Source organism: Nocardioides pakistanensis, assembly GCF_054781215.1.
This window is the reverse complement of sequence record NZ_BAAGUV010000002.1, coordinates 1-107457: the sequence shown is the minus strand read 5'-3', so window position 1 is coordinate 107457 and position 107457 is coordinate 1. Positions and strand designations below refer to the sequence as shown.

Here is a 107457-nt window from a genome sequence, read left to right as displayed (position 1 = left end):
TCCGGGACATGGCTACCCGCGGGCGGTCGTCCTGCTGGTCGGGCTCGCCGCCGGCGGCGTCGTGGTGTTCGGGCTGCGCCAGCTCTCCGGCATCGTCGGGCCGGCGTTCCTGGCCCTGGTGCTCGCGGTCGCTGTGCAGCCGCTGAGCAGCGCGATCGCCCGGCGCGGCATCCCCCGCTGGGTGGGCACCACCGCCGCGCTCACCACGGTCTACGCGGCGCTGATCGGGTTCACGGTCGCGCTCACCCTCGCGGTCGCGCAGTTCGCGACCCTGCTGCCGGACTACCAGGACGAGACCAACCGGATGCTGGACCAGGTCGTCGCGTGGCTGGACCGGCGTGGGATCGGTGAGGGCCAGATCGAGCAGATGGTCGCGGGGTTCGACTTCAACCGCGTGGTCGGCATCGTCGGCAACATCGTGAGCGGCCTCGTGGACGTGCTGACGGGTCTGTTCTTCGTGATCACCCTGGTGCTGTTCATGGTCATCGACGCGACGCGCTTCGTGGACCGGCTGCGGATGCTGCCGGCCGGTCACGAGGGCTGGGTCGCGGCCCTGGTGACGTTCGGCCGCGCGACGCGCCGCTACCTCGTCGTCTCCACGACGCTGACCATGCTGTCGCTGGTGTTCTGGGCGTTCACGCTCGGGAGCATCGGTGCGCTGCTCGCCGTACCCCTGACGCTGTTCACCAAGGCCGTGCTCGTCGACGCCGACCCCCGGACCCGGTGGGTCGAGCCGCTGCTCATCGGCGAGAAGCCACCTCGGCCCTGGGGCGGGCGGCGGGAACGACGAGCGCGGAGGGCACCAGCAGGATCGCGACGAGAAGCAGGGCGTTGAGGACGCCGACCCGGTCGCCGATGTAGCCGAGCACCGGCGGACCGGCCAGGAACGCGGTGTAGCCGATCGTGGAGACGACGCTCACTCGCGCCGGCGCGTGCGCCGGGTCGTCGGCCGCGGCGCTCATCCCGACCGGGAAGCCGAGCGAGGCGCCCAGGCCCCACAGCACGATGCCGACCACGACCAGCGGTGTCAGCGGGGCGAGCACGACCAGCAGAACGCCGGCTCCGGCGACTGCCATCGTGCTCCACAGCACCGGCAGCCGCCCGAACCGGTCGAGGAGCTTCCCGCCGACGAGCCGGCCGCTGGTCATCGCGGTGACGAACAGGGCGAACCCGCTGGCGCCGACCCACGGCGCGACGTCGTACCCGTCGACCAGCGCGACCGCGAGCCAGTCGTTGGCCACGCCCTCGGTCAGCGCCATCGCCAGGACCATCACGCCTACAGCCAGCGTGCGCGGCTCCCGCCACGCCCGCCACGGGCTGAGGCCGACCGCCTCCTCGGGCTCCGCCTCCACGGGCAGGAAGCTGCGTACGGCGGTCGGTGTGGCTGCCGCGACCAGGGCGGCGGCCAGGCCCAGGTGCCACACCACCGGGACCCCCAGACCGGCCGCCGCGGCACCGGTTGCCGCTCCGGCGACCGTGCCGAGGCTGAACGCCGCGTGGAACCGGGGCATGATCGTGCGCCCGCTGCGGTGCTCGACGGCGGCGCCCTCGACGTTCATCGCCACGTCCCAGGTCCCCGAGCCGAAGCCGACCAGCAGCAGGCCGGCCGCGGTCCCCCAGGGTTCACCGAGCACGCTCACGCCGGCACCGGCGAGACCGAGGCCGACGGAGGCGAGCACGGCGGAGAAGCCGACCACCCGGGCGGCGCCGAAGCGGTGCACCCAGATCCCGGCCGTGGGCAGCGCGACCACCGAGCCGAAGGACATCGCGAGCAGCAGCGTGCCGAGCTGACCGGGGGTGAGGTCGAGGGCGGTCCGGGACTCCGGGATCCGGGAGACCCAGCTCGCGAACGCGAAGCCGTTGAGCACGAAGACCACGGCGACCGCGTTGCGGGCGTGACGGACGGGGGTGTCGAGGGTGCGCACGACCAACCATTCTGCGCCCCGGCGTCACCGGGGCGCAGACGCGGTCAGTCCTGAGGCAGTACCTCGTCGGGGCTCAGCAGCCGCTCCTCGACCGACGGGGTGTGCCGTGGGTGCTGGGGCACGACCTCGACGGGGCACTTGCCCTCGCGGATCAGCATCCGGGCCAGCGAGCCCAGGTAGATCCCCAGCGGGGCGCCGTGCCCGCGCCGGCCGACGACCATCAGGTCGGCGTTGGCCGCCGCATCGACGAGCGCCGGGCCGACGAACTCGTGCCGCAGGTCGATCTCCACCGCGACGTCGGGGTGGACCTCGCGGAACGGCTCGAGGGTCTTGTCCATCTCCTCACGCGCGGTGTCGAGCCATTCCTCGACGGCGGTGTGCGAGTAGCTGATGTCGTCGTACGCCGTCGGCAGCCGCCACGCGTGGAGCACGACCAGCTTCGCCTTGCGTCGCGCCGCCTCCTCGAAGGCCGCCTCGAGCGCGTCGTGGGACGCGTCGGACTCGTCCACGCCGACCACCACCCGGCCGAGCTCGCCACCTTCGGCCCAGCTGTCGGGCACGCTGACCACGGGGCAGTGGGCGCGCGCGGCGACGCCGGTGGTCGTGCTGCTGGTCAGCACCCGGCCGGCGAGGGAGCGCGTCCGGTGGCCGAGCACCACGAGAGAGGCGTGCTCGGCGGCGTCGACGAGGACGCCGACCCGGCTGCCCGGGCGCACGGAGGTCTGCACCTCCAGGCCCGGCGCGAGCTCGTGCACCAGCTTCTGGGTGTCGTCGGTCAGCCGTCGGCCGACCTCGGTGAACGCTTCGACGCTGTACAACGGGAGCATGGCCGCCATCGGGGCGGTCTCGTAGACGGCGTGCACGAGCGTGATGCCCACACCGCGCCTCCGGGCCTCGGTCACGGCGTACCGCACGGCTCGGTCACTCTGCTCACTGCCGTCGACACCGACGACGACGGGCAGGGTCGTGTCCTTGACCATGGTGCTCCTCCTTCTGCCTACCTCCAGCGTTCTCCCCCGCCGTCGCGCGTGCGAGTGCCGGCAGTCACTGGCCCCGCAGGACGTTCGGCCCTGTCTGGACCTGTACGCCGGAGGAAACGATGGCGTCACAGGCTGGAGGAGAACAGGAGGTGTCGTGATGCTGGTCCGGGACGTCATGACTTCACCCGCGATCACGGTGACCACCGGGACGAGCGTCAAGGACGGGCTTCGGCTGCTCGCCGGGCACAACGTGACCGCCCTGCCGGTGGTCTCTTCCGACGGGCGCCTGCTCGGTGTGGTCAGCGAGGCGGACCTGCTCCACGACGCCGTGCGCCACGACGACCGCTGCCACCTGATGCCGCACGAGCACGTCGAGCCCGGGCCGCCACGCACCGTCGACGACGTGATGACGACGCAGTCCTACACGGTCACCCCCGAAGGCGACATGTGCGACGCCATCGAGCTGATGACCAGCACCGCGGTGAAGAGCCTGCCCGTGCTCGAGGGCGGCAAGGTCATCGGCGTGGTCAGCCGCAGCGACGTCGTGCGGCTGCTGGCCCGCAGTGACGACCAGATCCGGGGCGAGATCGACGAGCTGCTGCGCAGCGCCGAGATGGAGTACCAGGTCGACGTGGAGGACGGTCACGTCAGGCTGGAGGGCTCCACGGACCCGCACCGGCAGAAGGTCGCCGAGGTGGTGGCGAACTCCGTCGCGGGGGTGTTGTCGGTCCGGTTCCGGTGACTCACCTGGTGAAGGTGTTGTCCGCGTGGCCGAGGTAAGGCTAGCCTTACCTTCGTGACTGCTGCTTCAGAGACGCGACCCGCGCCGTTCCGGATGTTCGACGTGCGGGTGCTCCGCGTGCGCCGGCTGAGCCCGAGCTTCGTCCGCCTCACGTTCTCCGGGCCCGACCTCGACGCGATGGCCGACAACGGGTTCGACCAGCGGATCAAGCTGATCCTCCCGCTGCCCGGGAGCGGCCTCGTCCATCTGCCACGGGGCGAGGACTGGTACTCCGCATGGCGGCTGCTGCCCGAGAGCAGGCGCAACCCGATCCGGACCTACACGATCCGCCACCTCCGGCCCGCGGCGCGTGAGGTCGACATCGACATGGTCCTGCACGGTGACGAGCACGGCGTCGTGTCCGGCCCGGCCGCCCGGTTCGCCCTCGGGGCGCGAGTCGGCGACGAGGCGGTGCTGCTCGGCCCCAACGGCGCGCACCGGGGACCCCACGGCGGGCTGGAGTTCCGCCCTCACTCCTCACACGCCTCCCTGCTGCTGGCCGCGGACGAGACCGGCGTCCCGGCGGTCGCGAACATCGTCCGCTCGCTGCCCTCGCACGCGGTCGGACAGGTCCTCTTGGAGGTGCCGCACCCCGACGACCGGTTCGACCTCGGCGCTCCGCCCGGAGTGGCGGTGACCTGGGCGGCGCGGGGCAGCTCCGGTCACGGGTCCCACCTGCTCCGGATGGTCACCACCGCCGACCTCCCCCGGCCGGTCGTGCCGGCCGCGCTGCCGACGGCCGCCGAGCACGACGACCTGAGCGAGGTGCTCTGGGAGGTCCCCGATCCCGTCGAGACGCCCGTCGGCGACACCGGCGACCCCACCGACGGGTTCTATGCGTGGGTGGCCGGCGAGGCCTCGACCGTGCGCGCGATCCGTCGCCACCTGGTCAACGAGCGCGGCCACGACCGGCGCTCGATCGCCTTCATGGGGTACTGGCGGCTCGGCCGCGCCGAGTGCTGAGCCGACCTGGAACCGACGCCGCCGCCGACGTCTGACGGAACAACCCACCCGGTCGCGAGCGTTGTCCAGTCGACATGGACGACGACCACCACCTCCACGAGGCTCGGGCACTGCTACGCGCCCAGCGCCTCGAGACCGAGCAACGGCTCGCCGCACTGACCGGCACCTTCAGCGACATCGTGGCCGCATCGGAGTCGTCCAACGCCGACGACGAGCACGACCCCGAGGGGCACACGATCGCCTTCGAGCGTTCCCAGGTGGGCGCGCTGATCGCTCAGGCACGCGAGCGCCTCGCCGAGCTCGACGCCGCCGCAGCGCGGCTCGAGTCGGGCAGCTACGGGATCTGTGAGCGGTGCGGCCGCCCGATCGCGCCAGCACGCCTGGCCGCCCGACCGGTCGCACGGACCTGCGTCGGGTGCGCCTGAGCGCCGAACGTCACGCCGCGGAGGCGAGGAGCTCTGCTTCGCGGGACAGCTCGATCGCTGCTTGCCACAGGCTGTCGGGGATGGGGTCCTCGAAGACCACCGCGTCGTCGTCCCAGAGCCCCGGCGAGGTCGCCGGCCAGGTCACTTGTGGAAACTCCGGCGCGGGCTTGTGCGACCTGACGCCGAAGCGACTGGTCCAGGTGTAGGAGCCGTCGAGATTGCGCCTGACCAGGAACCCCTCGGAGTGCTTGACCCGGTGGTGCCGCCTGCACAGCGGCTGGAGGTTGCCGGTACAGGTGGGTCCGACCGGGTGCGGCGTGCGGTGGTCGCACTCGCAGGTGGTGGCCGGTCGCACGCAACCCGGGAAGACACACTCGGGGTCGCGCGCGACCACCTGACGCACGATCGGCTCGGTGGGGGTGTAGCTGTCCGTGGAGAGCTCGACGTCGCCCCGCCGAGGGTCGAAGGTGAGCCGATACCAGGTGGATGCGGGATCCAGCGCGATGCGTCTGAGCAGCTCCGCCGGGATGCTGCTCCCGCCGGCCATCAGGCCCGGCTCGTCACTCACCCCCATCAGGGTCGGCATCGGGGCATGGACGTTGATGATGGGCCGGGCCCACCTGCCGACCAGCTCGTGTGGCTCCACCGGACTCTGACCGCTGCCCTCGGCCTCCTCGAGCTCCCCGTCGGTGGCCGGCACCGTCGCCCGACCGAGCACCAGGTCGAGCATCAGGTCGGCCCGGATCTGCTCCACCGTCCGCTCCTCACCCGGCAGCTCCCTCAAGCGTTTCGCGATCAGCGTCAGTCGATAGTCCGCCCGCATCACGTCGTGCAACGGCCCCGAGACCGACATCCAGGCCATCCCGTTCTCGTCGGAGCGCATCGACACCCGCCGCTTCTTGAACGCCTTGGCGAAGGACTCCTCCTCGCTGTGCTGGTCGAACTTCAGGCTGATCCGCCGCATCGCTCGCTGCAGCAGCTGCCGCCGAACAGGGTGAACCGGCGCGGCCGGGTCGTCATGCCGCGCGATCCACTCCTGGGCCTTCTCGGCGTAGGCCGCTCTTGCCGCGTCGTCGGCCAAGCCGGCCAGCTGGGCGTGCACAACCTGCGCTCGACCCAGGTCGAGCCGTCCGGCGAGGCACAGCGCCCACACCTGTGGCAGCCACTGCTTGAGCTCGTGGATGAGGTCCAGGTCAGCCTGGATCCACATCTCCGCCACACCGAGGAGCGGGGCGAACTCCGCCTTCGTCGCCTCCAACGGCGTGAGCAGGAAGAACCCCGGCAGCTCGGGCCGGGGCACCTCTCCACGGTCGCGCGCCTCTACCTCGGCCACCCTTCGCGCATGGAAGGACCAGATCGCCTCCAGCTGCGCGGCATGGGCGCGGTTGCGGTCGACCACCGCCGTCGCCGCGACCTCGACCAGCTCGCGGTCCCGGGCGTCGGCCTCGATCTCATCCATCGAGCCCCTCACCTCCATCGATCGAACACTTGCTCGAAGTCTAGGGAAGGGCGCCGACAGTTCTCCGCTCCGACAGCTGCGACCAGCGCGTCAGAGCGACCTCAGACCTTCTCGGCTGTGTGACGCGCCAGCCGCCACTGCCCGTCCTCGCCCTGACGCCAGGTCTCCAGGAAGAGAGCCTGAGCGGCCGGGGTGGCGCTGTCGCCCCATTCGTGCACGATGCGATACGACGCCACGCATTCGCTGCCGTGGCGCGGAAGGACGACCAGATCGTGCAGCGACCACGTGCATCCTCGACCGTGCAACGCTCGCGCCGCCTGCTCGGTGCCCTCGAGCCACTCGGTCCGGGACCGTGCCTGCCACGGCTCAGGATCGCGATGCGGGGCGTGCTGGACAGCCTGCAGGTCCTCGCACACCGCCCTGACCGTCGAGTGCTCGGCGATCTCGCCGTCGCGCCACATCTCGTTGGTGTCCTCGACGAGCCGGAGCAGCATCGCGGTGAGCGCCTCGACCGCGGCATCCCGGAAGGGACCCTGGGTAGTTTCCATGGCCCTGCAGTGTGCCATCGGCCGGTGGTCTCGCGTCAGATTCCCAGCCGCTTCACGACACCGCGGATGAACGCCGCCTGCCCGACGTGCTGCAGGTCGTCCTCGATGACGCTGACCAGGCGCACCGCGCGCGTCACCGGGGGGTCCCACGAACGGTCGATGACCTCGTCGTACGCCGGCTCGTCGAGGCCCTCGAGATAACCGACCGTCTGCGCGTGCACCGCGTCGTGGTAGCCGAGCAGGAGGTCGGCGGGTACGTCGACCGCGGCGACCTCCGGGCTGCTGTGGCCGTAGCCGTGCGCGCCCGGCTCGAACGGCAGGCCGAACCGGTCCGCCCATCCGTCGCGGAGCCAGACCTGCTCGGCGTGGGCCAGGTGAGCCACGTGGTCGTCCTGGATCCGGGTCAGGTGCCAGACCAGCCAGGCGATCGTGTTCGCCTCCGGGTCGACCCGGTAGGTGAGCTGCTCACGGCTCAGCCCCTCGACGGCACCGTGGACGGCATCCTTCACACGTCCGAAGGCATCGACGAGCACCGAGTTCGCGAGCATCATGGGGAAGCACCTTCCGTTCGGAAAACCTCTTTCCGAGTATGCCCGTCTCGGTGTAGACCGGGAACCTGCCCTGACCGGACTCGGCGACGCGGCGGCTCCGGCGACGCGGCACCGATGAGTTCCGCACCGGTCCCCGGCCTGACTCAGCGACAACGTTCCTTCCAGCCCAGGAGCTCCGACATGAGCCGGATGATCTTCCTCAACCTTCCCGTCGCCGACCTCCAGCGGTCCATCGACTTCTGGAGCGGCCTAGGGTTCAGCTTCAACCCGCAGTTCACCGACGAGAACGCCAGCTGCATGGTGATCAGCGACGACGCCTGCGTGATGCTGCTGACCGAGAAGTTCTTCTCGACGTTCACCAGCAAGGACATCGTCGACACCACGCGCTACACCGAGGCGATCACGGCGATCTCGGCCGAGAGCCGCGAGGAGGTCGACCGGCTCGTCGACACAGCGCTGGCCACCGGCGGGTCCCTGTCGAGCCCGCCGCAGGACGAGGGCTTCATGTACTCGCGCGCGTTCGCCGACCCCGACGGCCATCTGTGGGAGGTCCTCTACATGGACCCCGCCGCGATCGAGCAGCAGGCCTGAGCAGATGGCGACCGTCGACCGACCCACCGTCCGTCCCGAGCGCCCGGTCGTGGAGCCTCCACCGTCCGTGGCCGACCCCTCCGCGCTCGACCGCTACCGTCCCGAGCTGCTCGCGCACTGCTACCGGATGCTCGGCTCGGTCCACGACGCCGAGGACCTGGTCCAGGAGACCTACCTGCGTGCGTGGAAGTCGCAGGACACCTTCGAGGGCCGGTCCTCGATGCGCACCTGGCTCTACCGGATCGCCACGAACGCGTGCCTGACCGCGCTGGAGAGCCGGGGAAGACGTCCGCTCCCGACCGGCCTCGGCCAGGAGCCGTCCGACCCGTACGGCACGCTCGTGCAGCAGCCGGAGGTGCCCTGGCTCGAGCCGGTGCCCGACGTACTGGTCGCGGACCTCCCCGACGACCCCGCCTCGGTGGTCACGTCGCGGGAGAGCATCCGACTCGCGTTCGTGGCCGCGCTGCAGAACCTCCCCGCCCGCCAGCGGGCCGTGCTCCTGCTGCGCGAGGTGCTCGCCTGGCGTGCCGCCGAGGTCGCCGAGCTGCTCGGCACCAGCACCGCCGCGGTCAACAGCATGCTGCAGCGGGCCCGCGCGCAGCTCGACCAGGCGGCACTGACCCGGGACGACGTGATGGAGCCGTCCGAGCCGGAGCGGCGCGAGCTGCTCGACCGGTACGTCGCCGCCTTCGAGACCTACGACGTCGAGGCGATCGTCGGCCTGTTCACGGAGGACGCGGTGTGGGAGATGCCCCCTTTCACGGGGTGGTACCAGGGTGCCCGGACGATCGGGAACCTCATCTCCAGCCAGTGTCCGGCCAGCGGTCCGGCCGACATGCGCATGGTCCGGGCCGATGCCAACGGACAGCCTGCGTTCGCCCTGTACATGCGCGACGCGGACGGGGTGCACAAGGCGTTCCAGATCCAGGTGCTCACGGTCACCGGCGACGGGGTGTCCCACGTCGGGTGCTTCTTCGACACGGGACTGTTCCGGGCGTTCGGCCTTCCTGAGGTCTACCCCGGGCAGGAGGTACGACGGGGGTGAACGACCACGACCTCGACGCCTCGCCCTGGGCCGGCGTCGAGCTCCTCGAGCGTGCCATCGGCTACACCCGCGGAGCGCTGGCCCTGGTGTCCGCCGACCTGATGGCGGCGCCGACCCCCTGCTCGGAGTGGGACGTCCGGCAGCTGCTGCTGCACATGGACGACTCGCTGACGCTGCTGCTCGAGGCCGGGGCGACCCACCGGCTGCAGGTGCACCGCCCGGCCGCCGTGGCGGGCTCGCCCGCCGCCGGCTCACTCCGCACAGCGAGCGCCGAGGAGCTCGTGGACCGGCTGCGCGACCGGGCGTGCCGGCTGCTCGGCCAGTGGACCGCGGACTGGGCGGCCGGCCCGCGCAGCCCCCAGGACGTCGTGGTCGGGGACCGGCCGCTCACCTCGGCGGTGCTCACCAGCGCCGGCGCTCTCGAGATCGCCGTGCACGGGTGGGACCTCGCCACGGCCTGTGCGGTACGACGGCCGCTGCCCGACGACCTCGCCACCGCCCTGCTCCGGATCGCCCCGGTGCTCGTCGGCCCGACCGACCGGCCGGGCCGGTTCGCAGAACCGCTGGGCAACCGACCCAACGCCGGTCCGGCCGACAGGCTGCTCGCCTTCCTCGGACGGTCGGTGGGCTGAGCGGGCTACTGCAGCAGCATCAGCAGCAGCGGCAGGAGCAGGGCCGTCGCCAGCGCGTTGAGTCCCATCGCGAGCCCCGCGAAGGCGCCCTCGGTGCGGTGCTCCTCCAGCGCCCGGGAGGTGCCGATCCCGTGCGATGAGGCGCCGATCGCCAGACCGCGCACCCGCAGGTCGCGGAACCGCAGCAGCGAGAGCACCGCCGGTCCGGCGACCGCGCCGAGCACCCCAGCCAGGATGGTGAACACGGCGGTCAGCGCCGGGATGCCGCCGGCCGCCTCCGAGAGGGCGATCGACACCGGCGTGGTGGCGGCCTTCGGCGCCATCGACACCGCCAGGTCCTCCCCGCCGCCGAGCCAGCCCGTGACGGAGAAGGCCACGACGATCGACACGGCGGAGCCGACCACGATCCCGAGCAGCACCGGCATGGCAGCCTGCTTCACCAGCCGGGCCTCGTAGTGCAGCGGCAGCGCCAGCGCCACCGTCGCCGGGCCGAGCAGGAAGGTGATGTAGCGCCCGCCGGTCATGTACTCCGCGTAGCTGACGTCCAGCAGCAGCAGCACCCCACCGGCGAGGACGATCGCGACCAGCACCGGGTTGAGCCCGGCGTGCCGGCCGGTCCGCTCCCAGGCCCAGCGGGCGGCCTGGTAGGCGACCAGCGTCAGGGTGACCCCGAACAGCGGTGAGCCGACCAGCCACTCCCAGGCCTCGTCCAGGTGCAGGGTCACCGCAACACCCTCCGGGCACCGGTGAGCCGGAGAAGCAGCGCCACGACCCCGGCCGTCACCAGGAGCCCGGCGAGCCACGACGCCACCAGGCCGCCGGCGATCGGCAGCGCGTCGTGGCCCAGCCGGGACAGGTGCGCGACGAGTCCGACCCCGGCGGGGACGTAGAGCAGGGGCAGGTACCGCAACAGCGTCTGTGGTGCCGTGACGAGGGGCGACTTCGGGCGTGGCCGCCGTACCCGCAGGACCACCAGGAACAGGACCATGCCGAGGACGGGGCCGGGCAGCGACAGGTCGAGCGTGCGTACGACGAGCTCGCCGGCGAGCTGGCAGACGAGCAGGACGATGAGACCGGGCAGCATGCGCTTCCTCTCCTGGGACCGCCAGAAGTGTCCCTCACCAGGTTGAGGGAGGCCGCCCCCCGTCCGGGTCACGCTAAAGAGGGGCATTCGACTCATGCTCTTTGAGGGACCTCGGGCCTAGGGTCGAATAAGCAGATCCCGGCATTGGGGGGGTCCCATGGGACGGCATCGAAACGGCAAGCCGAAGCACCACTCGTCCTGGTTGATCGCGCTCATCGCGTTCCCGCTCGCCTTCGGCACCGTGAGCACCCACCTGGCCAACACCGCCGGGGAGGGCGAGCCGGCGGGGCCGGAGTCCGTGCCGTACGACGACGTGTTGGTGCGCCCGGCGAGGCCCGATGCCGCGCCCGCGGCCGCAACGAGCAGCCGGTCCACCGCCGAGGGCAGGGTCGGTGTGATCCCGTGGACGGCGCTGCAGTCCTACCACCGGGCCGCGGGGATCCTCGCGGAGGTCCAGCCGTCGTGCGGGCTGACCTGGACGCTGATCGCCGCCGTCGGCCAGACCGAGTCCGACCACGGGCAGGCCGGCGGCCACGAGCTCGCCGACGACGGCACGGTCCGGCCGGCGATGGTCGGGCCCGCGCTCGACGGGCGCCGGGGCCGTGCCCGGGTCGAGGACACCGACAACGGCCGGTTCGACGGCGACCCGGTCTGGGACCGCGAGGTGGGGCCGATGCGGCTGCTGCCGTCGGTGTGGGCGCTGGCCGGCGTCGACGGTGACGGGGACGGTGAGCGCAACGCGCACGACCTCGACGACGCGGCGCTGACGACCGCGGTGTACCTCTGCGCGGGCGCCGACAGGCTCGACCGGCCGGCCAACGCCGCCGCAGCGCTGCTGGCCTACCGGGGCGACGAGGCGTACGTCGCGCGTGTGCTGATGGTCGACAAGCGCTACCGCGAGGGCAGCTTCGCGGTGGCCGCGAGCCCGCCGATGTCCACGATCGGCACCACCTTGGACTACGGCCTGGGCGCTCCGGTCCGCGAGCTCACCGCCGACGCCGTGAGGCAGGTGGAGCGGCACATCGAGCAGGTGGCCAAGGCCGCCCAGCTCGGTCCCACGCCTCCCGAGATCGAGGAGTCGCGGCCTCCGCGGACCCGCTCCCCCGAGGCCGCCCCGGCGCCGGGCGAGCTGCCGACACCGGCCGACCCGCCGATCATCGGCGCCCCGGACACCCCCGACGGGTTCGGGTCGGACGCCGAGCCGACGCCGCCCGAGGCGCCCGTCGTGGCGGCACCCGAGCCGCCGCCGCCGCTGGCTGCCCCCCAGGTGCCGACCGCTCCGGCCCCTGGTGGCGGCGGGGATGCTCCGGTTGTGAGCGATCCTCCGGCCGACGATCCGGGCACCGGCGGCCCCGCCGACGAGGCACCTGTGGAGGATCCCGGGGAGACGCCTGGAGAGGCCGACCCGCCGGCCGACCCGCCGGCCGATCCGCCTGCTGCCGAAGATCCCCCCGCAGACCCGCCCGCGGCCGAGGAACCGCCCGCGGACCCGCCTGCCGATCCGCCTGCCGCGGAGAAGCCCGGCGACGGTGCCGAGGCGCCGACGACCGAGCAGGTCGAGGGCACCTGGACCGCCTGCGAGCAGGGTGACCCACCGGTCGGTGGCTACTGCCTCGACGACGCCCAGGTCGACCTGGGGCTCAGTGGTCCGCTCGACGCGCCGGCGACGGCCGACCTCGACGGCGACGGTTCGATCGGCACGGTGAAGGCCGAGCTCGAGGGCCTGCTGGGCAGGATCGTGAAGCTGACCGTCGTACTCGGCTCACGGCCGCTGCGCGTGGTCGCGGTCAACGACATGGTGATGGTCGCCCGCTGACCGGCCGACACACAGTGGCCCCCGCCGCCGGCGGGGGCCACTGTGCACCTGGTCAGATCTCCTCGGGGAACATCTGGATCGCACCGGCAGGGCACTCGGCGGCGCAGAGGCCGCAACCCTTGCAGTAGTCGAGGTCGATCAGGTACTTCTCCCCCGGCTGGCCGAGCTTGATCACCGCGTTGTCCGGGCAGGTGCCGTAGCAGTTGTCGCAGCTGAAGCAGTTGCCGCACGACATGCACCGCCGCGCCTCGAACAGCGCCGTGCCCTCGTCGAGCCCGAGCACGACCTCGTCGAAGGTCGACTCGCGGCGGGCCCGCTCGAGCACCGGCCGGTGGGTGCGCGGTGCCTCGGCGTAGTACCAGGTGTTCAGCGTGTCGAAGGTCGCCAGCTGCGGGCGTACGACGGGCTCCGGCGCGGCGCCCGACAGCCACGCGTCGATGTTCTTCGCCGCGCGCTTGCCGTGGCCGACCGCGACGGTGACCGAGCGCTCGAACGGGACCATGTCGCCGCCGGCGAACACCCCGGGACACCCGGTCATCATGTCCGTCCCGACCGAGACGACGCCCCTGTCGACCACGAGACCGGGAACTCCGTCGAGCAGCGAAAGGTCGGTGTCCTGGCCCAGCGCAAGGACCAGCGAGTCGGCGTCGAGCTCCTCGAGCTCACCGGTCGGCTGCGGGAAGCCGCTCTCGTCGAGCTCCATCTTCTCGATGACCAGCTTGCCCTCGTCGACCTGCTTGATCGTGGTCAGCCACTTGAACAGCACGCCCTCCTCGGAGGCCTCCATGAACTCCGACTCGTGCGCGGGCATCTTGTCCTTGTTGCGGCGGTAGACCACGATCGCCTCCGACGCCCCGAGACGCTTCGCGGTGCGCGCGGCGTCCATGGCCGTGTTGCCACCGCCGTACACCGCCACCCGGCGGCCGAGCAGCGGCTTCTCGCCGGCCTCGAGGTCGCGGAGCATGGTCACCGCGTCGAGCATCTTCGCCGCCGAGCCGGCCGGGATGTAGGCGCGCTTGCCGAGCTGGGCTCCCACCGCGAGGAAGACGGCGTCGTACTCGTCCTTGAGCGCCATCAGGTCGGTCACCTTGGCGTCGAGCTCGAGCTTCACGCCCAGGTCAAGGATCCGCTGCACCTCCGCGTCGAGCACGTCGCGAGCCAGGCGGTACTTCGGGATCCCGAAGCGCATCATGCCGCCGGCCATCGGACCGGCCTCCTTGATCGTCACGTCGTGGCCGCGGCGGGCGAGGTGGTAGGCGGCCGACAGCCCCGACGGGCCGGCGCCGACGACGAGCACCCGCTTGCCGGTGGCCGGCACGTCGACCGAGACCTTCCAGCCCTGGCGGATCGCCTCGTCCCCGAGGAACCGCTCCACGGAGTTGATGCCGACCGCCTCGTCGAGCTCCCCGCGGTTGCAGGCGGTCTCGCACGGGTGGTAGCAGACCCGGCCCATGATCGCCGGGAACGGGTTGTCGACCATGATCTGGCGCCACGCGCGCTCGTAGCCGGCGGCGCCCTCCTCGCCCTCGTAGAGCCACGCCTGGACGTTCTCCCCGGCGGGACAGGCGTTGTTGCACGGTGGCATCCGGTTCGTGTAGACCGGCCGCTCGGTGCGCCAGGCGCCGGTCTTGTTGGCCCGGCTCGACCCGATGTCGAGGGTGATTGCGAACGGCTTGTCCATCACAGCGCTCCTTCAACCGCCAGCGCGGAGTCCTCGGCCGGGCCGGGTCCTGCGGGCTCGTCGTCGGGCAGCAGCCCGAAACTCTCGATGTTGCGGTCCGCCCCGGCCTGGATCCGCTCGACGATGTCGGGCCGCGGGTTCTTGCCGAACAGGTGCGCGTAGCGCTTCTGCAGCTTGAGGTACTCCTCCACCGGGACCCGACGGCGGATCTTCGACACCTCGGTGACCTGGCCGTGCTCGGCCTCGAACACCGGGAAGATCCCGGTCTCCTTCGCCAACCGCGACAGCCGGATCGTGTCCGCCGACGCCGCGCCCCATCCCAGGGGGCACGGCACGAAGACGTGGATGTAGCGGGCACCGCGGAAGCTCATCGCCTTCTCGACCTTGTACTCCAGGTCGCGCAACTCGGCGACGGTCGCCGTTGCCACATAGGGGATCTCGTGCGCCATCGCGATCGCGGGCACGTTCTTGCCCTGCCCGAACACGTTGCCGGGCTCGGCGCCGACGGGCTTGGTGTTCGCGGTGCGCGCGGCCGGCGGCGTGGCTCCGGAGCGCTGCACGCCGGTGTTCATGTAGCCCTCGTTGTCGTAGCAGACGAAGAGCACGTCGTCGTTGCGCTCGAACATCCCCGACAGCGTCCCGAAGCCGATGTCGACGGTGCCGCCGTCGCCGGCCTGACCGACCACGCGGATGTCCTCTCGGCCCTTGGCCCGCAGCGCTGCCGCGACGCCGGCGGCGACGGCCGGGCCGTTGCCGAACAGCGAGTGCAGCCAGGGCAGCTGCCACGAGGACTCCGGGTACGGCGTCGAGAACACCTCGAGGCAGCCGGTGGAGTTGACCGCGACCATGTTCCCGTTCGTGGCGCGCATCGCGGCGTCGAGCACGTAGCGGGCACCGAGCGCCTCCCCGCAGCCCTGACAGGCCCGGTGGCCGGAGGTGAGCGAGTTCGAGCGCCCCATCCGGGCCTGCACCGACCGCTGGTCGGGGTCGAGGAGGCGGTTGCCGGCGACGAAGGTGCCGGTCTGGTAGAGCTTGATCTCCTGGAAGGCCACGGCCCTGTCCTCTCTTGCAGCCCTAGCGGGTTCCGGATGCGACGGTGCCGATGTCGCGCAGCATGTTCTCGGCGTGCGGACCGGGCCTGGCCCCACGACGGGCTCGCTCGAGCTCGCGCTGCACCAGGGCCACGTCGAGGTCGAGGAAGTGCATCCGGTGGGCGTCGACCTGGCCGGCGAGCACGTCGTCGAACAGGTCGCGCAGCGAGACGCGGGTGATCGGCCTGCCCCCGAGACCGGCCACGACGTCGTACACCTCGATCGGGAGGCCGGACAGCGCCAGCCGGACGTTCTGCCCGACGATGCCGCCGGCGCCGACCGCGAACGCCTTCTCGACGACGACCACGCGCTTGGCGTTCTGCAGCGCCTCGCGGACCTCGTCGACCGGCCAGGGCCGGAAGCAGCCGATGCCGAGCACCCCGATCGGCACGCCCTCGTCGCGCATCGCGTCGACGACGTCCTCGATCGTGCCCAGCACCGACCCGAGCGCGACGACGACGGTCTCGGCGCCCTCGGTGCGGTAGGGCCGCACCAGGCCGCCGGAGTCGCGGCCGAACTGCTCCTTGAACTCCTGGGCGATCACCGGGATCTCGTCGAGCGCCGCGACCTGCTTGGCGTGCATGAGGTACTTCACCTCCGCGAACGCCTCCGGTCCGACCATCGCCCCGATCGTCACCGGGTCATTCGGGTCGAGCGACTGCTGCGGGCTGAACGGCGGGAGGTAGGCGTCGACCTGCTCCTGGCCGGGGAGGTCGACCCGCTCGAAGGCATGGGTGAGCACGAACCCGTCCATGCAGACCATGACCGGCACCGACAGCGACTCCGCGAGCCGGTAGGCCTGGATGTGCAGGTCGACGGCCTCCTGGTTGGACTCGGCGTAGAGCTGGATCCAGCCCGAGTCGCGCATCGACATCGCGTCGGAGTGGTCGTTCCAGATGTTGATCGGGGCGCCGATCGCGCGGTTGGCCACCGTCATCACGATCGGCAACCCCAGGCCCGAGGCGTTGAACAGCGCCTCGGCCATGAACAGCAGGCCCTGGCTGGAGGTGGCGGTGTAGGTGCGTGCACCCGCCCCGGAGGCCCCGATGCACGCCGACATCGCGCCGAACTCCGACTCGACCATCATGTACTCGCAGCGCTCGAGCTCGCCGGTGCGCACCCGGTCCGACAGGGACTCGACGATGTGGGTCTGCGGGGAGATCGGGTAGGCGGCGATCACCTCCGGCCGGCACAGCGTGACTGCCCGGGCGACCGCCTGCGAGCCCTCGATCTGCTCAAGCATGAGCCGTCCTCCTCATCACGTCCTGCACATGGGCGAAGGCCGCCTCGGCGGCCTTCACGTTGCCCTCTCCGACCGCTCCGGCGAACCGGTCGCGGATGGCGCCGGCTACGGCGCCCAGGCTCACCTCGCCGGTCAGCGCGGCGAACCCGCCCAGCAGCGCGGCGTTCGGCAGCGGCCGCCCCAGGTGCTCACGGGCGAACTCGGTGGCGGGTACGGCGACCACCCGGTCGGCCTTCATCCCCGCGATCACGTCCTCGAGCCCCATCTCGTCGAGCTCCTTCGAGGTGTTCACCAGCAGGTACCCGTCCGAGCGGAGTCCGGCGAACAGGTTGACCTGGTGCAGCAGCGTCGGGTCCTGCACGATCAGGGCGTCCGGCTCCGTGATCGGCTCTCGCAGCCGGATCGGAAGGTCGTCGATGCGGCAGAACGACACCACCGGCGCCCCGGTCCGCTCCGAGCCGAACGTGGGGAAGGCCTGCGCGTGGCGGCCCTCGTCGAACGCGGCCACCGACAGCATCTCGGCCGCGGTGACGGCTCCCTGGCCGCCTCTTCCATGAATGCGTACCGCGAACATCGCGCCTCCTCTTCCCGGAGGTTAAGTCGCGACGAAACGGCCGAATAAGGGCCCTTGGGCCCCACTCCGGGGGGCCAACGGCCGACCGGCCGGTAACCGCCCCGGTCGTCGAGGAGCGAGCGAAGCGAGCGTCTCGAGACCTCCGGGCCACGACTGCGCGCCCGTCGAACATGCAGCTCGACGGTACGGCGGGCCGCCACCTGCGGTCTTGCGCCGGTCCGGGCGGTAGCTGCATGTTCGACGGACCGCTGTGGTGGCTAGCATCGGGGCCGTGCCCGAACCCACACGTGTCGCGCTGGCCCTGGGCAGCGGAGGAGCCCGCGGTTACGCGCACATCGGCGTGATCGAGGTGCTCGAGGAGCGCGGCTACGACGTGGTGAGCACTGCCGGCACCTCGATGGGCGCCCTCGTCGGCGGCCTCCACGCCGCCGGCCAGCTCGAGGCCTACACCGAGTGGGCCCGCAGCCTGACCCAGCGCAACGTGCTCCGCCTGCTGGACCCCTCGATCAAGGCGCCCGGCGCGATCCGCGCCGACAAGATCCTGGCCCGGGTCAGCGAGCTCCTCGGCGGCGCCCGGATCGAGGAGCTGCCGATCCCGTTCACCGCGGTGGCCACCGACCTGCTGGCGCGCAAGGAGGTGTGGTTCCAGCAGGGTCCGGTCGACATGGCGATCCGGGCCTCGATCGCCCTGCCCAGCATCATCACGCCGGTGATGCTCAACGGCCGGCTGCTGGTCGACGGCGGCCTGATGAACCCGATCCCGATCGCGCCCACGACGGCCGCCCATGCAGAGCTCACGATCGCGGTCTCGCTCGGTGGTGAGCCGGAGAGCCATCGCGGCGCCGGACCGGTCCAGGAGTCGGCCGAGCCGCGACCGGCCGAGGAGTGGCTGGACCGGTTCCGCCGCTCGGCCGCGCAGGTGCTCGATCGCGACCTGGTGCGAGCCGTGGTCGCCCGGTTCCCCGGTGGCAGAGGTACGACGGGCGGGGCCGACACGGCCGAACTCGCCGAGGAGACCGTCGAGGAGGTCTTCGGCGCGCTACCGCCGGGGCTGCGGATGCTCGACGTGATGGACCTGTCCATCGACGCGATGCAGAGCCTGGTGACGCGCTACCGCCTGGCGGGCTATCCCCCGGACCTGATGATCACGATCCGCAAGGACGCCTGCCGGACGCTGGACTTCCACAAGGCCGACGAGATGATCGCGCTGGGTCGACAGGCAACGCTCGATGCGCTGGACGCGTTCGAGAGCCGCTGACCCGCGCGCTCACCTGCGCTGGTGGGCGTCCATGACTCCGTGCCGCACGGCCAGCCGGATGACCCAGTAGGCCACCTCGACCGGCACGATCAGTCCGACGACTCCGAGCAGCACCAGCTCGACGGGTCCGAGGTTCATGGGGCGACGCTACCTCCCCCGATCAGTCCCACGGGCGGAGCTCGGGGCGCTTGCAGACCCGGGTCTCCTCGGGTCGTCGCCCGTGGAGCCGACCCCACAGCCACGGCGCGAGGTGCGTGGCCACCCAGGCCACCTCGCGGGCGACCACGAACGGCAGCGGGCTGGTGGTCGCGGGCGGCAGCGGCTCGCGCCAGTCGCCAGCGTCGACGCCGAGGCTCTCGGCGAGCGCGAGGGCCACCCGCCGGTGCCCCTCGCTGTTGGCGTGCAGCCGGTCGTCGTGCCACAGCGCCGGGTCCGCGGCCAGCGGCTCGGCGGCGAGGTCGGCTACCGCGGTGCCGTAGCGGTCGGCGGCCTCGAGGACGATCTCGTTCAGCGCGTGCAGCCGCCGGCGGAGCACGCGTGCCAGCGGGGCGACCCGGGACATGTCCGGCATCGTGAACGCCGCGACCTGTGCCCCGGACTCGGTGAGAGCGGCGTGCATGGCGAGCAGGTCCTCGCGCAGGTCGCCCGCGTCGAAGCGGGGACGCAGCACGTCGTTGACGCCGGCCACCACCACGGCGATGTCGGGCTCCAGGTCCAGCGCCCGGTCCAGCTGGGTGTCGCGGACCTCGCGCGCGGTCATCCCGCGCACCGCGAGGTTGGCGTACGTCAGGTCGGGATGGACGGCCGCCAGGTGCCCGGCGAGCCGGTCGGCCCAGCCGACGTACACACCGTCGGGGCCGGGGTCCTCGAGGCCCTCGACGGTGCTGTCGCCGATCGCGACGTACCTGGTCACGACACCGGCACGTGACGGTGCAGGAACGCGATCTGGTCGGCGACCACGCTCTCGAACTCCTCACCGTCGTAGATGTCGAAGTGGCCGACCGGGCGGTGCACGACCTCCGCCCTCGGCGCCTTGTTGACCAGCCGGCTGGTGGTGCGCGCCGGGGCGACGGTGTCCTTGTCGGTGATCGTGACGTGCAACGGGCAGCGCACCTTGCGCGCGCGGGCACCGGGTCGGTAGCGCAGGATGTCGAACGCGACCCGCGCAGCGGCCTCGTTGCGGAAGGCCACCCCCTCGGGCACCAGCGCCAGGTAGCCGGGGCGAGCGTCGGGCGCGGTCATCAGTGCCGTCGTGCCCGGGTCACCGGCCAAGGGGACCGTCACCGGGGCACCGCCCCGGCGTGCCGAGACCAGGTCGCGGACCGCCCGGGCGACCACGCGGAGCGAGGTCAGCGGCGGGATCGCCAGCGTGGAGGCGATTCCGTCGGTGAAGGGGCACTGGGCGATGGCAGCCGCGACCGGTACGTCCGCCGCCGTCGCGATGACGTGTCCTCCGCCGAGCGAGGATCCCCAGATGGCGACGCGGTCGCCGTCGACCTCCGGAAGGGTGCGGGCGTAGGCGATCGCCGACCGCCAGTCCTCGAGCTCGCGAGCCACCGAGAGCAGCTGTCGGGGCTCGCCGCCGCTGGCCCCGAAGTGCCGGTAGTCGAAGACCAGGCAGGCGTAGCCGGCCGCCGTGAACCGCTCGGCGTAGGCGTCGAGCCGCATCTCGCGGATCGCGCCGAGCCCGTGGCCCATCACGACCACCGGGGCAGGGCCGGACGCATCGGGGAGGTACAGCCAGGCGGCGCACTCGGCGTCACCGGAGCGGAAGCGGACGTCGCGGCGGGTCATCTCAGACCAGCCGGCCCTGCTGCGAGGTGCCGAGGGGCACCGGCTGGAGCAGCTTCAGGTCGAGCGGCTCGGCCAGCTTCCCGTCGAGCGCGGCCATCAGCGCCTTGAACGGCTCTCCTCCGCCGTGTGCCTGCATCGCCTCGCCGTCGGCCCACTGCTCGATGAGCACGAACGCGTCCTTGGACTCGTGCAACGCGTACAGGTCGCAGCCGGGCTCGGCATGCACGGCCGGCACCGACTCCTGGAGGGCGGCGAGCACGTCCTCGCGGTGCTCCGGAGTGGGCGTGATGGTGGCGACGGCGACGATCGGCATCGGCTCTCCTCGGGCGTGGCGCCGGCTGCTCCGGCGCGCGCGGCAGGGTCGCGGGCGAGCCTAGCGGCAGGTCGGTCCGGCACGAGGTGCTCGTCTCAGGGTCGGGCCCGGACACAGAACGACTGCCGGGAGCGACATCGTCAGCTCCCGGCAGCCGCGGTCTGGGTCAGCTGTGCTTCGGCGTGACCGTCGCCTTGCGCATCTCGACCATCTGGCTGACGAACTCCCAGCCGAGCTCGCGGACCTGGCCGTAGATCGCCTTCAGGTCCTCCTTGGTGGTGGCGTTCTCCGCAGCGACCTGCAGCTGCGCGACGCGCGCCTGGTAGGTCGCGACCGCCTCCAGGAGCGGCTCCTTGACCGAGGCGTCCATGTCGGAGTCGCTCAGCCGGTCGGCCAGCCCGGCGAGGAAGGCCTCGGCGCGGCTGAGCTTGAAGACCAGTGCCTTCTTGTGCATCGCCACCGCGTCGGCCTCGGTGAGCTCACGCTTCTTGACCGTGCCGTCCCGGTGCGCGACCTTCGCGCGCTCGGCCTTGATCTTCATCGCCTTGCGCTCGGCCTGGGCACCGGCGATCCGGTCGCGGTACCAGTCGATGTCCCGCTTCTCCGACTCCTCGCCGTCCCAGTCGCGGTCCCGGTCGTGCTCGTCCCAGTGGCGCTTGCGCTTGCCGTCGTAGCGGTCACCGTCCTTGTGGCGGTACTCGCCCCTGCGGCGGTGGTCGTCGCGATCACCGTCGTAGCGGCTCTCCTTGTAGCCCTCGTGGTCGTCGCGGTCGCCGTCGTCGTGACCGTCGTACCGATCACTGTCGTGATCGTCGTCGTAGTCCTTGTCCTCGTAGTCCTTCTCGTAGTCGCCGTGGTGCTCGCGGTCCCCGTCGTGGTGCCGCGAGGAGTACCCGTCACGGTCACCGTCGGCGGCAGCAGGTGCCACGCCCATGCCGAGTGCCACGGATCCGGCGAGGACGGCTGCAGCGAAGTGCTTGGCAGTGCGCTTCATCAGATCTACTCCCGAGATTTGCTGGCAACCCCACAGGGCTCTCCTGCAAGGCGGGACTCTCGGTGCCGGCTTCGGCGCCGAGGCGCCCACACAGGCCGCCTACCCGGGTCGAGGTGGTCTAAACCGGTCCTAGCGGCGGAATTCGGGCACCGGGTCCACCACCTGAGACGCCCCCGCCGGCAGCGTGACGGTGAACGTCGTACCGGTCCTGCCGTCGGACTCCGCGGTGACGGTGCCGTGCATCGCCTCGACCAGGCTGCGTACGACGGCCAGGCCGAGGCCCGAGCCGGGCACCCCCTCCTGTCGCGGGCCGCGCCAGAACCGGTCGAACACGTGCTCCAGGTCGTCAGGGGCGATCCCCGGCCCGGTGTCGGCGACGACCAGGCGCACGGGCCCACCGGCCGCACCGTCGACACGCACGCGGACGGAGTCACCGGCGCAGCAGTGCCGCGCGCAGTTCTCCAGGAGGTTCCCGAGCACCTGGTGCAGCCGCTCGGCGTCACCGCGCACCCACGCCGGGGCCGGCGGCACCGCGAGGTCCACGGCGATCTCGGCAGCCCGCAGCTGCGCGGTCCGGGCGTCGACCTCCTGCCGGGCCAGCGCGCCCAGCTCGACCGGTTCGTGCTTCACCGCGCGGGTGGCGCCCTCCGCGGCGAACAACGCGTCCAGGTCGCCGACGATCCGGCCGACCCGCAGGGACTGGTCGTGCAGCCGGGCCAGCGCCGCCGGGTCGGCCGGGGCGAGCCCGTCGCGGAGCTCCTCGAGCCCTGCCTGGAGCGCCGCCAGCGGGGTGCGCAACTCGTGCGCGACGTCGGCGGCCATCCGCGCCCGGGAGCCCTCCGCCCGGCGTACGGCGGTCACCGCCTCCTCGAACGCCTCCGCGAGCTCACCCAGCTCGCCGACCCCGCGCTCGCGGACCACCGTGTCGCGCTCCCCCGCGGCGAACGAGCGCGCTGCCTCGGTCAGCGCCGCGACCGGCCGACTGAGCTGGCGTGACACCCACCACGCGGCGAGCAGCGCGAGCAGCAGCGCTGTCACGCCGGCGGCGATGATCCAGGTCCAGGCCAGCGGCCGGCCCGAGTCCGCCGCCGGTCCGAAGGCGAGCACGACGTCGCCGACCCGGTCGCCGGCCACGACGACCTCGGCGATCACCCTGCCGACGCCCATGCCCATCCCCTGCATGCCGCCGCGGTGCATGCCGTTGCCGCGCGCGGGCCACACCACCGACCCGTCGCTGTCCTGGACGAACAGCATCGCCCCGCCGCCCTCGGCCGCGGACTCCGCGCGGGTCAGGTCGGCGCCGTCCCAGCCGCCGGCGCGGGCGTAGGCGTCGGCTGCATCGTCGGCCACCCGTTCGGCGACCGACTGCCGCTGGCTCTCGCTCTGCGACGACAGGCCCCGCTCGGAGCCGACCAGCCCGGCCGCGGTCACGAGCGCGATCGTCACCAGCACCACGCCCGCGAAGGCGATCAGGAAGCGGCGCCCCAGCGGGCCGAGGCCCTCACCGGTCATGGCCGAGCCCAAGCCGGTAGCCGACCCCGGTGACGGTCTCCACCACGCGGGCCCCCTCGTCACCGATCTTGTGGCGGAGGTTCTTCACGTGCGAGTCGATGCTGCGCTCGTAGCCGGAGAACTCGTAGCCGCGGACCCGGTTGACCAGCTCGTAGCGGGAGAACGGTCGGCCCGGCACGGAGGCGAGCGAGGTGAGGATCCCCCACTCGGTTGGGGTCAGGTCGAGCAGCCTCCCGTCGATGCGGGCCTCGCGCCGCTGCGCGTCCACGACGAGCCGCCCACCGCCGTACGACACCACGTCGGGGTCCTGCTCACCCCCGCCCAGGCTGCGTCCGAGCACCGCCCCGACGCGCAGCACCACCTCCGTGGGGCTGAACGGCTTGGTCACGTAGTCGTCGGCGCCCAGGCTGAGCCCGGAGATCCGGTCCTCGACGGTGGAGCGCGCGGTGAGCACGACCACGGGGGTACGACGCTCGCCCTCCCGCGCGACCCGCAGCACCTCGGTGCCGTCCACATCCGGCAGGCCGAGGTCGAGCACGACGAGGTCGGCACTGCCCGAGGTGACGAGCCGGATCGCCTCCGCGCCGGAGTCGGTGCTGAGCACGGCGTGGCCGGCGCGCTCGAGGTAGCGGCGCAGCAGCTCGCGGATCTCCCGCTCGTCCTCGACGACGAGAACCGTGCTCATGGCCTCATCCTCGCACCCGGCGCCGGCGGGGCCGGGGACCGCGAGCGACCTCCACATCTTCTCCACATCGGCCGCACGGGATCTGCACAGCCGCGACCGAGGCTGGAGGAACGAAACAGGGCGAGCGCCCGCAACGAAGGAGGACATCATGCGCACCAAGGCAATGGTCGCCGCGGCACTGGCGGCCGGAGTGGTGGGAGCCGGGATCGTGGCGGCACCGACCGTCATGGCTGCCGACGACAGCGACCCGGCGCCCTTCGGCCAGCGGTGGAACGACGGCGACAACGACGACTGGGGCGGCCCCGGTCGCGGCAGGTTCGACGGGCGCGGCATGGGTCCCGGCATGGGCATGGGCGGCGGCCAGATGGGCGGCGGGATGGGTCGTGGTTTCGGCCCCGGTGACGGGACCGGTCCCCGCGCCGACGGCGACTGCCCGATGTACGACGACCTCGCCACCGGGACGATGACCGACGCGCAGAAGGCCCAGCTGTCCGACTACGCCGAGCTCGAGAAGCTGTCCCACGACGTCTACGTGGCGCTGGCCGACGAGACCGGGGACTACCGGTTCGAGCGGATCGCCTACTCCGAGAGCCGGCACCTGGCTGCGCTGCGGAACGTGATGGACCGCTACGGCGTCGACGACCCGACCGACGGCCTGGCCGAGGGCAAGTTCGCCAGCAGCGAGGTCACCGCGCAGTACAAGGAGTACGTCGCCGACGGCTCGACGTCGCTCGCCGCAGCACTCGACGTCGCCAAGGAGATCGAGACCGACGACATCGCCGAGCTCGAGAAGGCGGCCGAAGGACTCGACAAGGCCCCCGCCGCCCAGCAGGTGTACGAGCACCTGGCCGCGGCGTCGCAGATGCACCTCGAGGTGTTCTCCCGCTGAGCCCTGACCACTCGGCCGCCGTTCCTCTCCGAGCGGTGGCCGAGTCGCGTGCCCCGGCTACTGCGCTCAGCGTCCGCGGTCGTACCAGTCGAGCACCCGCAGAGCCCGCAGCGTGTTCCACCGGCTGGGAGACCCGTCGCCGTCCTCGAGCTCGAACCAGGTCTCGCCCGGGTGGGTGTTCTCGAGCAGCCAGGTGCCATCCGGCTGCCGCTTGTCGCGGACCAGCTGGACCGCGTCGGCGACCCGCTCGTCGGGGGCGTCCCCCGTGCGGCGGAAGTAGTCGAGCGCCCGCAGGACGTCATAGTGCCAGCGTGGTGGCCACGAGAACTGCAGCCAGCGCTCGGCCGGCACCTCACCGGTCCGCTTGCTCCTGAACAGCTGCCGCTCGAGCAGGTACTCCTCGCCGCGTCGGCGTGCCTCGGCGACCGGTATCCCGCCCCCCGCCTGTTGGTACTCGAGCAGCCCCTCCAGCACGCAGATCGTCGAGTCGAACGACGACACCGTGGCACCGTGCTCGGCCCAGCAGTTCCACCCGCCGTCCCCGAGCTGTGCCTCGAGCAGACCGGCCACGAGCGCGTCGACGTCGGCACCGAAGTAGGCACCGATCGTCGCCGTCCGGCCGTTGATGCACGGCTCCACCTCGCCGTCGAAGAACGCCTGGCCGTCGTGCTCCCAGCGACAGTTATCCGTCACCAACGTGATCGTCTCGCGTGCGGCCTCGCTCGCCGGGTCCAGGCCGAGGTCACGCAGCAGCATCAGCGTAGGCAGCGTCGAGGTCCACGGCTGACTGACGGAGAAGTCCGGCTCGATGCCGGCCCGCCAGTCGTCGACGACGCGCCGCGGGAAGCATGCGCCACCGTCCCACTGTCCGTCACGGTCACGCAGGGCCAGCAACCGGGCCGTCCAGCCCTCGCTCGCCAGCCGGGCACGTTCGGCGGCCACCTGCTCAGCGGGCGCAGGGACCAGGTCGCGCAGCACCTGCCACCGGATGGCCGGGTCGCCGTCGAGGAGCCAGTCCGTGACCTCCATAGGTGCGATCGTAGACCTCGCGCACCGATATGTGACCGGGTCTCGCAGGGGTACGGACCGACGTGCACTCGCGGTGGACGACGCAGGGTTCCAGGCTCGGACGACGTCGGTCCTGCGTCCGAGTGCACGTCCGACCGGCCCTTGCGAGGTGTGGCGGGCTACGGCGTCACCTGAGGGGTGTGGCGCCCGCAGCTGCGTTCCGGGAACTCGGGCGGCCAGGTCGCCACCGTCTGCCCGGGAACGTGCCAGCGGAAGTCACAGCGGTCGCAGCCCCAGGCCAAGGTCTTCGTGCGAGTCAGCCCAGCTCCGGCGGCCTCGGCGGTGACGTAGTCGAGATGGCAGAGGTACGGCGTCAGCTCGTCGGCCGCCTGTGCGTGCAGGAACTTGACGATCCCGCACTCGGTGATGTCGATTCCCCAGTCGAACGGCTGGCCCGCACCGTCGACGACCTCAACCACCCAGTCACCGGGGTAGCGCCGCTGCTGGGTCCACGCGGCCTGCTTCTCAGCCCTCGCCCTGCGGGGACGGAGGACCCGCGCCCGGACCGGCATGGGGACACGTCCGACCATGTTCCGTGCGTAGTCGTAGGCCACGTGCCCGGCGTCCTGTGCGTCACCGCCGTGACGCACGACCACCCGAACACCGCCAGCAGCATCGCCGACGCGTCGAGGTTCGACGCCCACCGGTTCCGGTGCCCACCCACATAGGGCACCTGGGGGATCAAGGTCCTGTACTCCTCGACCATCTCCTCGCGCATGGCAGCGACCATGGAGGGGGCGAAGCGCTGGGCCAGCGACTCCGTGTCCCGGTCCAGGAAGCGCTGGAAGCGGTGCACCTTCCAGCGAGTGGCGAGGTCGTTGCGTGCTACATCCAGAACGTCCATGACGCCCACCTCCCGGGACCTCGAGCTCTGGCCGTCGCCGACCGTGGTCCCAGTTGCACGCTAGACGTCGTGGAGGCTCGCAGGGCAGTGGCGAAGGACCCTTTGTCGCTGCGGCCGGAGACGACGAAGGCAAGGAGCCCGACAGCTCCTTGCCACTTCCAAGGTATAGCGGGACCGGGGTCTTGCGGCAAGGCCCCTGTCGTGCCCCAGACTTCTCGGCCGGACTGAGAGAAGCGGGGTGGGGCATGAGTGAAGTGACCATCGTCGGCAGCGGGCCGACCGGTCTGATGCTGGCGGGTGAGCTGGCGCTGGCCGGGGTGGAGGTCGAGATCCTCGAGCGACGTACGACGGCCGACCTTGTCGGGCACCGCGCTCGCGGGTTCCACGCACGCACGATCGAGATCCTCGACCAGCGCGGCATCGTCGACCGGTTCCTGGCCGAGGGGCAGACGGTGCAGGTGCTGAGCTTCGGCAGCACGCCTCTACCCTTCGACGGGTTGCCCTCCCGGCACCCCTACACCCTCGGCCTGGGACAGGTCCACGTGGAGCGGATCCTGCTCGGCTGGGTCGAGGAGCTGGGTGTGCCGGTCCATCGGGGGGTCGAGGTCACCGGCTTCACGCAGGACGACACCGGAGTCGACGTCCGTCTCGCCGACGGCGGGCCGCTGCGAACGGCGTACCTGGTCGGGGCCGATGGTGGGCGCAGCGTCATCCGCAGGGCTGCCGGCATCGACTTCGTCGGCGCGGAGGCGACCCGGAGCCACCTGATCGCCGAGGTCGAGGTGACCCAGGAGGTCCCCACCGGCATCCGGCTCGACGACGTCGGCATCCACGCGCTGAACCTGATGGAGGACGGTCGCACCGTGGGGATCGTGGTGACGGAACAGGAGCTCGGCCCGGCCAGGGAGCCAAGTCTGGCGGAGCTCGGCGAGGCGCTGAGGGCGGTCTACGGCACGGACTTCGGGGTGCACGCCCCGCGGTGGATCTCGAGGTTCACCGACGCCACCAGGCAGGCGGTCGCCTACCGCAGTGGGCGGGTGCTGCTCGCCGGGGACGCGGCGCACGTCCATCCACCAACCGGCGGACAAGGGATCGGGCTCGGGGTCCAGGACGCGGTCAACCTCGGTTGGAAGCTCGCCCAGGTCGTGCGGGGCGTCTCACCCGGATCCCTGTTGGACACGTATCAGGCGGAGCGGCATCCGGCCACCGAACGGGTCCTGAGGAACGTCATGACGCAGGCCCTCCTCCAACGCGGCGATGCGCGGACCGGGGCGCTGCGAGACACCTTCTCCGAGCTGCTGAGCTCCGAGGGACCACGCGTGCAGCTCGCAGGGCTCCTGTCGGGTCTCGATGTCCGCCATGACCTCGGCGAGGGCCACGCCCTGCTCGGTCGTCGCATGCCGGACCTCGACCTGACCACCGCCGACGGCACCACACGCGTCTTCGAGCTGCTCCGTGATGCCCGGCCGGTGCTGCTCGACCTCGGTGGCCCAGAGAGCATCGACATCGCCCCGTGGGCCGACCGGGTCCGGCACGTCCGGGCCCAGCACGCAGGAGCCTGGGAGCTGCCCGTCGTCGGTGGCGTCACCGCCCCCTCCGCTGTCCTGATCCGGCCCGATGGGCACGTGGCCTGGGTCGGAGACGGAACGCGGTCCGGGCTCCTCGACGCGCTCACGACGTGGTTCGGCGAACCCGCGGGACGAGTGGCTAGTCTCGGAGCATGACAGCAGACGCAGACCCGGCGCGGGAGGACCGGCCCGAACCGGACTACCGGACGCTCCCGCCGCAGGTGCGACTCGACGACACGAACGAGAGCGTCGACCCCGGCCCGGTTCCGGAGCCCGAGGCCGGGCGGAACCTCGACCAGCATCGCGCCCTGCGCGACGACTGAACGGCCGGGCCCGAGTCGGGAGAGCCGCTACTCGCCGGGGCGGACGAGGCCGTGCTCGTAGGCGAGCACGACGGCTTGGACCCGGTCCCGCAGGCCGAGCTTCGAGAGCACCCGGGCGACGTGGGTCTTGACGGTCTGGATGCTCACGTACAGCTCGGCTGCGATCTCGGCGTTGGACTTGCCTCGAGCGACGAGAGCGAGCACCTCGGCCTCGCGGTCGGTGAGCTCGTCGTACCCCCGCGGAGGGTCGCTCCGGCCGGCCCGAGTGAACTCCTCGATCAGCCGCCGCGTGATGCTGGGCGCGAGAAGCTCTTCGCCGCGAGCGACGGCGCGCACGCCGGAGACGAGCTGGCCGCCCGGGGCGTCCTTGAGCAGGAAGCCGCTCGCTCCCGCGAGCAGGGAGTCGTAGACCAGCTGGGACCGGTCGAAGGTCGTGAGCATCACGACGCGCACGTCCGGCAGGGTCGCGGTGATTCGTCGCGTCGCAGCGATGCCGTCGAGCCCGGGCATCCGGATGTCCATCAGCACGACATGGGGCTTCATTGTTGCTGCGAGGTCGACCGCCTCGTGGCCGTCGGCGGCCTCCCCGACCACGGTCAGGTCGTCCTCGACCGTGAGGATCATCCGTAGCCCGGTCCGGACGAGCTCCTGGTCGTCGGCCAGGACGATCGTGGTCATCGCCGGCCCTGGGGGATGAGTGCGGCCACCCGGAACCCGCTCGGCTCGCGACGACCCCACTCGAGAGTTCCACCGGCTGCTTCCAGGGTCTCGGCCAGCCCGCGCAGGCCCGTGCCCGTCCCCGTGAGGACGGAGGAGTGTCGGCTTCCGTCGTCGACGACCTCGACCGAGAGGTGGCTGCCGGTTCGTCGGATGCGTACGGCGCCCGACGCCCCCGGGGCATGTCGGGCGATGTTGACCACGGCCTCGCGGATCACCCGGTGCGCGAGGGCAGCCGCAGGCCCGGCCCCCGTGTCCTCGGCAGTCACGTCGAGGTCGACGCCGACGCGCCGTCCCAGCGCTGCGATGCGTGAGCGGTCGAGCGGGTCCCCCGCGGTCTCCATGGCTTCGAGTCCGTCCCGCAGCTCGGCGAGGCTCTTCTCCGCCACGGACGCGATCAGCTGTAGGGCACCACCGCCGTCGCTCCCGGTGCGTTGCTGGGCACCGGCTTGCAGGCACACCACCGTCATGGCGTGCGCCACGGTGTCGTGGAGCTCGGCGGCCAGAGCAAGTCGCTCCTTGGCGACCGCCAGCCGTACGGCGGCCCCGCGGCTGTGCTCGAGCGCCTCGACGACTGCCTTCGTGCGTCGTACCCGCTCCTGCCAGCCGGCGGCGACCCGGCCGACGGCAACGGCACCGGTGGCCATGGCGAGCACGATCCACTCCCCGCCGCCGCCCGTCCCGCTGCCCTCGCGACCGGAGACCCAGCTCATGCCGATGGTTCCGAGCGCCGCGGTCCCCCAGCCGGCGATCCACCAGCGTCCGCGAGACCAGGCACCCACCGAGTAGAAGATCACCACGAGCAGCGCGACCCCCGTGACCGTCTCAGGGAGGGGGGTGAGCACCGCGCTCATCGCCACGCCGGCCGCAGACGCGAGCGTTGCCGCCACGACCGGGTGCCGCCTGCGAGCCACCAGTGGCGCGACGACCACGAGCGCGGCGACCGCGTTCGCCCACAGCGGGCCGCGCGCGTCGGAGGTGACTGCCGTCTCCACCGCCAACGCAGCGCCGACCGCGGCAGGCAGCAGGACGTCGTGCAGTGTCAGGGGGCGGGCGACCTGCCCCGCGACCGCCTCCGGCGGGTGGTGCTCGTCCTCGGCCCGCAGCGAACCGAGCGCCTCCCGCAGCCGGTCGAGCACCGAGCGGGCTTCGTCCTCGATCACCTCGAACGCCGTCGGGTCGGCCGCGCGCCGAGCACCCTCGGCGCGGATCGCGATCGAGGCGATCTGCTCCGCGAGCCGAGCGTGCACCTCCCCCACCACCCGACCCTGTTCGTCGAGCCGAGCGGCTGCCACCTCGATGCGTTGGAGCTCCTCGAGCTCACCCTGCAGCTGCGTCAGCCTGCGGACCTGCCGAGCCCGGGTCGTGACGGTGGCGCCGGCGACCGACGGCCCGCCCACCACCACGAGGAAGAACACCGCGTCGTCGAGCCAGTGGTACTCGTCGTTGTGGAACTGGTTGGCGACGACGAGTGCGCCGGCCAGAGCTGCCGCACCGACAACGGCCCACCGTCTCGGAAGCCAGGCACCGGCTGCGTAGCCGGCCACGGCGCCCAGCACCACGAGGAGGGGCCCGTCGACGTACCAGCTCCAGCCGAGGGCCGCGGCGAGCAGGGAGACGACCCCAACCCCCACGAGCAGCGCCAGGGCGACGACCGGACGGGACATACGCCGAGCGTAGACACGAAGATCTCGTCGCACATCACTCTTGGGAGGGACGCCTCGAGCGGGACGAGCGGCGAACGTTGGTCCCATGAATCCACGACGCATCGCACTCTTCGCCGCGCTGGCCGCGGCCACGTTCTGGGCCGCCAAGGCGACCGCCATCGGTGTCGCCGGGGGCCCCGGCAAGAGCCCGTTCGAGGACATCCTGTTCCTCGCCGGCCTCCTCTCATTCGGCGTTGCCGCCGTGGCACTCGGCATCGCCGCCACCCCAGCCGCGCGGCCGTGGCTCCGGGCCCTCGCCGGTCTCGGCGTGTTCATCCTCGGGTTCGCGTTCGGCCAGGGCGTCAACGCTCTCGTGGGCGCGCTCCACCCGGACGGCGGGGAACGCCACTGGGTCTGGATGGAGTTCAACCTGTGGGTCGCCGCCGTCGTCGTTCTCGCGATCGTGGTGCCCCTGAACCGCACCGGGGACCCGCGGCGCAGCCTGGCCTGACAACGGCCTGGCCCGAGTGGTGCCGGCCGAGGGTCAGCGCCGCAGCGAGAGCGTCCTCTCGGCGCTCGACCCGGGACCGATCTGGCCAGAGACCTGCGCACTGTGCAGCCGGTAGTGGCCGCTGCGCGTGGGCCGATGACGGAAGTGGACCCACCCGTCGGCGCGGGTCACCTTGGTGGCGACCGTGACCCACCGGAGTCTGTCGGGTCGGGTCCACTGCAGGTGCACGCTGCGCCCCGGCTCCGCCCGGCCGGTGTCGCGCCGGGCGAGACGGCCGCTGAAGCGAACCACCTGACCCGGGCGCGCGGATCGTGTCGACATCGTGAACGAGAGCCGCGCCGCGGGCTGGACCCGGATGGTCCGCGTCAGCGTGTCCGTCTGGTCGCCCTCGGCGCCGGCGGTGAAGGTCAGCACCTGCGTGCCGGGCCTGTTGGACACTGCCCACTCAGTGGTGTGCATCGTGGTCGACGAGGGGCAGGTCGCCACCGCGTGCATCGCACAAGGCCACCCGGCAGGCAGCAGGTCCTGGCCACCTGCGCCGGTAACCGGCCCGCTTCCGAGGGCGCCGACCGAGACGAGTCGGGTGCCGGCCACTCGGGTCTTCACAGGCACGGCGAACCGGTGGAGGGTGCCCGCGGTGACCCAGTGGCCGTCCCGGACGACCCGGCCGCGGCTGCGCACCTGGCCCCAGGTCACTCCGTCAGCGACCAGGAGTCGGCTGGTCAGCGTGGTGACCGCGCCATAGCTCGTGCGCACCCGCACGGCCACCGAGTGCCATCCGGGACCGAGTGCCGGGCCGGGGTCGATCGGCCACCAGCCACGGATCGCACGCAGCTTCGTGTTCGCGGTGTAGTTGTTCCAGGAGGTCGCCCGCGTCCAGTCGCTCGAACCGAGCGCGACCCCGTCGAGCGTCACGTCGTAGCCGGTGATGTGGGGGTCGCTCGGGTTGCCCGGGCGCGACGGCACCGTCTCGGGCAGGCCGGCGTCGAACTCCAGCGACACCCCGTTGCGCGCCGACCCGGCAATCCGTCCGCCGACGCGCGGCGAGGTCCAGCGCGCCTCAGGTGGCGGACCTACAGTGACTGGGCGCCGGACGGACGAGGACGGGTCGGGCATCTGCGAGAGGTTCCCGTCCGCGTCCTCGGCCACGACGACCAGGTAGCGCGATCCCAGGACAGGTGCGATGTCGGTCGCGGGGAGTGTGACCGAGTACGGCGCCGTGGTGTCGAAGACGTACGGCGCCTCGGGTCCCAGCTGGTCGGTCAGGTAGAACCGCACACCCTTCAACGGCGCGGCGCCGGACTGCGAGGAGACCGCGGCTCGCGCGCTGAGCGTCACCTCGCCCCACAGCGCCTCGTCACGCTGCGGACTCAGGAAGCTCACCGTCGGCTTCGGGTTCTGCAGCGCAAACGTTCGACTGAACAGCGACACCAGCCCGTCGGCGTCGCGGACGGAGAACCACACAGCGGGTCGGCCGTTCTCCATCCGCGCGGTGGGGAGTACGGCGCGCACCGTGCACGAGCTGTCCGCCGTACACCCCGAGATGTCGAGCGTCTTGCGCACCGTGGTGGTGGTGTACTGCGTTCCCAGGGGCACCTGCGGCACCACCTCGTCCCAGCTCATGGTGACCGACCTGACCGCACTACCGGACGCAAGGGCGGGCAGCTCCACGGTCATCGGCAGCGACGTGTGCACCTTCTCGCCGAACGTCACCGTCAGCCGCGGGGCGTAGCCGGACTCGTAGGCCGCTTCAGCTGCCGGCGTCAGGATCGGCGCACCGGCGGCAAGGATCGAGAGGACGGCCGCGGCGAGCGTGCGACCGGAGAGGTGCGGGGACCGAGACAAGTGCTTCTCCGAGAGAGGGCGCCGCCTCCGAGCAAGGCCGGCGGCTCACCCTAAGGCACGGTCGCCGCCTTTGTCCCGGGATGGTCCAGACGCCCTGACGCAGTCAACCTTGTGCGTCGTCCAACCTCGCGACCTCAGTCCTCCGAGAGCCGGATCTCGACCATCAGCTCGTCGGCGAGCCCCTCGAGCATCGACCTCAACGTGTCGCTGCTGGTTTCCGGCGGCGCCGTGAGCACCGCCTGCGCCTCGAAGAGGGTCCCGCCCGCCATGGGCGCCTCGCGCACGTCGGTGGTCAGCTTCTCGATGCTGACCCCCCGGTCGGCGAGCGCGGCGGAGACCTCGGCCACGATGCCGGGGTGGTCGGCCCCGAGCAGCTCGAGCTGCAGGCGAACCGCCGCACCCGCCTCCGGTTCGCCCGTCCGCTCGATGGTCACCTGGAGGCCGTGCTCTCCCAGGGCCTCGAGCTCCAGAGTCAGGGCATCGAGCCGTTCGTCGGCGACCGCCACCAGCACGATCCCCGCGAACTTGCCCGACAGTCGCGCCATCTGGCTGCGTTGCCAGCTTGCGCCGTGAGCGCTGATGGGAGCTGACAGAGCCGACACGAGACCGGGGCGGTCTTCGCCGATCACGGTGAGGATGATGGTGGCCATGCCCGCAGGCTACGAGACCGGACGCGCGGAAACTCGCTGGCCCCGGTCGTCGGTCGGGGCAAGAATCACGACACATGGAGCGATTCGTCCGAATCAACGACGACGTGGATCTGTGGGTCGAGGAGTCGGGGGAAGCCGACGGCTCACCGCTGCTTCTGGTGATGGGAGCGAACGCGTCGGGGATCGCGTGGCCGGACGAGCTGGTCACCACACTCGGTGCGCGGCATCGCGTCGTGCGCTACGACCATCGCGACACCGGCCGCTCGACCTGGGCCTTCGACCGAAGGCCGTACGCCGTCGCCGACCTCGCGCGTGACGCCGTGGCCGTGCTCGACGAGCTCGGGATCGAACGCGCGCACGTGGTGGGCATGTCGATGGGCGGCACGCTCGTGCAGCTGTTGCTGCTCGACTTCCCGGACCGGCTGCTTTCAGCCACGCTGTTCGCCACGGCGGTGCTCGAGGGAGCCGGCCCGGACAGCGCGCCGGAGCCGTTCACCGACCTCGACCCTCGCCTGCTGGCGTTGTGGGAGCACCTGGCCGATCCGCGGGACCGGGAGGCCGAGATCGACTTCCGCGTGGAGCACTGGCGAGTCCTGAACGGAGACCAGCTGACCTTCGACGAGGGCGAGTTTCGCCGGCTGGAGGAGCGCATCATCGACCACGCCGACCGCCACGACAACCCGGCGGCACATGCGCGAGCCGACCAGAGCGGCCTGGACCGGGGGCCGGAGCTCGCGACAGTGGAGATCCCCACTCTCGTCGTCGAGGCGCCGAACGACCCGATCAACCCGCCGCCTGCCGCCCAGCGGATCGCCGACGCGATCCCGACGGCGCGTCTGGTGACCATCCCCGGCATGGGGCATGCGCTGAGCCGTCCGGTTCTCGGGCCGCTGTCCGACGCGATCCTCACCCACACCACCCAGGTCGACAGCGCCATTGGTGTCGACCACGGTCGCGGACTCGGCCTCGACGTGATGCCAGCCGTCACGGTCGAGCGCGATCGCACCCTCCGCCCCTAGCGTGCAGACCACCAGCCGTTTGCCGGTGGCGAAGATGCGCGTCACCAGCTCACGCGGGTCACCAACCGCGTCGCCGCTCAGGAACACGATGTCCGCCGCGGCGAGGAAAGGCTGGTGGAAGTCCGACTCGCCGTCGTAGTCGTGCAGATCGGTCCAGATTGTCGCCCCGCTCGATCTGGCAGGGCCGATCGCGTCGAGCGCTCGGGTCGACAGGTCGAGCACGACGTGGTCGGCGTGCTCGATGGCGGCCCGAGCCTCACCCGGCAGCGGCCCGTCGGCGCCCGACGGTACGGACAGGTAGATCGACACCCGCTCGCTGCCCGCCATGAGGTTCAGGTGCGGTGGCGAGGAGGACGTCCACACCCGCAGCGGGTTCCTGGTGGACCAAGCGGCGTCGCTGGTGCGGTGTCTGGCGGGTTCGGACGACACCGTGGTGGTGGTCGACCTCTGCTCAGGCGTAGCCAGCCCGCCGGTTCGGCGGTCGTCGTGGGACGTCGTCCTCGCTGACGCGAAAAAATCTTCTGGCCGGGATGTCGAGATCCTGTCAGCGGCTCCGTCTCCTGGATGAACGCGACCACAATGGGTCGCACCGCATCGAGGAGAAGCGACATGGCCAAGTACCTGCTGCTCAAGCACTACCGCGGCGCGCCGGCTGCGATCAACGACGTGCCGATGGACCGGTGGACCCCCGACGAGGTCTCCGCCCACGTCCAGTACATGCGCGACTTCGCCACCCGGCTGGAGGGCACCGGCGAGTTCGTCGACGGGCAGGCGCTCTCGCCGGAGGGCACCTTCGTCCGGTACGACGGACCGGGTCGCCCGCCGGTCACCGACGGGCCGTTCCCCGAGACCAAGGACCTGATCGCGGGCTGGATGGTGATCGACGTCGACAGCTACGACCGCGCACTGGAGCTGGCCGGCGAGCTGTCCGCGGCGCCGGGCGCGGGCGGGAAGCCGATCCACGAATGGCTCGAGCTGCGCCCGTTCCTGACCGAGCCTCCGACGATCACGGAGTAGGTCCAGCGTGGACGAGGCCCTGCTCCGAGAGCTCACCCCGGCCACCCTGGCCATCCTCGTCCGCCGCGGAGCCGACTTCGCGGCGGCCGAGGACGCCGTCCAGGACGCGCTGGTCGAGGCGATCCGAGTGTGGCCGGAGGACCCGCCACGGGACCCGAGGGCCTGGTTGGTGACCGTGGCCTGGCGCAGGTTCCTCGACGCGACCCGCTCCGAGACCGCGCGCCGCCGGCGCGAGGTGCTCGTCGAGGACGAGCCGGCACCGGCCGCAGCCCCCGCCGCCGACGACACCTTGCAGCTGTACTTCCTGTGCGCCCACCCCTCACTGACGCCGTCCTCGGCGGTCGCGCTCACCCTCCGCGCGGTCGGGGGCCTGACGACGCGTCAGATCGCTCAGGCCTACCTCGTGCCCGAGGCGACCATGGCGCAGCGGATCAGCAGGGCGAAGCGCACCGTCTCGGGGGTGCGGCTCGACCAGCCGGGGGATCTCCGGACGGTTCTGCGCGTGCTGTACCTGGTCTTCAACGAGGGCTACACCGGTGACGTCGACCTGGCGGCCGAGGCGATCCGGCTGACCCGACAGCTGGCCGACTCGACCGCCGACGAGGAGGTGGCCGGCCTGCTGGCCCTGATGCTCCTGCACCCCGCGAGGCGGCCGGCTCGCACCGCGTCCGACGGCAGTCTCGTGCCGCTCGCGGAGCAGGACAGGAGCCTCTGGGACACCCGCCTGATCGCCGAGGGCGTCGACATCCTGCAGGCCGCCCTCGCCGGCGACCGGCTCGGCGAGTACCAGGCGCAAGCCGCCATCGCCGCCCTCCACGCCGACGCCCGCAGTGCCGAGGAGACCGACTGGGTGCAGATCGTCGAGTGGTACGACGAGCTGCTGCGACTCACCGACAGCCCGATCGTCCGACTCAACCGCGCCGTCGCCGTGGGGCACGCCGACGGCCCGCGGGCCGGGCTGGCCGCGCTCTCCGCGCTCGACCCGGACCTGCCGCGCTACATGGCGGTCGCGGCGTACCTGCACGAGCAGGACGGTGACCCGACCACCGCGGCGCAGCTGTACGCCGACGCGGCACGCCGGGCGCCGAACCTTGCCGAGCGCGACCACCTCACCCGGCAGGCAGCCCGGCTCAACGCCGCGGGTCAGGGCACCACCGGACGCTGAACGACGGGCTCAGTCGGCGCAGAGACAGAACGGGTGCCCGGCCGGGTCGAGGAACACCCGGAACGTCGTGCCGGGCTGGTGCTCGTGCTTGGTCGCGCCCAGCTCGAGCACGGCGGCCTCGGCAGCGTCGAGGTCGTCGACGACGACGTCGAGGTGCATCTGCTGCGGCACCTGCTGGCCGGGCCACTGAGGCGGGGTGTAGGGGTCCACCTGCTGGAAGCAGATCGACTGTCCGTAGTCCGCGCGGACCTCGGCCCAGTCGGAGGACGCCTCGGTCTTCCAGTCCAGCAGCGCGCCGTAGAAGCTGGCGAGAGTGCCGGGGTCGGGACAGTCGAGGACGATGCTTGGGAAACGTGCGATAGCCATGCCGGTCACGCTAGAGCCCATTCCGGACGATCGACTTCCGGTAGTTCGGAACCGCCACGCCCCGGTCACGCCTCGTCGTCGAGGGACCCGCTCAGCCGGGAGGCCAGGTCCGCGACCGCCGCTCGCAGCTCCGGTCCGCCCTCGACCCGGAACGGGACCGGCACCCGCGCGAGCCATTCTTGGACGTACATCTCGGGACTGCTGGTGCTTCCGACGAGCACGCATCCGGCACCTGACGGTTCGAGCCGCCCCATGGTCGGCCGCACCCAGCGCGCCACCTGCTCCGGCGGGGCGGCGAAGACGACCCGCGTCGGGAACTCCCATCCCAGCCCGAGGTTCTCCTCGAGCGCTGCCACCGGGTCGAGGCCCTCGGGCCGCTCGAAGCTCTGCGCGGTCTCCTGCACGCTCTGGACGCGGTCGACCCGGTAGGTGCGGATCGCGTCGGCGCGGTGGGAGTGGCACAACAGGTACCAGCGCCCGTGCCTGGCGACCACCGCCCAGGGATCGACCTCGGACTCCCACTCGTTGCCGGACTCGCTTCGATAGCCGACCACCAGGCGTCGGCGTGCGGCGACGGCAGCGACCAGAGCGCTGGTGATCGCCGGGCTCGGGCGGGCGGAGTACCGGTCCGGCGCCGCCAAGGCGTGCTCGCGCAGCGTCGCAGCCTGCCTGCCGACGCTCTCGGGCAAGGCCCGGATCACCTTCCCGAGTGCCGAGTCCACGAGATCTCCCGGGTCCGAGCTGTGCCCGTCGAGGACGGCCATGACCAGGACGAGGGCCTCCGCCTCGGTGAACGACACCGGCGGCAGCCGGGTTCCCCGTCCGAGCCGGTAGCCGCCGTACGGTCCGCGGATCGACTCGACCGGGACACCTGCCTCCCGGAGGATCCCGACGTATCGGCGGACCGCACGTTCGGTCACCCCCAGACGGCGCGCGAGCTCCTCGCCGGTCACGCCCGGGCGGACCTGCAGGATCTCCAGTGCACGCAGCGCACGTGCCGTCGGGCTCAGGTCGGTCGCCACGCGAGGAGCGTACGACGGAGCGCGGATATCCGGCAGCAGACCGTCCGGATCCTGCCCTAGCGTGCAAGGGGTCCGGACCTCGACGCAAGGAGGGCGACCCATGCCCTACACGGTGCGACCACTGGACGCCTCCACCTGGGACCCGTTCGCCGAGCTCGTCGAACGCAACAACGGGGTCTTCGGCGGGTGCTGGTGCATCGGCTTCCACCCCGAGGGCGCACAGCGGGGGTTCGACCACCGCACGGCGAAGGAGGCCCGGGTCCGAAGCGGACAAGCTCACGCGGCTCTGGTCTTCGACGACGACGGGGTGGCGCAGGGCTGGGCGCAGTACGGCGATCCGGACGAGCTGCCGAGGATCAAGCACCGGCGCGAGTACGACAAGGACGCCCCACCGCGGCCGGACTGGCGGATCACGTGCGTCTTCGTCGACAAGCGTCACCGCGGTCAGGGCGTCGCCCGCGCCGCAGTGGAGGGTGCACTGGACCAGATCGCCGCGGCCGGCGGCGGACGCGTCGAGGCGATCTCCGAGGTGACGGCCGGGCGTGAGGCGCACGGGCGGTTCCTGTTCAGCGCGACCGCCGAGCTCTTCGAGACGCTCGAGTTCTCGCGGGTCCGTCAGGTCGGCAAGCACGCGTGGATCGTGAGCCGGACGATCGACCCGGCCTGAGCGTCTTCGCCATGGTGACCGTCGGACGTACGCCGCGGGGCCCTCGAGCTGCCCGGGACCACGGCGCACCCGATCCGGGACCGAAGTTCCTGCTCCCTCCCGCGGTAGACCGGCGTTACAGCTGAGCGGACGTGAGGATGGCGGCCCTCGACCTGCAGGAGATGACCGAGCTGGTCACCGATTCCTGGACTCCGCTTCGCGTTCGACCGCCGCCAGCCATGTCCGCAGCTGCTTCTTGGCCGAAGCCCCTGCCAGCCGACCGGTGAGGCCGCCTCCCGGGAGCGTCACGGTCCAGCGCAGCACCGTGCCGCCCGCTCGGACGGTGAGCTCGTACCCCGAACCGGGCTCGCCGGTCTTGCCGGTCGCCGACACCAGTCGACACCGGGGATCGAGCCTCTCGTGCATCACAGGATCGGAGACCACGGACCAGACAGCCGCGGGACGGAGGAGACCTCCGCGACGGTCTCGCCCAGCAGCCGCCCACAGAGCAGCGCCCCCGCGACCGCGGCGGACCTGTCGCTACGGACCTCATGTCCATCTCGTGCTCGATACGGGTCTTCCAACGCTCCGCGGACATGCCAGTCACCCGCGTCCACTACGCACCCGCGGGCTCCAGGGCGACAGGATCGATGGTCACGCGAGGTTGCCGCCCGGCCGCCCGGGCAAGCAGCACGAGTCCGATGCCGAGGATCACGCCATGGCTCATCCGCATCGCCGGCGCGGTGAAGAACTGGGGCAGGTACGTCGCCAGCCCGAGTCCGGCGAGCAGGCCGCCCACCCGAGTGGTCCCCCCGGCTGCCCAGGTGCCGTGCACGATCCGGCCACCAACGAGCACGAGGAGGAGGAGACCCGCGCTGAACGTGCCGACCTCGAACGGTGCGTACCGGAACGACTCGGCCACGGCGAGGACACCGGTGTCTCCGTCCTGCGCGAAGCGGCCCACGGCGCTCAGGCCGTACGCCTCGGCCCCGTAGTACGGCAGCAGCAGCGCGAGAGCCAGCCACATCCGGGTCTCCACCTCGCGCAGCGGCCGACCGCTCCACTGCCAGGGAGTCCCGGTCGCGACCAGGGCACGAAGCGCGAAAGCAAGCGCAGCGAAACCGACCATCCCGAGCACGTGGGCCGTCAGCCACAGCGGCGAGGCGAGGTCGTCGGCGAAGGCTGCGCCTGCCTCGGGTCCGTAGGGACGCAGAACCGGGTAAGCGGCGAAGGCCAGGCCCGAGACGGCGAGGCCGGCAGATGCGGTGACGCGGAGCGGGGTGTACATGACGAGGTCTCCTGACGATTGAGAGAGCGGTGCTCTCGTTACTCGGAGAAGTGTGCACCCATCGCTCGAAAAAAGCAAGAGCACCGCTCACTGAAGTGAGCAGCGCACCGTAACGTGGCATGCTTGCCCCCATGACGAAGGGACCGACCCCGCGCCAGCTCGCGCGCGCCGAGAACATCGACCGCATCAAGGCGCTGGCCCTCGACCAGCTCGCCACCTCGGCGGCCGGCGAGCTCTCGCTGCGCGCCATCGCACGCCAGCTCAACCTGGTCTCGAGCGCGCTCTACCGCTACTTCCCCAGCCGTGACGACCTGATCACCGCCCTCATCGTCGACGCCTACACGGATCTCGCGGAGACACTGGAGGCGGCCGGGGCCGCTGACCGGCGGGGACCAAGGCGCCGCTGGGTCGAGACTTGCGCAGCACTCCGGACGTGGGCGGTCGCCGCCCCGCACCGGTTCGCCCTGATCTACGGCTCGGCGATCCCCGGGTACGCCGCACCACCGGACACCATCGAGCCGGCGGGCCGCGTCGTCCGGGCGCTGTTCTCCGCCGCCCTCGAGGGCGTTGCACCCGATCCCGTGACGGGGCGCCCGCTTCCCCGTGGCGCACTGGGACCGCAGCTCGACGCCTCCGCCGAGGGGCTCGGACTCGACGTGGACCGCCGGTCGATGCTGGCGCTGACCGCAGCCTTCGCACGGCTGATCGGGCTGCTCACGCTCGAGCTCAACGGTCATTTCGTGGGCGGGTTCGATCCCGCCGACGCGCTCTACGCAGCGCTGGTCGAACAGGAGGCCGACGCGCTGGGCCTCTGACCCAGGACACCGCTCACTGCTGAGGCAGGTCCACCTTCGCATCCTCGTAGGAACCCGACGGCGGGTTCGGCTCGGGCTGGTACTCCAGGTAGACCACCCCGGTTCTGAAGGGCTGCGCCGAGACCAGGCGGAGCTGACGAGCCGGCGCGCCGTCGTCGAGCAGCTGGCGCACCACCGAGACCGACCCGCTGAGGACCACCCTCCGAACCCCCGGGTCGTTCTTGAGCGCGGTCACGCCCGTGACCAGGTCGCCCTCGAGCTGCTCGGAGTTGCGCCAGGTGAACTGCTGAGGGCTGCGCGAGGCGACGATCTTGCGCACGTCCCCGAGCCGCTTGGCGAACTCGGCATCCTCCCCGCCGGCCGCCTCCCGCTCCGGCCAGGCACCGGCGAAGCTGTCATAGGTGACTCGACCGAAGAGCATGACGTCGGCATCGTGCGTGCGGCCCACCGCCTCCCCCATCTCCTCGTTGAAGTACGGGAAGTGCCAGTTGCCGATGCCCGGGTCGACGACACCGTCGAGTGCCGAGAACAGGCTGGCTGAGATCGTGGCCATGCCGAGCCTCCTGTCGGTGTGATGGGGATGGAACCTGCCTCCTACGACTTCGCGGAGGTCGGGAACTCATCGCTGCCCGACGGGAACCTGTGACGACGTCACGCCGTGCGCAGGTTCACCGGCGCCACCGCACGAGCCAGCCACGGGCGCGTCAGCCGCGCCGAGGCGACCACGGCCACCCAGACGAGGCCGATCGTGACCAGGTCGACGAGGATCGGGATCCAGGTGTACCGGTCGGGGCCGTCGGTGAGGAACACCATGGGCACGGACCCGATGAGGAGGCCCACTGCCGACATCGGCAGCGCCACGAGTCCTACCTCCCAGCGCTGGGCTCGCTCGAGCTCCTGAACGGATGCACCCAGCGCGGCCAGCGAGGCCACCGACCGCTTGTGGTCGATGAGGGACTCCACACCGTGCACCGCCATCGAGAACACCACCAGCACGAGCGCCGCGAGCAGGACCGCGCCGGCGAGCACGATCGGGACGGTGTAGAACGCCTCGACCCCCGCGAACCCCTGCCCACCAACGGTGTCGGGCAGGTCCGCGAGCACCGCGCCGCCCGCTCCGGCCACCACGCCGATGACACCGATGGCCGCAGCAGCCCGTCCCGCAGGCCGGGCGTCGGCAACGAGTCGCCGACCGGCGATGAGCACGGGAACCGTCGCGGCACGCGCGGCCATGAGGCGCCCCGCGCGGTAGGCCACCCACGGGGCCAGGCCGAGCAGGGCGAGCACGAGGGTGGCCACGAATCCGACGGCGTACACCCCGCCATCCCTGTTCGGGTCGGCACTGAGCAGGAACAGCACCACCGCCGGCACGAAGAGCAACGCCGCCCAGGGTCGCGGCGCCGAGCCCGGCCCCCGACGGGCGACACCGAGCGGTGAGACGACCAGCGACCGGGAGGTCCTCGCGCCCGCGAGGACGCCCAGCAGAGCCACCCCGAGGGCGACCAGCAGCACCTGCCACCAGCTGGGCTGCACCGTGGTCGGCACCAGCCGCAGCTGCCGGGCCACCTCGGACTCGGCGAAGTGGTAGCCGCCCTGGCTCATCGGCAGCCCCCCGAAGACCGCCCTGAGGACCCCGAAGACGGGGTAGCCGAGGAAACCTCCGGCCAGTGCGGGCAGCCCGACCTCGAGCGCGCCGAGCCGGCGCACGTCGCGCGTGGTGGCACCGGCCAGTCGCAGCGCGGCCAGCCGCTGCTCCCGGGCGGCGGTCCCCAGCCGAACCACCTGTCGGAGCAGGGCCAGCGGCGCGATGCAGATCAACAGCAGGGCGAGGACGTAGCCCCCGCGCACGCCACCGTCGGCGACCAGGTCACTGACCTGCTCCTGCTCCCGCGAGGACTCCCAGGTGAACAGCACAACGGTGAGCGCGACCAGCAACAAGCCGGACACGGCGGCGGTGCACAGCGCGACCATCACCGCGCGCGGTCCGCCACCGTTGCGGAGGAAGGCTCCGACCAGGCTCAGGTCGGTGCGCACCCGCGCCGTCACGACAGCACCTCGGCACCCTCGACCGACCCGTCGAGCAGCACGACCTCACGGTCGGCCCTGGCCGCCACCCTGTTGTCATGGGTCGCGACGACCAGGGCCGCCCCCGTGTCCCGGACAGCCCCCGTGAGCTGTCCGAGCACGTGTTCGCCGCCCACGGTGTCCAGGGCGCCGGTCGGCTCGTCCGCGAACACGACACGGGGCCCGGTCACCAGCGCGCGGGCCACGGCCACCCGCTGCGCCTGCCCGCCGGACAGCTCGGCCGGGAGTCGGTCGGCCAGCTCGGCGGCGTCGAGCCGCTCCAGCCAGGACAGCGCCGCCCGCCGCGCGGAGGCGGGGTCGTGCCGGTCCAGCAGCAGGGGCAGTACGACGTTCTGCACCACCGTGAGCTCGGGCACCAGCTGACCGAACTGCAGCACGACCCCCATCTCGCGTCGACGCAGCCGGGTCCGCTCGGCCTCCCCGAGCAGGTCGAGCCGCTGCCCGTCGTACGCGATCTCGCCGGACTCCGGGCGCAGGATGCCGGCCAGGCACAGCAGCAGCGTGGACTTGCCGCTGCCGGACGGACCGGTGATCGCCACCACCTCGCCCGCACCGACCTCCATCGAGACGCCGCGGAGCGCCTCGGTCTGTGCGAAGGACTTGCGGAGGGAACGGGCCTGGACGAGCGCGGTCATGAGCGGATCTTCCTGTCGTGGGCGGAGCCGACCCGGGCGGCGGCGTTCTCCAGCCACCGGAGGTCGGCGTCGAGGTGTTCGATCGCGTGGTCGATGACGATGCGAGCGGCCACGTCGCCGGTGGCGGCCTGCAGGTCGAGCAGTCCCTTCATCGCCGCGAGGTGCACCTGCCGCTGGGTGGCGAGGAAGCCGGCCGCGTCCCGGCCCAGCCGCAGGGCGGTGACGGTCTTGCGCACCAGGTCGTCGGCGGAGTACGGCCCCGCAGGCTCCGTCGCGCCGAGCCAGGCGACGAGCGCCTCCCGCCCGGCGTCGGTGATCGCGTAGGTCATCCGGTCGGGACCGGCCTCGCGCACGCGCTCGACGACCTCCACGAGGCCCTCCTTCTCGAGCTTCGCCAGCGCGGCGTAGACCTGCCCGAAGGCCAGCGGCTTGGCGCCGGGGAAGCGCTGGTCGTGGACCTGCTTGAGGTCGTAGCCGTGCGCAGGGCCCTCGGCGAGGATGCCGAGCAGGACACGTGAGACGCTCATGGGCAGGACAATACACACTGTGAATACACAATGTGAATAGTCTCGGTCAGCCCGGGCGGGGCGAGTACATGATGACCGCGACCCCTACCAGGCAGATCAGCGCGCCGACCACGTCGTACCTGTCAGGGCGGAAGCCGTCGAGGACCATCCCCCACAGCAGTGAGCCGGCGACGAACACCCCGCCGTAGGCGGCCAGGATCCGTCCGAAGTGGGCGTCGGGCTGGAACGTGGCGACGAAGCCGTAGAGCCCGAGCGCGATGACCCCGGCGCCGGCCCACAACCAGCCACGGTTCTCACGCACGGCCTGCCAGACCATCCACGCACCGCCGATCTCGGCCACGGCGGCTGCCAGGAACAACAGGACGGACCGGGTGATCGTCATGGCAACAGCCTGCCAGCAGCCGCGGTTCGGACTGCTCACCCGACCGCCGCCAGCACCCACGCGCGGTGGCAGGATCGCGCCATGGCGACGTCCGACCGGTCCAGCTGGGTCAACACGACGCACGACTGGGCCGCCGAGGTCGACCACCACCACCTCGAGACCGTCCGGCGAGCTGCAGCCGGCTACGCACCGAGCGGGGTTCTCCACCTGGTCCTGGAGGTGCTCGCCTATGCCGAAGACGAGGCCGAGGCCCTCGGCCGGACCGGGGCGTGCCTCGTGGTGCTGCACGCCGACGGTTCGCTCTCGGTCAGCGACGACGGACGCGGCACCGACACCCGGCGCGACGCCACCGGCGACATCATCCGCAAGCCGGTGATGTCGACCGCGGACCTGCGCTTCTTCGACTCCTCGGACGTGGACCTGCCCGACGGCCACCCCCGGCGTGGCATCTCGGTCGTCGCGGCCCTGAGCCGCTGGCTCGTGCACACCAACCGGCGCGCGGAGGGCTCGTGGACCCAGCGGTACGAGCTCGGCGTTCCGACGACCGGTCTGGTCCCCGTCGGGTCGTCCGGTACGACGGGCACCCTGGTCCACTTCCTCCCGGACCGCCTCCTGCTCCCCCGGCCGGCCGACGCGGACGAGCTCCGTGACCTGGCCACCAGGTTCTCGTGGCTCGACGTGGAGGTCGCGACCGAGTAGCCGGCCCCCGGTGATCACCTGCTGAGCTCGGCCTCCTCGGTGAGGTGCGCCAGCTTGTGCGGGTTCCGCACCGCGTAGATCCGGGAGACCCGGCCGTCCTCGATCACCAGACTCACCACGGTGTCGAGCTGTCCGCCGAGGTCGATCCGGGCCGCGGGCGCCCCGTTGAGCCAGATCGGGATCGCCTCGAACGAGCCGACGAGCCGCGCCAGGCCGCCGAGGAACGCCGCCACCCGGTCAGCGCCCCGCACCGGACGCCGCGCGGCCGAGATCACGCCGCCACCGTCCGCGACCGCGACCACGTCGGGCGCCAGCACGTCGAGCAGCTGCTGCAGGTCGCCACCCCTGATCGCGGCAAGGAAGCGCGCCACGACGGCCTCCTGCTCGGCCCGACTCACCTGAGCACGCGGGCGCCGCGCGGTCACGTGCGCCTGGGCCCGGTGCGCGATCTGCCGCACGGCGGCCGGCGTCTTGTCGACGGCTCGCGCGATCTCGTCGTACGGCATCTCGAACACCTCGCGGAGCACGAACACCGCACGCTCGGTGGGGCCCAACGTCTCCAGCACGGTCAGCAGGGCGAACGACACGCTCTCGGCGAGCTCCACGTCCTCGGCGACGTCGGGGCTGGTCAGCAGCGGCTCGGGCAGCCACTCCCCGACGTACTCCTCGCGCCGCCGCGCCAGCGTGCGCAACCGGTTGAGCGCCTGCCGCGTGACGGTGCGCACCAGGTAGGCGCGTGGGTCACGGACCTCGGCGCGGCCGGCGTCACCGAGGTCGGCCCACCGCAGCCAGGCATCCTGCACGACGTCCTCGGCGTCGGCGGCGGAGCCGAGCATCTCGTAGGCAACCGTGAACAGCAGGCTGCGGTGGGCGACGAAGGGGTCGTCGGTCATGCCTGCGACGCTACGCCGCCGGGGGCGGCCAGCGGGGCCAGCCCGCACGCGGCCGCGAACCCCTGGGCCTCGATGCCGAGGGCGACGTTGGACCGGGCGTACTGGTTGGCCAGGGCGACCCAGGCGGTGAGCTCGATCAGGGCCGGGGCCCCGAGCTGGTGCAGCAGCCGCGCGGAGAGCTCGTCGGTGACGGTCGGTGGCGTCTGTGACATCGCCTCGGCGTACTCCATGACGTCGCGTTCGAGGGGCGTGAACACGCTCGACTCCCGCCAGCGCGGCACCTCGCGGGCCTTGGCCACGTCGAGTCCCTCGTTGTGCGCCTGGAAGTAGCCCAGGTCGAGGCAGAACGAGCACCCGATCAGGGCTGCCGTCGCCATGTGGGCGTAGGACTTCAGGTCCTCGTCGCAGGCGTTCCACTTGCTGCTCCTCCGGCCCAGCCCGAGGGCGAACTTGAGCACCTGCGGGTTGTGCCACATCACCCCGAGCGACTCGGGTACCTCGCCGAACATCCTCCTGGTGGCGGCCTTCAGGACCGCGCCGTAGACGCCGGTCACCTCGGTCGCGGGGACCCGGGTGTTGCTGGTCATGTCTCCTCCTCGTCTGGTGGTCCTGGCATGGAGACACCGGCCGGCGTCGATCTGTGACAGTGCCGATCAGTACGGCGACGGTCCAGCGGCGGTCCAACTGTCACAACGGCGCATCTGAGCGGTTGTGACAGCTCGGGCACGAAAGACCGGTGTCACAACGGCTCATCTGAGTGGTTGTGACGGCGGCGGCACCTCCGTCGGGGCTGTCGCGGAAGCACACGACCGGGCGCCTCAGGTCAGCCGCACCCGCTCCTGGTAGCGCGGGACGACCGCGGTCCACCCGAGCTCGTCGGAGAGCCGGCCGGCCAGGGCACGCGCCGACTCCTCCTCACCGTGCACGACGTAGGCGATGTCCGGCTCGGCCATCGTCGAGAGCCACTCGATGGTCTGCGAAGCGTCGGCGTGAGCGGAGTACGCGTTGGTCATGTGGATCTCGGCGCGTACCGGGATGTAGCGGCCGTGGATCTTGACCTGCTTCTCGCCCTCGAGCAGCGACCGCCCCCGTGTGCCGGGCACCTGGAAGCCGGTGAGCACCACGCTGTTTCGCCCGTTGGGCAGCTGGTGGGCCAGATGGTGCAGCACTCGGCCGCCGGTCGCCATGCCGGAGGCGGAGATGATGATGCACGGCTTGCCGGGGCGGTTCAGCTTCTCCGACTCCTCGCGGCCCGGCATCAGCTTCAGGTGGCTCGGCCGGTACGCCGTGCTCGCCATCGTGACCTCCGGGCGCAGCTGGGCGTCGTGCTCGCGGATCGCCGCCTTGTAGACGTCCAGGGCCCGCAACGCCATCGGGCTGTCGACGTACACCGGCACGGTCGGGATCCGGCCCTCGGTCTCCAACCGGGCCAGCGTCATCAGCAGCACGAACGTCCGGTCGACCGCGAAGGCCGGCATGAGTACGACGCCACCGCGGGCGATCGTGCGACGGATCGCCTCGGCGATCACCTCGTCGCCCTGCTCCATCGGCTGGTGCGCGTCCGCGCCGTACGTCGACTCGACGACCACGACGTCGGCGTCGGCCGGGTGTTCCGGGGGTCGCAGCAGCGGATGCCCGGGGCGGCCGAGGTCACCGCTGAACAGCAGCCGGCGGCCGTCGACCTCCAGCTCCGCGAAGGCCGAGCCGAGGATGTGCCCCGCCGAACGCAGCCGCACCCGCACCCCGCCCGGCAGGTCGGCCAGCGCGTCGTGGTCGACCGGGCTCAGCAGGGAGATCGCCTTCTCCGCGTCGGCGGAGTCGAACAGGGGCAGGGCCGGCCGGTGCTTGGAGTACCCGTAGACGTTGGCGTGCTCGGCGTCCTCCTCCGCCAGGTGCGCGGCGTCGCGGAGCACGATCGCGGCGAGCTGAGCGGTCTCCGGGGTGCACACCGCGGACCCGTTGAACCCATTGCGCACCAGCACCGGCAGGTAGCCGCAGTGGTCGAGGTGGGCGTGGGTGAGCACGACGGCGTCGGTCTTGGCCGGGTCGACCATCAACGGCTCCCAGTTCCGGCGGCGCCAGACCCGCTCGCCCTGGAACAGACCGCAGTCGACCATGACGCGGTTTCCGTCGTTCTCGATCAGGAACTTGCTGCCCGTGACGGTGCGGGCGGCTCCGAGGAAGGTGAGTGACGATCGGGCGCTGGTCATGGCGCACCTCCTGACCCCATGACACTCCCCTGTCCGGGACGTGCAGAAGGGCCCAAGGTCACCCCGGGCATTCCGGACGGGCCGGGAGGGGGTGGACGGCGGTCAGCGCAGCCAGAACATCGGGTTCACCGGGTAGCCGGTGCGGAACACCATGAAGTGCAGGTGGCAGCCGGTGGAGTAGCCGGTGCTTCCGACGTACCCGATGACGTCGCCCTTGCGCACGCGCTGGCCGACGTAGGCGGAGTAGCGGCTCAGGTGGTTGTACGTCGTGGTGACCGAGACCCCGCGCATGTAGCCGTGGGCGATGATCACCCGGTTGCCGTAGCCGACGTTGTAGTAGCGCCCGATCACCCGGCCCGAGGCGGCAGCCCGGATCGGCCGCCCGCAGCGGGCGCCGAAGTCGGTGCCGTCGTGCAGCCGCCAGGCGCGGTAGATGGGGTGCAGCCGCATGCCGAACGGTGAGGTGATGTAGCTGTCGATCGGCATCATCATCGGCGCTCGGCGTGACAGCGACGCCTTCTTCGCGCGCTCGATCGCCCGCTTGGACCGCTTGCGACGCAGGTCGGCCTCGCGCTTGCGGATCAGCCGGCTGATCTTGTCGCGCTCCTCGCGCAGCTGCTGGAGCCGGCGCTGGTCGGCCCGCTTGGTGCGCAACGCCTGCTGGCGGGCCCGGGTGCGCTCGTCGAGCGCCTCGGCGACCCGGTCCGCGGCCTGTTGCGCGCGAGCCTCAGCCGCGCGCCGTGCCGCGAGCGTCTCGGCGGCGGCCTGCCGGCGCACGGCGACCTCCTTCACCGCCTCCGCGACCCGCTCCTTCTGCAGCTCCAGCAGCAGGCGGGACGCCTCGAGCCGGCGCAGCGTCGCGGCCTCCTTGTCGAGGAGGTTCTGCACGACGTTGAGCTGCGTGGTGAGCTCCTGCGGGTCACGCGAGGTGAGCACGAGGGTCAGGCCCATCAGGCTGGGCGCCCCGGCCTGGTAGGTCTGCGCGGCGATGTGGCGCAGCACCTGCTCCTGCGCCTCGTGGCTGCGCCGGCCCCGGGCGAGGGCGGACCTGGCGCGTCCGAGCCGGGCGTTGGCCACGTCGAGCTCGGACTGCATCTGCGCGTCGACCACCGCCGCCGCGGCCGCCTCGGCCTGGCGCTCGTCGAGCGCGGACTCCGCCGCCTCGAGCTTCTCCTGTGCCCGGGCCACCTTGGCGGTGGCACGCACCAGGGCCCGGCTGGAGTGGCGGAGCTCCTTGCGGGCCTGGTCGATCTCGCGGTGCACGCGCTTGCTGCGGTCGCCGAGCTCGTTGGCGGGTGCGGTCGGCGCGCCCACGAGGCTCAGCGTGGCGGCCAGCGCGACCAGCACCGCGACGAGGCTTCGTCGAGGGGTCCGGGTGAGCGCGCGGGTTCCGTGCACCTGTCTGCCTCTGCTCCAAGTCGGTCGTGGGTCGCGACGACCGTACGGCAGCGGAGGACCCGATCGTGGGAGCCGCGCGGGCAACCGCTCAGCCGGGTGGGGCCATCTCGCACCGGACGCCGAGCAGGCGCACGGCCCGCGCAACGTCGAGGCGGGTGACCAGCGCCGCCGCAGCCTCCTCGATCGGACCGGTCTCGGTGGTCGGCTGCTCCAGCGTCACGCTGCGGGTGTGGGTCTCGAACGGCGCGTAGCGCACCTTCAGGGTGACCCGTACGACGGGCCGCTGCTCGCGCTGCACGTCCTGCGCGACGTGCCGGGCCAGCCGTCGTACCTCCGCCTGGACCGCCCCGGGGTCGGTGAGGTCGGTCTGGAAGGTGGTCTCCCGGCTGTGCGAGCGGGCCACCCAGGGCGTGCTCGTGACCGGGGAGGTGTCCACACCGCGCCCGAGCCGGCGGTACCACGGCCCCATCGTCGGTCCGAGCTCCGCGGCGAGCCGGTGCGCGTCGGCGGCGGCGAGCTGCCCGACCGTCTCGATCCCCAACGTGGCAAGGCGTTTCGCGGTCTTCTTGCCGATCCCCCACAGCGCGTCCGGCGGCCGGTCGGCCATCTGCTCGAACCAGTTGTCCTCGGTCAGCCGGAACATCCCGCGGGGCTTGCCGAACTCGGTGGCGATCTTCGCCCGGAGCTTGTTGTCGCCGATGCCGACCGAGCAGTGCAGCCCGGTCGCGTCCAGCACCGCGGCCTGCACGTGCCGGGCGAACGCCTCGGGATCGTCGGTCTCGATGCCCAGGAACGCCTCGTCCCAACCCAGCACTTCGACCACCGCGTCCTGGGCCCGCAGCGTGGCCATCACCTTCTCCGACGCGGCGTCGTAGGCGTCGGCGTCGACGGGCAGGAAGACCGCATCCGGGCAGCGCCGCAGCGCCACGCGCAGCGGCAGGCCGGAGTGCACGCCGAGCTCGCGCGCCTCGTACGACGCCGTCGACACCACCCCGCGCTCGGTGGGATCACCGCGGCCGCCCACCACGACCGGCCGGCCGGCGAGCTCGGGATGCCGCAGCACCTCGACCGCGGCGATGAACTGGTCGAGGTCGACGTGCAGCACCCACGAGCGCCTCATCGGGCCATTGTCACCTGACGAACGTGTGAGCCACCGGGCCGCGGCCCCTGCCGAGGCGCCAGCCGGCGGAGGTGCGCAGGGCGCGGGCGACGAAGGCCTGCGCCAGGACGGCCGCGTGCAGGAGCGGGAGGCCCCGGCCGAGCTCCACGGCGAGCGCGGCGGAGTACGTGCAGCCGGTGCCGTGGTCGTTGTGGGTGGGCACGGTCTCGTGCTCGAGCAGGTGCGTGCGACCGTCGTGGTCGACGACGACGTCGCAGCAGGTGCTCGCACCCGGGTCCCCTCCGGTGAGTACGACGGCCGGCCCCATCGCGTGCAGGGCCAGCGCGATGTCGCGGACCGGGTCGCCCAGGCTCGCTCCGACCAGCCGGGCCGCCTCGTCGAGGTTGGGGGTGACGACTGTCGCGCGGGGCAGCACGTGCTCGCGGTAGGCACGCACCACGTCCTCGCCGCCGAGCTCGGCACCGCTGGTCGCGACGAGCACCGGGTCCACCACCAGCGGCAGGTGCTCGGGGAGCCGGCCGAGGAGCCGGGCGATCTCGGGCGTGCCGAGCATCCCGGTCTTCACCGCGGCCACGGGCAGGTCCTCGAGCACCGCGTCGACCTGCGCCTGCACGTCGGCGGCCGTGAGCTGCACGACGCCGTGCACACCGGTGGTGTCCTGTGCGGTGACCGCGGTGACCGCACAGGCTCCGTGGGCGCCGAGGGCCGCGAACGTGGTCAGGTCGGCGGCCACCCCGGCCGCGCCGCCGGAGTCGGTGCCGGCAATCGTGAGGGTGACCAGCGGGGCGCTCATCTCAGCCGCTCCTGGATCCTGCGGAGCACCGCGGCCGGGTCGTCGGCACGCATCACCGTGCCCATGACCGCGACCCCGTGGGCCCCCGCGGCCAGCATCGCCCCCGCGTTGCCGGCGTCCACGCCACCGAGGGCGAACACCGGGACCTTGCCGGCGAGCGTGACGGCACGACGGACCCCCGCGGTGCCGACCGGCGGGCCGTAGCCGGGCTTGGACACCGTGGTCGCGACCGGCGAGATCGACAGGTAGGTCGCGCCTCCTCCGACCGCGCGACGAACCTCCTCGTCGTTGTGGCAGGACCGGCCGTGGAACGGCGCCGACCGGGCGTCGACACCGCTCTGGGTGGCCGACAGGTGGATCCCCGCGGCCGGTGGGCTCCAGGTGTGCGCGGCGATCACCATCACCCCGGTCTCGGCGATCCGGGCCATCAGGTCGTGCCGCTCGTCGCGGCCGAGGTCGAGCTCACGCACCACGACGGCACCGAGCCCCGCGTCGACGCAGCGAGCGACGGTCTCGACGAGGTCCCGCCCCGCGGGCAGCTGGGTCCGGTCGGTGAGCAGCAGCAGCCGAGGCAACCTCATCGGCCCACCCGCCCGGCCATCGGGCTGGAGGCCCGTGCGGTGCTCCGCCGCGGGATCCGGCCGGCCCCGTGGGCGAGCCACCCCGCCTCCACGGCGAGCCGCATCGCGGTCGCCATCGCGACCGGGTCCTCCGCGCGGGTGATCGCGGTCGCCGCGAGCACGGCGTCGCAGCCGAGCTCCATGGCCCGGGCCGCGTCACCGGCGGTGCCGATCCCGGCATCGAGGACGACCGGCACCGCGACCGCGGCGCGCACCGCCTCGATCGCGTGCGGGTCGTCGATGCCGCGGCCCGACCCGATCGGGGAGCCGAGCGGCATCACCGCGGCACAGCCGACGTCGACCAGACGCTGGGCCACCACCGGGTCCGCGGTGGTGTACGGCAGCACCGTGAACCCTTGCCGCACAAGGGTTTCCGCGGCCTCGACCAGCTCCACGACGTCGGGCATCAGGGTCGTCTCGTCGCCGATCACCTCGAGCTTCACCCAGTCGGTCTGCAACGCCTCGCGGGCCAGCTGCGCGGTGAGCACCGCCTCTCGCGCGCTCAGGCAGCCCGCGGTGTTGGGCAGGATCCGCACCCCCTTGGCGCGCAGTGCGTCGAGCAGGCCGCCCGGCCCGGTGTCGGACGTGCGGCGCATGGAGACGGTGACCAGGCCGGGGCGGGCCGCGTCCACGACCTCTTCGACCGTCGCCACGCTGGCGAGTCCGCCGGTGCCGATCCAGAGCCGACTCGTCAGTTCTTCGCCTGCCACCTGCACGGCGCTCACCCGCCCTGCTGTGCGCTGACGACCTCGACCTCGTCGCGCTCGGCGAGCCGGGTCCGCGACCACGCCGTCGCGGGGACCACGACCCCGTTGACGGCCACGGCGAGCCCGCCGACTCGCGGCACGAGCTCGGCGACGGTGGCCTCGTCGGTTACCGTGCGCTGCTCGCCGTTGAAGGTGATGTCCATCAGCTGGCTCCTTGTCGTGCTGGGGTGAACCGGTCCGGGGTGAACGGTCGTGCGACCTCGGGCACGGGCGCGTCCTCGACGTGCGCCCGAACCACCTGCGCGGTCAGCGGCGCAAGCAGCACGCCGCCGCGGTAGTGACCGACGGCGAGCACCTGCCGCGGTCGGCCCGTGCCTCCGCCTCCGCCGGAGCCGAGGTCGGCGCCGGGATCGAGCCCGAGCAGCGGGCCGTTGTCCGGGCTGCCCGGCCGGTGCCGGGCGGTGACCTCGAGCAGCTCCGCGGTGTCGAGGCCGGGGACCAGCGCCCGTGCCGCGGCCAGCAGCCGGCTGACTGCTCCGACCGTCGCGACCGGTGGCCCGTGGTGCTGCTCCTCGGTGGCGCCGACCACGACCTCGCCGTGGGCGCGGGGTACGACGTAGACCGGCTCGCCGTGCACCCGGGCCCGGACGACCCGGTCGGGGGCGTCACCACCGCGCAGCCGGATCGTCTCGCCCTGCACGGGCCGCACCCACGGCCCGTGCTCGCGCGCCCGCGCCCCGGTCGCCCAGACCACGGCGTCACAGGGGAACTGCGAGCCGTCCCGGAGTCGCACCGCGTCGTCCACGACGGCATCCACGTCGCGATGCACCACCCGGTCCCCCAGCACCCGGAGCAACGCCTCGGCCACCCGGCGCGGGTCGACATTGTGATCCTCGGGCAGAAGCGCGCCGCCGGCGACACGGCCGAGGGCCGGCTCCTGCCGGCGCAGCTCGCGGCCGGTCAGCTCCTCGACCAGCACACCGTGGGCGCGCAGGAGCCCCAGCGGCCGCTCCACGTCGGCCAGGTCGTCGCGGTCGACACCGGCGAGCACGGTGCCCGTGGTCCTGAGGTCGACGTCGACGCCGGCGCGTGCGGAGAGGGAGGCTGCGTACGCCGGCCACATCCTCGCCGACTCGATCCCCAGCCGGAGCAGGGAAACCTCCCCGAACCACGCCTCCCCACCGGGGGTCAGCATCCCGGCCGCGGCGTGGGTGGCTCCCTGGCCCGGCGAGGGGTCGAAGACGTGCACGTCGTGACCGGCACGGACCAGCTCGTCGGCGCAGGCGAGGCCGATGATCCCGGCCCCGGCGACAGCGACCTTCATGACCCGGCGACGGCGGCGACCAGCTCCTTCGCGGCGAGCGGCGGATCAGCGGACCGGCAGAGCGCGGCGGCGACGGCGACGCCGTGCACCCCGGCGGCCATCACCTCGGGCACCCGCTGCGCTGTGATCCCGGAGATCGCGATCGCCGGCAGCACCGCAGCGGTCTCCTGCAGCGTGTCCAGGCCGATCGGGTCGGGCAGGCCGGCCTTGGTGGCCGACGGGTACACCGGCCCGACCCCGGCGTAGTCCGCTCCGGCCGCCTTCGCTGCGCGGGCGTGCTCGGCGTCGCGGCAGGTCGCACCGATCAAGAAGCCCTGCGGGGCAAGGCGTCTGGCGTCCGCGACGGGCAGGTCGTCGAGCCCCAGGTGGACGCCGTGGGCGCCTGCGGCCAGCGCGATGTCGATCCGGTCGTTCACGATCACCGTGGCCGCCGTACCGCTGAGGCGGTGGAGGACGGCACGGGTGAACGCCAGCAGCTCGCGGTCGGCGAGATCCTTGGCGCGGACCTGGACCGCGTCGACCCCCGCCGCGACCAGCGAGGCCAGCAGGTCGAGCGCCACCTCGTCGTGTGCGGGGAGATCGGTGATGCAGTGGATGCGTGGTAGCACGTCGCCTCACTTCCTTCGCCGGCATTACCCGGATCAGGTTCGACGGTCGGAGCGGCTACAGCTCCATCTCAGCCCGATGCCTCGGGCTCCCGTGTGGATGTGGCGACGATAGCAGCGGTCGGCGGCGCGGTCACGCCTCCGCCGGGCCCCTACGGCTCGAGGCACTCCGGGATCGAGTCGGAGGGGCCGAGCGGGGTCTCGGTGGTGCCGGCCGGGTCGTAGATCTTGACCCAGTCGACCCGCGGGAACTGCCTCAGCGTCGGCATGATCTCCCCGGCGACGGTGACCGTCGACCCGCCGCTGCTGCAGCGGCCGGTCAGCTGCACGCGAGCGACCATGTCGTCGATGTCGAGGTTCGTGAACCCGGTCGACCGCGAGCGGAGCAGCCGCAGCCCGTCGGCGCGCTCGCGCGGCAGCGGCCCGGCGTAGAGCCGGTCCAGCACCGCGGTCGCCTGGGCGACCTTGCGGACCGGGCGCATCCGCGGCACGAAGAACGGCTCGGTGTTGGCCAGGTAGCGGTCCTCGTCGAAGAAGAACACCTTGCGGTCCACGGTCGGGAAGGCGGCCCGGATGTCGAGCACGACCCGGTGGGGGTTGCGCAGGGTGGAGACCTCGAAGTCGGTCTTCTTGGCCAGGCCGATGCCGTACGTGGTCACCGCCTCGAAGTCGCCGGAGCGCACCGCGGTGATGACGTTGGGCAGCGGGAACGCGCGGCGGGCGGCGACCGTCTGGCCGTCGGCGTCGTGGGCGGTGGCCTGGTCGAAGCGGACCCGCAGGATCGCCCGTCCGGCGATCCGCACCGGCAGCCCAGACCCGTCGCCGAGCAGCTGGTCGACGTACCTGACCTGGCGGGGCGCGGGCATCCCACCGTCGAAGACGAACACGAGCCGGTCGAAGCCGGGGTGGTGCGCGGCCCGGATCTTGACCAGGGTCGGCACGGTGGCGGCGCTCGAGGTGGCCGTGGCGCCGGCGGTCGCCAGCACGGGTACGACGAGCAGCACGCTGATCAGCAGGGAGAGAAGGCGCGAGATACGCATGACACACCCCCGGGTGTAGAGAGCCCTCTGCCCGCAAGGTATCCGCCCTTGCGGGCACCGGATAAGTGTTGGAGGTCCCGGAGCGCCTGGCCCCTCTGCGCGGTCAGACCGACGACGGCACGAGGATCCCGCGACCGCGCAGCCTGCCGGCGTCGAGGTCGTCCATCGCGTCGTTGACCGCCTCGAGCGGGTAGGTGTGGGTGAGCATCTCGACCCGACCGTCGGCGGCGAGCGCCATCAGCTCGACCAGCTCGTTGTAGCTGCCGACCAGGTTGCCGACCACGTTGCGCTCGGTGGAGATCACGTCGATGGTCGGGACGTCGACGGTGCCGCCGTACCCGATCACGAAGTCGCTGCCGGCCCGCCGCGTCATCACCCAGCTGTCGTGCTCGGCGCCCTGCTCGCCGACGAAGTCGAGCACCACCTCGGCGCCCTTGCCGTCGGTCAGCTCCAGCACGCGCTCGACGTGGGAGCCGTCGACCAGGACCGTCTCCGTGGCGCCCCACTCGCGCGTGAGCGCGAGGGCCTCCTCGTTGCGGTCGAGCACGACGATCCGCGTCGCGCTCATCCCCCGCAGGCACTGGATACCGATGTGACCGAGACCGCCGGCGCCCATCACCACGCAGGTGCTGCCGGGGTGCAGCAGCGGCACCGCCTTCTTCACCGCGTGGTAGGCGGTGAGTCCGGCGTCGGCCAGGGCGGCCACCGAGGCCGGCTCGACGCCCGCGGGCAGCTTGACCACCGCGCGCGCCGAGGTCTTGATCAGCTCGGCCATCCCGCCGTCGGTGTCGATGCCCGGGAACGCGCTGGCCTCGCAGTGCACGTCGTCGCCGGCCCGGCAGGCACGGCAGAAGCCGCAGGTGGCGAGCGGGTGCAGGATCACCGGGTCGCCGACCTGCAGGTGCGCCACGGCCGAGCCCACCTCGTGCACCCAGCCGGCGTTCTCGTGGCCCAGCGTGTAGGGAAGGGCGACGTTGCTCTTCTCCGCCCACTGGCCCTCGACGATGTGCAGGTCGGTGCGGCACAGGCCGGCCCCGCCGATCCTCACCACCACGTCGAACGGCCCGTCGGCCCTCGGCTCAGGGACGTCCTCCACGACCGGGCGGGAGTGGTACTCGTGCAGTCGAACCGCCTTCATCTGCGCCTCCAGGGAGTGATCAGACACCGGGTGGCCACCTGTCCGGCACTCTACTCACCTGACCCTGTCGGGGCATGGACAACGCAATGCGCCCACGAGCAGACTCGAGATCGAACCCGTTCGGCTGCCGGATGCAGATCCCACGATCGGAGGAACCATGGCGACCCGGACCCCCGAAGAGGTCTTCGCCCACCACGGCCAGGCGCTCGGCGCCGAGGACCTCGAGGACATCCTCGCCGACTACAGCGACGACGCGCTGCTGGTGGTGAACAAGCAGGTCTACCGCGGCAAGGACGGCGCCCGGCAGGTGTTCACGCAGCTGCTGGCCGACGTACCCCGGGCCCAGTGGGAGCTGGAGACCGTCTTCGCCGACGACGTGCTCTACCTGGAGTGGAAGGCCACCGGCGGCGGCCACCGGGTCGACAACGGCATCGACACCTTCGTGTTCCGCGACGGCATGATCGCGATCCAGACGGTCGTCTACACGGTCCAGCAGGCCTGACCGCTGCGCCGGCCCGGCCGGGAGAGCCGGAGGACAGGCGCCAGGGCCGGGGTCAGGCGACGAAGATGCAGAACAGGTGGCCGGCAGGGTCGGCGTACACGCGTAGCGGTTCCTCGGGGTCGTCGGAGCGGTCGAAGCGCAGGCGCGCCCCGAGCGCGAGCGCCCGCTCGTGCTGCGCGTCGAGCTCGGCCCCCGAGTCCACGGTGAGATCCAGGTGCAGCTGCTGCGGCACGCCGGGGTCCGGCCACGTCGTCTCCGGCAGCTCGTCGACCTGCTGGAAGGCCAGCCTGTTGGCGCCACCGGCGTCACGGAGCACGAGCCAGTCCTCACCGGGCTCGGGCTCCTCGTCGCCAGGTCGATACCGGTAGCCCAGCAGCTGCCGGTAGAACTCCGCCAGCCCGCGGACGTCGGTGGTGTCGAGCACGACCTGTCGCAGCTCGGGGTACTGCTCCGCCATGGGTCACCTCCGTGGCTCAGCATGCCCGGTCTCAGGCGAGCAGCGCGAGGTCCTCGCGCAGCACGCGGTCCATGGAGTACTCCGCCAGCGCGGCGATCGTCATCGACGGGTTCGTGGCGGCGCACGAGCCGGTGATCCGGGCCCCGTCCATCACGAAGAGGCCGCGCTGGCCGTGCACCCGTCCGGCGTCGTCGCACACGCTGCCGAACGGCATGCCGCCGACGGCGTGGAAGGTCGTGTTGTCGAACAGGTTGCCGTCGGTGTTGAGGTGGAACGGGGTGTCGCTGGTCAGCCGCTCCACCGCCGCGTCCAGCACCGGCTTGGTGTCGGCCTCCTTCGACCGGTCCCACACCGGGACGGCGTCGTCGCGGACCGGGTCGTAGGCCCAGTGCCCGGTCTCGGTGGTGACCATGAAGCCGGCCACGGTGTACGTCGCCACGTCCGCCGGCAGCGGGAGCGGACCGGTGGTCATGGTCAGCGCACGAGCCGGGTCGGACCAGTCGCGCGCGCCCATCGCCACCGGCCCGGCCTGGTAGGCACCGGGACTGTCCTGCGCCGTGGTCGCCAGGTAGACCCGCTCCCCGTTGGTGCCCCAGCCGGTGCCGACGCCGTCGGGCAGGTCCGGGACGAGGCCCTTCTCCTTGGCCTTGACCATCAGCCGCGTGGTGCCCGGGGAGCCCGCCCCGAGGAAGAGGGCCGGCGTGGTGATCTGCTTGCGCTCGAGCACCTGGCCACCGGTCGAGATCCGCTCGCAGTGCACCACCCACTCGCCGCGGGCGTCGCGCGCGATGTCGGTGACCCGGTGCAGCGGCGCGACCTCGACGTTGCCGGTGGCCTCGGCCTGGGCCAGGTAGGTGACGTCCACCGACCAGCGACCGCCGTTGTTGCAGCCGAAGGTCATGTCACCGGTGATGTACGACGGGGGCAGCTCGCCGCGCAGCTCGCGTCGTACGACCTCCCAGTCGGTCGGGGAGTCGATCCGGAACGTGTCGAAGCCGGCCTCCCGGCCACGCTGCTCGAAGATCCGCGGCGCCTTGTAGCGGGGGTCGGCGAGGATGTCGTCGGGGATCGGTGTCGCGTGCAGGTCGCGGGCCACCCTGCGGTAGTGGTCGCGGTCGAGGAGCTCGTAGTCGATCGAGCTCGACACCGTGATCGCGAACGCCTCGCCCATCGGCTGCAGGGTCATCCCGTGGTAGGGGATCGAGCCGCCACCGACGGCCGCCGCGCACATCACGTCGACCCCGACGCCGCGGACCCGCTCGATCAGCCCGGTGTAGGGCACGAACGCCGACGGGCTGGTCGGGGGCACTGGCATCGTCGGCACCGGCGAGAGCCACGACGTGCGGTGGTCGTTGTTCGCCAGGGTCGGGAACGTGTCCGAGCCGGGCCCGGTCGGCCAGCGCCTGCCCCGCTCGAGCACCAGCGTCCTGACTCCGGCCAGGCCGAGGCGCCTCGCGGCCACCCCGCCGCCGAAGCCGGAGCCGATCACCACGGCCGGTCTGCGCTCCTCGGTCACCGGCACGGGGAGGATGCTCGCGCGTGCCGGGGCGGCCACGCTCGCCGCCGCGACGCCTGCCGCAGCCCCCAGAAAGCTCCGTCGCGACAGTGCAGCCAACTCGCCGACCTCCTGCTCGTCGCCGGGGCCCGATCCCCGACGAGGAAACTAGATCAGGTTCTAGCGTCGTGCTGCCACACCGGACCACGATCCGGACCCCGCCCCGGTGGTTGAGGAGGCGAGCCGCTGGGCGAGCCGTCTCGAGACCACCGCGCCCGACGCGGGACCGTCGAACATGCAGCTAGAGGTCCCGGAGCGGCCTGCTACGCCTGCGGAGGCCCTTTCGCCGGGCTGGCTGCATGTTGGACGGGCGCTCTCCCGCCCTCGGTCACAGCACGTGACGCAGGTAGCGCATCGGTTCGGCGAGGAACGCCTTCCAGTGTGCGACGAGCTCGAGATCGTCGTACGACGTCGACCGGATGCCCCACGGACCGGTCTCCAGGATCGTCGCGCCGGGCAGGGCGGCCAGCAGCGGCGAGTGCGTCGCGCACAGGACCTGGGCGCCGCCCTCGGCCAGCTCGTGCAGTGTCGCGACGAGTGCGATCTGCGCGGAGAACGACAACGCCGCCTCGGGCTCGTCGAGACAGTAGAGGCCCGGCGAGTCGAATCGGGTGCGCAGGATCTCCAGGAAGGACTCGCCGTGGCTGAGCTCGTGGAACTTCGGGTCGAAGCGGCCGGAGTGCTCTTCGAGGTAGGAGTAGAAGCCGTGCATGGTCTCCGCGCGCAGGAAGAACCCCCAGCGCGGTGCCCCCGCGGCGCGTTCGAGGACGACCCACTTCCACAGGTCGGACTCGGTGGGCCGGGTGGAGTGGCGAGAGTGCGTCGAGCCGCCCTCGGGCGAAAGCCCGAAGGCCATCGCCACCGCCTCGACGATCGTGGACTTGCCGGTGCCGTTCTCACCGACCAGGAGCGTGACGCCGGGGGCGAGGTCGAGGCCCTCGTCGAGCAGCTGGGCGACCGCGGGGATCGTCGCAGGCCAGCGGTCGCGCTCGGCGTACTCCCCCGCCACCACACGGCGCACCGGCCTCCGGTCGTGCGCCCAGTCCTCCATGCCCGGAAGCCTAGAGCCCGGCTGTGTCCCGCGCCGGTCACGGCTAGGGTCGGCACCGTGGACAGCACCGGCGGGGCGGACCGATGAGCGAGGTGGACACCAACACCGTGCTCGGCAAGGTGGTCACGGTGCTGCACGCCTTCACCGCCGACGACCACGGCGTCAGCCTCGCCGAGCTCGGTCGCCGCACCGGGCTGCCGAAGGGCACGCTGCACCGCGTGGTCAACGACCTCGTGGCGGTGCGGCTGCTGGACCGCAGCGACTCCGGCTACCGGCTCGGCGGACAGCTGTTCGAGCTCGGCATGCGCGCGTCGGTGGAGCGGCAGCTGCTCGAGGTGGCCACCCCGTTCATGGAGGACCTCTACGAGCGGACCCACGAGACCGTGCACCTCGGCGTGCTCGAGGGACGCGAGGTGGTGTACGTCGCCAAGATCGGCGGCCACCGACAGGCCTCGACCCCGTCGCGGATCGGGGGCCGGATGCCCTTGCACTGCACGGCGATCGGCAAGGCCCTGCTCGCGTACTCGCCTCCCGCCCTGCTCGCCGACGTCGTGGCCGGCGGGCTCGACCGGCGCACGCCACGGACGATCACCGCACCCGGCCGGCTGCGCCAGCAGCTCGAGCGGGTGGTCGAGACCGGCACCGCGTTCGAGTACGAGGAGTCCGCGATCGGCATCGTCTGCGCCGCGGCGCCCGTGCTGGACGCTCAGGACCGGCCGGTGGCCGCGATCAGCGTCACCGGGCCGGTGACCAGGTTCCACCCGGAACGGCACGCCGCCTCGGTGCGCGCAGCGGCCGGGGGGATCGCCGCGACCCTGGCGCGCCGCGACGCGATGACGCGGGACGCGGGACCCTGACCGACTAGGCCTGCTTGTCCTCGTACGGCTCCGAGGGGTAGCCGGTGTCGAAGTGCATGTAGTCGGGCACCTTGATGTTCTGCCAGATCCAGCCTTCTTCCCGGAAGACCCGCCAGACGAGGCCGCCCTCGAGGATCTTGCCCTTGCCCGGGGTGCGCGCCTTGTGCTTGCCGCTGGGGGTCCAGCAGTCGCAACGCAGGTCGACCCACGGGTTCTCCAGCGGGTTGATGTCGATCGCGCGGCCGTTGGCGTGCGGGGACTTGTCCACCGGCGCGTTGATCTGGTCGGGACGCCGGCAGTTGAAGGCGGAGGTGTTGTCGGCCCCGAGACTGGCCTTGACGTCGCCACCGAACTCCTCGACCGGGCGCATCTGCCGGATCGGGAAGCCCTCGTCGTAGAGCCGGGTGAAGATCCGCACGATCGACTCGGCGATGTCCTCGTTGACCACGAGCACCCCGCGCTCCACACCGCCGGACCACGTGTGGTGGTTGATCTCGACCCGGCGCAGCTGGTCGCGCCCGGCGGGGCACTCCGGACGCCACACGCCGGTCTGCACGATCTTGTCCCACTGGCGGTCCGGGATCTCGCGGATCCTGCCGTCCGCGCTCTCGGGGAGCGGCTCCTCCGTGGGGGTGGGCGTGGCCGTCTCCGACGGCGACTCCGACGGCGTGGGTGTCGGGGTCGGGGTGGCGGTCTCCGACTGCGTGGGCGTCGAGGTGGCGGTGGGCTCGCCGGGGTCGGTCGTGCACCCCGCGGCGAGGAGTACGACGGACGCGGCGATCGTCACGGCAGCCGAACCGATGTGCTTTCTCAAGCCTGAACCACCCTGTGCTCGTCGTCGAACCGGTACTCGTAGTTGCTCAGCAGGTGACCGTCGGCGGTGGCGTGCTCGCCGGTGCGGGTCCAGCCGCGCCGCTCGTAGAACTCCCCCGCCCCCTCGCGGCCGGCGGCCGTCACGAGCACGACCCGGTCGCACCCGCAGCCCTCGAGCGCCTGCTCGAACCACTCCACGAGCCGCGTGCCGATCCCCTTGCCCTGGGCGTGCGCGGTGACCGCGACATGGGTCAGCACGGCCGGCGGCGTGACGTCGACGGTCCTGCCCGAGCGTGCTGCCCGTCGTACCAGCAGCTTCTCGAGGTAGCGCGCGGCACGGGTCCGGACGAACGTCGCGAGCAGCCGCGGACGGACGGCGAGCAGAGCCGCCCCGCGGAGGGCCAGGCCGCGGCCGTGCCGGCGCACGACGTGCTCGCGGTGGGCGGCGGGGTCGGTCACGCCGACAAGGTAGCCGACGGGCCGGCCGGCCTCCTCTGCCACCACCGCCACGCCGCTGTCGCCGGTCAGGAACGCCCGGTAGTACTCGTGCAGGAACCGGGGGCCGAGGCGGGCGAAGAACCCGCGCGGGAAGTGCTGGAGGTGCTCACCCACCACGAAGGAGAGGTCCTCCTCGCGCATCGACCGAAGGACGGTGGGACCCGGCTGGCCCGCCGCCGGCCGAGGCGGCTGGACGCGCCGCCGCTGTGCGGGCAGCTGAAGGGCACGCTCGCTCGAGATGTCGCGCATGCGTCGTAGGCGGTGGGCTGTCCCGAGAGGTCACTCCCCCGTGCCGCTGCCACGGTTCGGGCCCACCGCCGACTCCGTTCCGAGACACGGATCAACCGCGGCCACGGCGCCAGGCACTCTACACAAACCGGGCTGCGGTCACGCCCGCTCGGCCTCCAGGGCGTCGGTCAACAGGGCCACCAGCGCTTCGAGCTGCACGTCGGCCGAGGACGACATCTCCTCGTCGGAGCCGTCGAGCGCCCGCGCGGCGAGACCGGCCTTGCTGTCGATCAGCTCGGCGATCTTGGAGTCGATGGTCTGCGCGGCGATGATCCGCCAGGCGGTGACCGGCTCCTCCTGACCGATCCGGTGGATCCGGTCGATCGCCTGGGTCTGCTCCGCGTCGGTCCACGACAGCTCGGCGAGCACCATGTTGGAGGCGACCTGGAGGTTCAGCCCCACGCCTGCTGCGGTCAGCGAGCAGACGGCGACGGCGACGTCGGGGTCGTTGGTGAACGCGTCGACGTTCTTCTGCCGCGTCTTCGAAGTCTGGTCGCCGCGGATCGAGGTGTACCCGATGCCCCGCTGGGCGAAGGTCTGCTCCGCGGCGTCCATGACGTCGACGTGCTTGGCGAAGAACACCACCTTGCCGACGTTGCGGGCCAGCTGCGCCGCGTAGTCGGCGGCGAGCCCGGCCTTGGCCTGTCCGATGCGCCGCATCATGCTGAAGACGTTCTCGCCGGTCTCCGCGGCAGCGGTGTCCTCCCGCTCCCAGCCGGCGACCCGGCGGACCAGCTCGTGGTCGATGCCGTCGACGACGGCGCCGGAGGTCCTGCGCTCCAACGCGCTGTGGTAGCGCTCCACCATGCGGCGGGCGAGCTCGCGCTCGGCGGCGCGGATCGACCGGCCCATGTCGTCGTCGAGCTCGACCGGGAGGTCGGCGACACGACGGGCCGGGATGTCGGCGGCCACGTCGACCTTGCGGCGGCGGACGATGCCCATGTCCACCACGGCCCGGCGCGCGGCGGCGTAGAAGCCGGGGTCCCCCGGCACCAGACCGGTCTCCTCCAGGGCCTCCATCAGCTCGCCGAGCGGGCGCTTGTCGTCGATCCAGCCGAGGAACTGCCAGATCGCCCGGAAGTCCTCGATGTCGTTGATGAGCGGGGTTCCGGTGAGCGCCATCAGCAGCGGGCGGGCGATCCAGGACCGGATCCGCTCGGAGATCTCGAGCACGTGCTGGGAGCGCTGGGAGGACTTGTTCTTGATGAAGTGCGCCTCGTCGACGACCATCCCGCGGAACCGCAGGTCGCCCATCCAGCCGACGTGGCGGTCGAGGATCTCGTAGTTCACGATCACGATGTCGGCGAAGCCGTCGATGTTCTCGCCGTCACCATGGACGACCGTGGCCGGGTGCCGCGGGGTCCACCGCTCGGCCTCGCGCGCCCAGTTGGTCTTCACGACGTTGGGGACGACCACCAGCAGCGGGTAGGCGTCGGCGGCCTGGGCGGCCAGCAGGGCCTGCGCGGTCTTGCCGAGACCCGGCTCGTCGGCGAGCAGGAACGTGCGGTGTCCCTCGGCGGCGGCGGTGACCACCTGCGCCTGGTGCGGCATCAGCTCTAGGCCCGGGGGGACCCGGACCGGCGCCGGCTCGGGCAGCGGCATGCACGAGGTGGTGCCGTTCCCGGCGTACTCGAAGGAGGTGAACAGCGGACCGAGGAGCTCCCAGCCGGCGAGCCTTCGGGGGACGACCTTGGTCTGGCGGGCAGCCTCGAAGTCCGGCGCCAGGAACGGGTTGGCGAGCTGGCGGGCGACGACCGACTGCGGGACCACCCGCCGTTTCGCGGGGGTGTCGGTGTCGACGGTGGCCCGGCGCGGCTCCGGCGTCGGCTCCAGGCCGGCGGCCTCGAGCATCTCGTTCTTGAGGATCTTCGCCGCCTCCGACACCTCGGCGTCCTCGGCCAGCAGGACCAGCAGGGAGGGGTCCCTGGCGGCGGTCTTGGCCAGGATCGTGGCGATGCCGTCGAGGCGCTTGAGCTCGGCCTCGCGGTGCGCCTCGGTGCTCGCCTCGTCGGCCTTGACCCGGGCCCGCTCCTCGCGCACCAGCAGTGCCACGACCTGGAACTTCGTGCGCACCGAGGGCATCACCGCACTGCGCTGCACCGCATTCTCCACCTCCCGCACGGCGCGGGCGAGGACGGGGATGATCCCTTCCTGGTCCCGGCGCTTGGCCGGTCGGCGGTTGCGCGCAGCGGTACGGGTGGCCGTCTGGCCTCGTCGTGCCAAGTACTCCTCCTCCGGAGCGTCCGACGTTGATCTGCACGGCGGTGGGTCTCACCGCACGTGGCCCCACCGGTCGGACGGTGGAGCGTGCCCGGCGGGCCCGCGCCCGGACCGGGGTCTGACCAGGTCCCCCGAGTCTGCGAGAGATCGACGTGTCGGGCCGGACGGCCACTACGACGGAACCTGCGGCCGTCAGCTCGACGGCCTTGCCACCAGCTCGCGCGACGGAGTCGATGCCTGGTGACGGCGACGCCGTGAGCTGGTACCTCACCCATAGTAGCGCCGACATCGCTGGCGGGCACGTCGACCGGCGACCTACGGTGGGTCGATGAGCCTCGGGTCCCTCCTCCTGCACGGTGCCCTCGCCGGCGCGGCCGGCACCGCCGCCCTCGATGCGACCACCTACGCCGACATGGCGCTGCGCGGCAGACCGGCCAGTACGACGCCGGAACAGACCGTCGAGCGCGGCGCCCGGCTGGTCGGTGTGGCGATCCCCGGCGATGCGGAGCAGCGCTGGTCCCGCACGACCGGGATCGGCGCGGTGCTGGGCGCCGCCGCCGGGACCGCCGCGGGGGTCGCGGTCGCCGCCGTGCGAGGAACGACCGGCCGGCCGCGCGGCCGGGTCGGCACCACGGCGCTCACCTTCGCGGTGGCGATGCTGGTCGGCAACGGGCCGATGACGCTGCTGGGCGTGACCGACCCGCGGACCTGGCGCCGCGTCGACTGGCTGGCCGACGTCATCCCGCACGCCGCCTACGCCGTCACCGCGGCCGCCGCGCTCGAGGCGATGGAGCCGGACGTCAACGCCTGAGCAGCGTCAGCATCTCGGGCAGGTCGAAGAACTCCGCGATCGCCACGGCGGACTTGGGCCCCAGCTCGGGGTCGGCGCCGGCGTCGAGCAGGTCGGTCACGATCTCGGCGTCCTGCCGGAACGTGGCCGCGGCCAGCGCGGTCTGTCCGCGGTCGTTGACCCGGGCGTGGTCCGCGCCGCGCTCGAGCAGCGCCCGCACCACGGCGGGGTGCTGGTGGTAGGCGGCGAGGATCAGCAGGGTGTCGCCCGCACCGTTGGTCAGGTTGACCGGGACGCCCGCGTCGACGTACTCGGCGAGGGTTGCGGCGTCACCGTCGCGGGCGAGGTCGAAGCAGGACCGGAGCAGCTCGAGCTCGTCGGGAGTCAGGTCGGGGCTCACCCGGCCACGGTAGACGGTGTCCCGGCGCCGGTCCCGAGCCGCTTGCTCATCTGCTTCTGCACGAACCGGATCGCCGGGCCGGGCGCGACCCGGATCGCGAGGTCCATCAGCCGGGCGTCGGTGCCGACGTAGATGTGCAGCCTGTCCTTCTCGAGGCCGGCGACCATGATCCGGGCCGCCTTGTCCGCCGAGGTCATCGGCATCCCGCCGGTCTCCTCCGTGGCCGCGGCACCGCCTGGCTGGGCGACGCCGGAGTTCTCGGTGATCGCAGTGCGTACGGCGCCGGGGAAGATCGCCGAGACGGCGACGTTCGTGTCGAGCAGCTCGGCGTAGAGCCCCTCGGTCAGCAGCTTCACGGCGGCCTTGCTGGCGCCGTACACGGTCTGGCCGGGGAACGGGAAGAAGCCGCCCATGCTGGAGACGTTGGCCAGGTGTGCCTCCGGCTGCTCGAGCAGCCGCGGGAGGAACGCCCTGACCATGTGCAGCGTGCCGCGGAGGTTGACGTCGAGCACCCGCTCGATCACGGCGTCGTCGAGCTCGGCCACCGGCACGAACGGCTGGATGATGCCGGCGTTGTTGACCACGCCGTCCACGGCCCCGTGCGCGGCCACCACCTCGTCGGGGAGGCGCTCGACGCCCGCCCGGTCGGTGATGTTGAGGGTGTGCGTGGAGAGCCGCTCGCCTGCAGCCGCGACCGTCGCGAGCTCCTGGAGTGCGTCGGCCTTGACGTCGACCGCGGCCACACGAGCACCGCGTCGCAGCAGCTCCAGGGTCAGCTCGCGGCCCATGCCGCTGCCCGCTCCGGTGACCACCCAGACCTTGCCGTCGACCTTCATCCGAGCCTCCGTCTCCTCGCCGACCGGACAACACTGTCCGGTTTCAGGTTATCCCGCAGCGGAGCCGCACTTGCAACGTTCCGCACCATTTCCGCCGGCCAACTCGTGCAGAACGTTGCATCTCAGAGCTGCGAGTCCGGAAACCGTGCTGCTCTGACGCGGGTTCGGACCGACCGCCGGGCGTGGCGCTCTCAGTCGGCGACGAGCCCACCCTCGGCAGCGACGAGCTCCTCGGTCGACGGGCGCCAGCCGGGCGGACCGAAGACGTAGCCGAGCTTCTGCCGCCAGGTCGGCGCGGTGCGCACGTCGCGCACGATCGCGGCGTACTCGTGGGTCTGCAGCCGGATCAGGTTGTAGGTGCCGACCGGCTTCGTGAGGCCGTACGTCGGACGGTGCAGCTCGGGCTGGAACGACCCGAACAGCCGGTCCCACACGATCAGGATGCCGCCGTAGTTGCGGTCGAGGTACTCCGGGTCGCTGCCGTGGTGGACGCGGTGGTGCGAGGGCGTGTTGAAGACCAGCTCGATCGGCCGCCACAGCCGGCCGACCCGCTCGGTGTGCACGAAGAACTGGTAGACCAGGCTGACCGAGAAGCCGAGGAAGACCAGGGCCGGCGGCACACCGAGCAACGGCAGCGGCGCCCAGATCACCAGCTCGTGGGAGTTGTTCCACTTCTGCCGCAGCGCGGTGGCGAAGTTGAAGTACTCGCTGGAGTGGTGCGCCTGGTGGGTCGCCCACACGACGCGGACGCGGTGCGCGGTGCGGTGCGCCCAGTAGAAGAAGAAGTCGACGCCGACCAGCGCGATCACCCAGGTCCACCAGCGGTCGGCGGGCAGCTGCCACGGCGCGACGTAGGCGAAGAGCACGGCGTACCCGAGCAGGCCGAGCGCCTTCCACAGCGACATGGTCACCACCGACACCGCCCCGGCGCCGATGCTGGCGAGCGCGTCGCGGCGGTCGTAGCCGCCGGGCAGCGGCATCGCCCGACCGTCGGGTCCTCGCCGCTCGGACTCCGGCCGCTCGTCCTCGAGGAGGTACGCCGCCAGCCCCTCGATCGCGATCAGCAGCAGGAAGAACGGTGCGGCCAGGGCAACGGGGTCCCTCAGCGCCTCGGGGATCGCCTGCCAGAGATCGGCGAGAGCCTGCATGAGCGCCTCCACTCCTCGGTGTGGCGCCGATCATACTGCCGGTACGCCGCGGCGCCGGCCCCTGAGACGCGAAGCGGCCCGGACAGCTCATGCTGTCCGGGCCGCCCGCTGGTGTCGAGAGGTCGATCAGGCGACGTCGAACCGGTCGAGCATCATCACCTTGTCCCAGGCGGCGACGAAGTCGCGGACGAACTTCTCCTGGGCGTCGTCGGCGCCGTAGACCTCCGCGATCGCCCGCAGCTGGGAGTTCGCGCCGAAGACCAGGTCGACCGCGGTCGCGGTCCACTTCACCTCGCCGGTGCTGCGGTCACGACCCTCGAAGACGTTCTCCTCCATCTGCGAGGCCTTCCACTCCGTGCCCGCGTCGAGGACGTTGGCGAAGAAGTCGTTGGTCAGCGCTCCGGGACGGTCGGTGAACACGCCGTGCTGGGTGCCTCCGGTATTGCCGCCCAGGGCGCGCATGCCGGCGACGAGCACGGTCATCTCGGGAGCCGACAGCCTGAGCAGGTTCGCCTTGTCCAGCAGCAGGGTCTCGGGCGAGACCTTGGCGCCAGGCAGCAGGTAGTTGCGGAACCCGTCAGCACGCGGCTCCAGGACCTCGAACGACTCCACGTCGGTCTGCTCCTGCGAGGCGTCGGTGCGGCCCGGGGTGAACGGGACGGTCACCTCGACACCCGCGTCACGGGCTGCCTTCTCCACCGCGGCGCCACCGGCGAGCACGATCAGGTCGGCCAGCGAGATCTGGCGGCCCGAGCCGGACTCGTTGAACTCGCGCTGGATCTGCTCGAGCTTCTCGAGCACGCCGGCGAGCTGCTCCGGCTCGTTGACCGCCCAGTTGCGCTGCGGCTCCAGCCGGATCCGGGCGCCGTTGGCCCCGCCGCGCTTGTCGGTGTCGCGGTAGGTCGAGGCCGACGCCCACGCGGTGCGGACCAGCTCACCGGTCGACAGACCGGAGGCCAGCACCTTCTGCTTCAGGTCTGCCACGTCGGCGTCGGTGACCAGCTCGTGGTCGACCGCCGGCACCGGGTCCTGCCAGATCTGCGGCTCCGGGACCCACGGCCCGAGGTAGCGCGTCACCGGGCCCATGTCGCGGTGCAGCAGCTTGTACCAGGCCTTGGCGAAGGCCAGTGCGAACTCCTCGGGGCTCTCCAGGAACCGGCGGGAGATCTTCTCGTACTCCGGGTCGAAGCGGAGCGCGAGGTCGGAGGTGAGCATGCGCGGCTCACGACGCTTCGTCGCGTCGTGCGCGCCGGGCACCATGTCGGAGCCGGCACCGTTCTTCGGACGCCACTGCTTCGCGCCGGCCGGGGACTCCATCAGCTCCCAGTCGTAGGCGAACAGGATGTGGAAGAACTCGTTGTCCCAGCGGGTCGGGTGGTAGGTCCAGGTGACCTCCAGCCCGGAGGTGATCGTGTCGTCACCCTTGCCGGTGCCGTAGGTGTTGCGCCAGCCCAGGCCCTGCTCCTCCAGCGGCGCGGCCTCGGGCTCCGGGCCGAGGTACTCCGCCTTGGCGGCACCGTGGGTCTTGCCGAAGGTGTGCCCACCGGCGATAAGAGCGACGGTCTCCTCGTCGTTCATCGCCATCCGGCGGAAGGTCTCGCGGATGTCGCGCGCGGAGGCGAGCGGGTCGGGGTTGCCGTTCGGTCCCTCGGGGTTGACGTAGATCAGGCCCATCTGGACCGCGCCGAGCGGACCCGAGAGCTCGCGGTCGCCGCTGTAGCGCTCGTCGCCGAGCCACGCGTCCTCGGGGCCCCAGAAGATCTCCTCGGGCTCGTAGATGTCCTCGCGGCCGAAGCCGAAGCCGAACGTCTTGAAGCCCATCGACTCCAGGGCGCAGTTGCCGGCGAAGACGAGCAGGTCGGCCCAGGAGATCTTGTTGCCGTACTTCTTCTTCACCGGCCACAGCAGCCGGCGGGCCTTGTCGAGGTTGACGTTGTCGGGCCAGCTGTTGAGCGGGGCGAACCGCTGCGACCCGTCACCGCCACCGCCACGACCGTCCTCGATCCGGTAGGTGCCGGCGGAGTGCCAGCTCATCCGGATGAACAGCGGCCCGTAGTGACCGAAGTCGGCCGGCCACCAGTCCTGCGAGGTCTGCATCAGCTCGTTGATGTCGGCCTTGAGGGCCTCCACGTCGAGCTTCTTGAACTCCTCGGCGTAGCTGAAGCTCTCACCCAGCGGGTTGGACCGCGGCGAGTGCTGGTGGAGGACGCTCAGGTCGAGCTGGTTGGGCCACCAGTCGCGGTTGGACCGCGGGCGGCCCGACGTCTTGGGTTCCGGCGCGGGGACTGCCGGGTTCTCGCTCTCGCTGCCGTGCTCGGACACTCGGTTCACTCCTGTATCTCGTGTTGTGCAACTGATGGGGTCGCAAGAGCAGTGGCTCAGGCGCCACTGCTCTGTTGGTCTGCGGGTGTCGCGCCGTGCTCACCGGCGCACTCGGGGCACAGGGCCCAGTAGGTCACCTCGGCCTCGTCGATCACGAAGCCGTGGTCGTCCGACGCGGTCAGGCACGGAGCGTGGCCGACCGCGCAGTCCACGTCGGCGATCGCACCGCAGGAGCGGCACACGACGTGGTGGTGGTTGTCCCCGACCCGGGACTCGTAGCGCGCCACCGAGCCGGACGGCTGGATCCGTCGCACCAGACCGGCGTCGGTCAGTGCGCGCAGTACGTCGTACACGGCCTGGTGGGAGACCTCACCGTGCGACTCCCGCACGACGCGGATGATCTTGTCCGTGTCGGCGTGCGGGTGCTCACGGACCGCGGAGAGCACCGCGAGCCGGGGCCGCGTGACGCGCAGCGACACCTCGCGGAGCATCTGCTCGAGGTCGGACGTGGTGGACACGCCCGCAGTATTGAGGACTTTCTGGAATGAGTCAAGATTTCTGGACCGGGCGATCTCACCCGCCCGGACGGCCGCGGTCGCATTCATCCCAATGGAGGCGCCGGGACGCGGCGTCCCCTACCGTGGGCACGTGCCCAGCGACGACAAGGACGAGCTGCAGCGACAGTTCGATGCGGCGATCTCGGGGATGGAGCTGGCCGACCTGCGCCGGCTCGGCAACGACGTGGCGATGTTGACCGGCCGGCCCCGGAGCGCCGACCGTCCGGACCTCAGGCGCTCCGCGCGCGAGGACCTGGCGATCCTCCGTGTCCGGGTCGACCTCGATCACGCCGAGCCGCCGATCTGGCGGCGACTCGACCTCCGCGCGGACCTCTCGTTGGACGTCGTCCACCGGGTGCTGCAGGTGGCCTTCGGCTGGACCGACTCACACCTGCACCGGTTCGCCCTGGGGGGAGGTCCGTTCGACCAGGACTCCCAGCTCTTCCTGTGCCCCTTCGACGTCGAGGAGGGCGAGGACGACGGGGCCCCCGCCTCCGACGTACGCCTCGACGAGACCCTGCAGGATCCGGGCGACGAGCTGCGCTACGTGTACGACTACGGCGACTCGTGGGAGCTGACCCTTCGACTGGAGGAGGTGCTGCCGGCGGCCCTGGACGCACCATCCGCGCTGGTGGTCGACGGTGACCGGGCAGCGCCACCCGAGGACTCCGGTGGGATGACCGACGCCGAGAGCCTCGCGGAGGTCCTCGACGACCCGGCTCACTTCGACGTGGCGGAGACGAACGAGGCGCTGCGCGATCCCTACTTCGTGCTCAGGGAGCTCGGCATCGACCACCGGCTGGTCGACCTGATGAACCGACTGCGGCACTCCAGCATCGGCGAGGAACTCGCCTCCCGGGTGATCGACCTCGTGATGGCCGATGACGAGCCGACACCCGAGGAGAAGCACCGTGCACTCCACGCGGTCCGGTGGTTCCTCGACCGCGCGGGCGACGGCGGCATCGTGCTGACGTCGGCCGGCTACCTCCGGCCAGCCGACGTCGAGGAGGCCTCGCGCGTCGTGCCCGGCATGGCGGGCTGGTGGGGGAAGAAGAATCGCGAGAGCCAAACCGGACCCTTGCTCGACTTCCGGATGTCCCTGCAGTCGTTCGGCCTGTTGCGCAAGTACAAGGGCAAGCTCGTCCTCACCCGTCTCGGTGCTGCTGCTCAGCAGGACCCGAGCAGGCTCTGGGACCTGCTGGCGCGCCAGCTCGGAGCGACCCACGACGGGTTCGACACGGAGGCGACCCTGCTGCTGCTCGCCTACGCGGCAAGCTCGGACGGCGAGCTGCCCCTGGAACAACTTGTTGAGGCGCTCACCCACCTGGGCTGGCGGGATCGCGACGGCGGGCCGCTGGAGCCCTACCACCTCTACCGGATGCCTGCCCTCGACCTCCTCACCAACGTCGCCGAGGAGGCCAGCGACCCCCGCAAGCGGCACCGGATCAGCCCGGCCGCCGCAGCTCTCGCCCGCACGGCACTGCGTCAGGGCAGTTGACGCCCTGCTCGGATGCCTCGTGGCTACGTCGGCGGCAACCCCCGACGTTCATCCATGGACACGAGCCGACGCGGACCGGTAGTCAGCGCCCCATCGGCCTGGCCGGGCCGAAGGCCCCTTGGTCGGCGTCCCACTCCGCTGATAGACCGAGCAGGGTGGCCCCGACGTCAGGAGGAGACATGGCCTCGATAGCGCTGTTCCACTCGGTGCTCGGAGTCCGTCGGGGCGTGCTGGACGCCGCGGCGCGGCTGCGCGGAGGCGGGCATGAGGTGCTCGTGGTTGACCAGTACGACGGGCGGTCGTTCGACGACTACACCACCGCGATCGCCTATCAGGAGGAGGTGGGCTTCCCCGCGCTGATGCAGGCCGCTCTCGACGCCACGGCCGACCTGCCGGACGGCTTCGTGGTGGCCGGCTTCTCCAACGGCGCCGGTATGGCCGAGCACGTCGCCCTGCACCGCCCGGTGGCGGCCGCGGTGCTGTTCTCCGGCGCCCTCCCCCTCCAGTTCCTCGGCGCCGACGCCTGGCCAGCAGCGGTGCCAGTGCAGCTGCACTACGCCGTCTCCGACCCCCACCGCAACCAGGACTTCGTGGACCAGTTCCTCGCGGCGGTGCGCGCGTCCGGAGCAGACGCCGAGTTCCACGAGTACGTTGCTTCCGGGCACCTGTTCACCGACGCCTCCCTGCCCGACGAGTTCGATCCGCGCGCCACGGAGGAGCTGTGGACGCACGTGGACGACTTCCTGCGGAACTTCACCGGAGAGCGACCATCGAGGTGAGTCCCTGCGCCGCCTGCGGGCGCAGATCGCGCACCGATGAGTTTCCGTTGTCGGCGTGGTCGGTACTCAGCAGACCGACACAGCTGATCGGAGGCTGACACCGTGCGCAGACTGATCTACTCGATGAACACCTCCCTGGACGGCTACATCGCCGCACCCGGCGACGACATCGGCTGGAGCGTGCCCAGCGCCGAGCTGCACCAGTGGTTCAACGACCGGGCCGGCGAAATCGGTCTCTCGCTGTACGGGCGCAAGCTGTGGGAGCTGAAGAGCGCGCACTGGCCCACCGCCGACCAGCAGCCAGACGCAACGCCGGTAGAGGTCGAGTTCGCCCGCATCTGGCAGAAGACACCGAAGGTGGTGTTCTCCACGACCCTCGACGAGGTCAGCGGGAACGCGCGCCTGGTCACCGGCCACGCCGTGGCCGAGATCACCGGACTCAAGGGCGAGGATGGTGCCCCGATGGAGATCGGCGGCGCTGGCCTTGCGGGCGCGGCGATGCGCGCCGGCCTGATCGACGAGTACCAGGTGGTCACCCACCCGGTGCTGGTCGGCGGCGGCACGCCGTTCTTCAGCGCGCTGGACACCTGGGTGAACCTGCGCCTCGTGGAGACGAGAACCTTCCCGGACGGCGTGACGCTGTCCCGCTACGAAACGAGGCGCTGACCTGCTGCCGCGTCCGCTCGCCGCGGGAGTCGCTGCGGCAACGCCGCATCAAGAGGCTTCTCGACCGGACGCCCTCCGGGACGGGTCAGTCCGGCGCTACTGCCGCACCCGCGGCCCTGGCGACACGAATCCTGACTCGTAGGCGTAGATCACCGCCTGCACACGGTCCCGCACTCCGAGCTTGGCGAAGAGGCGGTTGATGTGCGTCTTCACCGTGGCTTCGGACACGAACATCGTGCGGGCGATGTCGGCGTTCGACAGACCTGCCGCCAGGTGCTCGAACACCTGGCGTTCCCGTTCGCTGAGCTCCGCGATCCCGGGTGCTGCCTCCCCGGGGCGTGGCTTCGACATGAACTGGCGCACCAGCCGCCGCGTCACTTCGGGAGCAACGAGCTCCGTGCCGGCGGCGACCGAACGCACGGCGTGGACGAGGTCGCCGGCGGTGGTGGTCTTCAGAAGGAAGCCCGAGGCGCCCGCGTGGAAGGCGTCCCAGACGTTCTCGTCGGCTCCGTACGTCGTCAGCACGATGACTCGTCCGGCCCACCGCTGGTCCGAGCAGATCCGTCGAGTCGCCTCGACGCCGTCCAGCCGCGGCATCCTGATGTCCATGAGTACGACGTCCGGCGCCAGCCGGAAGGTCTGCTCCACCGCGTCGACTCCGTCCTCGGCCGCCCCCACGACCTCGCAGTCGGGCTGAGACTCCAGGATCGCGCGGAAACCGTCGCGCACCAGCGCCTGATCGTCCACGACGAGCACGCGGATCATGGCCGGACCGCGTCCTGCTCCAGTGGGAACGTGGCGCGCACGATCCATCCGCCTTCCGGGGAGCGTGGTCCGGCGTCGAGGGACCCGCCGTACAACCGAGCACGCTCGCGCATGCCGATGATCCCGAAGCCAGGGTCTGTGGGGGCGGAGGGACCTACTCCGTCGTCCACGATGTCCACCTCCACGCCTGTGGACGTGTAGGCGATGGTCACCTCGCAACGGCTTCCGTTGGCGTGCTTGCGCACGTTGGTGAGGGACTCCTGGACGATCCGGAACAGCGAGAGTGCCAGCCCGCGGGGCAGCTCGCGTGGCGTGCCGCGGACGGTCAGGTTCACCGAACGGCCCGCGCTCTGCTCGGCTGCGACGAGCTCGTGCACGTCGTCGAGGGCCGGTTGGGGGCGGCGTCCGAGTGCGTCGTCCCCGCGCATGAGCCCCAGCATGTGCCGCATCTCCGTCATCGCGGCGGCGCCGGTTGTCTGGACCTCGTGCATGGCCTGGCGAGCGGCCTCGGGCGAGCGGTCGACCAGCTCCGCGGCAGCGGCGGCCTGCACGACCATCGCGGAGAGACCGTGCGACACGATGTCGTGGAGCTCGCGCGCGATGCGCTCCCGTTCGTCGTCGGCCGCCTGCCTCGCCCTGTCCTGGGCGCCGGCAACCGCCTCCGCCTCCGCGGCGGAGCGGGCGCGCACCAGCACACCGGCAATCCAGGGGCCCGCGATGAGGAGCAGACCGAAACCGTAGTCCGAGCCGCCCGAGCCGGCGGCGGCGATCGCGACCGACACCAGCACGGCACCGACCGCGAGCCCGATGGCCGAGGCCCTCCGATCGAGGTGCGCGCCGACCGAGTACGCCGCGACCACGATGAACGGGTTCGTGACCAGCTGACCGTTGACCGGGACACCGAGGAACGACTGGATCGTCAGCGCGAGGAGGACCAGCACGAGGCTCGTCCGCGGCCGGACCCGTCGCACCAGCAGCGCCGTGGTCATGACCAGCAAGGAGAGGACCGCAACCCCGGTGTGCCCGGGCACCGCCCCGAGGCCGACCTCGACCAGACCGGCGAGGCCGATGACCCCCGCCAGCAGGACATCCTCTCGACGCTCCGCACCCATCGTCCGGACCGAAGAGCTGACGGAGCGGACGTCGAGCCCGCCGCCGACCCACGACATGCTGTCAGCGTGCCAGACACCGTCGCCGCTGGCATCCACCTTGCGGCGACCCCCGTCGACCGATGGGTGGAACCGGTTCCGCGGGTTCCGGACCCAGGAGCCAGCGGGACTGCCGCGGAGGCCGACGCACCGGCCGGCTCGAGCCGATGGACTTGTCGGACCAGATTCTCTTCGACCGAGGAGCCAGTCCGATGCTGAACCCACCCCAGGTTTCGTCCCAAACCACCCGCGTCGACCCGGACGCCTCACCCACTCATCGCATGGTCACGGCAGCAGCGCTCGCCGGCTCGGCCGTGCTGGTCGGCGTCGGCGGTCTCATCGCGCCGCCGAACGACGGACAGGCCGCCGGCTTGTACGACGTCGCGACGTCCGCGCCCGGCCGGCTGACCGCGGAGGCCGCCGTACTCACCCTCTCGTCCGTCCTGCTCGTCGTCGGCGTGATCGGGGCCGCCCGGGTGGTTCGCGGCCGCGGGGAGCGGCTCGCGTGGGTTGCCGCCCTCTTCGGCGTGATGGGCGCGCTCGGGCACGTCGCCTACGCGACCTTCTCCCTCGTCACGATCAAGATCGCAGACGCGGCACCAGCCCGCGACACGGCGATCGAGATCCTCGCCAGCGTCAACAGCGACGCCGCCATCGGACTGCTCGTGATGCCACTCATCGTCGCGTACGGGCTGTCGGTGCTCCTGCTGCCCGTGGCCTTCTACCGCCGAGGGCTCGTGCCACTCTGGGTCGTCGGCCTGGCCGCGGCAGCGTTCGCCCTCGAGCTTGCGGCTCCCGGCGATGTGCTGCTCGTCGCAGGGGTCAAGTACGCACTCGCCGCAGCGGCCGCGACGGTCCTGGCCTGGCGAGTCGCGCAGCTGTCCAGCTCCGAGTGGCGCAACCCGGCGAGCATCGGGCGCTAACCGGCGAGGTGGCTCCACGCAGGGGCGAGCTGGTGCCAGGGGCCGACGGCGGCGACCTCACCATCGACGAGGACCACGACCCGGTCGGCCTGGGCAAGGGCGGCTCGCTTGGCGGTGGCGCCGATGACGGTCCTCCTCCGCTCGCGCAGCGCCGCCCAGAGCTCGATCTCGGTGGCGGCGTCGAGGGCGCTGGAGACGTCGTCGGCGAGCAGCACCTCGGTGTCGGCAGCCAGCGCCCGTGCCAGCGCGAGCCGCTGGACCTGTCCGCCGGAGAGCCGGACGCCACGGTGGCCGACCAGGGCGTCCTTGCCGCCCGCCTCCTCGATGTCGCGTCCCAGCCGCGCGGCAGAGACGGGATCTTCGAACGCCCGCCGGTGGCCGAGCAGGACGTTGTCGGAGAAGCTGCCGGACAGGACCCGCGGCACTTGGGCGACGTGGGCGACCTGCGCGGGCCGGAGGAACGCCTGCGGATCGGTGACCTCCTGACCGTTCCAGCGCAGGACACCGGAGTGCTCGATCAGACCGGCGAGTGCCGCGAGCAGGCTGGACTTGCCGGAGCCGACCTGCCCGACCAGCAACACCAGCTCGCCGGCCTCCACGGTCAGATCGACGTCGCTGACGCCGATCGTGCCGTCGTCATGGATCGCCGAGAACCCGGAGAGCTCGAGTCGCTCCAGCGGGACGCGCCGGACCGGCTCCGGCTCCGGGGCGTCCCCGCTGACGAGGTCGACGTACGGAGGTAGGTCCATCAGATCGGCACCGGCGGCGAACCGGCTGGTCTCCTTCTGCCAGGCCCGCGTGCCCGGCGCCTCGGTGACCACCATCCCGGCGACCCGGCCGAACCAGTCGAAGCCGCCGACCGCGTTGGCCACCAGCAGCGCGATCGCCAGGCTCCACCCGTCCCAGAGGTAGATCGCCCACGCCGTCACGACGCCGCACTGCACCATGACCAGGGGCACGCCGTCGAGGAAGGCCTGCACCCGATGCTCCTTCACCGCGGCGCTCACCCGGCCCGAGTCGACGCGGCGGAGATGGGCGTGGACCTCGGGGATCGCCGCAGCCAGCTTGACCGTGCGCGCGGAGTCCAGCGCCGAGACGAGGGCACGGCCGAATCCCGCTCGGGCGGCGGACGAAGCCGCGGCCGAGCGGCCCGCGATGGGCCGGCCCAGCGTCGAGGCGAGCGCCGAGGAGACCATCACGGCGAGCAGCACGGCTCCGGCCATCCACGTGCCGGCGAGGAGCGCGGTGACGCTGGCGATGATCAAGCCGTTGACGAAGTCGACCCAGCGGTCGGCATACCGCGCGTAGCGGTCGGCGTCCATCGACCGTGCGACAACCTCGCCCGGCGGGGTCCGCGCAAGTCGGCGCTGGCTGGTCTGGCCGTAGAGCACCGCCATCCGTGCGCGCAGGAGCACCTCCACCCACCACCGGGGATACCGCCAGAACGCGTTGGCCAGCATGACGGGCGCGGCGAGCAGGCTGCCCACGACCGCGCAGGTCAGCCAGAGCGGACTCCCGCCGTCCCGGAGGTCCTCGACGACACGTCCCCAGAGCAGCCCGGTGAGTGCACCTTGGGCGCCGGTGAGGGAGGCGAGCAGGAAGAGTACGGCGCCCAGCACACCCCACGACGGACGCACCAGCAGCGCGTGCGCGATCCCGCGCGCCAGCGACGGCCCGGTGCCGACGTCCTCGATCTCCGGCGGCGGCCCGGAACGACGGCGTGCTCCCACGCCGCGGTGCTCGGACGCGGAGAGCTCCGCCGCGACCGCACCCTTGGCGTCGATGCCCTCCCCCGCGGGCAGGTCGTGGCCATGGTCGGTCCGGCTGGCCTCCAGCAGGTCGCGGAACGCCCCCGGGGTCATCGCGAGCTCGCTGCGGCTGCCCTGCTGGACGATGCGCCCTCGGTCGAGGACGGCCACCAGCTGGGCCCGCTCCATCGTGGACAGTCGGTGGGCGATCAGGATGCCCGTGCGGGCGGTGAGCAGTCGGTCGGCTGCTGCCACGACGCGGCGCTCCGTGAGCGGGTCCATGCGCGCGGTGGCCTCGTCGAGCACGACCACGCGCACGTCACGGACCAGCAGGCGGGCGAACGCGACGAGCTGCTCCTCCCCGGCCGAGAGCGAGGTGCCGCCGGGACCGAGGAGGGTGTCGAGGCCGTCGGGAAGACCCGCGACCCAGTCGTCCAGACCCAGCTCCGCCACGGCCGCCTCGATCGTGTTGCGCGGGACCTCGGCGAAGAGCGTGATGTTCTCGGCGAGGGTGCCCGCGAGGATCTCGGTGCGCTGCGTGACCACACCGACCGACCGCCGCAGTCGCTGGAGATCCAGGTCCCGGACGTCGGTGCCGCCCAGGAACACGCCGCCGCGCGGCGGCTCCATCGCGCGCGAGACGAGCGCGGCCAACGTCGACTTGCCGGAGCCGGTGCGGCCGACCAGGGCGACGGTCTGGCCAGCGGGCACGTGCAGGTCGATGCCCTGCAGCGCGAACGTGCCCTCGGCGTACGAGAAGTCCAGGCCGCGCAGCTCCAGGTCGAGGGGTCCCTCGGGAAGCGCGCTCCCGCCCTCCGGCTCCGGCGGGACCGAGAGCATCTGTCGCAGCCGGATGACGGCCCCGAGACCGGCCTGCAGGTCCGGCAGGTGGTTGGCCACCATCGCGATCTGCCCGACGAACGTCGAGGTGACCAGGAAGAGGGTCACCAGCTGAGCAACCGAGAGGTTCCCGCCGGCGGCCAGTGCCACACCGGCGACCGCGATGCCCGCCAGCAGAGCGTGGAGCAGGACGCCGGCACGTCGAACCAGGCGGCTCTCGATGTCGAGGACCGCCCTGAACTTCGCGTGCACGTCGGCGGAGAGCCGCGCCACGCGGCGGAGCACGTGGGCCTGACCCAGGCTGGTGCGCAGGTCGTCGCGGCCGGCGATCCCCTCCTCGAGCACGGCGGCGTGGTCGGTCCACGCCATCTCCTCGACGACCTTGCGGCGGGAGATCTCACCGAGCAGCGACCGGACCGCGAACCACGTCACGATGGCCAGCAGCGGGAAGAGGACGAACGACGGCCACCAGGTGAGGCCGGCGACCACCCACATCGGCAGGGTGCCGAACAGGGTGCGGGCCATCATCCAGAACTGCCACCGGACCAGGTTGCCGACCTCGTGGGTGTCGTCGTCGATCCGGTCGAGGACCTCGCCCACTGCCTGCTCGTTGAGCGCGGACAGCGGCTGGCGCAGTGCCGCCCGGAGCAGATCCTCACGGAGCCGACCTTCCGCGCGGTCGGACGAGCCGACCCAGGCGATCTTCCCGGCCGTGTCCACCACAGCGGCGCCGACGAGGCAGACCGCGAGCAGCAGGACCAGTCCCCGGGTCGGGTCCTCGGCGAGCCGCCCCGCCACCACGGTGCCGAGCGTCATCCCGACCGCGCCCACCGCTGAAGCGGCCAGTGCGGCGATCGCCACCGGGCTCTTCAGCCTCCGCGCGTCGACCCTGCGCGAAGGGTCGACCTCCGAAGGCGCCGAGCGTTGCTGGTCGGATGTGGCGGGTTCGGTGGCGATCGCTGTCATGGTCCGACCACGCTATGCCGGAGGACCGACGGTTTTCTCCTGATTTTCCGCCCCGAGGACGCGAGGAAGCTTGCACCGCGCAGAGTCGGACCGATGAGTTCCAGGCGCCTCACGGGTCAGGATGGGCACGAGCAGAAGGAGGCCCAGATGACCAAGGTGATCACCGGCACACTCGAGGTGCCCGGCGCAGTACTGACCTACGACGTCCACGAGCCGGAGACCCCGGGCGAACATCCACCCCTGTTCATCTTCGGCTCACCGATGGCGGCGTCCGACTTCGAGCAGCTCGTCAGCCACTTCACCGACCGCACGGTCATCACCTACGACCCCCGCGGCGCCGAGCGCAGCACGCTCACCCCCGAGGGCACCGTCACCGGCGAGCTGCACGGCGAGGACCTGCACCATGTCGTCGAGGCCGCGGGACTCGGACCCGTCGACGCGTTCGGCTCCAGCGGCGGCGCAGCGTTCGCCCCGCACTGGATCGTCGAGTTCCCCCAGGATGTCCGCACGCTCGTCGCGCACGAGCCGCCGCTGTCCACGATCCTCGAGGACCGCGAGATCGCAATCCGGGTGAGCGAGGACATCGTCGCGACCTACCGGCGCGACGGCTATGGCCCGGCGATGGCGAAGTTCATCCAGCTCGTCATGCACTCCGGTCCGCTACCCGACGACTACCTCGACCGGCCGGCGCCCGACCCCGCCGTCTTCGGCCTGCCCGTCGAGGACGACGGCTCGCGCGACGACCCGCTACTCAGCCGCAACCTCGCCATGCCACCCTTCGAGCCCGACCTCGAAGCGCTGCGAGCCTCGGCGGCCCGCATCGTCCCCGCGATCGGCGCCGAGGGCGAAGGCTCACTCGCCCGGCGAAGCGGTGAGGCGCTGGCCAAGGAGCTGGGCGTGGAACCCGTCGTGTTCCCCGGCGACCACGGCGGCTTCATCGTGAGCCCGATGTCGCCCGGCAACGACCCTGCTGCGTTCGCCGCCAGGCTTCGCGAGGTGCTCGACGGTGCGTGATCCCCGGGCTGCGAGCCCGGCGTTCGTCCACGTCGGCCACGGACAGCTGCAGCCGGACGCAGGCCTGACCGCCCGTCGAACATGCAGCTACGGCCTCTCGCGGTGCCCGACACGCCTGAGACCGTGGGTCCGAGCAGCTGGCTGCATGTTCGACGGACCCCGGCCGGGGTCAGATGCGGGCGTCCATGTCCTGGTAGCCGGAGTCCTCGCGGGTGCCACCCATGCCGTCGCCGACCTCGGTGTAGTCGCGGATCCACGACACCGAGCGCACCCACTTGACCATCTTGTAGCCGTGCATCGACTCGGTCCGCAGGCGCAGCGGGGCGCCGTACATGTCCGGCAGCGGCTCGTCGTTCATCCCCCAGGCGAGGATCGTCTCGTCCTCCATCGCCATGTCCTTGGTGAGCACGGTGTAGTACGGCTCGACCGGGCGACCGTCGTGCATGTGCTGGGCGGTGCCGAAAGACTCGATCATCACGTAGTTTGCGTCCTCGAGCGGCTCCACCTGGGCGAGCACGTCACGCAGCGGCACCCCGGACCACTTGGCGATGCCGGTCCAGCCCTGCATGCGTGTGCATCGTGATCTGGTCCTGGCTGGCGAGGGTCTTGAGCTCCTCGAGCGAGAACGACCTGGGCTCGCGGACCAACCCGCCGACCTCGAGCCGGTAGTCCGCGAAGTCGTTCTCGCGCAGCGTGACCCACTCCGGTGACTGCTGGAGGTCCGGTGGTCGGGTGTTGACCCAGTGGAAGGGTGAGATGTCCTTCTCGGTGAAGACCTGCTGCTTGCGCTGCCGCGAGGTCATCCGGTTCAGGAACAGCCGCTTGACCGGCGTCTGCAGTCCGTAGAGGACGCGCTGGCTCTTGCGCGGGTCGATCAGGGAGACGTACGACGCGGCGATCCACAGCGCCACCACCACGACGACGCCGATGATCACCCGGGTGACCGCCTGGCCGACCAGGGCGGGGTCGTACTCCTCGCCCATCATCATGTGCACCAGGTTGTGCTCGGGGTGTACGACGAACACCAGCGCGACGTGGGTGACCGCGAAGACGACGAAGGCCGCCATGCCCAGGAAGTGGAGCGATCGAGCGGCCTGACGACCGCCGAACAGCTTCGGGTACCACGGGTAACGGCCGACCACCGCCGGGGACATCACCGGCCCGGTCACGATCATCAGCGGCGCCAGCACGAAGACGACCAGGAAGTACATGATCTCCTGCAGCGCGTCGTACGGCTGGAAGTGCTCGATCGACGGGACACCGAAGCCGGCGTAGATCTTCAGCGAGTCCCACGCCTCGCCGAACACGTCCCACGACGTCGGCACGATCCGACGCCATTGGCCGGTGCCGAACAGCAGGACCACGTAGATCAGCCCGTTGAGCACCCACAGCACGGTCACCAGCCCGTGCCAGGCGCGACCGATGCCGATCTTCGCCCGGCCCGGCAGGCTGATCAGCGGGTGGAGGTCGCGCTGGTCGTCACGCGCGGTGAAGGCGCCGATCTCCGTGGGGACCTCGTCCTTGGTGAACTTCAGCCACTCGGTGCCGGGACCCGCAGTCGTTGCGCCAGTACAGCCGCGGGTGCGACGCGAGGATCTCCCACCCGGAGCGCACCAGCAGCCCGAGGAACAGGAAGTTGACCAGGTGGGTGACCTGCAGCCACCAGGGGAAGCCGAGCTCCGTCGAAGACGAGGCAGCCTGAAGATACGGCTCCATCCTCACGGCCCTCCATTTCCGATGCGTGGGTCCGTCGTGATGCCTGCTGCCGACCGTAGTCCTCTGGGTGGTCTAGTCCATCGCGACCCGCCGGGGACCCGCTTCGCTCCTGACGACCCCGCCCGGATTGGGACACCGACAGGTACAGCTGCACCATGTGCGCGACCCCTCGCACCGACCACCCTCGTCGTGACGGATCCGTCCAGGGATCCACCAGACGGGAGGTCGCCATGACCCAGACACTCCAGCCCCGGCTCGACTCACCGACCGCGGCGCCGTACTCCTCGCTGGTCCGGGTCGCCGCCGGCGCGTGCCTGGTGGCGGCGGCGGTCACCAACGGGCTCAGCCAGTACGCCGGCGACCTGGCGACGGGCGGTGTGGACTTCGCCGACCAGCTGCGGTGGGGGCTCGACCACCCGGTGCTGCAGCGCACTGAGCAGTCGTTGTTGGTCGTCAGCGCGCTGTTCATGCCGCTGGGCCTGCTCGGGCTCGCGCAGGTGACCCGGTGGTCGGCCCGACGGCTCACGCTGGTGGCGACGCCGCTGTTCCTCCTCGGCATGTGGGGGTTCGCCAACGTGCTGAGCATGGGCTACGTCACCGGCACGATCGCGCCGCAGCTGATCCCGGTCGGGCCGGCCACGACGCTGCACGAGAACCTCGGCTCCGACCCCGGCGCGGTGTGGCTGGCGCTGGTGCCGCACCTGGTCGGCTCGTTCTTCGGCGTCCTGCTCATCACGGTCGCCGCCTGGCGGTCGGGCCGGTTTCCCAGGCCGGCATGTGCGCTGGTTATCGCGTTCCTGGTGTGGGACTTCCTCCTGCCGAGCGCCGGGCCACTGGAGCCGCACCTGCTGCTCGCCGTCGGCTGGGCGTGGCTCGGCGTCGTGCTGATCCGCATGCCGCAGGCGGTGTGGGCAGGTGCCTCGCGGTAGCCGGCCGGTGGCGCAGGTTCCGGGGACGGGGGGCCCGGAACCTGCGCATACTGGCGCAATGGCGGGTCCCGAACACGCCCCCTCGCTGCGGCTCGCGCTCCTGGCGTGGCTGCTCGCGGCGCTGGCCACGGTCGCCGGTGTCCTCGCCGGAGGGCTCGCGCTCGCCGCCGGGGACCCGGTGTCGTGGAAGCCGCTGGCACTGCCGGCGCTGTGGTCGCTGCCGGGCGCGCTCATCGCCGCCGGCCGGCCGCGGATGGCCGTGGGCTGGCTGATGCTGTCGGTCGCACTGCTCTTCGCCGTGTCCGGCCTGGCCGAGTCCTGGGTGCGGTACGGCGACCCCGCCGCTCGCGCGACGGCGGTCTGGTTCGTCGACCGCGCCTCCGCCGTGCTGGTCGTCTGCACCTTCCTGACGCTGCTCCTCCTGCCCGACGGCCGGCTGCCGTCCCGGCGGTGGCGGCCGGTCGTCGTCGCCACGGTGACCGGGCAGCTGTTGCTCATCGGCGCCTGGTCCCTGGTGCGCGGACCCGCCGCTGCTCCGGACTCGTCGTGGCCGGCCCGGGTCGCGGACCTCGCCAACCCGGTGGGCGTGCTGCCCGCCTCCTGGGGCGGGCCGGTCGCCGGACTCGACTGGCTGCTCCAGGTCTCGTTGCTGCTGAGCCTGCCGGTGCTGTTCCTGCGGCTGCGGCGGGGGCCGGTCGAGGAGCGCAACCGGCTGGTCGTCGTACTCCTCGCTCTCGCGGTGTTCGTGACCGTCGTCGTCGTGGGCCGCGCAGCATGGCCGCCGGCGGCCGACCTGCTCGACGTCGCGGCCAGCCTGTTCCTCGCCGCGGTCCTCGTCTCGGCGGTGCTCCGCCGGCGACTGCAGGACGTGACGGTGGTGGTGCACCACACGTTCGTCTACGCGACGCTCGTGCTGGGCATCGCGCTGCTCTACCTGGCCGTGGCGGGGCTGATCGTCGCCGCCGGCCCCGACCTCCCGCCGTTCGGCACCGGGGTGGTCGCCGCCGGGGCGGCGCTGGCGGTGCTGCCGCTGCGCACCCGGCTACAACGGGCCGTCGACCGGCTGCTGCACGGCGACCGTCGGGACCCGTACTCTGCGCTGAGCCGGCTGGCCGAGCACGCCCACCGCGCGCCCACGCTCGACGAGCTGCTGCCGGCCGTCGCGGCCTCGGTCACAGCCTCCTTGCGGGTCGGCTGGGTCCGGGTCGAGGCGTTCGGGCACGCCGCCGAGCACGGTCGCCCCCACACCGGCGGCCCCGTCGTCCGCACACCGCTGCTGGCCGGCGACGCCGAGGTGGGCACCATCTCCGTGGCGCCACACGCGGGCCGTCGGCTCCGCGACGACGAACGCCGGTTGCTGGCCGAGCTCGGCCGGCACGCCGGCATCGCCGCAGACGCGGTGCGGCTCGCGACCCAGGTCGCCGAGCACCACCGCCAGGTCGTCGCTGCCCGCGAGGAGGAGCGCCGGCGCCTCGGCCGCGAGCTCCACGACGAGCTCGGTCCGGTCGTCGCGGGGTTGTCGATGCAGCTCGGGGCGCTGCGGCCGCTGGTGCGCTCCGACCCGGCGACCGTGGTCGACCGGCTGGCCAGGCTCGAGGAGGCTGCCTCCGGAGCGCTGGAGGGAATCCGTCGCGTGGCGCACGAGCTGCGCCCGCCGGTGCTGGATCAGGTCGGCCTCGACGCCGCGGTGCGGCAGCTGGCCGATTCGCTGGGGCTCGTGCTGGTCGAGGAGCGGCTCGCCCACGGGCCGTTGCCCGCGGCGGTCGAGCTGGCGGCGTACCGGATCATCGCCGAAGCGCTCGCCAACGCCGCCCGTCACTCGGGCAGCTCCCACGTGCGAATCTCCGCGCAGGAGGGGGACGACCTGCTCCTGGTCACGGTCACCGACGACGGCGCGGGGATCGACCCTGCCGCGGCGCCCGGCCTCGGGCTGGCCGGCATGGCCGAGCGGGCCGAGGAGGTCGGCGGCACCGTCGCGGTCCGGCCCGCCGAGCACGGAGGTACGACGGTCAGCGCGATCTTGCCACTGAGCGCGCAGACCGCGGCCGACGTGAGGACGGAGCCATGACCGTGCGCGTGCTCCTCGCCGACGACCATCCCGTCTTCCGCGACGGCCTGCGGTTCACGCTCGCCCAGGCACCCGAGGTCGGCGAGATCGACGAGGCGAGCGACGGCGACGAGGCGGTCCGGATGGCACAGGCGACGCCCTACGACGTCGTGGTCATGGACGTGCGGATGCCCAGGCTGGACGGCATCACCGCCACCCGCGCGGTGGCCGACACCGGCGCCCGGGTGCTCGTGCTGACGATGTTCGAGGACGACGACACGGTGCTGGCCGCGATGCGGGCCGGCGCCTCGGGCTACCTGGTGAAGGGCGCCGACGCGGAGCAGGTGGTGAGTGCGCTCACCGCGGTCGCGGCGGGGCACGCCGTGTTCGGCCCGTCGCTCGCCGGGCGGATTCTCGAGCAGTTCGGGCAGCCGACGGGGCCGGCCCCGGCACAGGCGGCGGCCGCCGTACCGGACCTGCCGGAGCTCTCCACCCGGGAGCAGGAGGTGCTCGAGCTGCTGGCTGACGGGCTGACCAACATCGAGATCGGCGCGCGGCTGTTCATCTCACCGATCACGGTGCGCAACCACGTCAGCCGGATCCTGGCCAAGCTGCAGGTCCGCGACCGTCGCGAGGCGATGCTGCGCGTTCGCCGGCAGTGAGCGCTCCCGGCAGCCGAGCCACCCGTGCTCGGGTGACCCGGCCACCCCGGGGGGTCAGCGGAAGCGTCGCGGGAACGCGCGGATGATGCCGCTGCTGAGGACGTCGGCCATGCCCAGGATGTGGCGGTGAATCCGGTCGTAGTCGGCGACGCTCTTGGCGTACTGCCCGCTCAGCTCGTGGCCCACCTCGGCGAGGGTGTGGTCGAGGTGGCCCTTCATCGCGGCACGCATGGCCTTGCGGGGCCAGTGGCGGGGGTTGGCCTTGGCGAGGAAGTCGGCGATGTCGTCGGCGTTGCCATACCACGCTGTGTTGGCCCGGTCGAAGGCCGCGCCGTCGCCGGCCTTGGCCGCCTGCAGCAGCTCGACCGCGATGCCGATGTGGTCCTCCAGGAGGTCGGTCAGCTCGTTGCCGGCAGCCCTGCCGTAGTACGGCTTGATCGCATCGCCGATGTCGGACTGGTTGCGCATCAGCCGAGCCGCGGTGGCGTCGAAGCCGGCGGCGCCGTCGGCGAAGGTGACGATCGCCAGCCGGGTCCAGGTGATGTGGTCCTCCCACAGCTTGCGCATGCGGTCCTGGAAGGCCGCCTTGGACATGGTCCTGGCGGAGGTGGCAGTCCCGGCGTGGCGGCCGTCGTGGGCCGCGGACGGCGAGTGCCCGGCGTCGAGCACGCCGGTGGCCAGCGCAGTGGCCAGCGCCAGCCCGGCGAGCAGGGTGGCAAAGCCGCGGCGGCGCAGGGGCAGGGTGGATGGGCTCATCGGTGTCTCCTCGGGTGTGGGAGCCGGAGCGCCGGTCGGCTCGCCGGCGCGGGGCCCGACCCGACGTTGACCCCACGCGTCGCGGGCGCAGATGATGACGAAGTCGAGAGGGCCATGACGTGTTCGTGTCGTCAGCCGCAGGGTTCTTACCCGCGCCGGTCGGGTGGGGTAAGAGCACGCCGGTGCGGCGACACTCACAGGGCATGACCCTTCACAAGGCGCAGGCCGCACCGGGGTGCAGCGGCGGTCCGCCGATCGACGTACAGGACTGGCGCCGGTGCCGGCTGCTCGAGGCCGGCTTCCCCGCGAGGCTGGCCGACGCCGTGGCGTCCGACCCGCGGTTCGACCTGCACGCCCTGCTCCAGCTGGTCGATCGCGGCTGTCCGCCTGAGCTGGCGGCGCGCATCGTGGCGCCCCTACCTCCCGAGGTGACGCGATGACCGCGGCCGAGCCGAGCACCACCGCCGTGGCGCCGGCGACCTCCAACGAGACCTGGCTGACGGACCTGTCCGACGACGGGCCGGCCGGTGACCTGGCGCTGCGCCGGCTGCGTGAGCTTCTGTTCCGGGCGGCGAGGCATCAGGTCTGGCGGCTGCGTGACCTCCTGCCGGGAGCCGGCGCCGCCGATTTGGAGGACCTGGCCCAGCAGGCCGCCGACGACGCCCTGGTCGCCGTGCTGCGCCGGCTGGGTTTCTTCGAGGGCCGGAGCCGCTTCACCACCTGGGCGTTCAAGTTCGCCATCCTGCACGCGGGCGTCGCGGTACGACGCCAGGCCTGGCGGCACCGCGAGGTCGCGCTGCCCGACACGATGACCCTCGTCGACCCCTCGCCGACGCCGGCGGCACTCTCGGAAGCCTCGCAGCTCGCGCGGGCACTCCAGGCCGCGATCGCGAGCGAGCTCACGCCGCACCAGCGGCGCGTGGTGCTGGCACTGCTGGTGGACGAGGTGCCGATCGACGTGCTGGCCGAGCGGCTGGGCAGCACCCGCAACGCCCTCTACAAGACCCTGCACGACGCCCGGCGCCGGCTGCGCGCTGCGCTGAGCGAGAGTGGCCTTCTCGAGACGCAGCCCGATCGGAGGCCACGATGACCGAGCCGACCCGCTCCCTGAGCGCCGAGACGATCGACGAGCTGCTGCTCGAAAGCGACCCCTACCTGTCGTGCGACGAGTGCTTCGCCCAGGTCGACGCCTACGTCGAGCGTCGCATCGACGAGCCTGACTACGTGGACCCGGCGATGGAGGCCCACCTGGCCGGGTGCGGCGCCTGCGCCGATGAGGCCGAGGCGCTCCGCGAGCTGCTCGAGCAGGACCTCAGCTGACCCACTGGACCAGCTGCCACACGATGCCGTTCGGGTCGCCGAACTGGCAGTAGCGCTCGCCCCACGGCTCGGTCTCGGGCGGGGTGACCACCCGGGCACCCTCAGCCGCGATCCGGTCGAACTCGGCGTCCAGGTCCTCCACGACCAGCGCGAGGAGCAGCCCCTGGCCGGCGGGTCCCGCGATCTCGGCCGGCTTGAACGTCGACAGCCCGGTGGCGAGGAAGATGACGTTGAAGCCGCCATCGGGATGCCTGAGGGACACGAAACCCTCGTCAGCCATCGCCTCCTCGAACCCGAGGTGTGTCTTCGCGAAGTCCGCGGACGCCGCGACGTCGGGGACGTTCAGCGAAACAGCGGTGTCGGTGACCTTCATCAGAGCCCTCCGTCCCCGGCAGTCGAGCCCGACCCCGCTGGTCGGGTCCGTCGAGACCGCCGGACGATAAACTGTGTACGTCGTACAGTGTAATCGCCGACACAAACAGAAGGGGCTGGGATGGGCAGACCGCTGATCGACCTGCTCTGGCGCGACCACCCGGACGCCCCGGCCAGAGGCGCACGCGGGCCCCGGTCACGGCGCTCCACCGGCGAGGTGGTCACCCGCGCGATCGGGATCGCGGACGCCCGAGGCCTCGACGCCGTCACGATCCGCGCGGTCGCGGAGTCCCTCTCCATGTCACCGATGTCGGTGTACACCCACGTGAACAGTCGTGACGACCTGCTCGTGCTCATGGCCGACGCCGCCCACGCGGCCGCACCCCTTGCCCCGCTCGGGCGAGCGTCGTGGCGGACCAGGGTCCGCCGGGTGGCCGAGACCAACCTCGCCCTCCTGCGCGCACACCCCTGGCTGCTCCAGGTGGCCGACGACCGGGTCGCGCTCGGGCCAGGCACGGTCGCGAAGTACGACCACGAGCTGCGCGCCTTCGACGGCACCGGGCTGACCGACCTCGACCGGGATGCCGCGCTCACCTTCGTCCTCGACTTCACGCGGTCGAGTGCAGCCGCAGCGGACCGGGCCGAGCAGGGCGCCGACTTCGCCGAGGTGTGGCGAGAGTCGGCGAGCCCGCTGGCTCGCTACCTCGGGGACTCCTACCCGGTGGCGCAACGGGTCGGCGGGGCGGCCGGCGAGCACATGGCTGCGCCGTACAGCGCCGCGCACGCCTGGGACTTCGGCCTTCGCCGGGTGGTCGCCGGCCTCGCCGACCTGATCGAGGGCTAGACCTGCGACCCCGCGGCGTCAGGACGTTCGGCCGGCGTCAACACCTGGATCGACGCGCGAGTGCGCAGGCTCAACGGCAGGGCAGCAAGGGCTACCAGGGCGAGGAAGCCGCTGAGCATCTTGTCGCCGACCGAGACCACCAGGTTCGAGGTGGTCACCGCCAGGGCCTTCGATCCGGTCAGCTCGAGGATGGTCGCGCCGACTGCGTCCTGGCCGTGGTTCGTCGACCCGGAGAAGAGCAGCAGCAGGATCGGCACGGCGATGGCCGTGCAGACCACCGCGACGAGAAGGCTCAGCGCGAGGAAGCGAGGGAGCGTTCGGCCGCAGCCGAAGCGGCGGATCCCGTAGCCCCAGACGAGGGCGCCCGCCACGTTCACGAGACCGAACGGCAGGGAGGCCGGTCCGCTGACGGCGACGCCGGCCAGGTTCGTGAGGGCGCCGACCAGGGCTCCCCACCACGGCCCGAGCGCCATCGCCGCGATCGCGGTCCCGGACATGTCGAGATAGACCGGGAGGTGCAGCAGCTCCTCGAACCCGCGCCCGGCGAGGTTCAGCCCCACCGACCCGACGACGAGCAGGACCATGAGCCGGCGCGTGGGCGGCGCAGCGGGCGGCCCCTCCTCCCGAGGACGCGGAGGCAGGCTCGGCGACTCCTCCCGCGTCGGCTGCGCTGCGGGCTCCGGCGCGCCCTCCCGGCACCGGGCGACCCACTCGTCCACCTCTCCGTCCTCCGCACCGAGCACCGCCGCGATCTCGCGGACCAGACCGAGGTTGACCCGCACCCGCCCCGTCTTGAAGCAGTCGTAGACGGTGGTGCGCGCGATGCGCGCGGAGTGCGCCGGCATCCCCGCGGCGATCCGGCGGTCCATCACCTGCTGCGCGAGGACGGTGTACGACGGTTCGCCGGCCCGTGCGCGCAGATCGCGAAGCCGCTCGGCCAGAGGGTCCCAGCGGCTGCTCTCACGGCGGGCGACCGAGACCTGCTCCTCCGACACCGCCGCTCCCCCTTCCACGTGGTCCGTCACGGCATGGCCACTGAGGCACGGCGCCTGCTCGCGACACGCCGACTGTACTTGCCCCGACCGACACCGTTCGGGCGGCGGGCCGGGCGTCCGGGATCGTCCGGGCAACCGCGTTGTAGCACCCCTCGGGTCCGACCTCGCGTCAGGACCTCCGGCGGCTCGTCACAACGGCGCGCTCGGCCCGGCGACGTCGGCTCCGTAGCAGCTGTCTCGATCGAGGCCGTGATCACCGTGCCAGTCCAGGCACAGCACGGTGGCGTCGTCATGGAGGCTTCCCCCGGTGGCGGCGATGACGTCGTCGGCGAGTGCCCGGACCGCCTCCCTGGGGTGCAGCGCACGGGTCTCCCCGATCACGCGCAGAAGGTCGAGGCCGGCGGCATGGCGCTCGAGCATCCCGTCGGTGACCGCGACGAACCGGTCGCCGGGCTCCAAGGTCAGCCGGGTGCTGCGGTAGGCGGTGTCGGCGAACATCCCGAAGGGCAGGTCGATGGGTAGCTCGACGGGAGTGACCTCAGATCCGCGCGCGAGATAGGGGACGACGTGGCCGGCGTTCACCAGCTCGAGCACACCGCTGTGCAGGTCGAGGCGCCCGATGAGTCCGGTCACGAAGTCCTCGAGTCCCCGGCTGGTGGTGTGCTCGGCCAGGGCCTGGTTGGCGGAGCTGGCCTGCTGGAGCAGCTGTTCTCCTGCGTTGCGCGTGTTGCGGAGACTGCTGACACAGAGCGTGGCGTCGAGGGCGGCCGCGACCCCGTGCCCCATCGCGTCGGTGATGGACAGGTGAAGGACGTCGCGCGCCAGGCTGAAGTCGAAGGTGTCCCCGGCGATGGCCGAGGCCGGCTCCAGCCATCCGGCGAGGGTGAACGCTCGCGCCTCGCAGGTCTGCGGTCCGGCCAGCAGGCGGCGCTGGATCTCCGCGGAGAGGCTCAACGGCCGGGTGCGCTGGCCCCACTCGTAGAGGTCGGTGTGCCTGCGGTTGGCGATCACGATGAAGGCGAGCAGGTGCGCCAGCTGCGCGATCTCCGCCACGTGGTCCGCGTCGGGACGGTCCGGGAGGAGAAGCTCCAGCAGACCGATGGCTTCGCCGCGCTCGGTGACCGGCGCGAGCACCCGCCACAGGCCGGGGGCCGGACCAGCCGGCAGAACCTGCACGGACTGGGTGCGCACGGCCTGCTCCTTCGGCCCACCCTGGAAGGGGATCACCGTCGCGGACTCCGCCGCCTCGCGTCGCTCGCCGCTCTCGAGCGGGCTCGGACTCGTCCCGTCGGCGAGCAGCGGGATGTGCGCGAGGCGGACCAGCGCCCTTCCCGACAGGTCGGCGATCAGGAAGGAGACGGCCGTGGCGCGGAGCGCCAGTCCGAGCTCGCGGGTGACCGACTCGACGGACCCCACCGGCGAGGCCGCCTCGGCGGCCTCCAGCACCCTGCCCAAGGCGTTCGATGCCGTTCCCCGTTCCACTTTCGCAGCATAGGCGCGGCAAAACGTCCACGTCTCGGAGACGAGGAAGCCCGGCCCGATCGCTCAGCCCGTGCGGATCCTGACACCCGGACGCCAGCCGAGCTGGCGCGAGATCGCCAGGCCGCTGGTGACCACCGACGGCAGCACAGCGTGGTGCTTCACCGTCCCGCTGCGCACCACCACCGACAGCGCCGCCACCACCCGTCCCTTCCCGTCGACGATCCGGGTGGCCACGGAGTCGGCCTCCTCGGTGAGCTCGCCACGGACCGTGGCGGTGCCGGTCTTCCTGCACGCGGCGATCTCGTTGGCGAGAGCCGCCGGGTCGGTCACGGTGTGAGCCGTGTAGCGCCGCAGCCCGTCGGCGACCAGCCCGTCGAGCACCTGCGGGTCTGCGTGGCTGAGCAGCACCTTGCCGACTCCCGAGCAGTGCAGCGGCAGCCGGCCGCCGACCTGGGACGCCAGCCCGACCGCCTCCGGCGCCGAGAGCCGCTCGACGATCACCGCCTCCGGCCCCTTGAGCACCGCGAGCTGCACGTGCTGCCGGAGAGCGGTGTACAGGTCCTCCATGTACGGCAGCGCGAGCGTCTGCAGCGACTCGGTGAGCGGCGCCAGCGTGCCGAGCTGCCAGAGCTTGAGACCGACGGTCAGCCGGCCGTCCTCGTGACGGTCCAGGGCGCCGGCGGCCACCAGCTCCAGCACCAGTCGGCGGACCGTCGCGTGCGGCATGCCGGTCGCGCGGGTCAGGTCCGCGATGGTCAGCTCGGCGCGCTCGGTCGAGAACGCGAACAGCAGCTGGAGCAGGCGGGAGCCGACGCTGCGTCCGGGTTCGCCGGTCCGGGGCATGCTGACTCCTGTCGTCGCGCTCGGGGGCCATGCTAGATCGGCTGTTCGTTGAACGAACATCGCGGTGTCGCGCGCGTGCCAGGACGGAGCAGCATGGCGCCTCAACGCCCGCACCCGGCGGGCCTCCCGGGACGAGACAGGAGTGCTTGCCCCATGGTCGCAGCAGCCCCGGACCAGCCCCGGATCGCGATCGTCGGCGGCGGCATCGGCGGGCTGGCGGCTGCTGCGTTCCTGGCTCGCGCCGGCTTGCCGAGCACCGTCTACGAGCAGGCGACCGAGCTCAAGGAGGTCGGCGCCGGGCTCGTGGTCGCCCCGAACGCGGGGCGGTTGCTGCGTCGGCTCGGCGTGCTGGACGCGCTCGTGGACCGCGCGGTGCGGCTCGAGGTCGGCTGGGAGTTCCGCCGTTGGCGTGACGGCTCGGTGCTGTCGGCCGAGGACCTCGCCTCCTCGTGCAGCAAGCTGTACGGCGAGGAGACCTACACCGTGCACCGGGCGGACCTGCTCGACGTGCTGGCGACCGCCGTACCGGCCGGCGCCGTGCGGCTCGGCAAACGGTGCACCGACCTGACCCTCGCCGACGGCAGTCCCAGGCTGCACTTCGCCGACGGCGAGATCGTCGAGGCTGACGTCGTGATCGGCGCCGACGGGGTCCACTCGGCCATCCGCAACGTGGTCGCCGACCCGGCCCCGGCGACGTACTCGGGGCTCTGCGCCTTCCGCGCGCTCGTGCCCGCAGACCGCGCGCCGGCCTTCGCCCGACGCAACGCGCAGACACTGTGGATCGGCCCCGACCACCACCTGGTCCACTACCCGGTCTCGGCGGGCCGGTTCGTGAATCTCGTGGCCTTCGCGCCGGCCGGCGACTTCTCGGTGGAGTCGTGGACCGCGACGGCGACCGTCGAGGAGTTCCTCGCGGAGTTCGACAGCTGGGACGGCCGGCTCGTCGACCTGATCCGGGCCGCCGACGCCCCCGGCCGCTGGGCACTCCTGGACCGGGCTCCGCTCCCCCGCTGGAGCACCGGACCGGTCACCCTGCTCGGCGACGCGGCGCACCCGATGTTCCCGTTCTTCGCCCAGGGAGCCGCCCAGTCCATCGAGGACGCCGCCGTGCTCGCCCGCTGCCTCGCCGAAGACCCGGACGATCCGGTCGCGGCACTTGCCCGCTACGAGTCCCTCCGGCGGCCGCGGACCAGCCGGATGCAGGAGGTGAGCCACGGGCGCGCCCACGACAACCACCTGCCCGACGGTCCGGAGCAGGAGGCACGCGACCAGGCGTTCGCCGGGGCGGACCCCCTGGTGGCCAACGCCTGGATCTACGACTATGACCCTGACGAGGCGGTGGGAGCGACGGTGGGCCCGAGATGAGGTTCGTGCACGAGACGCTGCCGCAGCGTGTCCGCTTCGCCTCGGGGGAGGCGGCCGCACAGCTCGCCGAGGAGGTCGACCGGCTCGGCGTCTCCCGGCTCATGGTGATCGCCACCGAGACCCAGCAGCCGGTGGCGCACCGGATCGCCGACGGGCTTCCCGTCGCGGTGTGGCACCACGGGGTCGCGATGCACGTGCCGGCCGCGGTCGCCGAGGACGCGCGTCGCATCGCTCGCGTGCACGACGTGGACGCCCTCGTCTCCGTCGGCGGCGGCTCGACGACCGGGCTGGCCAAGGCCGTCGCGCTCACCACCGGCCTGCCGGTCATCGCCGTGCCGACGACGTACTCCGGCTCCGAGGCCACCGACGTGTGGGGCCTCACCGGGGACGGACGCAAGCGCACCGGCACCGATCGCTCGGTGCTCCCACGCGCGGTCGTGTACGACGCCACGCTCACCGTGTCGCTGCCGGTCGAGATGAGCATCGCCAGTGGCCTCAACGCCCTGGCGCACTGCGTCGACTCGATGTGGGCGCCGCGGGCCGACCCGATCAACGGCGCGCTCGCGGTCGAGGGCATCCGCGCCGTCGCGACGGGACTCCCGGTGCTCACCGGCGACCCCGCCGACCTCGACGCGCGCGAGCAGCTGCTCTACGGCGCCTACCTGTCCGCGGTGGCCTTCGCGTCGGCCGGCTCCGGCCTGCACCACAAGATCTGTCACGTGCTCGGCGGGATGTTCGACCTCCCGCACGCACAGACCCACGCCGTCGTACTCCCCCACGTGCTCGCCCTCAACGCAGCCGCGGCACCGGCCGCCGAGCAACGGCTGGCCGACGCCTTCGGGTCCGCAACCGCCACCGACGGGCTGCGCACGCTCCGCGAGAGCGTCGACGCACCGGCCGCGCTCCGCGACTACGGGATGCCCGACTCCGGCATCCCGGCCGCCGTCCGGGCCGTGCTCGAGGCAGCACCCGCGGACAACCCTGCTCCCCTCACACCCGAGATCGTCACCGCCCTGCTCCGGGCGGCCTGGGAAGGACGACAGCCATGACCATCTCCCCCGAGCAGGACGCCCGCGAACGCGAGCTCGTCGAGCGCGTCGTGCGGTCCTTCGACGACTGCGCAGACCCGCGGCTGAGGACGCTGCTGACCTCGCTGGTGCGTCACCTGCACTCGTTCATCCGCGAGGTGCGGCTGACCGAGGAGGAGTGGGGCACCGCGATCGACTTCCTCACCCGGTGCGGGCACATCACCGACGACAAGCGGCAGGAGTTCATCCTGCTCTCCGACGTCCTCGGCGCGTCCATGCAGACGATCACGGTCAACAACCAGGCCTACGGCGACGCCACCGAGGCCACCGTGTTCGGCCCGTTCTTCGTCGAGGGCTCACCCGAGGTGCCGCTCGGCGGGGACATCTCGTTCGGCGCGCCCGGCGAGCCGTGCTGGGTCGAGGGCACGGTGACCGACACCGACGGCGAGCCAGTGCCCGGTGCGCGGATCGAGGTCTGGGAGGCCGACGCGGACGGTCTGTACGACGTTCAGTACGGCGACGACCGCACCGCCGCCCGAGCCCATGTCCTCACCGACGCCGACGGCCGGTACTCCTTCTGGGCGATCACGCCGACGCCCTATCCGATCCCGCACGACGGCCCGGTCGGCGCGATGCTCGACGCCACCGGCCGCTCCCCGATGCGCGCCTCCCACCTGCACTTCATGGTGACCCACCCCGGGCACCGACGGCTGGTCACCCATATCTTCGTCCGCGGCGACGAGCTGCTCGACTCCGACAGCGTCTTCGGCGTGAAGGGCTCGCTGGTGAAGGACTTCGACACTCAGGCGCCGCGGACACCGACGCCGGACGGCAGGGAGGTCGACGGCAGCTGGAGCAGGACCCGGTTCGACATCGTCCTCGCGCCGGCGGCGAGCTGAGGCGGTCAGCAGAGCGAGCTGTCCACCCGTTCGAGCCGGGTCCACCCGGTCCAGCCGCGCTCCTCGAGCAGCTCGAGCAGGCGGCGCGCGATCGGCAGAGAGTCGAGGAACACCGAGTCGAGCAGGGCGACCAGGTCGTCGTCCAGCTCGAACTGCGCCTCGTGCCCCTCCCAGTCCTCCGAGCTCGCCTCGATGTGCGCCACCAGCCGGTCGGCGAGCGCCGGCAGCCTCGGGTCGTCGGGCTCCCAGGCGACCGCGCCCAACAGGTCGGTGTAGATGCCGAGCACGGCCGGGTCGTCAAGCTGTGCGGACTTGATCGCCATGAGCGTGGGCATCTGGTCGGGGAGCTGTGCGGCGACCAGGATCCACGCGTCCCGCTCGAGCTGGACCACCTGGTCGGGCAGGCCGAGAGCGCGCAGTCGATCCAGGTAGGCGACCGCCTCGGGCGGCAGGGCAAGGCTGTCCCCTGCCGCGAGCTGGACGATCCGGCGGCGATGCTCCTGCTTCTCCCGGATCTCGGCGCGCAGCCGGCGGTCGATGTCCTCGACCGCCGCCGTGAAGTCCTCGGGTTCGGCGGCCAGCAGGTCGCGCACCCGCGACAGGGGCACCCCGGCTTCGGCGAGCGTGCGGATCCGGATCAGCTCGACGACCGCCCCGGCGTCGTACCGCCGGTAGCCGGAGTGGTCGCGGTCCGGCTCCGGCAGCAGACCCTTCTGGTGGTAGAAGCGCACCGCGCGCACGGTCACCCCGGCGTACGACGCCAGCTCGCCGATCGTCAGCATGCCGCCAGCCTGCCTCAGCTGATCTTGCGGCGGAAGGTGGCCATCGCGAACGCGTAGGCCACCGCGAGGATGCCGACACACCACGCCAGGGCGATCCAGATGTCGTTGCCGACCGGCTGCTGGGCGAACAGGCCGCGGATCGCGTCGACGATCGCTGTCACCGGCTGGTTCTCGGCGAAGGCCGCGACCGGCCCGGGCATCGTGTCGGTGGGCACGAAGGCCGAGCTCAGGAACGGCAGGAACAGCAGCGGATAGGCGAACCCGGACGCACCGTCCGGTGACTTGGCCGTGTGGCCGGGGATCACCGCCAGCCAGGTCAGTGCCAGCGTGAACACGACCAGGATCCCGAACACGGCCAGCCAGGCCAGCACGCCGGCACCGGAGCGGAAGCCCATGACGAGGGCGACCAGCACGACCACGGCGAGGGCGACCAGGTTGGCGACCAGCGACGTCAGCACGTGCGCCCAGAGCACCGACGACCGGGCGATCGGCATCGACTGGAACCGCTCGAAGATGCCGCCCTTGACGTCGAGGAACAGCCGGAACGCGGTGTAGGCGATGCCCGACGCGACCGTCATCAGCAGGATGCCGGGCAGCAGGTAGGTCACGTAGGAGTCGGCGCCGGTGTCGTTCTCGATCGCGCCGCCGAACACGTAGACGAACAGCAGCAGGAAGGCGATCGGCATGACCGCGGTGGTGATGATCGTGTCCGGGCTGCGCAGGATGTGACGCAGCGACCGTCGCGTCAGAGCGGCGGTCTCGCTGAAGAAGTGGTTGCCCATCGTGGTCCTCACTGGTCCTTGGCTGCGGCGGCGCCGCGGGTCTGGTCGGTGACGTCGGCGCCGTTCTCGCCGACGATGGCGAGGAAGACCTCCTCGAGGCTGGGCTGCTTCTCGACGTACTCGACCCGGGCGGGCGGGAGCAGGGCCTTGAGCTCGGCGAGCGTGCCGTCGGCGATGATCCGGCCGTCGTGCAGGATCGCGATCCGGTCCGCGAGCTGCTCGGCCTCCTCGAGGTACTGCGTGGTCAGCAGCACCGTGGTGCCGTTGGCGGCCAGCTCCCGGACCGACTGCCACACCTCCAGCCGGGCCTGCGGGTCGAGCCCGGTGGTGGGCTCGTCGAGCAGGACGATCGGCGGGTTGCCGATCAGGCTCATCGCGATGTCGAGCCGGCGCCGCATGCCGCCGGAGTAGGTGGCGGTCCGCCGGCCGCCGGCCTCGGTCAGCGAGAACCGGGCGAGCAGCTCGTCGGCGATGGCGCCGGGGTCGGGCAGGTGCCGCAGCTGCGCCACGAGCATCAGGTTCTCGCGCCCGGTGAGGATCTCGTCGACGGCGGCGAACTGCCCGGTCAGGCTGAAGGACTCCCGTACGCGTGCGGGATCGGTGGCGACGTCGAAGCCGTGCACCCGGGCGGTGCCCGCGTCGGCCTTCAGCAGGGTGGCGAGGATCTTGACGAGGGTGGTCTTGCCCGCTCCGTTGGAGCCGAGGAGGGCGAAGATGCTGCCGCGGTCGACGTCGAGGTCCACGCCACGCAGGACGTGCAGGTCGCCGAACGACTTCTCCAGCCCCCGCACCTCGATCGAGCGGGTCATCGTGTGAGTGGTCATGGCAAGAGCGTGCAGCCCTGACGTTGCGTCAGGGTCAAGTCGCATGGTTTCAGGCCGCCCTGTGCGGGTACGTCCCCTCCCACGTGATCGAGCAGACGACCCGGCACCACTGGCGTGCCGGTGAAAGGGGGACGTCATGAGCGACGAGGGACTCACGCCCGAGGAGCTTCAGGCGGAAAGCGCAACGGCACTGCCGGACAAGGAGGTCGTCTCGATCCTCGACCTCAACGCCGACGTGGACCTGGCGATCGACGCCGCATCGCCGATCGACCTCGCCGCGGCCGCGAACCTGAACGTGGCGGCGCCGATCGACGCCGCTGCCAGCGCGAACATCCTGTCCTTCGGTTCCGAGGCGACGGCCGCTGGTGACCAGGGCGTGACGATCGACCAGAACATCGACGCCGACGCGAACGCCGACGCCAGCCAGATCAGCGGCGTCGACCAGGGTCAGGACACCCTGGACGGCGACACCCCTGACGAGTCCACCGATGACGGCTCGACCAGCGTCGGTGGGAGCGTGGGCGACACGGAGCTGGGCGGCACCCTGGACGGCAACCTGCTCAACGTGAACGTCGACGTCGACGCCTCGACCGACATCGCCGCACCCATCAACGGTGCTGCCGCGGTCAACGCCAACGTCGCCGCGCCGATCAACGCCGGTGTCGCAGCGAACATCGGCTCGGTCGACTCCGAGGCGATCTCGGTGTCGCAGCAGGACGCGATCATCAACCAGAACATCGAGGGCGAGGCGAACGCGACGGCCGACCAGGACTCCGAGATCACCCAGTAGGACCACCACCAGTTTCGGAGTCCCTGTGACCACCACAGCTGCAGGGTCGGCGCGTGACGTGCTGCACCGCGCGGAAGGGGTGCAGCTCCTCGGGGAGATGGCGGGATCCGGCTACCGGGTCCCGCCGTCCCTCGTGCGGCGCGCCGACGGCCAGACGATCCAGCTCACGCCCCTTCTGTACGCCGTGCTCCAGGAGATCGACGGCCGCCGCACCCCGGCCGAGGTGGCCCGTGCGGTGTCGTCCTCGACCGGCCGCACGGTCAGCGAGGACAACATCCGCCACCTCGTCGACCAGCAGCTGCGTCCGCTCGGCCTGCTGACCCTGGCCAACGGCGCCGAACCGGAGCTGCGCCGGCAGAACCCCCTGCTCGGCCTCCGGCTTCGCTACACCGTCACCGATCCGGCGCGCACCCGTCGGCTGACGGACCCGTTCCGCGTGCTGTTCCGGTCCTTCATGGTGGTCCCGCTCCTCGCGGCGTTCGCGCTCGTGTGCTGGTGGGTGCTGTTCGAGAAGGGCCTGGCCTCCGCGACGTACGAGGCCTTCGAGCGCCCCGAGCTGCTGATCCTGGTCTTCGCGGTCACCGTCCTCTCCGCGGGCTTCCACGAGTTCGGGCACGCCGCCGCGGCGAGGTACGGCGGCGCCACGCCTGGCGTCATGGGCTTCGGGATGTATCTCGTGTGGCCGGCGTTCTACACCGACGTCACCGACTCCTACCGGCTCGGCCGCGGCGGGCGCCTGCGCACCGACCTCGGCGGCCTCTACTTCAACGCGATCGTGGCCGTGGCGATCACCGGCGTGTGGCTGTGGCTCCGGTACGACGCACTGCTGCTCGTCGTGGCGACGCAGATCCTGCAGATGCTCCGTCAGCTCACGCCGCTCGTGCGGTTCGACGGCTACCACGTCCTCGCCGACCTCACCGGGGTCCCCGACCTCTACGCGCGGATCAAGCCGACCCTGCTGGGCGCGCTGCCGTGGCGCTGGGGCGACCCGGAGGCACGGCTGCTCAAGCCATGGGCGCGGGTCGTGGTGACGGCCTGGGTGCTGGTCGTCGTCCCCCTGCTCCTCGGGGCCCTGGTCGTCATGGTCCTCGCGTTGCCGCGCCTGATGGGCACGGCGTGGGCCGCGCTCGGCAAGCAGCAGGACGTCCTCGCGACCGCCTGGTCCGAAGGCGACCTGGTGCAGGTCACGGCGCGGCTGCTCGCCATGGTGGCGATCGTCGTACCGGTCGCCGGCATCGTCTACATGCTCAGCCGCCTGGTCCGGCAGACCGCGACCGGGGCGTGGCGAGCCACCACCGGCAAGCCCGCCAAGCGGGCGCTGGCAGCCGTCCTCGCCGGCACGCTGATCGCCGGTGTCGCCTGGGCGTGGTGGCCTGGAGAGGACAGCTACGAGCCGATCCAGCCCTGGGAGCGCGGCACGGTCATGGACGGGTTGGCGCTGGCCGGCGTCACCCAGGCCACGGGACCCGCGGCGCGACCACCTGCCCCGACGCTCCACGAGGGCCAGCGCGGCGTGATCGATGCCGTGTGGGACAGCACCGCGCCGCAGCCGACCCGTGAGCGCCCCCAGCTGGCGGTGGTGCTCGTGCCGAAGGGAGCCGACCCCGCCGACCCCGAGGCGGTCGCCGCCGGCTGGGTGTTCCCGTTCGACCACCCGCTCGCGCCCGGCCCCGGGGACAACCAGGCTCTCGCGATCAACACCGAGGACGGCACCGTCCTCTACGACGTCGCCTTCGCGCTGGTCTGGGTCGAGGACGGCCAGGACGCGCTCAACCGCAACGAGGCACAGGCGTGGGCGTCGTGCGACACCTGCGCCGCGGTCGCGATCGCGTTCCAGGTCGTGTTCGTCGTCGGCGACGCTGACGCACCCAACGTGGCCGCTCCCCAGAACGTCGCCGGCGCGCTCAACTACGACTGCGTCAACTGCCTGACCTACGCGCTGGCCCGCCAGCTCTTCGTCAGGCTCGACGAGCCGTTGTCCCGCGCCGCGATGCGCGAGCTGGAGACGCTCTGGGCCGAGATCGGGCGGTACTCCCGCGACATCCAGGCCGGCAAGGTCGCCCTCGACGAGATCGCGGGCCGGCTCGCCGGCTACAAGGAGCAGATCCTGGCGATCGTCGCCGAGGACCAGGGCGACAAGAAGAACGCTCCGGAGTCCACTCCCCCCAGCGCGACCTCGAGTCCCTCGCCGTCAGCGTCGCAGTCGGAGCCGCCGACGCCGACGGCGAGCGGTACGTCGCCCACCTCGCCGCCCGAGACCGGCACCGCCACCTCCAGCGAGGCCCCCGAGTCACCGACGCCGTCCCCCGGCTCGGCGTCGGCCAGCCCCACGACCTCCCCCACAGCCGGAACGCAGACGGCAACGCCTACCGGCTGACGCGGAGGCCGGGCGCGTCTCGGAGGTCGCTCTGCCGCCCAGGGTCGTTGGACCTGACCGGAGAGGACGCGTGCCCCGTGCGCTGCCCGCTCCCCCGGCGCAGCCTGGTTGTTGTAGGAGGTCGGCGAGGACCTCCTGCGGACGCTGTTCATCGAACGCAGGCACATCGGCACCTGTCACGCCGAAGGGAGCCATCATGAAGAGGATCTTCCTCACCTACGGCACCACCGAAGGACAGACCGCGAAGATCGCCGAGTTCGTCTCCGACGTACTCCGCGGCCACGGACACGACGTCACGATGCTGGAGGTGAAGGACGCCCACGCGATCACCGACGACTACGACGCCGTCATCGTCGGATCATCGATCCACATGGGCAAGCACGACAAGCACGTGGTCGACTTCGTCCGTCAGAACCAGGACACGCTCACCCGTGTCCCGACCGCCTTCTTCTCGGTCAGCCTCGCCGCCCACGGCGATCCGGCCGAGGCCGAAGGCTACGTCGAGCAGTTCGAGCAGGAGACCGGCTGGCGACCCCGGCAAGGTGGCCCTCTTCGGAGGCGCCCTGCTCTACACGCAGTACGGCTTCATCAAACGCCACATGATGAAGAAGATCGCCGGTGAGAAGCCCGGGGAGTTGGGGACCGACGTCTCCCGGGACTACGTCTACACCGAGTGGGACGGCGTGAAGCGCTTCGCCGAGCACTTCGCCGCGGAGCTCGAGTCGAGTCCCAGCACCACCGGCTCCGAAAGCTCGTGAGGAGGCGGCGACGATGAAGGTACGGCGACGGGCCGACCGCTGGCCAGGGCATGTCCCGCTGGGCGACGTCTCCCTCTACGTCGACGTCGTCGGGCACGGTGACCCACTCGTGCTGATGCACGGAGGGCCCAGCGCGGACCTCTGGACGATGAGCACGTTCCGGCGATGCGCCGACCAGTTCACGCTTGTCTTCTACGACCACCGGTGCAACGGCCGATCGGTCGGCGTACCAGTCTCCTCGATGACCTGGGAGCACCTCACCGGTGACGCCGACGCGCTGCGCGCGCACCTCGGCTACGAGAAGTGGGCCGTGCTCGGCCACTCCTTCGGCGGTCACGTGGCCCTCGAGTACGCCCTCCGCTATCCGGATCGGGTTTCCCGGCTGATCCTGCTCGACACCGGCGCAGACAGCCGATGGGCCCGGGAGAACGCTCCGCGGGTCGTTGCCGAACGCGGCTACAGCGCCAAGCGGGTCGAGCTGGTCCGGCGCTGGTTCCACGGTGAGTTCACCCCGCGGGAGTATCTCCCCATGTTCGTGCGGGTGAGCGCGCCGTACATGGCCGGTTCCGGCTGGGTGCCGCTGGCACGCGCCATGGCCGCCGGAGGATGGCGCTCACGGATGCGGGCAGCACCGCTGATCTTCAACGGAAGACACCTGGCCGTCGACTGGTCAGTGGTGGACCGGCTCGGTGAGATCACTGCACCCACCTTGGTCATGGCGGGACGTGAGGACTTCGTGTTCCCACCTGAGTGCCAGAGCGAGCTCGCCGACGGGATTCCGGGGTCAGAGCTCGTCCTCATCGACCGGGCCGGACACAGCCCTCAGGACGAGCAACCGAACGAGGTGATGACAACCCTGCGGGCGTTCATGGCCAAGCACCCAGTGGCTCCCTGACCGAACCGACGTGACGACGCCGAAGCTCTTCGACAACCGGGCGCCAGCTTGATGACTGCCGCTGAGTACCTGGTTGATGGAGCTCGACGACAGGCTGCCGACGAAGTAGCCCACCTTGCAGCTCGTGGCGTCTCCAGGGGTGGACAGTGCGCCGCCTCGGGCGACGTCCGGCAGCACGTCAGCGACGCGTCACGCGGCATCGAGAAGTCACGAGTCGCGGCGCAGGTAGCTCAGGACGGCGACCGTCATGGCGGAGGCGCCGGTGCGGAAGGTGGGTGCCATGACGGGGGCGAAGGTACTGGCGTGGTTGCCCGGGATGACCTTGCCGAGGGTCCCCTCCTGCTCCGCGCGACGGTAGGTGACGGGGTCGAAGCCGCCCCAGATCCAGTACAGGTACGGGACCCCGAGGGCGCGGGGGATGTCGCTGAAGTCTTCGCTGCCCGTGGAAGGCTCCATCACGATCGCCTTGTCACCGAAGTGCTCGGTGAACGCCGCTGACACCCTCTCGTGGGCCTCGGGGTCGTTGTCGGTGAGCGGGAACGGGTCGGTGTACTCGAACTCCGGTGGTGCGGGGGAGCCGGAGGCGGCGCACTCCGCCCGGACGATCCGCTCGACCGAGTCCCTCAGCTGCCGGCGGGTGCGGTCGTCATAGGCCCGCAGGTTGACCAGCAGGGTCGGCGTCTCGGGGATCACGTTGCTCTTGGAGCCGGACTGGAAGCTGCCCACGGTGACGACGCCGAAGTGGCCGGGTGGCAGCTCGCGCGAGACGATCGCGTTCAGCCGCATCACGACCGCGCTGCCCAGCAGCACGGGGTCGATGCCGTAGTGCGGCATCGACCCATGGGTGCCGCGCCCGTGCAGGGTGATCCGGATGCTGTCCGCCGCGGAAAGAGCGGCTCCCGGTCGGGACGCGACCGTGTCGTGCGGCAGCCCCATGACGTGCTGGCCGAGCGCGACGTCGGGCGTCGGTATCACCTCGGCCAGGCCGTCCTGGACCATCGCGCTGGCGCCGGTGCCGAGCTCCTCAGCAGGCTGGAACACCGCGATGAACGTGCCGGACCAGGCGTCCTGGTGCTCGGCGAGGAGCTGAGCGGCTGCGAGCAGGCAGGTGACGTGCATGTCGTGACCACATGCGTGCATCACCGGCGTCTCGTTGCCGGCTGCATCGACGGCGGTGTCGGTGGACGCGTACGGGAGGCCGGTCGCCTCTCGCACCGGCAAGGCGTCCATGTCGGCCCGCGCCAGCACCGTCGGGCCGGTTCCGTTGCGAAGGATTCCAACCAGCCCGGTGCCGCCGAGGCCGCCGTGCACCTCGTAGCCGAGGTGAGTGAGCCGGTCACTGACCAGCCCCGCTGTTCGGGTCTCCTGGAAGCTCAGCTCAGGGTGACGGTGCAGGTCCTGGTAGAAGTCAAGGTGCCAGGGCTCGATGGTGGCCAGGTCGTTCAGCAGCGTGTCAGCGAGGGTCACGGTTGACGTGTTCCCCGCCCGCGCGGCACCGAATCCGATCCGTGGTCAGCCAGTCGACTCGTCGCACAGCATCCGCAGCCGCGACGGTTGCGCTGAGTGGGCCTCTGCTGCTGGCACCGCGGTCATCCGGCCGGCGCACCGGCCGTGACTACCAACTGGTCGACGCTGCGGGACCACCGATGCCCGCACGACGGCCGTCAGGATCGCCCGCGAGCCGATCCGCCGGACCGCTCCGGTGGAGTCACTCACCCTCGGACTCTTCGGCGGCCGCCGCCTCGGCCTCGTCGAAGAGTGCCTCCAGCGATTGCCTCCACTCGGGCAGATCGCGCGAGAGCGTCAACCATGTCAGCTCGCGGTTGATCTCGTCGTACTGGTGGATCAGGAAGTTGCGGTTCGCCACGGCGAGCGCCCAGTCGACGCCATCCGGCGGGAGGACGTCGAGCCTTGAGAGTCGGTTCCCCGCCTCCCCCAGCTTCATCATCAGCGAGTCGCCGGCCTCCTGGAGCAGGGCATCGACGAGGTAGGCGTCCCTGCCCCGTTCGACGATCTCGTCGACGCGGTCGAGCCAGCCCCGAATGTGGAGGAGCTCCTTGGCAGCCTTCCGCTCCATCAGAGCAGCACCGCCTCGCGGCGGATGTCGTCGTCGAGCTTCGGCTTCAACCCGCCGTAGTCGATCAGGTCGACCTCACGTCCGAGGACCTGCTCGATCAGCTGCTTGAACCGAAGAAACTCGAACGACGACGTACCTGGCGGCGACTCAACGATGAGATCGATGTCCGAATCCGGACCCGCGGTCCCCCGCGCGACCGAACCAAAAACGGCCAGCCGAGTGAATCCGCAATCCTCGGCCAGTGCCTTCAGGATGGGCGCGGCCGCGTTCAGGAGGTCCTTGGGATGCACACCATCCAACTGACTGCCGGACTTCAATTGCTGACTGACGGCCGGCTGGCTGACACCGAGCGCCTCGGCTATTTCACGCTGCGACATGCCGGTCGCGACCATCGCTCGAAGCGCTAGGGAGCGTCGAAGTCGTGCGACGTCCTCCTCGCGACGAGCATCGCGGTACTCCGCCAGCAGCGTCATAAGCCAACCTTATCACGAGAGCAGTCCGGCCTTCGCGATGGGCCGCCCGATGGGTCCTTCAAGTGCCGACCGACCCGGATCGCGCAGGGGCTGTGGCCCGTCAGGCGCCAGTCGTAGATGGTCTTGGGCACGCCGAGGTAGTCGGAGAGCTCGTCGATGCTGATGAGCTGGTCGAGACCTTCGAGGTGATGGGTGCTCATGCACTTCAGGTGCGCGGGGCCTGACCCCGGATCTTGGACACGCTGAATCCAGCATCGTGCTGGGGAAGCGAGAAGATCTG

The 107457-nt window shown here is 71.7% G+C and carries 116 protein-coding genes, 1 pseudogene and 1 riboswitch (1 of these 118 only partly in view); of the genes and pseudogenes, 42 read left to right on the top strand and 75 right to left on the bottom strand.

The features are described 5' to 3' along the window. A protein-coding gene (locus ACYVIH_RS00590) for an AI-2E family transporter (protein WP_460864767.1) crosses the window boundary here: on the top strand, positions 1-835 show its 3' portion. 23 nt of this gene lie to the left of the window's left edge; 835 of the gene's 858 nt are visible here — the last part of the coding sequence; its start codon lies beyond the left edge, outside the window; its stop codon occupies positions 833-835. Here ACYVIH_RS00590 and ACYVIH_RS00585 read toward each other — a convergent pair. Next, entirely contained in the window at positions 741-1925 is a 1185-nt protein-coding gene (locus tag ACYVIH_RS00585; RefSeq protein WP_460864765.1) for an MFS transporter, read from the bottom strand. The two genes, ACYVIH_RS00590 and ACYVIH_RS00585, sit on opposite strands and share 95 nt — an antisense overlap. Before the next feature lie 44 nt (positions 1926-1969). After that, positions 1970-2905: a universal stress protein gene (locus ACYVIH_RS00580; protein WP_460864763.1), complete on the bottom strand. Its 936-nt coding sequence runs from the start codon at positions 2903-2905 to the stop codon at positions 1970-1972. A gap of 157 nt (positions 2906-3062) precedes the next feature. Between ACYVIH_RS00580 and ACYVIH_RS00575 the strand changes: the two genes are divergently transcribed. The 3 genes from ACYVIH_RS00575 to ACYVIH_RS00565 all read left to right on the top strand — a co-directional run bounded on the left by ACYVIH_RS00575 (position 3063) and on the right by ACYVIH_RS00565 (position 5074). Next, positions 3063-3647, top strand: coding sequence for a CBS domain-containing protein (locus ACYVIH_RS00575; protein WP_460865122.1), 585 nt, complete (start codon positions 3063-3065; stop codon positions 3645-3647). A gap of 54 nt (positions 3648-3701) precedes the next feature. Beyond that, a complete protein-coding gene (locus ACYVIH_RS00570; protein WP_460864760.1) occupies positions 3702-4649 on the top strand; it encodes a siderophore-interacting protein in 948 nt (315 codons plus the stop codon). A 74-nt stretch (positions 4650-4723) separates the two neighbouring features. Then, positions 4724-5074 carry a TraR/DksA family transcriptional regulator gene (locus ACYVIH_RS00565; protein ID WP_460864757.1) on the top strand — a complete coding sequence of 117 codons (351 nt, stop codon included), beginning with the start codon at positions 4724-4726 and terminating at the stop codon, positions 5072-5074. 10 nt (positions 5075-5084) lie between these two features. Here ACYVIH_RS00565 and ACYVIH_RS00560 read toward each other — a convergent pair whose 3' ends face one another. The 3 genes from ACYVIH_RS00560 to ACYVIH_RS00550 form a co-directional block, all read right to left on the bottom strand. Continuing rightward, on the bottom strand, positions 5085-6533 hold the full coding sequence (locus tag ACYVIH_RS00560) for an HNH endonuclease signature motif containing protein (protein WP_460864754.1): 1449 nt from the start codon (positions 6531-6533) through the stop codon (positions 5085-5087). Between the two features lie 101 nt (positions 6534-6634). Beyond that, the gene (locus ACYVIH_RS00555; RefSeq protein ID WP_460864752.1) at positions 6635-7081 is read right to left on the bottom strand and encodes a hypothetical protein; all 447 of its coding nucleotides are present in this window, start codon (positions 7079-7081) and stop codon (positions 6635-6637) included. Positions 7082-7116: 35 nt separating this feature from the next. After that, on the bottom strand, positions 7117-7632 hold the full coding sequence (locus tag ACYVIH_RS00550) for a mycothiol transferase (protein WP_460864750.1): 516 nt from the start codon (positions 7630-7632) through the stop codon (positions 7117-7119). A 180-nt stretch (positions 7633-7812) separates the two neighbouring features. Between ACYVIH_RS00550 and ACYVIH_RS00545 the strand changes: the two genes are divergently transcribed. Genes ACYVIH_RS00545 through ACYVIH_RS00535 form a run of 3 tightly spaced genes read left to right on the top strand, consistent with a single transcriptional unit; the run spans position 7813 to position 9900 of the window. Then, entirely contained in the window at positions 7813-8223 is a 411-nt protein-coding gene (locus ACYVIH_RS00545; RefSeq protein WP_460864747.1) for a VOC family protein, read from the top strand. A gap of 4 nt (positions 8224-8227) precedes the next feature. Beyond that, the gene (locus ACYVIH_RS00540; RefSeq protein ID WP_460864745.1) at positions 8228-9268 is read left to right on the top strand and encodes a sigma-70 family RNA polymerase sigma factor; all 1041 of its coding nucleotides are present in this window, start codon (positions 8228-8230) and stop codon (positions 9266-9268) included. Beyond that, a complete protein-coding gene (locus ACYVIH_RS00535) occupies positions 9265-9900 on the top strand; it encodes a TIGR03086 family metal-binding protein (protein ID WP_460864743.1) in 636 nt (211 codons plus the stop codon). The genes ACYVIH_RS00540 and ACYVIH_RS00535 overlap by 4 nt, the downstream gene beginning before the upstream one ends. A gap of 5 nt (positions 9901-9905) precedes the next feature. Here ACYVIH_RS00535 and ACYVIH_RS00530 read toward each other — a convergent pair whose 3' ends face one another. Next, positions 9906-10625, bottom strand: coding sequence for an LrgB family protein (locus tag ACYVIH_RS00530; protein ID WP_460864741.1), 720 nt, complete (start codon positions 10623-10625; stop codon positions 9906-9908). Beyond that, positions 10622-10984, bottom strand: coding sequence for a CidA/LrgA family protein (locus ACYVIH_RS00525; protein ID WP_460864739.1), 363 nt, complete (start codon positions 10982-10984; stop codon positions 10622-10624). Before ACYVIH_RS00525 ends, ACYVIH_RS00530 begins: the two co-directional genes overlap by 4 nt. A 157-nt stretch (positions 10985-11141) precedes the next feature. Between ACYVIH_RS00525 and ACYVIH_RS00520 the strand changes: the two genes are divergently transcribed. Beyond that, entirely contained in the window at positions 11142-12800 is a 1659-nt protein-coding gene (locus tag ACYVIH_RS00520) for a lysozyme family protein (protein WP_460864737.1), read from the top strand. Positions 12801-12852: 52 nt separating this feature from the next. On the opposite strand, the gene ACYVIH_RS00515 is transcribed toward ACYVIH_RS00520, so the two are convergent. From ACYVIH_RS00515 to ACYVIH_RS00500, 4 genes are read right to left on the bottom strand one after another with little or no spacing between them, the layout of a single operon-like run. Continuing rightward, the gene (locus tag ACYVIH_RS00515) at positions 12853-14481 is read right to left on the bottom strand and encodes an NAD(P)-binding protein (RefSeq protein WP_460864735.1); all 1629 of its coding nucleotides are present in this window, start codon (positions 14479-14481) and stop codon (positions 12853-12855) included. Next, positions 14481-15533, bottom strand: a complete 1053-nt coding sequence (locus ACYVIH_RS00510; RefSeq protein WP_460864732.1) for a thiamine pyrophosphate-dependent enzyme — start codon at positions 15531-15533, stop codon at positions 14481-14483. The genes ACYVIH_RS00515 and ACYVIH_RS00510 overlap by 1 nt, the downstream gene beginning before the upstream one ends. Positions 15534-15555: 22 nt before the next feature. Further along, on the bottom strand, positions 15556-16815 hold the full coding sequence (locus tag ACYVIH_RS00505; protein WP_460864730.1) for a transketolase C-terminal domain-containing protein: 1260 nt from the start codon (positions 16813-16815) through the stop codon (positions 15556-15558). Further along, positions 16808-17389 (bottom strand): 2-oxoacid:acceptor oxidoreductase family protein, encoded by a 582-nt coding sequence (locus ACYVIH_RS00500; RefSeq protein WP_460864727.1) that lies wholly within the window; start codon positions 17387-17389, stop codon positions 16808-16810. The genes ACYVIH_RS00505 and ACYVIH_RS00500 overlap by 8 nt, the downstream gene beginning before the upstream one ends. 271 nt (positions 17390-17660) lie before the next feature. On the opposite strand from ACYVIH_RS00500, the gene ACYVIH_RS00495 reads away from it, so the two are divergent. Next, a complete protein-coding gene (locus ACYVIH_RS00495) occupies positions 17661-18647 on the top strand; it encodes a patatin-like phospholipase family protein (protein WP_460864725.1) in 987 nt (328 codons plus the stop codon). Positions 18648-18656: 9 nt separating this feature from the next. Here the strand turns inward: ACYVIH_RS00495 and ACYVIH_RS00490 are convergent, their stop codons facing one another. The 7 genes from ACYVIH_RS00490 to ACYVIH_RS00460 form a co-directional block, all read right to left on the bottom strand. Continuing rightward, the gene (locus ACYVIH_RS00490) at positions 18657-18785 is read right to left on the bottom strand and encodes a hypothetical protein (RefSeq protein ID WP_460864723.1); all 129 of its coding nucleotides are present in this window, start codon (positions 18783-18785) and stop codon (positions 18657-18659) included. 22 nt (positions 18786-18807) lie between these two features. After that, entirely contained in the window at positions 18808-19560 is a 753-nt protein-coding gene (locus ACYVIH_RS00485; protein ID WP_460864721.1) for an SGNH/GDSL hydrolase family protein, read from the bottom strand. Next, entirely contained in the window at positions 19557-20441 is an 885-nt protein-coding gene (locus ACYVIH_RS00480; protein ID WP_460864719.1) for an alpha/beta hydrolase, read from the bottom strand. The genes ACYVIH_RS00485 and ACYVIH_RS00480 overlap by 4 nt, the downstream gene beginning before the upstream one ends. A 1-nt stretch (position 20442) precedes the next feature. Further along, entirely contained in the window at positions 20443-20754 is a 312-nt protein-coding gene (locus ACYVIH_RS00475) for a putative quinol monooxygenase (protein WP_460864717.1), read from the bottom strand. 166 nt (positions 20755-20920) lie between these two features. Continuing rightward, complete coding sequence (locus ACYVIH_RS00470) at positions 20921-21748, bottom strand: hypothetical protein (RefSeq protein ID WP_460864715.1); 828 nt, start codon at positions 21746-21748, stop codon at positions 20921-20923. 129 nt (positions 21749-21877) lie between these two features. Further along, entirely contained in the window at positions 21878-23260 is a 1383-nt protein-coding gene (locus ACYVIH_RS00465; protein WP_460864713.1) for a sensor histidine kinase, read from the bottom strand. Beyond that, positions 23250-23945, bottom strand: a complete 696-nt coding sequence (locus ACYVIH_RS00460; protein ID WP_460864709.1) for a response regulator transcription factor — start codon at positions 23943-23945, stop codon at positions 23250-23252. Before ACYVIH_RS00460 ends, ACYVIH_RS00465 begins: the two co-directional genes overlap by 11 nt. 148 nt (positions 23946-24093) lie before the next feature. Here ACYVIH_RS00460 and ACYVIH_RS00455 point away from each other — a divergent pair, with 148 nt between their 5' ends. After that, positions 24094-24834, top strand: a complete 741-nt coding sequence (locus ACYVIH_RS00455; protein ID WP_460864708.1) for a DUF2202 domain-containing protein — start codon at positions 24094-24096, stop codon at positions 24832-24834. Between the two features lie 66 nt (positions 24835-24900). Here ACYVIH_RS00455 and ACYVIH_RS00450 read toward each other — a convergent pair whose 3' ends face one another. Then, entirely contained in the window at positions 24901-25863 is a 963-nt protein-coding gene (locus ACYVIH_RS00450) for a hypothetical protein (RefSeq protein ID WP_460864706.1), read from the bottom strand. 158 nt (positions 25864-26021) lie between these two features. Then, the gene (locus tag ACYVIH_RS00445; RefSeq protein ID WP_460864704.1) at positions 26022-26498 is read right to left on the bottom strand and encodes an L-2-amino-thiazoline-4-carboxylic acid hydrolase; all 477 of its coding nucleotides are present in this window, start codon (positions 26496-26498) and stop codon (positions 26022-26024) included. A 493-nt stretch (positions 26499-26991) separates the two neighbouring features. Here ACYVIH_RS00445 and ACYVIH_RS00440 point away from each other — a divergent pair, with 493 nt between their 5' ends. After that, a complete protein-coding gene (locus tag ACYVIH_RS00440; protein ID WP_460864701.1) occupies positions 26992-28470 on the top strand; it encodes an FAD-dependent monooxygenase in 1479 nt (492 codons plus the stop codon). After that, positions 28467-28637, top strand: a complete 171-nt coding sequence (locus ACYVIH_RS00435) for a hypothetical protein (protein ID WP_460864698.1) — start codon at positions 28467-28469, stop codon at positions 28635-28637. The genes ACYVIH_RS00440 and ACYVIH_RS00435 overlap by 4 nt, the downstream gene beginning before the upstream one ends. A gap of 27 nt (positions 28638-28664) precedes the next feature. Here the strand turns inward: ACYVIH_RS00435 and ACYVIH_RS00430 are convergent, their stop codons facing one another. Both ACYVIH_RS00430 and ACYVIH_RS00425 read right to left on the bottom strand, forming a co-directional pair. Beyond that, entirely contained in the window at positions 28665-29315 is a 651-nt protein-coding gene (locus ACYVIH_RS00430) for a response regulator (RefSeq protein ID WP_460864695.1), read from the bottom strand. Beyond that, positions 29312-31021 carry a sensor histidine kinase gene (locus tag ACYVIH_RS00425; RefSeq protein WP_460864691.1) on the bottom strand — a complete coding sequence of 570 codons (1710 nt, stop codon included), beginning with the start codon at positions 31019-31021 and terminating at the stop codon, positions 29312-29314. The genes ACYVIH_RS00430 and ACYVIH_RS00425 overlap by 4 nt, the downstream gene beginning before the upstream one ends. An 85-nt stretch (positions 31022-31106) precedes the next feature. Here ACYVIH_RS00425 and ACYVIH_RS00420 point away from each other — a divergent pair, with 85 nt between their 5' ends. Next, positions 31107-31511, top strand: coding sequence for a hypothetical protein (locus ACYVIH_RS00420; RefSeq protein WP_460864688.1), 405 nt, complete (start codon positions 31107-31109; stop codon positions 31509-31511). A gap of 33 nt (positions 31512-31544) precedes the next feature. Here the strand turns inward: ACYVIH_RS00420 and ACYVIH_RS00415 are convergent, their stop codons facing one another. Both ACYVIH_RS00415 and ACYVIH_RS00410 read right to left on the bottom strand, forming a co-directional pair. After that, the gene (locus ACYVIH_RS00415; protein ID WP_460864686.1) at positions 31545-33356 is read right to left on the bottom strand and encodes a hypothetical protein; all 1812 of its coding nucleotides are present in this window, start codon (positions 33354-33356) and stop codon (positions 31545-31547) included. 134 nt (positions 33357-33490) lie between these two features. Next, positions 33491-34006, bottom strand: a complete 516-nt coding sequence (locus ACYVIH_RS00410; protein WP_460864683.1) for a glycine cleavage system transcriptional repressor — start codon at positions 34004-34006, stop codon at positions 33491-33493. A gap of 74 nt (positions 34007-34080) precedes the next feature. Here ACYVIH_RS00410 and ACYVIH_RS00405 point away from each other — a divergent pair, with 74 nt between their 5' ends. After that, positions 34081-35025: an alpha/beta fold hydrolase gene (locus ACYVIH_RS00405; protein ID WP_460864680.1), complete on the top strand. Its 945-nt coding sequence runs from the start codon at positions 34081-34083 to the stop codon at positions 35023-35025. On the opposite strand, the pseudogene ACYVIH_RS00400 reads toward ACYVIH_RS00405, so the two are convergent. Beyond that, positions 34996-35352 (bottom strand): annotated as a pseudogene (locus ACYVIH_RS00400) (carbohydrate kinase family protein); the annotation flags it as partial. The gene ACYVIH_RS00405 and the pseudogene ACYVIH_RS00400 sit on opposite strands and share 30 nt — an antisense overlap. Positions 35353-35634: 282 nt before the next feature. On the opposite strand from ACYVIH_RS00400, the gene ACYVIH_RS00395 reads away from it, so the two are divergent. Then, complete coding sequence (locus tag ACYVIH_RS00395) at positions 35635-36042, top strand: YciI family protein (RefSeq protein ID WP_460864678.1); 408 nt, start codon at positions 35635-35637, stop codon at positions 36040-36042. A gap of 7 nt (positions 36043-36049) precedes the next feature. Then, complete coding sequence (locus ACYVIH_RS00390; RefSeq protein WP_460864676.1) at positions 36050-37207, top strand: RNA polymerase sigma factor; 1158 nt, start codon at positions 36050-36052, stop codon at positions 37205-37207. A 9-nt stretch (positions 37208-37216) separates the two neighbouring features. On the opposite strand, the gene ACYVIH_RS00385 is transcribed toward ACYVIH_RS00390, so the two are convergent. After that, complete coding sequence (locus tag ACYVIH_RS00385; protein WP_460864672.1) at positions 37217-37573, bottom strand: VOC family protein; 357 nt, start codon at positions 37571-37573, stop codon at positions 37217-37219. A gap of 65 nt (positions 37574-37638) precedes the next feature. Continuing rightward, a complete protein-coding gene (locus ACYVIH_RS00380; protein WP_460864670.1) occupies positions 37639-38595 on the bottom strand; it encodes a helix-turn-helix transcriptional regulator in 957 nt (318 codons plus the stop codon). Positions 38596-38695: 100 nt separating this feature from the next. Between ACYVIH_RS00380 and ACYVIH_RS00375 the strand changes: the two genes are divergently transcribed. After that, positions 38696-39262 (top strand): GNAT family N-acetyltransferase, encoded by a 567-nt coding sequence (locus tag ACYVIH_RS00375; protein WP_460864668.1) that lies wholly within the window; start codon positions 38696-38698, stop codon positions 39260-39262. A 174-nt stretch (positions 39263-39436) separates the two neighbouring features. Here ACYVIH_RS00375 and ACYVIH_RS00370 read toward each other — a convergent pair whose 3' ends face one another. Both ACYVIH_RS00370 and ACYVIH_RS00365 read right to left on the bottom strand, forming a co-directional pair. Beyond that, a complete protein-coding gene (locus ACYVIH_RS00370; protein WP_460864665.1) occupies positions 39437-39667 on the bottom strand; it encodes a hypothetical protein in 231 nt (76 codons plus the stop codon). 190 nt (positions 39668-39857) lie between these two features. Next, positions 39858-40529 (bottom strand): hypothetical protein, encoded by a 672-nt coding sequence (locus ACYVIH_RS00365; RefSeq protein WP_460864663.1) that lies wholly within the window; start codon positions 40527-40529, stop codon positions 39858-39860. A gap of 131 nt (positions 40530-40660) precedes the next feature. On the opposite strand from ACYVIH_RS00365, the gene ACYVIH_RS00360 reads away from it, so the two are divergent. Beyond that, on the top strand, positions 40661-41344 hold the full coding sequence (locus tag ACYVIH_RS00360) for a TetR/AcrR family transcriptional regulator (RefSeq protein WP_460864662.1): 684 nt from the start codon (positions 40661-40663) through the stop codon (positions 41342-41344). Between the two features lie 13 nt (positions 41345-41357). Here the strand turns inward: ACYVIH_RS00360 and ACYVIH_RS00355 are convergent, their stop codons facing one another. The 5 genes from ACYVIH_RS00355 to ACYVIH_RS00335 form a co-directional block, all read right to left on the bottom strand. Next, the gene (locus ACYVIH_RS00355; protein ID WP_460864660.1) at positions 41358-41897 is read right to left on the bottom strand and encodes a dihydrofolate reductase family protein; all 540 of its coding nucleotides are present in this window, start codon (positions 41895-41897) and stop codon (positions 41358-41360) included. A 98-nt stretch (positions 41898-41995) separates the two neighbouring features. Next, positions 41996-43390 (bottom strand): FtsX-like permease family protein, encoded by a 1395-nt coding sequence (locus ACYVIH_RS00350; RefSeq protein ID WP_460864657.1) that lies wholly within the window; start codon positions 43388-43390, stop codon positions 41996-41998. Next, on the bottom strand, positions 43387-44064 hold the full coding sequence (locus ACYVIH_RS00345) for an ABC transporter ATP-binding protein (RefSeq protein WP_460864655.1): 678 nt from the start codon (positions 44062-44064) through the stop codon (positions 43387-43389). The genes ACYVIH_RS00350 and ACYVIH_RS00345 overlap by 4 nt, the downstream gene beginning before the upstream one ends. After that, positions 44061-44591, bottom strand: a complete 531-nt coding sequence (locus ACYVIH_RS00340; RefSeq protein WP_460864653.1) for a PadR family transcriptional regulator — start codon at positions 44589-44591, stop codon at positions 44061-44063. Before ACYVIH_RS00340 ends, ACYVIH_RS00345 begins: the two co-directional genes overlap by 4 nt. Positions 44592-44637: 46 nt before the next feature. Next, a complete protein-coding gene (locus tag ACYVIH_RS00335) occupies positions 44638-44973 on the bottom strand; it encodes a YnfA family protein (protein ID WP_460864651.1) in 336 nt (111 codons plus the stop codon). Between the two features lie 81 nt (positions 44974-45054). Between ACYVIH_RS00335 and ACYVIH_RS00330 the strand changes: the two genes are divergently transcribed. Continuing rightward, a complete protein-coding gene (locus tag ACYVIH_RS00330) occupies positions 45055-45672 on the top strand; it encodes an ATP-binding protein (RefSeq protein ID WP_460864648.1) in 618 nt (205 codons plus the stop codon). Between the two features lie 14 nt (positions 45673-45686). Here the strand turns inward: ACYVIH_RS00330 and ACYVIH_RS00325 are convergent, their stop codons facing one another. The 13 genes from ACYVIH_RS00325 to ACYVIH_RS00265 form a co-directional block, all read right to left on the bottom strand. Continuing rightward, positions 45687-46565 (bottom strand): RNA polymerase sigma-70 factor, encoded by an 879-nt coding sequence (locus tag ACYVIH_RS00325; protein ID WP_460864646.1) that lies wholly within the window; start codon positions 46563-46565, stop codon positions 45687-45689. Then, positions 46562-47152: a carboxymuconolactone decarboxylase family protein gene (locus ACYVIH_RS00320; RefSeq protein WP_460864644.1), complete on the bottom strand. Its 591-nt coding sequence runs from the start codon at positions 47150-47152 to the stop codon at positions 46562-46564. Before ACYVIH_RS00320 ends, ACYVIH_RS00325 begins: the two co-directional genes overlap by 4 nt. A 231-nt stretch (positions 47153-47383) precedes the next feature. Continuing rightward, on the bottom strand, positions 47384-48775 hold the full coding sequence (locus tag ACYVIH_RS00315) for an MBL fold metallo-hydrolase RNA specificity domain-containing protein (RefSeq protein WP_460864643.1): 1392 nt from the start codon (positions 48773-48775) through the stop codon (positions 47384-47386). Between the two features lie 102 nt (positions 48776-48877). Then, positions 48878-50173, bottom strand: a complete 1296-nt coding sequence (locus tag ACYVIH_RS00310) for a peptidoglycan DD-metalloendopeptidase family protein (RefSeq protein ID WP_460864642.1) — start codon at positions 50171-50173, stop codon at positions 48878-48880. Between the two features lie 88 nt (positions 50174-50261). Continuing rightward, complete coding sequence (locus tag ACYVIH_RS00305; protein WP_460864640.1) at positions 50262-51293, bottom strand: DNA polymerase IV; 1032 nt, start codon at positions 51291-51293, stop codon at positions 50262-50264. A gap of 10 nt (positions 51294-51303) precedes the next feature. Then, positions 51304-52086, bottom strand: a complete 783-nt coding sequence (gene thiD, locus ACYVIH_RS00300; protein WP_460864638.1) for a bifunctional hydroxymethylpyrimidine kinase/phosphomethylpyrimidine kinase — start codon at positions 52084-52086, stop codon at positions 51304-51306. Then, the gene (locus ACYVIH_RS00295; protein WP_460864637.1) at positions 52083-52667 is read right to left on the bottom strand and encodes a thiamine phosphate synthase; all 585 of its coding nucleotides are present in this window, start codon (positions 52665-52667) and stop codon (positions 52083-52085) included. The genes thiD and ACYVIH_RS00295 overlap by 4 nt, the downstream gene beginning before the upstream one ends. After that, positions 52664-53431, bottom strand: coding sequence for a thiazole synthase (locus tag ACYVIH_RS00290; protein ID WP_460864635.1), 768 nt, complete (start codon positions 53429-53431; stop codon positions 52664-52666). The genes ACYVIH_RS00295 and ACYVIH_RS00290 overlap by 4 nt, the downstream gene beginning before the upstream one ends. After that, entirely contained in the window at positions 53428-53616 is a 189-nt protein-coding gene (thiS, locus tag ACYVIH_RS00285; RefSeq protein ID WP_460864633.1) for a sulfur carrier protein ThiS, read from the bottom strand. Before thiS ends, ACYVIH_RS00290 begins: the two co-directional genes overlap by 4 nt. Beyond that, complete coding sequence (gene thiO / locus ACYVIH_RS00280) at positions 53616-54737, bottom strand: glycine oxidase ThiO (RefSeq protein ID WP_460864631.1); 1122 nt, start codon at positions 54735-54737, stop codon at positions 53616-53618. Before thiO ends, thiS begins: the two co-directional genes overlap by 1 nt. Then, positions 54734-55345: a thiamine phosphate synthase gene (gene thiE, locus ACYVIH_RS00275; RefSeq protein WP_460864628.1), complete on the bottom strand. Its 612-nt coding sequence runs from the start codon at positions 55343-55345 to the stop codon at positions 54734-54736. Before thiE ends, thiO begins: the two co-directional genes overlap by 4 nt. After that, a riboswitch (TPP riboswitch) is annotated at positions 55339-55448 on the bottom strand. Its footprint overlaps the gene before it by 7 nt. Positions 55449-55494: 46 nt before the next feature. Then, positions 55495-56382, bottom strand: coding sequence for an AMIN-like domain-containing (lipo)protein (locus ACYVIH_RS00270; RefSeq protein WP_460864626.1), 888 nt, complete (start codon positions 56380-56382; stop codon positions 55495-55497). 103 nt (positions 56383-56485) lie between these two features. Then, positions 56486-57547, bottom strand: coding sequence for an NAD(P)-dependent alcohol dehydrogenase (locus ACYVIH_RS00265; protein WP_460864623.1), 1062 nt, complete (start codon positions 57545-57547; stop codon positions 56486-56488). A gap of 130 nt (positions 57548-57677) precedes the next feature. Here ACYVIH_RS00265 and ACYVIH_RS00260 point away from each other — a divergent pair, with 130 nt between their 5' ends. Beyond that, positions 57678-58022, top strand: coding sequence for a nuclear transport factor 2 family protein (locus tag ACYVIH_RS00260; protein ID WP_460864621.1), 345 nt, complete (start codon positions 57678-57680; stop codon positions 58020-58022). Between the two features lie 52 nt (positions 58023-58074). On the opposite strand, the gene ACYVIH_RS00255 is transcribed toward ACYVIH_RS00260, so the two are convergent. The 3 genes from ACYVIH_RS00255 to ACYVIH_RS00245 form a co-directional block, all read right to left on the bottom strand. Continuing rightward, the gene (locus tag ACYVIH_RS00255) at positions 58075-58479 is read right to left on the bottom strand and encodes a VOC family protein (protein WP_460864619.1); all 405 of its coding nucleotides are present in this window, start codon (positions 58477-58479) and stop codon (positions 58075-58077) included. 31 nt (positions 58480-58510) lie between these two features. After that, positions 58511-60034, bottom strand: a complete 1524-nt coding sequence (locus ACYVIH_RS00250; protein WP_460864616.1) for a GMC oxidoreductase — start codon at positions 60032-60034, stop codon at positions 58511-58513. A 328-nt stretch (positions 60035-60362) separates the two neighbouring features. Continuing rightward, positions 60363-61085, bottom strand: a complete 723-nt coding sequence (locus ACYVIH_RS00245) for an AAA family ATPase (RefSeq protein WP_460864614.1) — start codon at positions 61083-61085, stop codon at positions 60363-60365. Between the two features lie 83 nt (positions 61086-61168). Here ACYVIH_RS00245 and ACYVIH_RS00240 point away from each other — a divergent pair, with 83 nt between their 5' ends. After that, positions 61169-61942 (top strand): IclR family transcriptional regulator, encoded by a 774-nt coding sequence (locus ACYVIH_RS00240; RefSeq protein WP_460864612.1) that lies wholly within the window; start codon positions 61169-61171, stop codon positions 61940-61942. Positions 61943-61946: 4 nt separating this feature from the next. On the opposite strand, the gene ACYVIH_RS00235 is transcribed toward ACYVIH_RS00240, so the two are convergent. From ACYVIH_RS00235 to ACYVIH_RS00225, 3 genes are all read right to left on the bottom strand, one after another. Then, positions 61947-62756 carry a M15 family metallopeptidase gene (locus ACYVIH_RS00235; protein ID WP_460864610.1) on the bottom strand — a complete coding sequence of 270 codons (810 nt, stop codon included), beginning with the start codon at positions 62754-62756 and terminating at the stop codon, positions 61947-61949. Continuing rightward, the gene (locus ACYVIH_RS00230; RefSeq protein ID WP_460864607.1) at positions 62753-63502 is read right to left on the bottom strand and encodes a GNAT family N-acetyltransferase; all 750 of its coding nucleotides are present in this window, start codon (positions 63500-63502) and stop codon (positions 62753-62755) included. Before ACYVIH_RS00230 ends, ACYVIH_RS00235 begins: the two co-directional genes overlap by 4 nt. 138 nt (positions 63503-63640) lie before the next feature. Further along, positions 63641-65764, bottom strand: a complete 2124-nt coding sequence (locus tag ACYVIH_RS00225) for a DEAD/DEAH box helicase (protein ID WP_460864605.1) — start codon at positions 65762-65764, stop codon at positions 63641-63643. 325 nt (positions 65765-66089) lie between these two features. On the opposite strand from ACYVIH_RS00225, the gene ACYVIH_RS00220 reads away from it, so the two are divergent. Beyond that, positions 66090-66572: a hypothetical protein gene (locus ACYVIH_RS00220; RefSeq protein ID WP_460864602.1), complete on the top strand. Its 483-nt coding sequence runs from the start codon at positions 66090-66092 to the stop codon at positions 66570-66572. Here ACYVIH_RS00220 and ACYVIH_RS00215 read toward each other — a convergent pair. The 5 genes from ACYVIH_RS00215 to ACYVIH_RS00195 all read right to left on the bottom strand — a co-directional run bounded on the left by ACYVIH_RS00215 (position 66562) and on the right by ACYVIH_RS00195 (position 71748). After that, positions 66562-66951, bottom strand: a complete 390-nt coding sequence (locus ACYVIH_RS00215) for an ankyrin repeat domain-containing protein (RefSeq protein ID WP_460864598.1) — start codon at positions 66949-66951, stop codon at positions 66562-66564. The genes ACYVIH_RS00220 and ACYVIH_RS00215 overlap by 11 nt on opposite strands. Further along, a complete protein-coding gene (locus tag ACYVIH_RS00210; RefSeq protein ID WP_460864594.1) occupies positions 66948-67787 on the bottom strand; it encodes an SDR family NAD(P)-dependent oxidoreductase in 840 nt (279 codons plus the stop codon). Before ACYVIH_RS00210 ends, ACYVIH_RS00215 begins: the two co-directional genes overlap by 4 nt. Before the next feature lie 191 nt (positions 67788-67978). Continuing rightward, positions 67979-68935, bottom strand: coding sequence for a sterol desaturase family protein (locus tag ACYVIH_RS00205; RefSeq protein WP_460864591.1), 957 nt, complete (start codon positions 68933-68935; stop codon positions 67979-67981). 126 nt (positions 68936-69061) lie between these two features. Next, positions 69062-71257, bottom strand: coding sequence for a catalase/peroxidase HPI (gene katG, locus ACYVIH_RS00200; RefSeq protein ID WP_460864588.1), 2196 nt, complete (start codon positions 71255-71257; stop codon positions 69062-69064). A 56-nt stretch (positions 71258-71313) separates the two neighbouring features. Then, complete coding sequence (locus ACYVIH_RS00195) at positions 71314-71748, bottom strand: Fur family transcriptional regulator (RefSeq protein ID WP_460865120.1); 435 nt, start codon at positions 71746-71748, stop codon at positions 71314-71316. A 157-nt stretch (positions 71749-71905) separates the two neighbouring features. Here ACYVIH_RS00195 and ACYVIH_RS00190 point away from each other — a divergent pair, with 157 nt between their 5' ends. The 3 genes from ACYVIH_RS00190 to ACYVIH_RS00180 all read left to right on the top strand — a co-directional run bounded on the left by ACYVIH_RS00190 (position 71906) and on the right by ACYVIH_RS00180 (position 74757). After that, on the top strand, positions 71906-73312 hold the full coding sequence (locus ACYVIH_RS00190; protein WP_460864585.1) for a plasmid pRiA4b ORF-3 family protein: 1407 nt from the start codon (positions 71906-71908) through the stop codon (positions 73310-73312). A gap of 179 nt (positions 73313-73491) precedes the next feature. Next, positions 73492-74091: a dienelactone hydrolase family protein gene (locus tag ACYVIH_RS00185; RefSeq protein ID WP_460864583.1), complete on the top strand. Its 600-nt coding sequence runs from the start codon at positions 73492-73494 to the stop codon at positions 74089-74091. 102 nt (positions 74092-74193) lie between these two features. After that, on the top strand, positions 74194-74757 hold the full coding sequence (locus ACYVIH_RS00180; RefSeq protein ID WP_460864581.1) for a dihydrofolate reductase family protein: 564 nt from the start codon (positions 74194-74196) through the stop codon (positions 74755-74757). A gap of 96 nt (positions 74758-74853) precedes the next feature. Here ACYVIH_RS00180 and ACYVIH_RS00175 read toward each other — a convergent pair whose 3' ends face one another. Together ACYVIH_RS00175 and ACYVIH_RS00170 are read right to left on the bottom strand one after the other, a co-directional pair. Next, on the bottom strand, positions 74854-75522 hold the full coding sequence (locus ACYVIH_RS00175) for a response regulator (RefSeq protein ID WP_460864579.1): 669 nt from the start codon (positions 75520-75522) through the stop codon (positions 74854-74856). Then, positions 75519-76691 carry a sensor histidine kinase gene (locus ACYVIH_RS00170; protein WP_460864577.1) on the bottom strand — a complete coding sequence of 391 codons (1173 nt, stop codon included), beginning with the start codon at positions 76689-76691 and terminating at the stop codon, positions 75519-75521. Before ACYVIH_RS00170 ends, ACYVIH_RS00175 begins: the two co-directional genes overlap by 4 nt. A 260-nt stretch (positions 76692-76951) precedes the next feature. On the opposite strand from ACYVIH_RS00170, the gene ACYVIH_RS00165 reads away from it, so the two are divergent. Continuing rightward, positions 76952-77593, top strand: a complete 642-nt coding sequence (locus tag ACYVIH_RS00165) for a hypothetical protein (RefSeq protein WP_460864576.1) — start codon at positions 76952-76954, stop codon at positions 77591-77593. Here the strand turns inward: ACYVIH_RS00165 and ACYVIH_RS00160 are convergent. Further along, the gene (locus ACYVIH_RS00160) at positions 77590-81147 is read right to left on the bottom strand and encodes an ATP-binding cassette domain-containing protein (RefSeq protein ID WP_460864574.1); all 3558 of its coding nucleotides are present in this window, start codon (positions 81145-81147) and stop codon (positions 77590-77592) included. The two genes, ACYVIH_RS00165 and ACYVIH_RS00160, sit on opposite strands and share 4 nt — an antisense overlap. Before the next feature lie 147 nt (positions 81148-81294). Here ACYVIH_RS00160 and ACYVIH_RS00155 point away from each other — a divergent pair, with 147 nt between their 5' ends. Further along, positions 81295-82161 carry an alpha/beta fold hydrolase gene (locus ACYVIH_RS00155; RefSeq protein WP_460864572.1) on the top strand — a complete coding sequence of 289 codons (867 nt, stop codon included), beginning with the start codon at positions 81295-81297 and terminating at the stop codon, positions 82159-82161. 169 nt (positions 82162-82330) lie between these two features. Here the strand turns inward: ACYVIH_RS00155 and ACYVIH_RS00150 are convergent, their stop codons facing one another. Both ACYVIH_RS00150 and ACYVIH_RS00145 read right to left on the bottom strand, forming a co-directional pair. After that, positions 82331-82729 (bottom strand): molybdopterin-dependent oxidoreductase, encoded by a 399-nt coding sequence (locus tag ACYVIH_RS00150; protein WP_460864570.1) that lies wholly within the window; start codon positions 82727-82729, stop codon positions 82331-82333. Continuing rightward, on the bottom strand, positions 82680-83561 hold the full coding sequence (locus tag ACYVIH_RS00145; protein WP_460864568.1) for a cytochrome b/b6 domain-containing protein: 882 nt from the start codon (positions 83559-83561) through the stop codon (positions 82680-82682). Before ACYVIH_RS00145 ends, ACYVIH_RS00150 begins: the two co-directional genes overlap by 50 nt. 546 nt (positions 83562-84107) lie before the next feature. On the opposite strand from ACYVIH_RS00145, the gene ACYVIH_RS00140 reads away from it, so the two are divergent. The 3 genes from ACYVIH_RS00140 to ACYVIH_RS00130 are packed head-to-tail and all read left to right on the top strand — an operon-like array spanning position 84108 to position 87515. After that, the gene (locus tag ACYVIH_RS00140; RefSeq protein WP_460864567.1) at positions 84108-84806 is read left to right on the top strand and encodes a hypothetical protein; all 699 of its coding nucleotides are present in this window, start codon (positions 84108-84110) and stop codon (positions 84804-84806) included. Between the two features lie 58 nt (positions 84807-84864). Beyond that, positions 84865-86874: a histidine kinase gene (locus ACYVIH_RS00135; protein ID WP_460864565.1), complete on the top strand. Its 2010-nt coding sequence runs from the start codon at positions 84865-84867 to the stop codon at positions 86872-86874. Continuing rightward, positions 86871-87515 (top strand): response regulator transcription factor, encoded by a 645-nt coding sequence (locus ACYVIH_RS00130; protein WP_460864564.1) that lies wholly within the window; start codon positions 86871-86873, stop codon positions 87513-87515. The genes ACYVIH_RS00135 and ACYVIH_RS00130 overlap by 4 nt, the downstream gene beginning before the upstream one ends. A gap of 54 nt (positions 87516-87569) precedes the next feature. On the opposite strand, the gene ACYVIH_RS00125 is transcribed toward ACYVIH_RS00130, so the two are convergent. Next, entirely contained in the window at positions 87570-88271 is a 702-nt protein-coding gene (locus tag ACYVIH_RS00125) for a hypothetical protein (protein WP_460864562.1), read from the bottom strand. Between the two features lie 203 nt (positions 88272-88474). On the opposite strand from ACYVIH_RS00125, the gene ACYVIH_RS00120 reads away from it, so the two are divergent. From ACYVIH_RS00120 to ACYVIH_RS00110, 3 genes are read left to right on the top strand one after another with little or no spacing between them, the layout of a single operon-like run. Then, entirely contained in the window at positions 88475-88711 is a 237-nt protein-coding gene (locus ACYVIH_RS00120; RefSeq protein WP_460864559.1) for a hypothetical protein, read from the top strand. Continuing rightward, positions 88708-89361: an RNA polymerase sigma factor gene (locus tag ACYVIH_RS00115; RefSeq protein WP_460864557.1), complete on the top strand. Its 654-nt coding sequence runs from the start codon at positions 88708-88710 to the stop codon at positions 89359-89361. Before ACYVIH_RS00120 ends, ACYVIH_RS00115 begins: the two co-directional genes overlap by 4 nt. After that, positions 89358-89591 (top strand): hypothetical protein, encoded by a 234-nt coding sequence (locus ACYVIH_RS00110; RefSeq protein ID WP_460864555.1) that lies wholly within the window; start codon positions 89358-89360, stop codon positions 89589-89591. The genes ACYVIH_RS00115 and ACYVIH_RS00110 overlap by 4 nt, the downstream gene beginning before the upstream one ends. Here ACYVIH_RS00110 and ACYVIH_RS00105 read toward each other — a convergent pair. After that, a complete protein-coding gene (locus tag ACYVIH_RS00105) occupies positions 89584-89964 on the bottom strand; it encodes a VOC family protein (protein WP_460864551.1) in 381 nt (126 codons plus the stop codon). The genes ACYVIH_RS00110 and ACYVIH_RS00105 overlap by 8 nt on opposite strands. A 120-nt stretch (positions 89965-90084) precedes the next feature. Between ACYVIH_RS00105 and ACYVIH_RS00100 the strand changes: the two genes are divergently transcribed. Then, positions 90085-90807, top strand: a complete 723-nt coding sequence (locus ACYVIH_RS00100; RefSeq protein WP_460864547.1) for a TetR/AcrR family transcriptional regulator — start codon at positions 90085-90087, stop codon at positions 90805-90807. On the opposite strand, the gene ACYVIH_RS00095 is transcribed toward ACYVIH_RS00100, so the two are convergent. The 3 genes from ACYVIH_RS00095 to ACYVIH_RS00085 form a co-directional block, all read right to left on the bottom strand. Beyond that, positions 90804-91802: an ECF transporter S component family protein gene (locus tag ACYVIH_RS00095; protein ID WP_460864545.1), complete on the bottom strand. Its 999-nt coding sequence runs from the start codon at positions 91800-91802 to the stop codon at positions 90804-90806. The two genes, ACYVIH_RS00100 and ACYVIH_RS00095, sit on opposite strands and share 4 nt — an antisense overlap. A 189-nt stretch (positions 91803-91991) precedes the next feature. Then, on the bottom strand, positions 91992-93284 hold the full coding sequence (locus ACYVIH_RS00090) for a PP2C family protein-serine/threonine phosphatase (protein ID WP_460864544.1): 1293 nt from the start codon (positions 93282-93284) through the stop codon (positions 91992-91994). A gap of 63 nt (positions 93285-93347) precedes the next feature. Continuing rightward, positions 93348-94127, bottom strand: coding sequence for an IclR family transcriptional regulator (locus ACYVIH_RS00085; protein ID WP_460864542.1), 780 nt, complete (start codon positions 94125-94127; stop codon positions 93348-93350). 153 nt (positions 94128-94280) lie between these two features. Between ACYVIH_RS00085 and ACYVIH_RS00080 the strand changes: the two genes are divergently transcribed. From ACYVIH_RS00080 to ACYVIH_RS00070, 3 genes are read left to right on the top strand one after another with little or no spacing between them, the layout of a single operon-like run. Continuing rightward, positions 94281-95492 carry an FAD-dependent monooxygenase gene (locus ACYVIH_RS00080; protein ID WP_460864540.1) on the top strand — a complete coding sequence of 404 codons (1212 nt, stop codon included), beginning with the start codon at positions 94281-94283 and terminating at the stop codon, positions 95490-95492. Further along, the gene (locus ACYVIH_RS00075; protein WP_460864538.1) at positions 95489-96541 is read left to right on the top strand and encodes a maleylacetate reductase; all 1053 of its coding nucleotides are present in this window, start codon (positions 95489-95491) and stop codon (positions 96539-96541) included. The genes ACYVIH_RS00080 and ACYVIH_RS00075 overlap by 4 nt, the downstream gene beginning before the upstream one ends. Further along, positions 96538-97419: an intradiol ring-cleavage dioxygenase gene (locus ACYVIH_RS00070; protein WP_460864536.1), complete on the top strand. Its 882-nt coding sequence runs from the start codon at positions 96538-96540 to the stop codon at positions 97417-97419. The genes ACYVIH_RS00075 and ACYVIH_RS00070 overlap by 4 nt, the downstream gene beginning before the upstream one ends. Before the next feature lie 5 nt (positions 97420-97424). Here ACYVIH_RS00070 and ACYVIH_RS00065 read toward each other — a convergent pair whose 3' ends face one another. From ACYVIH_RS00065 to ACYVIH_RS00055, 3 genes are read right to left on the bottom strand one after another with little or no spacing between them, the layout of a single operon-like run. Then, positions 97425-98201 (bottom strand): MerR family transcriptional regulator, encoded by a 777-nt coding sequence (locus ACYVIH_RS00065; protein WP_460864534.1) that lies wholly within the window; start codon positions 98199-98201, stop codon positions 97425-97427. 14 nt (positions 98202-98215) lie between these two features. Next, positions 98216-98995 (bottom strand): ABC transporter permease, encoded by a 780-nt coding sequence (locus ACYVIH_RS00060; protein ID WP_460864532.1) that lies wholly within the window; start codon positions 98993-98995, stop codon positions 98216-98218. Continuing rightward, a complete protein-coding gene (locus tag ACYVIH_RS00055) occupies positions 98992-99807 on the bottom strand; it encodes an ABC transporter ATP-binding protein (protein ID WP_460864530.1) in 816 nt (271 codons plus the stop codon). The genes ACYVIH_RS00060 and ACYVIH_RS00055 overlap by 4 nt, the downstream gene beginning before the upstream one ends. A 136-nt stretch (positions 99808-99943) precedes the next feature. On the opposite strand from ACYVIH_RS00055, the gene ACYVIH_RS00050 reads away from it, so the two are divergent. The 5 genes from ACYVIH_RS00050 (at position 99944) to ACYVIH_RS00030 (ending at position 104627) form a co-directional block, all read left to right on the top strand. Continuing rightward, entirely contained in the window at positions 99944-100597 is a 654-nt protein-coding gene (locus tag ACYVIH_RS00050) for a hypothetical protein (protein WP_460864528.1), read from the top strand. A gap of 25 nt (positions 100598-100622) precedes the next feature. Continuing rightward, on the top strand, positions 100623-102974 hold the full coding sequence (locus ACYVIH_RS00045; protein WP_460864525.1) for a hypothetical protein: 2352 nt from the start codon (positions 100623-100625) through the stop codon (positions 102972-102974). Positions 102975-103170: 196 nt separating this feature from the next. Beyond that, the gene (locus ACYVIH_RS00040; RefSeq protein WP_460864523.1) at positions 103171-103596 is read left to right on the top strand and encodes a flavodoxin domain-containing protein; all 426 of its coding nucleotides are present in this window, start codon (positions 103171-103173) and stop codon (positions 103594-103596) included. Next, the gene (locus ACYVIH_RS00035) at positions 103574-103732 is read left to right on the top strand and encodes a hypothetical protein (protein ID WP_460864520.1); all 159 of its coding nucleotides are present in this window, start codon (positions 103574-103576) and stop codon (positions 103730-103732) included. The genes ACYVIH_RS00040 and ACYVIH_RS00035 overlap by 23 nt, the downstream gene beginning before the upstream one ends. A gap of 13 nt (positions 103733-103745) precedes the next feature. Then, entirely contained in the window at positions 103746-104627 is an 882-nt protein-coding gene (locus ACYVIH_RS00030) for an alpha/beta fold hydrolase (RefSeq protein WP_460864518.1), read from the top strand. Positions 104628-104834: 207 nt separating this feature from the next. Here the strand turns inward: ACYVIH_RS00030 and ACYVIH_RS00025 are convergent, their stop codons facing one another. From ACYVIH_RS00025 to ACYVIH_RS00010, 4 genes are all read right to left on the bottom strand, one after another. Continuing rightward, the gene (locus ACYVIH_RS00025) at positions 104835-106094 is read right to left on the bottom strand and encodes an amidohydrolase (RefSeq protein ID WP_460864516.1); all 1260 of its coding nucleotides are present in this window, start codon (positions 106092-106094) and stop codon (positions 104835-104837) included. 241 nt (positions 106095-106335) lie between these two features. After that, a complete protein-coding gene (locus ACYVIH_RS00020) occupies positions 106336-106704 on the bottom strand; it encodes a HepT-like ribonuclease domain-containing protein (RefSeq protein ID WP_460864514.1) in 369 nt (122 codons plus the stop codon). Continuing rightward, positions 106704-107177, bottom strand: coding sequence for a nucleotidyltransferase domain-containing protein (locus tag ACYVIH_RS00015; protein ID WP_460864510.1), 474 nt, complete (start codon positions 107175-107177; stop codon positions 106704-106706). Before ACYVIH_RS00015 ends, ACYVIH_RS00020 begins: the two co-directional genes overlap by 1 nt. Beyond that, on the bottom strand, positions 107174-107457 hold a 284-nt coding region (locus ACYVIH_RS00010; protein ID WP_460864507.1), incomplete at its 5' end, for a helix-turn-helix transcriptional regulator. The genes ACYVIH_RS00015 and ACYVIH_RS00010, both read right to left, overlap by 4 nt.

Coding starts and splice junctions, on each gene's coding strand:
- ACYVIH_RS00375 (WP_460864668.1), top strand. CDS start 38,696: ATGCCCTACACGGTGCGACCACTGGACGCCTCCACCTGGGACCCGTTC.
- ACYVIH_RS00210 (WP_460864594.1), bottom strand. CDS start 67,787: ATGAAGGTCGACGGCAAGGTCTGGGTGGTCACCGGAGCGGGCAGCGGC.
- ACYVIH_RS00125 (WP_460864562.1), bottom strand. CDS start 88,271: ATGAGCCCATCCACCCTGCCCCTGCGCCGCCGCGGCTTTGCCACCCTG.
- ACYVIH_RS00075 (WP_460864538.1), top strand. CDS start 95,489: ATGAGGTTCGTGCACGAGACGCTGCCGCAGCGTGTCCGCTTCGCCTCG.
- ACYVIH_RS00305 (WP_460864640.1), bottom strand. CDS start 51,293: ATGAGGCGCTCGTGGGTGCTGCACGTCGACCTCGACCAGTTCATCGCC.
- ACYVIH_RS00100 (WP_460864547.1), top strand. CDS start 90,085: ATGGGCAGACCGCTGATCGACCTGCTCTGGCGCGACCACCCGGACGCC.
- ACYVIH_RS00260 (WP_460864621.1), top strand. CDS start 57,678: ATGGCGACCCGGACCCCCGAAGAGGTCTTCGCCCACCACGGCCAGGCG.
- ACYVIH_RS00240 (WP_460864612.1), top strand. CDS start 61,169: ATGAGCGAGGTGGACACCAACACCGTGCTCGGCAAGGTGGTCACGGTG.
- ACYVIH_RS00110 (WP_460864555.1), top strand. CDS start 89,358: ATGACCGAGCCGACCCGCTCCCTGAGCGCCGAGACGATCGACGAGCTG.
- ACYVIH_RS00105 (WP_460864551.1), bottom strand. CDS start 89,964: ATGAAGGTCACCGACACCGCTGTTTCGCTGAACGTCCCCGACGTCGCG.
- ACYVIH_RS00345 (WP_460864655.1), bottom strand. CDS start 44,064: ATGACCGCGCTCGTCCAGGCCCGTTCCCTCCGCAAGTCCTTCGCACAG.
- ACYVIH_RS00185 (WP_460864583.1), top strand. CDS start 73,492: ATGGCCTCGATAGCGCTGTTCCACTCGGTGCTCGGAGTCCGTCGGGGC.
- thiD (WP_460864638.1), bottom strand. CDS start 52,086: ATGAGCGCCCCGCTGGTCACCCTCACGATTGCCGGCACCGACTCCGGC.
- ACYVIH_RS00555 (WP_460864752.1), bottom strand. CDS start 7,081: ATGGAAACTACCCAGGGTCCCTTCCGGGATGCCGCGGTCGAGGCGCTC.
- ACYVIH_RS00085 (WP_460864542.1), bottom strand. CDS start 94,127: ATGCCCCGGACCGGCGAACCCGGACGCAGCGTCGGCTCCCGCCTGCTC.
- ACYVIH_RS00335 (WP_460864651.1), bottom strand. CDS start 44,973: ATGACGATCACCCGGTCCGTCCTGTTGTTCCTGGCAGCCGCCGTGGCC.
- ACYVIH_RS00115 (WP_460864557.1), top strand. CDS start 88,708: ATGACCGCGGCCGAGCCGAGCACCACCGCCGTGGCGCCGGCGACCTCC.
- ACYVIH_RS00395 (WP_460864678.1), top strand. CDS start 35,635: ATGGCCAAGTACCTGCTGCTCAAGCACTACCGCGGCGCGCCGGCTGCG.
- ACYVIH_RS00565 (WP_460864757.1), top strand. CDS start 4,724: ATGGACGACGACCACCACCTCCACGAGGCTCGGGCACTGCTACGCGCC.
- ACYVIH_RS00135 (WP_460864565.1), top strand. CDS start 84,865: ATGGCGGGTCCCGAACACGCCCCCTCGCTGCGGCTCGCGCTCCTGGCG.
- ACYVIH_RS00160 (WP_460864574.1), bottom strand. CDS start 81,147: ATGACAGCGATCGCCACCGAACCCGCCACATCCGACCAGCAACGCTCG.
- ACYVIH_RS00480 (WP_460864719.1), bottom strand. CDS start 20,441: ATGACCCGCCGCGACGTCCGCTTCCGCTCCGGTGACGCCGAGTGCGCC.
- ACYVIH_RS00465 (WP_460864713.1), bottom strand. CDS start 23,260: ATGACCGGTGAGGGCCTCGGCCCGCTGGGGCGCCGCTTCCTGATCGCC.
- ACYVIH_RS00325 (WP_460864646.1), bottom strand. CDS start 46,565: ATGACCGACGACCCCTTCGTCGCCCACCGCAGCCTGCTGTTCACGGTT.
- ACYVIH_RS00150 (WP_460864570.1), bottom strand. CDS start 82,729: ATGCAGGGCTGGACCGGCATCGCCAAGTGGTCCGGGGTGCCGCTGCGT.
- ACYVIH_RS00405 (WP_460864680.1), top strand. CDS start 34,081: ATGGAGCGATTCGTCCGAATCAACGACGACGTGGATCTGTGGGTCGAG.
- ACYVIH_RS00360 (WP_460864662.1), top strand. CDS start 40,661: ATGACGAAGGGACCGACCCCGCGCCAGCTCGCGCGCGCCGAGAACATC.
- ACYVIH_RS00490 (WP_460864723.1), bottom strand. CDS start 18,785: ATGAACCTCGGACCCGTCGAGCTGGTGCTGCTCGGAGTCGTCGGACTG.
- thiO (WP_460864631.1), bottom strand. CDS start 54,737: ATGAAGGTCGCTGTCGCCGGGGCCGGGATCATCGGCCTCGCCTGCGCC.
- ACYVIH_RS00475 (WP_460864717.1), bottom strand. CDS start 20,754: ATGCCGATCGTCGCCGTCGCCACCATCACGCCCACTCCGGAGCACCGC.
- ACYVIH_RS00575 (WP_460865122.1), top strand. CDS start 3,063: ATGCTGGTCCGGGACGTCATGACTTCACCCGCGATCACGGTGACCACC.
- ACYVIH_RS00450 (WP_460864706.1), bottom strand. CDS start 25,863: ATGGAGGTCACGGACTGGCTCCTCGACGGCGACCCGGCCATCCGGTGG.
- ACYVIH_RS00230 (WP_460864607.1), bottom strand. CDS start 63,502: ATGCGCGACATCTCGAGCGAGCGTGCCCTTCAGCTGCCCGCACAGCGG.
- ACYVIH_RS00515 (WP_460864735.1), bottom strand. CDS start 14,481: ATGGACAAGCCGTTCGCAATCACCCTCGACATCGGGTCGAGCCGGGCC.
- ACYVIH_RS00050 (WP_460864528.1), top strand. CDS start 99,944: ATGAGCGACGAGGGACTCACGCCCGAGGAGCTTCAGGCGGAAAGCGCA.
- ACYVIH_RS00525 (WP_460864739.1), bottom strand. CDS start 10,984: ATGCTGCCCGGTCTCATCGTCCTGCTCGTCTGCCAGCTCGCCGGCGAG.
- ACYVIH_RS00320 (WP_460864644.1), bottom strand. CDS start 47,152: ATGACCAGCAACACCCGGGTCCCCGCGACCGAGGTGACCGGCGTCTAC.
- ACYVIH_RS00470 (WP_460864715.1), bottom strand. CDS start 21,748: ATGAAGCGCACTGCCAAGCACTTCGCTGCAGCCGTCCTCGCCGGATCC.
- ACYVIH_RS00560 (WP_460864754.1), bottom strand. CDS start 6,533: ATGGATGAGATCGAGGCCGACGCCCGGGACCGCGAGCTGGTCGAGGTC.
- ACYVIH_RS00385 (WP_460864672.1), bottom strand. CDS start 37,573: ATGGCTATCGCACGTTTCCCAAGCATCGTCCTCGACTGTCCCGACCCC.
- ACYVIH_RS00410 (WP_460864683.1), bottom strand. CDS start 34,006: ATGGCCACCATCATCCTCACCGTGATCGGCGAAGACCGCCCCGGTCTC.
- ACYVIH_RS00420 (WP_460864688.1), top strand. CDS start 31,107: ATGAATCCACGACGCATCGCACTCTTCGCCGCGCTGGCCGCGGCCACG.
- ACYVIH_RS00030 (WP_460864518.1), top strand. CDS start 103,746: ATGAAGGTACGGCGACGGGCCGACCGCTGGCCAGGGCATGTCCCGCTG.
- thiS (WP_460864633.1), bottom strand. CDS start 53,616: ATGGACATCACCTTCAACGGCGAGCAGCGCACGGTAACCGACGAGGCC.
- ACYVIH_RS00430 (WP_460864695.1), bottom strand. CDS start 29,315: ATGACCACGATCGTCCTGGCCGACGACCAGGAGCTCGTCCGGACCGGG.
- ACYVIH_RS00295 (WP_460864637.1), bottom strand. CDS start 52,667: ATGAGGTTGCCTCGGCTGCTGCTGCTCACCGACCGGACCCAGCTGCCC.
- ACYVIH_RS00015 (WP_460864510.1), bottom strand. CDS start 107,177: ATGACGCTGCTGGCGGAGTACCGCGATGCTCGTCGCGAGGAGGACGTC.
- ACYVIH_RS00220 (WP_460864602.1), top strand. CDS start 66,090: ATGAGCCTCGGGTCCCTCCTCCTGCACGGTGCCCTCGCCGGCGCGGCC.
- ACYVIH_RS00540 (WP_460864745.1), top strand. CDS start 8,228: ATGGCGACCGTCGACCGACCCACCGTCCGTCCCGAGCGCCCGGTCGTG.
- ACYVIH_RS00055 (WP_460864530.1), bottom strand. CDS start 99,807: ATGACCACTCACACGATGACCCGCTCGATCGAGGTGCGGGGGCTGGAG.
- ACYVIH_RS00040 (WP_460864523.1), top strand. CDS start 103,171: ATGAAGAGGATCTTCCTCACCTACGGCACCACCGAAGGACAGACCGCG.
- ACYVIH_RS00165 (WP_460864576.1), top strand. CDS start 76,952: ATGGTCACGGCAGCAGCGCTCGCCGGCTCGGCCGTGCTGGTCGGCGTC.
- ACYVIH_RS00130 (WP_460864564.1), top strand. CDS start 86,871: ATGACCGTGCGCGTGCTCCTCGCCGACGACCATCCCGTCTTCCGCGAC.
- ACYVIH_RS00440 (WP_460864701.1), top strand. CDS start 26,992: ATGAGTGAAGTGACCATCGTCGGCAGCGGGCCGACCGGTCTGATGCTG.
- ACYVIH_RS00155 (WP_460864572.1), top strand. CDS start 81,295: ATGACCAAGGTGATCACCGGCACACTCGAGGTGCCCGGCGCAGTACTG.
- ACYVIH_RS00020 (WP_460864514.1), bottom strand. CDS start 106,704: ATGGAGCGGAAGGCTGCCAAGGAGCTCCTCCACATTCGGGGCTGGCTC.
- ACYVIH_RS00195 (WP_460865120.1), bottom strand. CDS start 71,748: ATGCTCCGCGAGGTGTCGCTGCGCGTCACGCGGCCCCGGCTCGCGGTG.
- ACYVIH_RS00355 (WP_460864660.1), bottom strand. CDS start 41,897: ATGGCCACGATCTCAGCCAGCCTGTTCTCGGCACTCGACGGTGTCGTC.
- ACYVIH_RS00500 (WP_460864727.1), bottom strand. CDS start 17,389: ATGTTCGCGGTACGCATTCATGGAAGAGGCGGCCAGGGAGCCGTCACC.
- ACYVIH_RS00175 (WP_460864579.1), bottom strand. CDS start 75,522: ATGATCCGCGTGCTCGTCGTGGACGATCAGGCGCTGGTGCGCGACGGT.
- ACYVIH_RS00580 (WP_460864763.1), bottom strand. CDS start 2,905: ATGGTCAAGGACACGACCCTGCCCGTCGTCGTCGGTGTCGACGGCAGT.
- ACYVIH_RS00120 (WP_460864559.1), top strand. CDS start 88,475: ATGACCCTTCACAAGGCGCAGGCCGCACCGGGGTGCAGCGGCGGTCCG.
- ACYVIH_RS00505 (WP_460864730.1), bottom strand. CDS start 16,815: ATGCTTGAGCAGATCGAGGGCTCGCAGGCGGTCGCCCGGGCAGTCACG.
- ACYVIH_RS00270 (WP_460864626.1), bottom strand. CDS start 56,382: ATGCGTATCTCGCGCCTTCTCTCCCTGCTGATCAGCGTGCTGCTCGTC.
- ACYVIH_RS00315 (WP_460864643.1), bottom strand. CDS start 48,775: ATGACCAGCGCCCGATCGTCACTCACCTTCCTCGGAGCCGCCCGCACC.
- ACYVIH_RS00070 (WP_460864536.1), top strand. CDS start 96,538: ATGACCATCTCCCCCGAGCAGGACGCCCGCGAACGCGAGCTCGTCGAG.
- ACYVIH_RS00455 (WP_460864708.1), top strand. CDS start 24,094: ATGCGCACCAAGGCAATGGTCGCCGCGGCACTGGCGGCCGGAGTGGTG.
- ACYVIH_RS00170 (WP_460864577.1), bottom strand. CDS start 76,691: ATGTCGTGGGTCGGCGGCGGGCTCGACGTCCGCTCCGTCAGCTCTTCG.
- ACYVIH_RS00370 (WP_460864665.1), bottom strand. CDS start 39,667: ATGCACGAGAGGCTCGATCCCCGGTGTCGACTGGTGTCGGCGACCGGC.
- ACYVIH_RS00460 (WP_460864709.1), bottom strand. CDS start 23,945: ATGAGCACGGTTCTCGTCGTCGAGGACGAGCGGGAGATCCGCGAGCTG.
- ACYVIH_RS00330 (WP_460864648.1), top strand. CDS start 45,055: ATGGCGACGTCCGACCGGTCCAGCTGGGTCAACACGACGCACGACTGG.
- ACYVIH_RS00205 (WP_460864591.1), bottom strand. CDS start 68,935: ATGCAGGCTCTCGCCGATCTCTGGCAGGCGATCCCCGAGGCGCTGAGG.
- ACYVIH_RS00140 (WP_460864567.1), top strand. CDS start 84,108: ATGACCCAGACACTCCAGCCCCGGCTCGACTCACCGACCGCGGCGCCG.
- ACYVIH_RS00255 (WP_460864619.1), bottom strand. CDS start 58,479: ATGGCGGAGCAGTACCCCGAGCTGCGACAGGTCGTGCTCGACACCACC.
- ACYVIH_RS00035 (WP_460864520.1), top strand. CDS start 103,574: ATGATGAAGAAGATCGCCGGTGAGAAGCCCGGGGAGTTGGGGACCGAC.
- ACYVIH_RS00550 (WP_460864750.1), bottom strand. CDS start 7,632: ATGATGCTCGCGAACTCGGTGCTCGTCGATGCCTTCGGACGTGTGAAG.
- ACYVIH_RS00520 (WP_460864737.1), top strand. CDS start 11,142: ATGGGACGGCATCGAAACGGCAAGCCGAAGCACCACTCGTCCTGGTTG.
- ACYVIH_RS00065 (WP_460864534.1), bottom strand. CDS start 98,201: ATGCTGACGATCGGCGAGCTGGCGTCGTACGCCGGGGTGACCGTGCGC.
- ACYVIH_RS00435 (WP_460864698.1), top strand. CDS start 28,467: ATGACAGCAGACGCAGACCCGGCGCGGGAGGACCGGCCCGAACCGGAC.
- ACYVIH_RS00245 (WP_460864614.1), bottom strand. CDS start 61,085: ATGGAGGACTGGGCGCACGACCGGAGGCCGGTGCGCCGTGTGGTGGCG.
- ACYVIH_RS00080 (WP_460864540.1), top strand. CDS start 94,281: ATGGTCGCAGCAGCCCCGGACCAGCCCCGGATCGCGATCGTCGGCGGC.
- ACYVIH_RS00545 (WP_460864747.1), top strand. CDS start 7,813: ATGAGCCGGATGATCTTCCTCAACCTTCCCGTCGCCGACCTCCAGCGG.
- ACYVIH_RS00365 (WP_460864663.1), bottom strand. CDS start 40,529: ATGTACACCCCGCTCCGCGTCACCGCATCTGCCGGCCTCGCCGTCTCG.
- ACYVIH_RS00340 (WP_460864653.1), bottom strand. CDS start 44,591: ATGAGCGTCTCACGTGTCCTGCTCGGCATCCTCGCCGAGGGCCCTGCG.
- ACYVIH_RS00425 (WP_460864691.1), bottom strand. CDS start 31,021: ATGTCCCGTCCGGTCGTCGCCCTGGCGCTGCTCGTGGGGGTTGGGGTC.